At 45.0% G+C, this 115,343-nt stretch carries 111 protein-coding genes, 1 tRNA gene and 3 pseudogenes (2 of these 115 running past the window's edge); 62 read left to right on the forward strand and 53 right to left on the reverse strand.

What is annotated here, in order from left to right; translation table 11 throughout:
- The 6 genes from V144x_RS04695 to V144x_RS28275 form a co-directional block, all read left to right on the forward strand.
- Nucleotides 1–120: the 3' portion of a hypothetical protein gene (locus V144x_RS04695; RefSeq protein ID WP_144982116.1), read on the forward strand. The gene continues 132 nt to the left of window position 1, outside the view; 120 of the gene's 252 nt are visible here — the last part of the coding sequence; its start codon lies beyond the left edge, outside the window; its stop codon occupies nt 118–120.
- 36 nt (nt 121–156) lie between these two features.
- Nucleotides 157–342: a carbon storage regulator gene (locus V144x_RS04700; protein WP_144982119.1), complete on the forward strand. Its 186-nt coding sequence runs from the start codon at nt 157–159 to the stop codon at nt 340–342.
- A gap of 20 nt (nt 343–362) precedes the next feature.
- Entirely contained in the window at nt 363–1,487 is a 1,125-nt protein-coding gene (locus V144x_RS04705) for a hypothetical protein (protein ID WP_144982122.1), read from the forward strand.
- 105 nt (nt 1,488–1,592) lie between these two features.
- Nucleotides 1,593–2,183 carry a hypothetical protein gene (locus tag V144x_RS04710; protein WP_144982125.1) on the forward strand — a complete coding sequence of 197 codons (591 nt, stop codon included), beginning with the start codon at nt 1,593–1,595 and terminating at the stop codon, nt 2,181–2,183.
- 76 nt (nt 2,184–2,259) lie between these two features.
- Nucleotides 2,260–2,634, forward strand: a complete 375-nt coding sequence (locus tag V144x_RS04715) for a hypothetical protein (RefSeq protein WP_144982128.1) — start codon at nt 2,260–2,262, stop codon at nt 2,632–2,634.
- Between the two features lie 61 nt (nt 2,635–2,695).
- Complete coding sequence (locus tag V144x_RS28275; RefSeq protein ID WP_197998758.1) at nt 2,696–2,860, forward strand: hypothetical protein; 165 nt, start codon at nt 2,696–2,698, stop codon at nt 2,858–2,860.
- A gap of 414 nt (nt 2,861–3,274) precedes the next feature.
- Here V144x_RS28275 and V144x_RS04720 read toward each other — a convergent pair whose 3' ends face one another.
- From V144x_RS04720 to V144x_RS04735, 5 genes and pseudogenes are all read right to left on the reverse strand, one after another.
- On the reverse strand, nt 3,275–5,353 hold the full coding sequence (locus tag V144x_RS04720) for a COR domain-containing protein (protein ID WP_144982131.1): 2,079 nt from the start codon (nt 5,351–5,353) through the stop codon (nt 3,275–3,277).
- An 81-nt stretch (nt 5,354–5,434) separates the two neighbouring features.
- A pseudogene (locus V144x_RS28965) lies at nt 5,435–6,079 on the reverse strand (leucine-rich repeat domain-containing protein); the annotation flags it as partial.
- Between the two features lie 65 nt (nt 6,080–6,144).
- Nucleotides 6,145–7,125 (reverse strand): annotated as a pseudogene (locus V144x_RS28970) (leucine-rich repeat domain-containing protein); the annotation flags it as partial.
- A gap of 183 nt (nt 7,126–7,308) precedes the next feature.
- Entirely contained in the window at nt 7,309–9,804 is a 2,496-nt protein-coding gene (locus tag V144x_RS04730) for a tetratricopeptide repeat protein (protein ID WP_144982137.1), read from the reverse strand.
- 323 nt (nt 9,805–10,127) lie between these two features.
- Complete coding sequence (locus tag V144x_RS04735; protein WP_144982140.1) at nt 10,128–10,328, reverse strand: hypothetical protein; 201 nt, start codon at nt 10,326–10,328, stop codon at nt 10,128–10,130.
- A 61-nt stretch (nt 10,329–10,389) separates the two neighbouring features.
- Between V144x_RS04735 and V144x_RS04740 the strand changes: the two genes are divergently transcribed.
- The 32 genes from V144x_RS04740 to V144x_RS04895 all read left to right on the forward strand — a co-directional run bounded on the left by V144x_RS04740 (nt 10,390) and on the right by V144x_RS04895 (nt 39,503).
- Nucleotides 10,390–10,755 carry a hypothetical protein gene (locus V144x_RS04740; RefSeq protein ID WP_144982143.1) on the forward strand — a complete coding sequence of 122 codons (366 nt, stop codon included), beginning with the start codon at nt 10,390–10,392 and terminating at the stop codon, nt 10,753–10,755.
- 118 nt (nt 10,756–10,873) lie between these two features.
- The gene (locus tag V144x_RS04745) at nt 10,874–11,149 is read left to right on the forward strand and encodes a hypothetical protein (protein WP_144982146.1); all 276 of its coding nucleotides are present in this window, start codon (nt 10,874–10,876) and stop codon (nt 11,147–11,149) included.
- A complete protein-coding gene (locus V144x_RS04750; RefSeq protein WP_144982149.1) occupies nt 11,146–11,679 on the forward strand; it encodes a hypothetical protein in 534 nt (177 codons plus the stop codon). Before V144x_RS04745 ends, V144x_RS04750 begins: the two co-directional genes overlap by 4 nt.
- The gene (locus tag V144x_RS04755) at nt 11,654–12,316 is read left to right on the forward strand and encodes a host-nuclease inhibitor Gam family protein (protein ID WP_144982152.1); all 663 of its coding nucleotides are present in this window, start codon (nt 11,654–11,656) and stop codon (nt 12,314–12,316) included. Before V144x_RS04750 ends, V144x_RS04755 begins: the two co-directional genes overlap by 26 nt.
- A 123-nt stretch (nt 12,317–12,439) precedes the next feature.
- Nucleotides 12,440–13,024 carry a helix-turn-helix domain-containing protein gene (locus V144x_RS28280; RefSeq protein ID WP_197998759.1) on the forward strand — a complete coding sequence of 195 codons (585 nt, stop codon included), beginning with the start codon at nt 12,440–12,442 and terminating at the stop codon, nt 13,022–13,024.
- Nucleotides 13,021–14,991 carry a terminase gpA endonuclease subunit gene (locus V144x_RS04765; protein WP_144982155.1) on the forward strand — a complete coding sequence of 657 codons (1,971 nt, stop codon included), beginning with the start codon at nt 13,021–13,023 and terminating at the stop codon, nt 14,989–14,991. The genes V144x_RS28280 and V144x_RS04765 overlap by 4 nt, the downstream gene beginning before the upstream one ends.
- A complete protein-coding gene (locus V144x_RS04770) occupies nt 14,976–15,437 on the forward strand; it encodes a hypothetical protein (protein ID WP_144982158.1) in 462 nt (153 codons plus the stop codon). Before V144x_RS04765 ends, V144x_RS04770 begins: the two co-directional genes overlap by 16 nt.
- 68 nt (nt 15,438–15,505) lie before the next feature.
- Nucleotides 15,506–15,757 (forward strand): hypothetical protein, encoded by a 252-nt coding sequence (locus tag V144x_RS04775; RefSeq protein ID WP_144982161.1) that lies wholly within the window; start codon nt 15,506–15,508, stop codon nt 15,755–15,757.
- A 4-nt stretch (nt 15,758–15,761) separates the two neighbouring features.
- Nucleotides 15,762–17,273, forward strand: a complete 1,512-nt coding sequence (locus V144x_RS04780) for a phage portal protein (protein WP_144982164.1) — start codon at nt 15,762–15,764, stop codon at nt 17,271–17,273.
- Nucleotides 17,274–18,167, forward strand: a complete 894-nt coding sequence (locus V144x_RS04785; protein WP_144982167.1) for a S49 family peptidase — start codon at nt 17,274–17,276, stop codon at nt 18,165–18,167. It abuts the gene before it with no gap.
- Nucleotides 18,127–18,690 carry a hypothetical protein gene (locus V144x_RS04790; protein WP_144982170.1) on the forward strand — a complete coding sequence of 188 codons (564 nt, stop codon included), beginning with the start codon at nt 18,127–18,129 and terminating at the stop codon, nt 18,688–18,690. Before V144x_RS04785 ends, V144x_RS04790 begins: the two co-directional genes overlap by 41 nt.
- 82 nt (nt 18,691–18,772) lie before the next feature.
- A complete protein-coding gene (locus V144x_RS04795; RefSeq protein WP_144982173.1) occupies nt 18,773–19,564 on the forward strand; it encodes a hypothetical protein in 792 nt (263 codons plus the stop codon).
- A gap of 83 nt (nt 19,565–19,647) precedes the next feature.
- Nucleotides 19,648–20,616: a Mu-like prophage major head subunit gpT family protein gene (locus V144x_RS04800; protein WP_144982176.1), complete on the forward strand. Its 969-nt coding sequence runs from the start codon at nt 19,648–19,650 to the stop codon at nt 20,614–20,616.
- A 117-nt stretch (nt 20,617–20,733) separates the two neighbouring features.
- The gene (locus V144x_RS04805; protein WP_144982179.1) at nt 20,734–21,513 is read left to right on the forward strand and encodes a thioredoxin domain-containing protein; all 780 of its coding nucleotides are present in this window, start codon (nt 20,734–20,736) and stop codon (nt 21,511–21,513) included.
- 8 nt (nt 21,514–21,521) lie between these two features.
- Nucleotides 21,522–22,031 carry a hypothetical protein gene (locus V144x_RS04810; protein WP_144982182.1) on the forward strand — a complete coding sequence of 170 codons (510 nt, stop codon included), beginning with the start codon at nt 21,522–21,524 and terminating at the stop codon, nt 22,029–22,031.
- 5 nt (nt 22,032–22,036) lie between these two features.
- The gene (locus V144x_RS04815; protein WP_144982185.1) at nt 22,037–22,591 is read left to right on the forward strand and encodes a hypothetical protein; all 555 of its coding nucleotides are present in this window, start codon (nt 22,037–22,039) and stop codon (nt 22,589–22,591) included.
- Entirely contained in the window at nt 22,588–23,484 is an 897-nt protein-coding gene (locus tag V144x_RS04820; RefSeq protein ID WP_144982188.1) for a hypothetical protein, read from the forward strand. The genes V144x_RS04815 and V144x_RS04820 overlap by 4 nt, the downstream gene beginning before the upstream one ends.
- Nucleotides 23,485–23,499: 15 nt before the next feature.
- Nucleotides 23,500–23,883: a hypothetical protein gene (locus V144x_RS04825; RefSeq protein WP_144982191.1), complete on the forward strand. Its 384-nt coding sequence runs from the start codon at nt 23,500–23,502 to the stop codon at nt 23,881–23,883.
- Nucleotides 23,883–24,578 (forward strand): hypothetical protein, encoded by a 696-nt coding sequence (locus tag V144x_RS04830; RefSeq protein ID WP_144982193.1) that lies wholly within the window; start codon nt 23,883–23,885, stop codon nt 24,576–24,578. The genes V144x_RS04825 and V144x_RS04830 overlap by 1 nt, the downstream gene beginning before the upstream one ends.
- Nucleotides 24,579–24,673: 95 nt before the next feature.
- The gene (locus V144x_RS04835) at nt 24,674–26,458 is read left to right on the forward strand and encodes a hypothetical protein (RefSeq protein ID WP_144982196.1); all 1,785 of its coding nucleotides are present in this window, start codon (nt 24,674–24,676) and stop codon (nt 26,456–26,458) included.
- Nucleotides 26,455–26,838, forward strand: a complete 384-nt coding sequence (locus tag V144x_RS04840; RefSeq protein ID WP_144982199.1) for a hypothetical protein — start codon at nt 26,455–26,457, stop codon at nt 26,836–26,838. The genes V144x_RS04835 and V144x_RS04840 overlap by 4 nt, the downstream gene beginning before the upstream one ends.
- The gene (locus V144x_RS04845; RefSeq protein WP_144982202.1) at nt 26,835–27,473 is read left to right on the forward strand and encodes a hypothetical protein; all 639 of its coding nucleotides are present in this window, start codon (nt 26,835–26,837) and stop codon (nt 27,471–27,473) included. The genes V144x_RS04840 and V144x_RS04845 overlap by 4 nt, the downstream gene beginning before the upstream one ends.
- Nucleotides 27,474–27,827: 354 nt before the next feature.
- On the forward strand, nt 27,828–28,124 hold the full coding sequence (locus tag V144x_RS04850; protein WP_144982205.1) for a hypothetical protein: 297 nt from the start codon (nt 27,828–27,830) through the stop codon (nt 28,122–28,124).
- 45 nt (nt 28,125–28,169) lie between these two features.
- The gene (locus tag V144x_RS04855) at nt 28,170–30,071 is read left to right on the forward strand and encodes a hypothetical protein (protein WP_144982207.1); all 1,902 of its coding nucleotides are present in this window, start codon (nt 28,170–28,172) and stop codon (nt 30,069–30,071) included.
- 14 nt (nt 30,072–30,085) lie between these two features.
- Complete coding sequence (locus V144x_RS04860) at nt 30,086–31,732, forward strand: glycosyltransferase family 2 protein (protein ID WP_144982210.1); 1,647 nt, start codon at nt 30,086–30,088, stop codon at nt 31,730–31,732.
- Complete coding sequence (locus V144x_RS04865; RefSeq protein ID WP_144982212.1) at nt 31,729–32,418, forward strand: hypothetical protein; 690 nt, start codon at nt 31,729–31,731, stop codon at nt 32,416–32,418. Before V144x_RS04860 ends, V144x_RS04865 begins: the two co-directional genes overlap by 4 nt.
- Nucleotides 32,419–32,426: 8 nt before the next feature.
- Entirely contained in the window at nt 32,427–33,137 is a 711-nt protein-coding gene (locus V144x_RS04870; protein WP_144982215.1) for a hypothetical protein, read from the forward strand.
- The gene (locus V144x_RS04875) at nt 33,137–35,101 is read left to right on the forward strand and encodes a hypothetical protein (protein WP_144982218.1); all 1,965 of its coding nucleotides are present in this window, start codon (nt 33,137–33,139) and stop codon (nt 35,099–35,101) included. Before V144x_RS04870 ends, V144x_RS04875 begins: the two co-directional genes overlap by 1 nt.
- Nucleotides 35,098–35,442 carry a hypothetical protein gene (locus V144x_RS04880; protein ID WP_144982221.1) on the forward strand — a complete coding sequence of 115 codons (345 nt, stop codon included), beginning with the start codon at nt 35,098–35,100 and terminating at the stop codon, nt 35,440–35,442. Before V144x_RS04875 ends, V144x_RS04880 begins: the two co-directional genes overlap by 4 nt.
- Nucleotides 35,439–36,929 (forward strand): NHL repeat-containing protein, encoded by a 1,491-nt coding sequence (locus V144x_RS04885; RefSeq protein WP_144982224.1) that lies wholly within the window; start codon nt 35,439–35,441, stop codon nt 36,927–36,929. Before V144x_RS04880 ends, V144x_RS04885 begins: the two co-directional genes overlap by 4 nt.
- Before the next feature lie 11 nt (nt 36,930–36,940).
- On the forward strand, nt 36,941–37,810 hold the full coding sequence (locus V144x_RS04890; RefSeq protein WP_144982227.1) for a tyrosine-type recombinase/integrase: 870 nt from the start codon (nt 36,941–36,943) through the stop codon (nt 37,808–37,810).
- Between the two features lie 115 nt (nt 37,811–37,925).
- Nucleotides 37,926–39,503 carry a hypothetical protein gene (locus V144x_RS04895; protein ID WP_144982230.1) on the forward strand — a complete coding sequence of 526 codons (1,578 nt, stop codon included), beginning with the start codon at nt 37,926–37,928 and terminating at the stop codon, nt 39,501–39,503.
- A 365-nt stretch (nt 39,504–39,868) separates the two neighbouring features.
- On the opposite strand, the gene V144x_RS04900 is transcribed toward V144x_RS04895, so the two are convergent.
- Nucleotides 39,869–40,465 (reverse strand): toxin-antitoxin system YwqK family antitoxin, encoded by a 597-nt coding sequence (locus V144x_RS04900; RefSeq protein ID WP_144982233.1) that lies wholly within the window; start codon nt 40,463–40,465, stop codon nt 39,869–39,871.
- Nucleotides 40,466–40,852: 387 nt separating this feature from the next.
- Between V144x_RS04900 and V144x_RS04905 the strand changes: the two genes are divergently transcribed.
- Both V144x_RS04905 and V144x_RS04910 read left to right on the forward strand, forming a co-directional pair.
- Nucleotides 40,853–41,554 (forward strand): hypothetical protein, encoded by a 702-nt coding sequence (locus V144x_RS04905; protein ID WP_144982236.1) that lies wholly within the window; start codon nt 40,853–40,855, stop codon nt 41,552–41,554.
- A gap of 271 nt (nt 41,555–41,825) precedes the next feature.
- Nucleotides 41,826–42,077: a GlsB/YeaQ/YmgE family stress response membrane protein gene (locus V144x_RS04910; RefSeq protein ID WP_144982239.1), complete on the forward strand. Its 252-nt coding sequence runs from the start codon at nt 41,826–41,828 to the stop codon at nt 42,075–42,077.
- A gap of 41 nt (nt 42,078–42,118) precedes the next feature.
- On the opposite strand, the gene V144x_RS04915 is transcribed toward V144x_RS04910, so the two are convergent.
- The 4 genes from V144x_RS04915 to V144x_RS28285 all read right to left on the reverse strand — a co-directional run bounded on the left by V144x_RS04915 (nt 42,119) and on the right by V144x_RS28285 (nt 44,004).
- The gene (locus V144x_RS04915) at nt 42,119–42,706 is read right to left on the reverse strand and encodes a class I SAM-dependent methyltransferase (protein WP_144982242.1); all 588 of its coding nucleotides are present in this window, start codon (nt 42,704–42,706) and stop codon (nt 42,119–42,121) included.
- A gap of 315 nt (nt 42,707–43,021) precedes the next feature.
- Nucleotides 43,022–43,330 carry a hypothetical protein gene (locus tag V144x_RS04920; RefSeq protein WP_144982245.1) on the reverse strand — a complete coding sequence of 103 codons (309 nt, stop codon included), beginning with the start codon at nt 43,328–43,330 and terminating at the stop codon, nt 43,022–43,024.
- A 182-nt stretch (nt 43,331–43,512) separates the two neighbouring features.
- Nucleotides 43,513–43,728 (reverse strand): hypothetical protein, encoded by a 216-nt coding sequence (locus V144x_RS04925; protein ID WP_144982248.1) that lies wholly within the window; start codon nt 43,726–43,728, stop codon nt 43,513–43,515.
- Nucleotides 43,729–43,842: 114 nt separating this feature from the next.
- Nucleotides 43,843–44,004 (reverse strand): hypothetical protein, encoded by a 162-nt coding sequence (locus V144x_RS28285; RefSeq protein ID WP_197993281.1) that lies wholly within the window; start codon nt 44,002–44,004, stop codon nt 43,843–43,845.
- A 168-nt stretch (nt 44,005–44,172) separates the two neighbouring features.
- Here V144x_RS28285 and V144x_RS04930 point away from each other — a divergent pair, with 168 nt between their 5' ends.
- Both V144x_RS04930 and V144x_RS04935 read left to right on the forward strand, forming a co-directional pair.
- On the forward strand, nt 44,173–45,417 hold the full coding sequence (locus tag V144x_RS04930) for a hypothetical protein (RefSeq protein WP_144982251.1): 1,245 nt from the start codon (nt 44,173–44,175) through the stop codon (nt 45,415–45,417).
- Between the two features lie 60 nt (nt 45,418–45,477).
- Entirely contained in the window at nt 45,478–46,167 is a 690-nt protein-coding gene (locus V144x_RS04935) for a hypothetical protein (RefSeq protein WP_144982254.1), read from the forward strand.
- A gap of 47 nt (nt 46,168–46,214) precedes the next feature.
- Here V144x_RS04935 and V144x_RS04940 read toward each other — a convergent pair whose 3' ends face one another.
- On the reverse strand, nt 46,215–47,051 hold the full coding sequence (locus tag V144x_RS04940; protein WP_197998760.1) for a class I SAM-dependent methyltransferase: 837 nt from the start codon (nt 47,049–47,051) through the stop codon (nt 46,215–46,217).
- 185 nt (nt 47,052–47,236) lie between these two features.
- Here V144x_RS04940 and V144x_RS04945 point away from each other — a divergent pair, with 185 nt between their 5' ends.
- From V144x_RS04945 to V144x_RS04955, 3 genes are all read left to right on the forward strand, one after another.
- A complete protein-coding gene (locus V144x_RS04945; protein WP_144982260.1) occupies nt 47,237–47,668 on the forward strand; it encodes a GNAT family N-acetyltransferase in 432 nt (143 codons plus the stop codon).
- Nucleotides 47,669–47,770: 102 nt separating this feature from the next.
- A complete protein-coding gene (locus V144x_RS04950) occupies nt 47,771–48,142 on the forward strand; it encodes a VOC family protein (protein ID WP_144982263.1) in 372 nt (123 codons plus the stop codon).
- A gap of 64 nt (nt 48,143–48,206) precedes the next feature.
- Nucleotides 48,207–48,545, forward strand: coding sequence for a nuclear transport factor 2 family protein (locus tag V144x_RS04955; protein ID WP_144982266.1), 339 nt, complete (start codon nt 48,207–48,209; stop codon nt 48,543–48,545).
- 50 nt (nt 48,546–48,595) lie between these two features.
- Here the strand turns inward: V144x_RS04955 and V144x_RS04960 are convergent, their stop codons facing one another.
- Both V144x_RS04960 and V144x_RS04965 read right to left on the reverse strand, forming a co-directional pair.
- Nucleotides 48,596–49,063, reverse strand: a complete 468-nt coding sequence (locus V144x_RS04960) for a DUF1569 domain-containing protein (protein ID WP_144982269.1) — start codon at nt 49,061–49,063, stop codon at nt 48,596–48,598.
- A gap of 51 nt (nt 49,064–49,114) precedes the next feature.
- Nucleotides 49,115–49,462 carry an ArsR/SmtB family transcription factor gene (locus tag V144x_RS04965; RefSeq protein ID WP_144982272.1) on the reverse strand — a complete coding sequence of 116 codons (348 nt, stop codon included), beginning with the start codon at nt 49,460–49,462 and terminating at the stop codon, nt 49,115–49,117.
- Between the two features lie 107 nt (nt 49,463–49,569).
- Between V144x_RS04965 and V144x_RS04970 the strand changes: the two genes are divergently transcribed.
- The 3 genes from V144x_RS04970 (at nt 49,570) to V144x_RS04980 (ending at nt 50,943) form a co-directional block, all read left to right on the forward strand.
- Complete coding sequence (locus V144x_RS04970) at nt 49,570–50,025, forward strand: SRPBCC family protein (protein WP_144982275.1); 456 nt, start codon at nt 49,570–49,572, stop codon at nt 50,023–50,025.
- Nucleotides 50,026–50,060: 35 nt separating this feature from the next.
- Nucleotides 50,061–50,483, forward strand: coding sequence for a hypothetical protein (locus V144x_RS04975; protein ID WP_144982279.1), 423 nt, complete (start codon nt 50,061–50,063; stop codon nt 50,481–50,483).
- A gap of 85 nt (nt 50,484–50,568) precedes the next feature.
- Nucleotides 50,569–50,943, forward strand: coding sequence for a VOC family protein (locus V144x_RS04980; RefSeq protein ID WP_144982282.1), 375 nt, complete (start codon nt 50,569–50,571; stop codon nt 50,941–50,943).
- Between the two features lie 111 nt (nt 50,944–51,054).
- Here the strand turns inward: V144x_RS04980 and V144x_RS04985 are convergent, their stop codons facing one another.
- A complete protein-coding gene (locus tag V144x_RS04985; RefSeq protein WP_144982285.1) occupies nt 51,055–51,927 on the reverse strand; it encodes an alpha/beta hydrolase in 873 nt (290 codons plus the stop codon).
- A 101-nt stretch (nt 51,928–52,028) separates the two neighbouring features.
- Nucleotides 52,029–53,573, reverse strand: a complete 1,545-nt coding sequence (locus V144x_RS04990; protein WP_144982288.1) for a sulfatase family protein — start codon at nt 53,571–53,573, stop codon at nt 52,029–52,031.
- Nucleotides 53,574–53,872: 299 nt separating this feature from the next.
- Here V144x_RS04990 and V144x_RS04995 point away from each other — a divergent pair, with 299 nt between their 5' ends.
- Both V144x_RS04995 and V144x_RS05000 read left to right on the forward strand, forming a co-directional pair.
- Nucleotides 53,873–55,567: an arylsulfatase gene (locus V144x_RS04995; RefSeq protein ID WP_197998761.1), complete on the forward strand. Its 1,695-nt coding sequence runs from the start codon at nt 53,873–53,875 to the stop codon at nt 55,565–55,567.
- Nucleotides 55,568–55,891: 324 nt separating this feature from the next.
- Entirely contained in the window at nt 55,892–57,199 is a 1,308-nt protein-coding gene (locus tag V144x_RS05000) for a Gfo/Idh/MocA family oxidoreductase (RefSeq protein WP_144982294.1), read from the forward strand.
- 53 nt (nt 57,200–57,252) lie between these two features.
- Here the strand turns inward: V144x_RS05000 and V144x_RS05005 are convergent, their stop codons facing one another.
- From V144x_RS05005 to V144x_RS05020, 4 genes are all read right to left on the reverse strand, one after another.
- Nucleotides 57,253–58,368: a leucine-rich repeat domain-containing protein gene (locus V144x_RS05005; protein ID WP_144982296.1), complete on the reverse strand. Its 1,116-nt coding sequence runs from the start codon at nt 58,366–58,368 to the stop codon at nt 57,253–57,255.
- Between the two features lie 191 nt (nt 58,369–58,559).
- Nucleotides 58,560–60,017, reverse strand: coding sequence for a glycoside hydrolase family protein (locus V144x_RS05010; RefSeq protein WP_144982299.1), 1,458 nt, complete (start codon nt 60,015–60,017; stop codon nt 58,560–58,562).
- 103 nt (nt 60,018–60,120) lie between these two features.
- Entirely contained in the window at nt 60,121–60,993 is an 873-nt protein-coding gene (locus V144x_RS05015; RefSeq protein ID WP_144982302.1) for a DUF1559 domain-containing protein, read from the reverse strand.
- Nucleotides 60,994–61,073: 80 nt separating this feature from the next.
- Nucleotides 61,074–61,808 carry a FadR/GntR family transcriptional regulator gene (locus V144x_RS05020; RefSeq protein ID WP_144982305.1) on the reverse strand — a complete coding sequence of 245 codons (735 nt, stop codon included), beginning with the start codon at nt 61,806–61,808 and terminating at the stop codon, nt 61,074–61,076.
- Nucleotides 61,809–62,396: 588 nt separating this feature from the next.
- Between V144x_RS05020 and V144x_RS05025 the strand changes: the two genes are divergently transcribed.
- Nucleotides 62,397–64,388, forward strand: coding sequence for a response regulator (locus V144x_RS05025; protein WP_144982308.1), 1,992 nt, complete (start codon nt 62,397–62,399; stop codon nt 64,386–64,388).
- A gap of 26 nt (nt 64,389–64,414) precedes the next feature.
- Nucleotides 64,415–65,593, forward strand: coding sequence for an HD domain-containing phosphohydrolase (locus V144x_RS05030; RefSeq protein WP_144982311.1), 1,179 nt, complete (start codon nt 64,415–64,417; stop codon nt 65,591–65,593).
- An 82-nt stretch (nt 65,594–65,675) separates the two neighbouring features.
- Here the strand turns inward: V144x_RS05030 and V144x_RS05035 are convergent, their stop codons facing one another.
- The 10 genes from V144x_RS05035 to V144x_RS05080 all read right to left on the reverse strand — a co-directional run bounded on the left by V144x_RS05035 (nt 65,676) and on the right by V144x_RS05080 (nt 72,932).
- Nucleotides 65,676–66,089 (reverse strand): PilZ domain-containing protein, encoded by a 414-nt coding sequence (locus tag V144x_RS05035; RefSeq protein ID WP_197998762.1) that lies wholly within the window; start codon nt 66,087–66,089, stop codon nt 65,676–65,678.
- 263 nt (nt 66,090–66,352) lie between these two features.
- Entirely contained in the window at nt 66,353–67,702 is a 1,350-nt protein-coding gene (locus tag V144x_RS05040) for a glutamine synthetase family protein (RefSeq protein ID WP_144982317.1), read from the reverse strand.
- Nucleotides 67,703–67,752: 50 nt separating this feature from the next.
- The gene (locus tag V144x_RS05045) at nt 67,753–68,211 is read right to left on the reverse strand and encodes a hypothetical protein (RefSeq protein WP_232102715.1); all 459 of its coding nucleotides are present in this window, start codon (nt 68,209–68,211) and stop codon (nt 67,753–67,755) included.
- Nucleotides 68,212–68,312: 101 nt separating this feature from the next.
- Entirely contained in the window at nt 68,313–68,681 is a 369-nt protein-coding gene (locus tag V144x_RS05050) for a cupin domain-containing protein (protein ID WP_144982320.1), read from the reverse strand.
- A 172-nt stretch (nt 68,682–68,853) separates the two neighbouring features.
- The gene (locus tag V144x_RS05055; protein ID WP_144982323.1) at nt 68,854–69,861 is read right to left on the reverse strand and encodes a Gfo/Idh/MocA family protein; all 1,008 of its coding nucleotides are present in this window, start codon (nt 69,859–69,861) and stop codon (nt 68,854–68,856) included.
- A gap of 35 nt (nt 69,862–69,896) precedes the next feature.
- Complete coding sequence (locus tag V144x_RS05060) at nt 69,897–70,310, reverse strand: HIT domain-containing protein (RefSeq protein WP_144982326.1); 414 nt, start codon at nt 70,308–70,310, stop codon at nt 69,897–69,899.
- Between the two features lie 37 nt (nt 70,311–70,347).
- Nucleotides 70,348–70,734, reverse strand: a complete 387-nt coding sequence (locus V144x_RS05065; RefSeq protein WP_144982328.1) for a globin domain-containing protein — start codon at nt 70,732–70,734, stop codon at nt 70,348–70,350.
- A gap of 86 nt (nt 70,735–70,820) precedes the next feature.
- The gene (locus tag V144x_RS05070; RefSeq protein ID WP_197998763.1) at nt 70,821–71,312 is read right to left on the reverse strand and encodes a DinB family protein; all 492 of its coding nucleotides are present in this window, start codon (nt 71,310–71,312) and stop codon (nt 70,821–70,823) included.
- A 79-nt stretch (nt 71,313–71,391) separates the two neighbouring features.
- The gene (locus V144x_RS05075; RefSeq protein ID WP_144982333.1) at nt 71,392–72,090 is read right to left on the reverse strand and encodes a PIG-L deacetylase family protein; all 699 of its coding nucleotides are present in this window, start codon (nt 72,088–72,090) and stop codon (nt 71,392–71,394) included.
- Between the two features lie 242 nt (nt 72,091–72,332).
- On the reverse strand, nt 72,333–72,932 hold the full coding sequence (locus tag V144x_RS05080; RefSeq protein WP_144982336.1) for a response regulator: 600 nt from the start codon (nt 72,930–72,932) through the stop codon (nt 72,333–72,335).
- Nucleotides 72,933–73,557: 625 nt separating this feature from the next.
- Here V144x_RS05080 and V144x_RS05085 point away from each other — a divergent pair.
- On the forward strand, nt 73,558–74,856 hold the full coding sequence (locus V144x_RS05085; RefSeq protein ID WP_144982339.1) for a Gfo/Idh/MocA family protein: 1,299 nt from the start codon (nt 73,558–73,560) through the stop codon (nt 74,854–74,856).
- Between the two features lie 582 nt (nt 74,857–75,438).
- Here the strand turns inward: V144x_RS05085 and ppk1 are convergent.
- The 3 genes from ppk1 to V144x_RS05100 form a co-directional block, all read right to left on the reverse strand.
- Complete coding sequence (gene ppk1 / locus V144x_RS05090; protein WP_144982342.1) at nt 75,439–77,556, reverse strand: polyphosphate kinase 1; 2,118 nt, start codon at nt 77,554–77,556, stop codon at nt 75,439–75,441.
- Between the two features lie 70 nt (nt 77,557–77,626).
- Nucleotides 77,627–79,246 (reverse strand): Ppx/GppA phosphatase family protein, encoded by a 1,620-nt coding sequence (locus V144x_RS05095; RefSeq protein ID WP_144982345.1) that lies wholly within the window; start codon nt 79,244–79,246, stop codon nt 77,627–77,629.
- Nucleotides 79,243–80,265, reverse strand: a complete 1,023-nt coding sequence (locus V144x_RS05100) for an ROK family protein (RefSeq protein WP_144982348.1) — start codon at nt 80,263–80,265, stop codon at nt 79,243–79,245. The genes V144x_RS05095 and V144x_RS05100 overlap by 4 nt, the downstream gene beginning before the upstream one ends.
- A gap of 394 nt (nt 80,266–80,659) precedes the next feature.
- On the opposite strand from V144x_RS05100, the gene V144x_RS05105 reads away from it, so the two are divergent.
- Nucleotides 80,660–82,159, forward strand: a complete 1,500-nt coding sequence (locus tag V144x_RS05105) for a MotA/TolQ/ExbB proton channel family protein (protein WP_197998764.1) — start codon at nt 80,660–80,662, stop codon at nt 82,157–82,159.
- A gap of 1 nt (nt 82,160) precedes the next feature.
- Nucleotides 82,161–82,955, forward strand: coding sequence for a hypothetical protein (locus V144x_RS05110; RefSeq protein WP_144982354.1), 795 nt, complete (start codon nt 82,161–82,163; stop codon nt 82,953–82,955).
- A 77-nt stretch (nt 82,956–83,032) separates the two neighbouring features.
- On the opposite strand, the gene V144x_RS05115 is transcribed toward V144x_RS05110, so the two are convergent.
- The 7 genes and pseudogenes from V144x_RS05115 to aroB all read right to left on the reverse strand — a co-directional run bounded on the left by V144x_RS05115 (nt 83,033) and on the right by aroB (nt 88,815).
- Entirely contained in the window at nt 83,033–84,337 is a 1,305-nt protein-coding gene (locus V144x_RS05115; RefSeq protein ID WP_232102716.1) for a PQQ-binding-like beta-propeller repeat protein, read from the reverse strand.
- Nucleotides 84,338–84,625: 288 nt separating this feature from the next.
- Nucleotides 84,626–84,793 (reverse strand): annotated as a pseudogene (locus tag V144x_RS28975) (hypothetical protein); the annotation flags it as partial.
- Between the two features lie 13 nt (nt 84,794–84,806).
- Nucleotides 84,807–85,508 carry a YggS family pyridoxal phosphate-dependent enzyme gene (locus V144x_RS05125; protein WP_144982360.1) on the reverse strand — a complete coding sequence of 234 codons (702 nt, stop codon included), beginning with the start codon at nt 85,506–85,508 and terminating at the stop codon, nt 84,807–84,809.
- Nucleotides 85,509–85,638: 130 nt separating this feature from the next.
- Complete coding sequence (locus V144x_RS05130) at nt 85,639–86,094, reverse strand: hypothetical protein (RefSeq protein WP_144982363.1); 456 nt, start codon at nt 86,092–86,094, stop codon at nt 85,639–85,641.
- A gap of 193 nt (nt 86,095–86,287) precedes the next feature.
- A complete protein-coding gene (locus V144x_RS05135; protein ID WP_144982366.1) occupies nt 86,288–86,869 on the reverse strand; it encodes a response regulator in 582 nt (193 codons plus the stop codon).
- A gap of 17 nt (nt 86,870–86,886) precedes the next feature.
- Complete coding sequence (locus V144x_RS05140) at nt 86,887–87,300, reverse strand: Hpt domain-containing protein (protein WP_144982369.1); 414 nt, start codon at nt 87,298–87,300, stop codon at nt 86,887–86,889.
- A 336-nt stretch (nt 87,301–87,636) separates the two neighbouring features.
- A complete protein-coding gene (gene aroB, locus V144x_RS05145) occupies nt 87,637–88,815 on the reverse strand; it encodes a 3-dehydroquinate synthase (protein WP_144982372.1) in 1,179 nt (392 codons plus the stop codon).
- Nucleotides 88,816–89,023: 208 nt separating this feature from the next.
- On the opposite strand from aroB, the gene mfd reads away from it, so the two are divergent.
- From mfd to V144x_RS05165, 4 genes are all read left to right on the forward strand, one after another.
- Nucleotides 89,024–92,368: a transcription-repair coupling factor gene (mfd, locus tag V144x_RS05150; protein ID WP_144982375.1), complete on the forward strand. Its 3,345-nt coding sequence runs from the start codon at nt 89,024–89,026 to the stop codon at nt 92,366–92,368.
- A gap of 179 nt (nt 92,369–92,547) precedes the next feature.
- Complete coding sequence (locus V144x_RS05155; protein ID WP_197998765.1) at nt 92,548–93,813, forward strand: peptidylprolyl isomerase; 1,266 nt, start codon at nt 92,548–92,550, stop codon at nt 93,811–93,813.
- Nucleotides 93,814–94,148: 335 nt separating this feature from the next.
- Nucleotides 94,149–99,197 (forward strand): hypothetical protein, encoded by a 5,049-nt coding sequence (locus tag V144x_RS05160; protein ID WP_197998766.1) that lies wholly within the window; start codon nt 94,149–94,151, stop codon nt 99,195–99,197.
- A gap of 300 nt (nt 99,198–99,497) precedes the next feature.
- Nucleotides 99,498–100,109, forward strand: a complete 612-nt coding sequence (locus tag V144x_RS05165) for a peptidylprolyl isomerase (protein WP_232102717.1) — start codon at nt 99,498–99,500, stop codon at nt 100,107–100,109.
- Between the two features lie 13 nt (nt 100,110–100,122).
- Here the strand turns inward: V144x_RS05165 and V144x_RS05170 are convergent, their stop codons facing one another.
- A complete protein-coding gene (locus V144x_RS05170; RefSeq protein ID WP_144982384.1) occupies nt 100,123–100,542 on the reverse strand; it encodes a GNAT family N-acetyltransferase in 420 nt (139 codons plus the stop codon).
- 281 nt (nt 100,543–100,823) lie between these two features.
- Here V144x_RS05170 and V144x_RS05175 point away from each other — a divergent pair, with 281 nt between their 5' ends.
- The gene (locus V144x_RS05175) at nt 100,824–101,336 is read left to right on the forward strand and encodes an FKBP-type peptidyl-prolyl cis-trans isomerase (protein ID WP_144982387.1); all 513 of its coding nucleotides are present in this window, start codon (nt 100,824–100,826) and stop codon (nt 101,334–101,336) included.
- A 64-nt stretch (nt 101,337–101,400) separates the two neighbouring features.
- The gene (locus V144x_RS05180; RefSeq protein WP_144982390.1) at nt 101,401–101,943 is read left to right on the forward strand and encodes an inorganic diphosphatase; all 543 of its coding nucleotides are present in this window, start codon (nt 101,401–101,403) and stop codon (nt 101,941–101,943) included.
- A 96-nt stretch (nt 101,944–102,039) separates the two neighbouring features.
- On the opposite strand, the gene V144x_RS05185 is transcribed toward V144x_RS05180, so the two are convergent.
- The 6 genes from V144x_RS05185 to V144x_RS05210 form a co-directional block, all read right to left on the reverse strand.
- Nucleotides 102,040–103,233: a PDZ domain-containing protein gene (locus tag V144x_RS05185; protein ID WP_144982393.1), complete on the reverse strand. Its 1,194-nt coding sequence runs from the start codon at nt 103,231–103,233 to the stop codon at nt 102,040–102,042.
- A 152-nt stretch (nt 103,234–103,385) separates the two neighbouring features.
- The gene (locus tag V144x_RS05190; RefSeq protein WP_144982396.1) at nt 103,386–104,036 is read right to left on the reverse strand and encodes a hypothetical protein; all 651 of its coding nucleotides are present in this window, start codon (nt 104,034–104,036) and stop codon (nt 103,386–103,388) included.
- A complete protein-coding gene (locus tag V144x_RS05195; RefSeq protein ID WP_144982399.1) occupies nt 104,023–104,553 on the reverse strand; it encodes an RNA polymerase sigma factor in 531 nt (176 codons plus the stop codon). The genes V144x_RS05190 and V144x_RS05195 overlap by 14 nt, the downstream gene beginning before the upstream one ends.
- Before the next feature lie 397 nt (nt 104,554–104,950).
- A complete protein-coding gene (locus tag V144x_RS05200; RefSeq protein WP_197998767.1) occupies nt 104,951–105,748 on the reverse strand; it encodes an NIPSNAP family protein in 798 nt (265 codons plus the stop codon).
- A gap of 63 nt (nt 105,749–105,811) precedes the next feature.
- Nucleotides 105,812–107,479: a CocE/NonD family hydrolase gene (locus V144x_RS05205; protein WP_144982407.1), complete on the reverse strand. Its 1,668-nt coding sequence runs from the start codon at nt 107,477–107,479 to the stop codon at nt 105,812–105,814.
- Complete coding sequence (locus V144x_RS05210) at nt 107,472–107,675, reverse strand: hypothetical protein (protein ID WP_144982410.1); 204 nt, start codon at nt 107,673–107,675, stop codon at nt 107,472–107,474. Before V144x_RS05210 ends, V144x_RS05205 begins: the two co-directional genes overlap by 8 nt.
- A 181-nt stretch (nt 107,676–107,856) precedes the next feature.
- On the opposite strand from V144x_RS05210, the gene V144x_RS05215 reads away from it, so the two are divergent.
- Nucleotides 107,857–107,929: transfer RNA gene (locus V144x_RS05215), tRNA-Thr, on the forward strand.
- A 735-nt stretch (nt 107,930–108,664) separates the two neighbouring features.
- Here V144x_RS05215 and pth2 read toward each other — a convergent pair.
- The 7 genes from pth2 to V144x_RS05255 all read right to left on the reverse strand — a co-directional run.
- Nucleotides 108,665–109,702 (reverse strand): aminoacyl-tRNA hydrolase, encoded by a 1,038-nt coding sequence (gene pth2, locus V144x_RS28290; RefSeq protein ID WP_197998768.1) that lies wholly within the window; start codon nt 109,700–109,702, stop codon nt 108,665–108,667.
- 236 nt (nt 109,703–109,938) lie between these two features.
- Nucleotides 109,939–110,715, reverse strand: a complete 777-nt coding sequence (locus V144x_RS05230) for an alpha/beta hydrolase (RefSeq protein WP_315852420.1) — start codon at nt 110,713–110,715, stop codon at nt 109,939–109,941.
- A gap of 102 nt (nt 110,716–110,817) precedes the next feature.
- The gene (locus tag V144x_RS05235; RefSeq protein ID WP_144982416.1) at nt 110,818–111,087 is read right to left on the reverse strand and encodes a hypothetical protein; all 270 of its coding nucleotides are present in this window, start codon (nt 111,085–111,087) and stop codon (nt 110,818–110,820) included.
- Nucleotides 111,088–111,321: 234 nt separating this feature from the next.
- A complete protein-coding gene (locus V144x_RS05240; RefSeq protein WP_232102718.1) occupies nt 111,322–112,290 on the reverse strand; it encodes a DUF1559 domain-containing protein in 969 nt (322 codons plus the stop codon).
- A gap of 989 nt (nt 112,291–113,279) precedes the next feature.
- Nucleotides 113,280–114,278 carry a hypothetical protein gene (locus V144x_RS05245; RefSeq protein ID WP_144982419.1) on the reverse strand — a complete coding sequence of 333 codons (999 nt, stop codon included), beginning with the start codon at nt 114,276–114,278 and terminating at the stop codon, nt 113,280–113,282.
- A gap of 42 nt (nt 114,279–114,320) precedes the next feature.
- Nucleotides 114,321–114,698 (reverse strand): hypothetical protein, encoded by a 378-nt coding sequence (locus tag V144x_RS05250; RefSeq protein WP_144982421.1) that lies wholly within the window; start codon nt 114,696–114,698, stop codon nt 114,321–114,323.
- Nucleotides 114,699–114,999: 301 nt separating this feature from the next.
- Nucleotides 115,000–115,343, reverse strand: partial view of a hypothetical protein gene (locus V144x_RS05255; RefSeq protein ID WP_144982424.1) — the 3' portion only. 97 nt of this gene lie beyond the right edge of the window; only the last 344 of its 441 coding nucleotides appear in the window; the start codon falls outside the window, past its right edge; it ends in the stop codon at nt 115,000–115,002.

The following is a 115,343-nucleotide window of genomic DNA, read 5'->3' on the forward strand; positions in this document are numbered from 1 at the left end:
GCGGATCCGGACGGGATGAGCAAGACGACATGGAAGGCGATCGCGTTTCTCGAAACAGCGGCCGTTTTCGTTGAAGGTGAACTAAGAGCGATTCCGCTCTCAAGAATCGAAGTTGTTTGAAAATGATTTTTATCAACCATTTGAAAGGAGTCTGAAATGTTAGTTTTAAGTCGAAAAGTTTTAGAACGAATCAAGATAGGCGACAAAATCTATATCCAAATTTTGCAAATCAGACCTGGTGTTGTTCGAGTAGGAATAGAAGCACCGGAAGATGTCATCATCATCCGAGATGAACTAAATCATGAACCGACTGAAGAGGAACCGGAACCACAAGTCGCGTAATGTGAACAGGACGTTCAAAAATGACGGATCAAAAACAACTTGAATTTAATTTCAAACGTGGTGCTAAACTGGCCATCATTAATAAGATCATGCGGCGTAACATCTTTAATTCCCGTATGCTCCTGGTACTCAGATCAATCGATGATTGCGCCCGCGATCAAGCCGTGGTCACGATGACTTATAACGAGATCGCTGCTTTCCTCCATATGTCCAGGGCAACTGCCAAACGTGGCGTTGCTAACCTCATCGAGTATGATCTGCTTCATAAAACACCTGTGATCAACTCACAGGGCAAGCAGGCGAATGAATACCAGTTGATCTGGTCGAATCTTCAATCTATCGCTGATGGCGAACCGCTTGTAAAATCGGCTCCTGTCCGATCCCCCAATCAAGCGGACGAGAATTCAGAAACTCCAGCTCCTGATCTGGAATATGAATCGTCGCAAGTCGTTAATTCAGCGTCGGGTCAAATTGAAGCTGACCCGGGTCACCCTGAACCGTCCGACGGGTCACACAGACCCCCTGACCCGGGTCACGGTGACCCGTCCCTCCTTATACCGCTTTCACGTATTAATCCACCACCCTCCAATACAGCGCTCGTAACGATTTCGCCGGAGCGGGTGGCGGTGGAAAAAGAATTGCGTTTGATGGGGGTGGGTCTCGCGAGTGAAGCCATCGAAACGGCCCTGGCCCGTGGTTGTTCGCTCGATGATGTTTTACAGCTGATTCAATACGCTCGATCGAAACCTGACGCGTACGGTCCAGGTGCACTGAAAAAACGCGTGTGTGAGGCTTTGCCTGGTGAAGATCCCTCGAAAGGCTGGCCTCCGGAATCTGACGAATTTCTCAAACAGCAACGGCAGGCTGAAGCACAAAAGCAAGGCTGCCAGGCTTCACAGAAAACGGCAGAACGTGAGGCAAAACGAAAAGCGAATCAACGCGCCCAGCAAGAGCTGGAACGTAAGTACGGTCCCCAGCTGGACCGATTGAAACGAGACGAGCTCCTAGACTTCGTGAAAACTCATTGTGAACCGATCATTGTCCGGGCACTGGCCCAAAATCCGGACATGCATCGTTCACCTGGTTTCTATCGGGTCACTTTGTTGGAGGCACTTCGAGACCAGGCAAACGGATTGCCTGGTTAATTTTTTATCTGCGGTCGCTGATGGAATGGCGATCGCGGATCAATGTCTTGTAAAAGACTGTTTACCAGACAACATTTTTATCATTTTTAGAAAAGGAAAGTAGCTATGGAAGTTACAACCATTGAAGAAAAACACCTTATCGCTCGACAGAAATACGCCGAATACATGAAGGCTGTGAAAGAACGGCACTGCATTGAATATGAGGCTCTCAAAAACGCGTATCGTGAACTCTCAAAAGGTAACCAGGTAATCGACATCGTAGCGACGATGCAAAATGCGGGAGTCGATCACCTTGAACGTCCTAAACTGGCAATCGTCAGGGCCGACGCCAAGCTTTGTTGGTTTCGCTGGACAACAACCAAAAGAGAAGCTGGTTTTAAAAAGCCGATATTTTCATCAAACTCTGACTGGCATCCAGCGAAAAGCAGATGCGTCGTACTTCCTAGAAATACCTTTCCTACTGATAACGATCAACAATGGCGCAGAGAAGTTTTACGTGCGGTTGTTCCAAGTATTCCCCCCTCATTGAGACCGGGTGCTAAGCTGTCGAACTATCACATTCTTTGGGAGGCGGAGTGGGAGACAATCCCGGTCGATCCCATGCTGCTGAAGCACCTTGGTAAAAATCTTTATGTCGTTCTGGCCGCCTGGGATTTGACTCCCTTAGAGCAAGCGGTTTTGCGCGACTCTCAATAATTTACGGCAGAAAGTGTCTGGGAAAATGTTATTTACCAGACAGCATTTTAAATCAAATTTAGAAATCGAGGGACGAATGAGTGACAAGTATTATGAACCGGACCATCCTTTTTTGGTTCTCGAAGAGGGCGGGGAATTTCAGAGCGACTATCCCGACATTGAAGCCGCGAAAGAAGGTTTGATTTCAAAAGCAGCCGAGAATGACAGCGCGTCTGAATCATCACACGCGGGAGAAATGTCGCAAGTTGTAATGGTGACGCACACGGCGGAGCATGATTACACAGTTGAAGGGTTTTATAGGTTGCACCCATCGGTTGAGTGGCGGGAAATCGAACGCATGAAAAAAGAACACGCGATTATGAAAGAGCGACTAATTGAATTAGAAGAATTGGTCAACGATGAAACAGAATGCCGGTGGTCAGGTAATGGCGAAAGCATTTTATCAGACTAAAGTGTCCGGGAAAAGGTTGTTTCCCACCCATCATTTTTAATTTTAGAAAGGAATGACATCAATGGCGCGCTGTCCTTCACATGATTGGGATGATCATTGCCGACGTGAAGAGGATGCTATGAGCGAATATCCTTGGATTCGTGCAGAATCTAAAACGGAATTCAAAGATGGGGAAAGGCTGATAGTAGCCTGTATTGATTTAGATTCGAACGAAAATCTAATTTGAAAAATCGAGTTGGTAACGACGATGACAGATCCCGATGAAGCTGAACCGTTATTCTGGATTGGTGAGGTCGGAATCGTAGATTATTGGTCTGGTGATTGGTCGGAAGTGAGGTGATACATGCCTGTAGATGAATTGGCTAACACCCTCCCATAACTCAAAGTGTCCGGTAAAAGGTAATTACCCACCCATCATTTTTAGTTTTAGAAAGCAAGTCAGATGTGTACCGTTTTCATCGCCATTGACGGGAAGCAAGTGTTTTGATTTCGCTTACGGCAAGAACGGAAGCAGTTCGGGCGTCTTGTAGTATGTGTCGAGTGTTTCTACAGCCATTCACGAAAAGTAACGTTTTTCCGAACGCGTTCATATTGGCGTACGTCGAGAATTCGTTGCACCATTTGTTCGGATAAAGTCCGATTAATCAAACAGCAACCCGCCAAGCTTCTCGGCAATCACTACCGCCGTAGCGCCCACGGTGCCAACAGCCTTAGCCGCGTCTTGGATTCCCTTGACGCTCAGGTCCCACCAGTCTTTACGCGGGGATAGGCGAGTGGCTTCCTTCGTCAGCGTCTCCAGGGCATCTGCCGTTGCATCAGCATCCTCCGGCGCCTGCTCAGCTGCGATGTTCGCAACTTCTCCGGCAAGTTCCCGGAGCAGTGTCTTAACCTCGTCTGAGGCGTCTGACTGTGCCGCCTGATTGAAGCTGCCTTCGATCTTGTCGGCAGTAACGCGATTTATGCCTTTTCCCTGGGTGATGGAAACGTCTTTGTTTCCATCTCCAATACTAGTGTTGTATGTTTCTGACATGTCGTCTCCCCCGTAGAACTTGTTGGTGATGTGGATGTCGCTGCGTGCTCTGATACTCAGACGGACTCCGTTGAGCAACTCGGAGACCGTGAACTTCCGCTTAGCGCCGCGCGGTCTGTATTCATGATTGGGGCCATCTTGCTCATCCCCTTCGAGAATCAGCAAGTGATCGTAGCTCTCGTCTAGCTGTGGCTGTTCCGGAAGTGGAACGCACGCCTCCGCACCTAGTTCGCCGAAACGTCGATGCACTATTTCGAGATATTCAGCAGTGACGTTGAGTGCGTCACGGCGTCGATTGGCCCGGCCCTGAACCTGAATGTCCACTATGTCATCGTCGATCTTCGCCTCGACCAGCACTCGACACTCTCGGACCTCAAGCACGACTCCAGTTCGCCATCGCGTTGCCGTAACATGCTCGTGTGCCTGCACGATGAATTGAGACAACAGGCCTGGTGGCAGGAACTCATACCGATACCGAAACAGCAGCCCGTCTCCGGGCCAGTCGTTGAGCTCAGGACGGTTTTTTGGCAGTGCGGCCGGCAAAAGATAGCAGCCCTTCTTCCCTGGCAGTTCGTAGATCAACTGGATATCGTCGTGCTGCATCATATCTAGGATGTACTCGTAGCTGTCTCGCTCCGGTGAATATCGCTCTTGGTCGAGAATGCGACGGAGATCCTGCCGAGTAAATTCGGCAGGACGTTCAACCATCTCCGCGCGATCGCTGCAATCAGTCATCACCGAATAGATTGCTGTCGTGAGCCAGTTGGGGTCAAGCAGTTCCACGTTACGAATGCCGAGCGGCGTGTCCTCATTGTCCAGCCCGTGAGCTACGACCGTCCCTAGGTGGTGGAGTGTCCTGAGCAGTCCGCGTTGTTCTGCGACGTTGGTGATTTCCTGCTCTTCGCATAGCGCCTCAAACCTGTTGAATTGCAGCACCGGCTGCTCGCTGGCCATCATGGTCAGCCGTTCTTTGACGGCCAGCCACTCTGGTGCCACAGGTTCGCGCACGTGCTTCAGACGCTCGTCTTTTTCGAGAGTATGTACAATAAGTTCGCGGAGCGTTTGGATCATCGCTGGCGCGTCCACCTCAGTTTCCTCACACGAAGTACGGACGATATCCACAATACCGGGGAACTCTCGGCACAAGCCGGATTTGTCAAGTTGCAAGGTGTTACGGTGTGCACCGTCCGACTTGTTGATCACAATGATCGTCGGCGCGTCACCTGCCCGGCTCTGAATCGTGCGCAGCCAGTCTACGTACGAGCGGTCGTCTTCTCGTCGCGCTTCCAGCACTATCAGGTACAGGCTGCGGGCTGATAGAAAAAACCGATGAGTACGATGATAGATGTCCTGCCCGCCAAAATCCCAAACATTCAATTTTACGTCGCATTCAAGCGGTGCTGGCGAAGAGTCCGCCCAGGCCTGAACTTCAATCTTTTCCCGTAGCCGTGCCCCTGGCGTTTTCTCTTCAGCCGGATTTCTAAATTCGTTATCGACGAGGTAACTAACCAGTGATGTCTTCCCAACGGCCTCGTTGCCCAGCACGAGCAACCTCGCTTCGCGCAAGGGCTGGAGTCGATGTGCCTCACTTCCGTGAAACCGCCGATAGGCAGCTAGTATTGCTTCTGCGTCCGAACCCGAAATCGCCTCGTCCGGCAGCACGGAACTGAGGTCGCCGTTTTCTGCCAAAGAGAGAGTTTCAAGGCGATCGGAATGCGGTCCGTTGGACCAAGTGTCGAGCAGTGCGCGGACTCCCTCACCTCCGATCTGGTTCCCGTCAAGATCGAGGGATGTGAGATTCTGAAGCTGGGCAATCGCCTGTGCCCCCTCAGCTCCGATCTGGTTCCCGTTAAGATTGAGGGAGGTGAGATTCTGGAGCTGGGCAATCGCCTGTGCCCCCTCAGCTCCGATCTGGTTCCAGTTAAGATTGAGGGAGGTGAGATTCTGGAGCTGGGCAATCGCCTGTGCCCCCTCATCTCCGATCTGGTTCCCGTTAAGTCTGAGGGATGTGAGATTCTGGAGCTGGGCAATCGCCTGTGCCCCCTCATCTCCGATCTGGTTCTCGTCAAGATCGAGGGAGGTGAGATTCTGAAGCTGGGCAATCGCCTGTGCCCCCTCAGCTCCGATCTGGTTCCCGTTAAGATTGAGGGATGTGAGATTCTGAAGCTGGGCAATCGCCTGTGCCCCCTCATCTCCGATCTGGTTCCCGTTAAGTCTGAGGGATGTGAGATTCTGGAGCTGGGCAATCGCCTGTGCCCCCTCATCTCCGATCTGGTTATTGAAAAGATCGAGGGAGGTGAGATTCTGGAGTTGGGTAATCGCCTGTGCCCCCTCATCTCCGATCTGGTTATTGTAAAGATAGAGGGAGGTGAGATTCTGGAGCTGGGCAATCGCCTGTGCCCCCTCAGCTCCGATCTGGTTATTGTAAAGATCGAGGGAGGNTGAAGCTGGGCAATCGCCTGTGCCCCCTCAGCTCCGATCTGGTTATTGTAAAGATTGAGGGATGTGAGATTCTGAAGCTGGGCAATCGCCTGTGCCCCCTCATCTCCGATCTGGTTATTGTAAAGATCGAGGGAGGTGAGATTCTGAAGCTGGGCAATCGCCTGTGCCCCCTCATCTCCGATTTGGTTATTGTTAAGATCGAGGGAGGTGAGATTCTGAAGCTGGGCAATCGCCTGTGCCCCCTCATCTCCGATCTGGTTCCAGTCAAGATCGAGGGATGTGAGATTCTGAAGCTGGGCAATCCTCTGTGCCCCCTCAGCTCCGATCTGGTTATTGTAAAGATCGAGGGATGTGAGATTCTGAAGCTGGGCAATCGCCTGTGCCCCCTCAGCTCCGATCTGGTTATTGTAAAGATTGAGGGATGTGAGATTCTGAAGCTGGGCAATCGCCTGTGCCCCCTCATCTCCGATCTGGTTATTGTAAAGATTGAGGGAGGTGAGATTCTGAAGCTGGGCAATCGCCTGTGCCCCCTCAGCTCCGATCTGGTTCCAGTTAAGATTGAGGGAGGTGAGATTCTGGAGCTGGGCAATCGCCTGTGCCCCCTCATCTCCGATCTGGTTCCGGTTAAGATCGAGGGATGTGAGATTCTGGAGCTGGGCAATCGCCTGTGCCCCCTCATCTCCGATCTGGTTCCGGTTAAGATTGAGGGATGTGAGATTCTGGAGCTGGGCAATCGCCTGTGCCCCCTCAGCTCCGATGTGAAAATAAATAATGTTTAATGTTTTCAGATCTTTGAGTTCAGTAATATTATCAAAAGAAAGGCCTGTGCTAATGCGGAAGCATCGTTGATCAGTTTTCAAATACTTGATAATTTCTTGATCGGATAAGGAGCTGATATCGGCATGATTTTGGTTTATGAGAGTAAGTTCGATCCATTCTTCAACCTGTGCTTTTTTCAGAACCCTTTGTAAATCGAAGTTTGATTTTAATATCGGAATGGGTGGTTTTGTGGAATTCATCGATAGTCCTGATCTGGAAAGTGACTGGAATATTAATGCGATTCAGGTGTGGATAAAATAGTTGCCTCTGCCATAGTAGCTTCGTTTAATGACCGGGTAACTTCTATTACCCGGTCATTATTTATCGAGTACACAAACAAAAATGTTCGGGTAACATAAGTTACCAGGTCATTTTTGTGCCTCTTAATTATTTCCTTCTTTAGCTTCTATACAAATTTGGTAATTTTCCCTAACAGTTTTCGTGTTCGGATTGTCCAGTCCAACTGTCGATTTCAAGATTTCGATAGCCTGTCGATAGAGTGTTTCGGCCTCTTCGTAACGCCCTTGGTTTACGTACAAACCAGCCAGATTGTTGAGGCTGGTCGCGAATTCCGGATGGTTTTCCCCCAGGACCGTACGACGAATTTCCATCGCTTGTCGATAGAGTGTTTCGGCCTCTTCGTAACGCCCCTGGCTTTGATATAAATGAGCCAGATTGTTGAGGCTGGTCGCGAATTCCGGATGGTTTTCCCCCAGGACCGTACGACTAATTTCCATATCTTGTTGATGGAGCGGTTCGGCCTCTTCGTAACGCCCCTGGCTTTGATATAAATGAGCCAGATTGTTGAGGCTGGTCGCGAAGAAGGGATGGTTTTCCCCCAGGACCGTACGACGAATTTCCATCGCTTGTCGATAGAGTGTTTCGGCCTCTTCGTAACGCCCCTGGTTTGCATATAAAACAGCCAGGTTGTTGAGGCTGCTCGCGAAGGAGGGATGGTTTTCCCCCAGGACCGTACGACGAATTTCCATCGCCTGTTGATGGAGTGTTTCGGCCTCTTCGTAACGCCCCTGGCTTCTATACAAATCAGCCAGATTGTTGAGGCTGGTCGCGAATTCCGGATGGTTTTCCCCTAGGACCGTACGACTAATTTCAATTGCCTGCAAATAGAGTGGTTCTGCCTCTTTATATTCACCGACATGAGAGAATAAATTGGCTTGTTTACATGACAATGATCCACTGTTTTCTGATTCAATCCTTGACTGTTTGATGTAATCGTTGGCAACCATTCCTTGTGGTGCAAGACTTCGGCAAACTTGCCAATTACCATGCTCAGGCCAGGGATAGATTTCATTGACACAGTTCACTACGCGTTCCTGCCAGATCGATTGCTCATCTTGTGAGTCGATCCTTGACTTCATCACTTCCTGAACTAAACGGTGAATACTAAATTCATTCTTCCCAGGCACCATCTGAATCAGGGAATAGTTAAACAATGGCTGAAGTAGATCCGACACGTCATTGCCAGTCTCTTCAAAAAAATGCTGAATGGATTCGCTCAGATAGTGTGCCCCTTGTGTGATTAATTCTACGGGTATGGAATCAGGGGCAAGGAAAGCACAAAAACGAAGTACATCAGCGGAAGCCTGTAATTCTTCCTTTTCTTCTATTTCCTGAAAATTGATCAACCAGGTGGTTTCCACGGATTCTGAATACTTGCCGAAAATTGGTCCTTGTTTTTCTAAAAGCGTCAATTTTGACTCGCTATAGCGACGCAGATAGTTTTCGAAAGTAGAGGCTTTCTTATTATGAAGGTAGGCACCGGCTTGCTCTAAGGCCAATGGCAATCGATCGAGCTCTTTCGCCAATTTTCGTGCGAATGTCTGTTCCGAATCATTCAACTCACGTGCCACTCGTTTGATTAAGAAAGCGGTCGCTTGATCCAAAGGTAGTTTGTCGACTTCGATTGGTTCTAGGATTTGCAATTTGTCGAACACACTTGCGCGTGAGGTCAATAGAATATGCCCCTGACTTTGGAGTGGTAAGAATCTTTCTAAGGAGTTCGGTTGATCTGCGTTATCAAAAATCAGCAACCAGTTATGATGCTGTTCCAGCCAATTCTTAAAAGCTGGTATCGCCGTCTCAGCTTCGGTTTCATCGAAGGGGATACTTAATTTTTCACAATAACCGACATAGCTATTTAACAGCAGAAGTAAGGGATCAGTCTGTTCCCTTTTTTCCTCATCGGTCAACTGGACCCAGAATACAAATTCATATTCTGTTTGATATTTATAAGCATATCGGGCGGCAATTTGTGTTTTGCCAATGCCCCCCAAACCTCGGATTGCCTGAGTTAGAGCGGTTCGACCACCTGATGTAAGGCGCTTGCGAAGTTCGTTCAGTTCTTTCTTACGGCCGGTAAAGACAGGGTTTTCTTTGAAGGGAACATCAAAGATCTTAGTTTTTACTGTCGTTATTGTTTGAGCAGCTTCACGAATTCCTCTGGCGACATCTTTAAATGCTTTGTCGGTGCTGTGCCAGCCAGAACCTGTAATTGCCTTACCATCTTTGGGTAGTGCCTGAAGCTTTCCATAGGGAGCAGAATGCCAATCGCAGTCTCTCAGGATGACGGGGATGACAACAGCTTGTCTTGAGTTGTGCAACTCCAACGCACGTTTCATTTCTTTTTTGTAGCAGTAATTGGAAGCATTAAAGCTGGAACTGATCAGTAGCAGTATGATCTCTGCATTCTCCAAATTCTGATCAATTTCATCAGCCCATTCCCCTCCAGCGATAATCCTCCGGTCATGCCATTCGCTAATTATTTTTTCATTCCTCAAGAGGCTCAAGTGTTCTTCCAATTCTTCGCGCAGATCTTCGTCCTTATGAGAGTACGAGTAAAAAAGCTGCTTTGGTGACATGTTTGTAGACCCTCAGTCGTGATAAAATCATTCTAAATTCATAGCAAATGGACGAATGGGCTGTTTCGTATACTAGAACATGTATCGGTCTATATGTACACATTCTAAGATGTTAAATTTTTTGCGATACGGAGAATTTACGCAAAATCACCGAAGAGTGAAAATGACCGGGTAAAAAGTAGTTACCCGGTCATTAGTCATTAATGGATGGCCGCAGGACGTGATATTATTTCATTTAAGTCCAAAAAATGGGCGCGTCTGCGGGAGACCACGACACGAGGCCTCTCAGGGGCTCGGACGATCGCAAGATCAGAGCTCACGAATCATTTAACAGTGTCGTCGATCGACGGAGCAGGCTTGTTTGGCTCCCGCGGGAACTTCTTTTTCAGTTCATTGATTAACGGCATCAATTGCTGTTTTGCGAGACGACGAATCGAAGTCTTCTCTTTTGCCGCGTAACGACTTAGCGGCCACCATTCATCAATGTCGAGTTCAATTTGAACCGGCTTTGTTTTTCTCTTCATAATCTGCCCTTGACTTTTTGAAACGATACAACGCGAAATTGTTCATGCAAGGAAAAAGCCGGTGCCTACTGATGGAACGGGAATCGCCGGTAATTTTCAAGAGCGGACGAGCATGGAAGCAACTCCGCTTTATAACATTTCTTTACTAGGTAAGGAAGCCAGATCGATGTTCGACAAACTCCCCCTCAAAGCGCTTGACGGTAAGAAGACATACCTCACTGCATTTCTTACAGTTGTATTTTCCCTAAGCGGAATGTTACTTGGAGAAATTGAGACTGCTGAAGCAATCAAGCTATTACTAGCTGCTTTTGGCCTCGTCGGGATTGGTCACAAATTGGAAAAGAGTTTGCCGATTCAAATGGAAATTGGAGAACTCGAACCATCTATCGAGAGGTATCACGATCCACGTCAGTATTCAGACGAGTGATCAATGGGTGGTATTTTAAGAGCAGTCGCAGTCTTTTTGGAACTGCTGTTTTTTTTGACAAAGAAAAAACACAGTGATGAAAACGAGCGGCTAGAAGAAGTTGAAAGGATTCAACGCAATGCGACCAAACGAGACGAACAAGCGGTTCAATCACAGTTTCACCGTATGCGTACTCGTGGTCGCATTACTAACGATCGAAAGCGGCTGTAATTTAGTTGATCGCTTCAAGCGTAAACCGGAGCCCAAGGTCATCGCGGTACCAGACAAAATGGTACCGGAAATGATCAATAAAGGTGAGCCAGCTCAGTATGACGGCTGGCTGTTTTCAGAGCCACTTTTTAACGAGTACGCTCCGCACTGGCAAAAGGGGCCTCACTGGAGCGAAAACGAATGATGGCCATTTATCCGGATCCAAATACACCAGATCCAAATTCCACTCGATCGATTTTATATCTCGTATTTTGGATTATTGTATTCATCGTTATGTTGTTGACTCTGCCAGGCTGCCAAACGGACGATCAAAAACAACAGTATCGTCCCTACTATGATCCCCCTTCAAAACGAACCAGTCCCATGGAAAAGATCCGAAAACCGATCCAGGGAGCTGCTGACCGTGTCGATGAAGTGTTGGAGAAAACTCCAGTGCCGGCCGTTGCTGGGATTCTGGCCGAAGATGCACTCAACGCGATTGAAAAGGTTGAAACGATAACGGTACAGGAACCGGATCCGGAAGTCATTGAAATAATCGATCCGGAACCTGATCCGTTGTATGAACCTCAAGAGCAATCAGAATCTGACATTGAATCTGATTCATCAACAGGAATAGGTCTTGTAATCTTCATTGCATTTGTGGCCCTGATTTATCTTGCATTCAAATTGTTGAAAGGAATGAATTCAGATGTCGAAGACACTGAGCGCAGCTGATCGACCATCATCAGCTGATTCTATAAAAGGTTCGATCGAATCAGAAGAGGACCTCGACAAAGCATTGCACGAGCTCTCATTTTTAAATGCTTATGACAAGTCAGTCGATGCGCGATGTTCGGAGCAAATCGAATCAATCAAGCGGCAGTATGAACGTAAGAAAGTACTGCCATGCGGTAAAACTACGCTGCAGTATACTAAGGATCGTTATTCACAACTGAGCCAAATGGTGATCGACTACTGCAATAATAATCGTTCAACACTGATCAGTAGGAATTCCAAGACACGGAAGTTTCCACACGGTTCGATCAGTTTTAAAGTTCAGCCATCAAAGGTTGAATATCGTTCAGGTTTGAATGAAGAGGGCAGTATGAAACTGCTCGATAAACTTTTGCAGTCAACTTTGATCGAAATGATCATGGCTTGGTTGAAATCAATTTGTATCTTTGGAAAGAACAAAGAAGCTCGCTTGTTATCAGAAGTCATCGAGCTCAAACCTAGGCTCAGTGTTTCTAAGATCAAAAAAGCATTCGAAGAAGGACGTTTGACTACAGATCATTTGAAACAACTCGGCTTGAAATACTCCCAAGGCAAAGAGCAGTTGACGATCAAGCCGGCTGAATACGAGCCAGGCTAAAAAATCTCGGGTCCTCCCTGGGGGGGCCTGGGGCCGCGCGCGGTTCCATAATCGCAATTTTTTTGTTTCAAAACGAAATTTTTAGTCACTTCTTCTTCTTCCTATTAAAATTCGTTCGATTTTATGGGCAAAAAATCAGCCAAACGATCGACATCGCCCAGGAAAAAAGCCACTTCAAAACGTTTCCCATCAAAATCCAAAAAACCAGCTACTAAAAAAACTCCGGAACCAATCAAAGTCCTCTATGGCCAAAAAGCGGCTGCAGAATATTGGGGAAGATCTGACAAAACAATTCAGACCTGGATTGCCAACGGTCTTCCAGCAACAAAGTCCGGACGGAAATACAAATTCGTAATCGAAGAATGTCAACCCTGGGTCGACATCCATTTCAACGAGACGGAATCATCCGAATCAAAAAGACTGAATGAGGATCTAAAAAAAGAGAAGCTCCTGCAAGAACGTTTAAAAACCAAGGATCTGGAACGCAATGACCAAATCAAGGACGGTGAATTATTACCACTAGAAGAGTATGAATTGTTTGCGGCCGAATGTGTGATTGAGGCACGCGATCAGCTATTGACGTTGCCTAAAGAAATGCGTCGTCACCTTTGCAAAAAATGCCAGAGGAAAGTGGAAGAATTACAAAAGATGATCGAACAAACGCTAGAACGTTTATCGGCTGTTGAAGAGGGACCAGGCAAAGCGTGACGGCAACGACTTGTAAACCGACTTTCAAGAATCGGATCAAATCACTTTGGAAACCTCCCAAGCGCGTCAAAGCAGAGGAGTGGATTCCGAAGAATGTTAAAACTCCTAAAGGATCTGAGTATGAGGGATATTGTAACTATGACCTAGCCCCTCATACACGTGAAGTCTTTCGAGCATTCGATGATCCTTCCATCCGTGAAATCTATCTGATTTGGGCGACCCGTTCTGCTAAGACGACAACAGTGACAGGCTGCATGATGCACGCCGCGGTGAATTGTCCCAAACCGATGGCCTTCGGTTCCTGCGATGAACCCTCTACCAGTCGTACCGTCGATGAAATGATCTATCCAATGCTGGAGAATTGCGCGGCGACGGTTGGTCTCATTCCAGTGAAAGGAAAACGGCCGGCGGACATGATTCTGTTTGATCGGTGTCGTGTCAGGCTGGCCTATGGTGGATCGCCGGCAACTGTCGCCGGCTATCCTGCTTGTTACCTGTTCGGGAATGAATGGGACAAGTGGCCGCATCGCAAAAATACAGAGGCCCAGGCCGCAAATAGTTTCAAACAGAGAGCGAAAGGTTATCCCTACGATTCAAAAGCAATCTATGAATCTACACCAGGTCACATTGAATCGTCTCGCATCTGGAAACTCAGGAATGCAAAGCGGACACAACGCCGGGAATTTTATGTTCCCTGCCCTCATTGCTTGCATTATCAAACATTAAAGTTTGAGCAGCTCGAATGGGAAGGTAAAGGAGATCCGGAAGCGGATCCGATTCTAGCTGCAGAATCGGCCGTCTATTTATGTGAGGACTGTGGTCTGCCCATTCAGAATGATGATCGTGCGGAAATGATGCGGGCCGGAAAATGGGTTGCAGAAGGTCAGACGATCGACCGAGAAGGCCGGATCCACGATAAACCAGATGTGGAATCAGCCTATGTTTGCTTCGGACCTCTGTCCACGCTGTATTCCTTACTGATTAGCGGTTGGGATCAAATCGTCGCCGATTACCTCGCATGTGGAGATGATCCTGACAAACTCCGCGATTTCACCAATTCTACGTTGGCCCTACCCTGGGATCCCGCTCCGGAGGAAGCGGATCCGGAGGAGCTGGTCAGAATCCTGAGAAGTGATGAAGATCATATCGGTATTTGTCCGCTTTGGTCTCGATTCATTACGCGAGCCGTCGACGTGCAAAGTAAGTCCGCAGGTTACGAATTTCCCTGGCAAGTTTGTGCCTGGGGTGAAGGTGGCCGCGGGGCTACAGTTGATAAAGGGACTGCATTTGGTTTTCAAGAGCTCAATGGAATTCTCAACCGTCGCGACTATCCCCACGCTGATAGTGGACCGCATCTTTACATTCCTTTCGATCTGGTCGATTCCGGTGATGGAAATTCCACTGATGATATTTATGATCTCTGTCGCAATCGTCCCTACTGTTTTCCATTAAAGGGATCGTCGACTTCTTTAACTAAACATTACTCGCTATCAGAAATCTCAAATGATCTCGGTAATCAAAAACAAACTGAAACAAAGGAAAGACGGTTATTGAATCGTGAAGTACTTCTTGTGATCGTCAACTCTATGCGATCGCAATTCTGGTTACAACGGATTCTTGATGGCCGTTTGAAACCGGATGCCGTCAATCGATTTACCATTCCGGTTGAGCTGACCGACGATTCAGACTTCCTGGAAGAGCTCCTCAATGAATATCCTGAAATCGAATACGGTCCGGACGGTTTCTATACCAAAGGCTGGAAACGCCGCACACGTAATCCCAACGATCAGCGAGACCTGATTCGCTACAACTGGGCTGCAGCTCAGATCATCACAAATAACGGCCAGGAATGGTACCTGTTACCAGAGCGGCCCACTATCACGGAAGAGGTACGGACGCCTCGTCGTAATAAAAAGAAGAAAAATTCACTCTTGCAAGGAGGTGGTAGACAATGGCCAGACAGGTAAAAAAACAACCATCAAAACAACAGAAGAAATCAACAAAAGAAACAGCAGCTCCAACTGCAGCCGAATTCCTTCAGCAAAAAACGGAATCCGATTCAAAACAATCTGAAAGATCAAGAGAGACCAACTCTCCGGATGTGGATCCAAAACCAGCGACTCCTCCTGTCATACCACCCGCATCGGAAGTGGATCCGAAACTAGAGACTCCTCCGATCAAACCTCATCAGACTGAACAGAAACCGGAACAAAGTGTCCGGGAAACAATACCGGCTCCCATCATAAACAATAAAGTTCACAGTGGGGATCCCTGTGGATCGGATAAAAAGTGTCCGGGAAAATATAGAGTCCTTTCCACAATTCGTGAGGGGAACCGTCGAACTCGATACTTTGCTTGTTCAATTTGCAATTTCAAACCTAAAAACAATAAAGAGGTTACATACATTCCATAAAAATAGATCGCCAGATCTGGCAAAACGCTATTGCAGAAACCGAGCGACCCCACCCAAAGTACGACGCCATGACTACTTGGCAATATGCAGATTATATGAGTGAACCAGATGTCAGTTCTCGACTGTCACGCTTGCGACTCCATATTCAGGAGGTCGCACAGCGGACGGTTGCTATTGAAGGGCGATCAAAGAACGTTTCTGCTGTGGATGCTCAGTATCTCAATTCTTTGCGATCGGAAGAAAAACAACTCACTGAAGTTGTCGATGCGGCTCAATATAGCACATTCCGTCGAAACCATGTGACATTCAGGAGAGATTGATCGCATGGTTAAGAAAAGCAAACGGAATCAAAAGCCGAGAATCGACAAATTTGTGGACTATATGTTTCCCGGTTGGGGATTGAAGCGAGCTCAGGCACGCGCATTCCTCGCCAGTTATGATGCCGCTCAGAAGAAACGTGGCGACAAAGATCATACTGGAAAGGATAAAGGTGGGGGATCCGGAGACGATCACATAGATCATTATGATTTATGGACGCTCCGGGAAACGGCCCGTGATCTCGATCGGAACAACGGTCTGGCGATGGCGATCGTCGATCGCGTAATGGAAAACGTGATCAGCTCAACAGGTTTTGAATTGCGTCCTAAAACTCCGGACGAAGATCTCAACAAACAAATCAAAGAAGATTTCTCCTATTGGATTACTCACAACCTCGACGCCTGTCGTGAATTTAGTGGTTGGTCATTTCTGCGAAATGTATTTCGCTCCTATAAACGGGACGGTGACTATTTTCTGCAGTTTCGGCCGGAAGGTAATTGTTCGGTTATGGGCTTTGAAGGCGATCGCGTTTTGAATCCAAATGGTCAATCCGTTGGTACGATCGGAGGCCTGGAGACGATCAACGGGATCGCGAAAAAAGATGGTGTCAAAAAATTTCTGTGGGTCGCAAACAGGGCTCCCAAATCCCCTTATGTCTCTGTCAATGACGGTAAAGCTATCAGGGCAGATCGTGTGGTACAGATCTATTCTCCGCGTCGTACCACTCAGGGTCGCGGCATTCCCATCTGTGCACCGCTCATTCGTGAAATCGATGATATTGATGATCTATTAGCCTGGGAAAGACAGGCTGCAAAAATCGCTGCCTCTTTAAATATGGTCGTTAAAACCGAGAATCCGGTCGGGGCTGCTGAGTGGATGCGGACCATGTACAACAAGCGTGATGAAGATATCGACCATCTTGAAGAGCTGGATCCACTCGCTTTGAATTACATTCGATCGGGTGAAGAAATCCAGTCTGTCCAAAGCAATCGACCGAATAACACATTCGAATCGTTTATCATGTTACTGAATCGCTATGTGGGAATTCCGATCGGGTTACCATTGGAATTGGTCTTACTCGATTTCAGTCATGTCAATTTTGCCAGCTCACGACAGCTGCTCAACCAGGCACAACGACGGTTTGAAATAGAGCAAGATGATTTTGCCTGGTTCTTGTTCAAAATTTATCAGTTCTGGCTCGACGTTCGAATTGAGCGTGGGTTTTATGATCGAGACAAATTGGGAGCGAATCCATATAAGCATGTATGGGGTTTTCCGGGGTGGCCTTCACCGAATCCGCTACAGGATGCACAGGCCTGTGCCCTGGCGATTCAATATGCGTTCGGTTCTCGAACAGAATTTAATCGTCGTCGCGGTATCAGCCAGGAAGAAATCGAGCAGGAACTTGAAAGAGAAAATGTCCAACTGGTCGAACGAGCGATTCCAGTCAAAGATTCGATCGAGCCTCCAAGTCGTCGCAATCAAGAAACAAAGACGAATACACAGGAGGCAGTGTAAATGGATGTTTCGTTTCTCTCTGGTGACTTAATGATTCTTCCGGACGCACTCGAAGAAACAGCGATGTACTATCGTCAAATGATGTCGGAAAAAGCGTTCTTTGATGATGACGAGGACGAGCAGGAATTCGACGAGGTCAATCTGGAAGATTGCAAAATCATTGAGAATGTCGCGATTGTTCCTCTGCACGGTGTGATCGTGCGTTATCCCAATTGGATGACTCGTTGGTATGGAGCAACCTCCAGTGATGAGTTTGCCACAAAAATCGAAGTCCTCTCTCAAAGATCAGGAATCGATGAAATTATCATGGACGTCGATACTCCAGGTGGTGTCAATGCAGGCCTTGATGAAGCGGCCAAACGGATCAACGCTGTACGCAAAAATATTTCGATTCGTTCAGTCTGCAATGAAATGATGGCCTCGGCTGGAGTCTATCTCGGATCCTGTGCAGACGAAATTGTTATTACTCGCAATGGACTAATCGGCTCAATCGGTGTGATCCAGGAGCGGTTCGATTGGTCTAAATATGAAGCAGAAACCGGACGCGTTACAAAGATCATTGCATCGGGAAAATTCAAAAAGACGTTTCATCCATCAGTACCTTTCAATGGAGATTATCAAGAGCACTTACAGAATCGATCGGATCGACTGTATTCAATTTTTGTAGAAGTAGTCGCGGATAACCGCAAAACTTCAGTCGATGACGTTTTGACTAATATGGCCGATGCAAAGATTTTTACCGGACAGGAAGCCGTCGACATGGGCCTGGCCGATCGCGTGGGAACTCTAAAGCAACTGGTCGCCGAATTAACGGGACCGAATAACCATTCTTTTAATCATGGAGATGATGACGATGGCCAAGAATACGCCAGATACATCGAAAGCAGAAGCTGAGAACACTAGTAAGAATGAAACTCTCGTGGAGAAAACTCCATTGGGTTTGTCTGAACAACAAATGAAGAAATCCAATCCGGAAGCGGTCCAGAAAATACAGTCGGAAGCGGCTGAAAAAGCGAAGTCGGAAGCCAAAGCAGAATCCGACAAAGCATTGTCCGAGATGGAATCCGCTTTCCCCGACGATCTAGAATTTGCAATCCAGGCACATAAAGAGGGACTCTCGGTCGAACAAGCCAAAGCTAAACGCTACGACGATGTAGTCAAAGAAAATCAAACTTTGAAAGAAGAGAACGCGACGCTCAAAAAAGATGATGAAGAGTTGAAAGTTAACTTTGCTCCAGCAAATGAACCAAATGATTCTAAAACTAACGAGTCTAAGTCAGAGTCGGAGATCGACAATGACGCTGCCAGTGTCTGGAACAATATGTCCGTTGATGAAAAAGCGGAATTCGGAAATATCAAAACTTCGTTTTTCACCTATTACAAAAAACATCCGGAAGAATTTAGTCAGAAAAAGTAATTCTCTGAATTCAACCGTTTACTGAATATTGAAATGGAATTCGCGAACTGAAATTTCAGTTCCCCAACTAAGGATAGTTAATATGGCTGCTTTAACACAGGACACTACTTGGATTGAGTCCAGGGGTGAAGAAGCGGATTTCCCTGTAGCCGCTACCACAAATATTTATCAGGGATCAGTTGTCGGTTTGAATGCCAGTGGGTATGCACGGCCGTTTGTAATTGGCGATAAGTTCGCTGGCATCACTTTAGAAGGTCGCAACAATAATAGTAGTGTGGATGGCGATCTGAATGTTTGCTGTAAACGCGGTAAATTCTATCTGGAAGTCGCTTTGGCTGGTGTCGCTTTATCGGATGCGGTCATCGAGGCCTCGGTGTATGCCCAAGACTCCGGCACTCTTTCTCTTCGCTCTGGATTCAAAGTTGGTAAGGTTGTCGCCTATTTGCGATCGGGAGTAGCTCTGGTTCTGTTCGAGACAAATCCACAATTCCATGTTCTGTCCGAAACCGTTGCGTTCGGTGATTTCACTGACGTAGATGCATCTGGTTACATCGATCTATCCACGCCGATTCCGGAAGGTTCCGTTGTTCTTGGCTGGCAAGCCGATGTCAAAACAGGATTCACTGGAAATACGACTGCGGTGGTTCAAGTTGGTGAGTCCGGCAATGTGGATCGGTTCTCCGCAAAACTCGACAGTAGCTGTGTTGCAGCTGATGTTGTTGGATCGGCTCCACCATCTGTTGCCGCCAATCAAGGCTATCTGGCCGCGGCGGTCACTCCGCGCGTCACAGTCACAGGAGGAACTGATTTTACAGCGATTTCAGCAGGTGAAATGGATATCAAGATTATCTATTTACCCGCGTTGCGTGTCTGATTCATTTCAGTCTGATTGTTGTCATTAACCTGTCCGTTTTTTAAAGCAGACAGTTTTAACAAAAGTATGAGGAGAATTAAAAAATGAGCCATACACCAACACGAGGAGGTGTCGCCAAACTAGGAGAACGCGGAATTCGTGCTTTCTTCTATGAAGGTGTGGAAGGTATCAGAAAAATCGGCTGGGTGGATCGCGTATCCACATTATTCGATTCGGATCAGGAAATCGAAGATTATCATGGGATCGGTCATGTGCCTATGATGCGTGAGTCCGCGAACGGACGTAATGCCGAACAGCTGACAAATTTCAGTTATGAAATTAGGAACATAGAATTCGATGCTACGGTTCGTGTCAAAAAACGTGAAATGAAACGAGATAAGGTTGGTTTGATACGTAAGCGTATGAACGAGTTGGCTCAAACCAGTGAAAAGCATTGGGCCAGGCTTTTAACAAACCTGATTGAGAACGGTGAAAACGCGCAAAGCTACGATAAAAAAATGTTCTTTGCGACCGATCATCAAGAGGGCAAAAGTCCAGTTCAGAAAAATATTATCACGGCTGCAGATTATGGGGTCTTGAATGTTGCAGATCCGACTGATCCGACGGCCGCTGAGTTAATGAAAATCTTCATGAAAGGGATTCAACATCTTTATAGTTTCAAAGATGATCAGAATGAGCCTCGTAATGAAGACGAAACTAAGTTCATCGCATTTGTACCAGTCAGTATGTGGGGTGAATCCGCTACCACAATCTCTTCGAAAAATTTGGCTGTTGCCGGTGGTGGTAACCAGGACAATCCACTTAAGGACAGTCCTGATTTTTCTCTCGATGTTGTTCCGAATCCCCGTTTGTCATTCACAACCGATTTTGTGATGTCGATCGACGACGGACGTTCTTTCATCCGTCAAGAAGAGGAAGAATTGGATCTGGCAATCTTGGGAGAAGATTCGGACCATTATTTCAACCACAAGGAAATTATGGTGGCTGCTGAATCAACACGGAACGCCGGATATGGTCTCTGGAGTAGCTCAGTCAAACTTAAACTCAGTTAGCTTATCTGACTGACTTAAGTCATTTCAACATCAAATCTATTTAACCTGGTGACATGGATGTGACCTGGTTGAATCTCACACTTCAAATCAAACTTTAATAACCACGGAGGGAACCCAATGAAAACCTATCTCGTTTTAATTTCACTGATCATCGTAATCGCGGTGACTTTCCTTTGCAGTACTTCAGACGCCCAGCAAAACAAGTCGGATCAGTTCGAAATGCCGATCGTGCGCTCTTCACCAGCTGGTAAAGCTTCCCAGGCGAAGAAACTGCCGACTCTCTACATTTTGACGTCAAGTGGTTGTGCTCCCTGTGAGCGATTTAAAAATGAGATCCTTGGTCGGAGCGAGCGTGCCAGGTGGTTGCTCAATAATCACAAAATCCTCTATGTGAATGTTTCCGGGTTTCCGTCTGTCATGTCCACGAATGGCAGTCAGTTTACCTGGCCGGCCGGATGTTGGAATCGAGACGCATCCCCACTCAAAGCACTCACCGACAAACTCGGTTTTAAGGAGAAGAAAACAGTGGGAATCAAAGATCTCGAAAAAATGAACGCCGATTTGATTCTCTCGGATTTTTCCGGGATCTCACAGGAGGTGCAGTGCATCCCGCCTAACGGTCATTTGATTACGGAACCCATCCACGTCCAGGGAGACTTCCTGGAAGATGAAAACGCAGCTTTGCAGGTCGATCGGAATTCAGAAAAAATTGAACGGACGGCTGTAGTCGATTTGCCTCGAATCATTGAAGGATCACCAGAGTTCGATCGAGAGTGGTCGTTTGTGATTGATAACGAGACCTGGTTGTTTAACGGCGTCGGTGGAAAGGAGGCCAACGTGCAAACGGTTCTTCTGAAGATTCCGGAGCACGAACAATTCACAGGAGCTAATTTCTAGGAGAAACAATGCCGACTGTCACACCAACAGGCCCACTTTCGTTACCGTTCGCTGGAGCTGCAGATCTATTGGCAGCTACCCCGACTTTTCAGGCTGTTTGCGGTGTGGCGTCGGCTTCTTTGGCAAGACAAAGAATTCATATCCCGAATTATGACCTGGATAAAAACAACAATGAATGGCCGGTACCGGGAATCATCATTGCCGATGACGATTCCAATTATCAAAGCATTAATTTCAACAGAGATCAGTCTGGATCTTTAACAGTCACGTTTTGTTTTCCTGAAAACGAGCTCTATGTCGATGATCTCCAAGATCAGATAATTGATTTCAGAAATAAATTAGGAGCGATACAAACCGAGTCGCTAAAAAAAGCCAATTCTCCGAATCCAGAATCTACGCAAGGACATGGTTTTTTACATATTACGAATTGGGAGAAGAGATTCACACCAGCTCTATTAGGTCCTCCGGATGTCAAAGTGAAGTTTCTTCACGCAGTCTTTTCGATTGAATGGGTTTAGAATGAATGCCGATTCCAAACGTTTCCTCAACAGTTACCTTTCCGAGAGATCCCCGTTTGTATCTCAGGGATCACGGTCGGTTTCTACGCGAGGCAAATCGGCACGCGGCCGTCTATCATCACCGACAACACATTCCCCGTCACTTCGAATCGTTTGCTGCAGTAAAATACGGATACCCGGAACGACGTTCATATGTGGGCCGTCGTCGGTACCAGGAAATCAAAAACCAGCTCGGATTGCCCCCTCTTGTCTCTCCTCGTCTGACGGGAGGACGAACCCGCGATCATGTAACAACTCAACGCCGTGTAACGGCTACACAAAAACGAGCTCGCTTGACCATGACACTCCCCTTCCGAGGTGGAACGGGACGTTTCCGATTGCAACCAGGACAAAGAGAATTATCAGTCAATCAGAAAGTGGTGTTGCAAATCATCTCAGAGATCGAGGCGATCGCTCCAGACGAACAACGAACACTCAATTCAGAAATACATAATGATTATGCACGTCGGGCCAATCAGCCAGGCGTTCGAACAATAAAACGATTTGGAGGCAGATCATGACGATCGGTGAAATGCAGAACTATGAAGTTTATCCTGCAGTCTTTGATTTACTGACTGTGAATCATATCAACAGTATCGACCTCAGCAGCAACGTTCAAAAGCTCGTCGCAAAGGCTGGTGGTAGTGTTGATGTGGGAAGGATTGCTGAAGTCATTCGTGAGAACGAAGTTCAAATCACATCGGGTGATATCGGTACGATCCTCAGTAACGTTTCAGTCACAACAGGTCTAAAAGTCGAAACGAACGCTCGGATCCAGTATCAACAACGTGAAGACGGTGGTGTTTACAAAACGACTGCAGAGCATGTAACGATAAATGGCACCAAAGGAATTCTGATTCCACGTACTATCTCGAGTAGCCAGGACTCACAACAAGGGGCGACAATCGTTTTGTCTTTTATTCCGTTGCGAGTTGGTTCAAATGCTCCTTTGATTGTGAACGTGAATCAGAGTCTCTCGAGTGTTCCAGCGATAAACACACTTTATAAACAAGGCCCAATTTTATTTGAGGGTACCTTGCTAAAGGATATTCAAGATTCTCAAACCGATTTCGGAATTACATTTGATCAATGGCGTGGATCTGGTGACGTTGCGGCTGAAAGAGGATCCATTTCTGACCGACAACGAAAACTGGAATTCACGGGTCGGAATCTGGAATTGTCTAGTTTGATTACTTTGGGAGCGATTCCTATTTCTTCAGGTATTACTCAGTACTATCGCCAGATTGGATTTGGTGACAACGAAGCACAGCATATAGCCATCACCTTTACCGCGGGCACATATGAAGTCACCTCGATTACAGGACAGACCGGAAGCAACGCCGATTTGAAAGTAATGGCCAGCGGAGCCTTATCGATTTCGGTCAGTACCGCCTCAACCATACCTACAAGTTAAACAGGATTATTAAAAATGCCAACGCAAAATATTAATCTCGATTGGTCTGCTGGCGTCGATTCGGTTTCTAAACGAATTACGATCACAGCCGATGGAGAAGCCAATGTTGAGGTAGAGATTCCAGATGCATCGACTGATTTAGAAGTCGTGATCTCAATCGATTTCTCTGCTTTGAAATTACTGTTTATGGTCGCTGATCAGGATCTCACAATTGAGACCAACAATGGAACGACTCCGGATGACACGATTTCCTTAACAGCGGACAAACCACTCGTTTGGTTTGAACAAAGTGGTTACTCAAATCCGTTGACAATGGACGTGACAAATATGTTTGTCACAAATAACAGTGGTTCAGCTGCCAAATTGATTATTAAAACTCTTCAGGATGCAACTCCCTAATGATTAATTTTTTCATTCCTAACAAATCCGGGGCCAATCCAAAACACTTGATCGAAGTTGGCCTCGAAACGTTACTCAGTCCGAATGACAATCAACCTCTGTTTCACGATCTGGCAGGTCCTGGTCCTGATAATCTTTCTGGTCAGATCGTCAGCTGGCAGGATGAAGGCCTGGCCTATCGTCCCGATCAGCAGGAATGGTTCGAAATACCGGCCGATCGTCGAAGAAAACTGCCGAAAGGACGTTACTGGATAGGATCTCTAAAGGGAGCAAAACCGACTGCGGTAGATTTCGCTCGAAATTCCATGTTACCTGGACAGGCTGAAATGCTCCTGGGTGATGGCCAATATTGGAAGATTCCCAATTGTAGTTTGTTCCCGATGCAATTTAGTCTCGGTACTGATGGTGAAACTACCAAAGTTCCACGGCCTGAATTCAAACGAATTTTTGAGCGGACTGTCTGGGCGATGGATCTACTCGAAACTTCGATCAAGAATGATCAACCGATAGATGAGGAGCCAGCATTAGATTATTGCATCGAAATGTTGAACCTGAACTATCGAGTGAATCGTGAGATTGTGCTCTGGCTCAATTTGTTGAGTCCAGAAAGACTTCCACAGTTGATGGCCCACAGTACAGATACAGAGCGTATTACTAAGATTTTTGAGGAGGTAAAAAAAAAGGGTACTCCCTAGATGAATATTATTTTCGAGCTGTAGCACTGTCACACAAACAGCTCTTCGATTCCCCCCGCATTTCTGATTTTCTGATTCTGCATTGCGTTAAATAAATGGCTCAAAAAATTTCTGTTGATTTGGATGTCCAAGAAGCCAAGGCCGTCTCTGCCTGGTTGCGCTACCGTCGTAGCGTCGAGGCCGTCAATCAGGAGATGAGCCAGACCGGACGGATCCAGGACAGGAACAAACGCAAAGCTCAGGGACATTTAGCGACTGTCAGAAAGATGTCAGCCGAAGCGCTGACGACTTTTACTGGTATCGGATCTGTGATCTCTGGAATCGCCTTAGCCGCGGCTGCAATAAATCAACAGCATCAAATTCTGATTCAACGCCAAAAAAATAAAAACGTCACTGGAAAAGAATTCGGAGAAGTAGTCCGCGATGTGCGAGTTGCATTTGAGCCGGATAAAAGTCTGGAAGACAAAGATCTCGAAACAAAAATTCTAGAAGTAGCCAAGCGAACCCGTACAAATGAGAATATTATCGGAGCCAGTCTGGTTGATACTTTCAGTGCCAAAGGGGCAAAATCAAACCAGAAAGCATTAGAAGCGGTCGAAGCGGCGTTTCTTTTAAAACCGAACGATCTGGAAGCAGGACGAACACTGGCTGCTCGAGCTCTCGATTTATCAAATGCGTTCGGTATAGACGACATGAAAGCCAATGTCGGTTTTCTGCAGAACATTCAACAGGTAGCACGTCTGACTTCTCTGGAAAAGGTCGGAGCGAATTTACTACCAGGTATCATCTCTGTAACACAACAGGGCGATACTCCGGAACAAGCGGCGGAGCTGGGGGTCACACTCACAAAATTAATGACAGATGCTGAAGGTCGATTGACACGGACTGCATTGATCAATATGTCTTCACGCCTGGCTGATTTTGTTCCCTCGACCAAAGGGAAAGATAAACGCGGCAAATTTGATATTCCTGAAGCTCAGGTTACAGCATTCGATCAGGCAAAAACCACAACGGAACGCGTTGCTGTCATGCAACAGTCTCCTGAATTACAACGACAGTTTTTCAGCGAGGTCACTTTCGACGCGGCTTCCTCCGCTTCAATCCGTAGCCTGTTAACGGGATCGGAAGTAGCTCAGAAGCAATTGCAATCTGCACGCGACCAGATCAAACCACTCGACATTAATCAGGTGAAAACGTTTGAAGAAAAAGTATCTCGTATAGAAGGTGGATCATTTCAAAATTTGGTTCGAGCAGACGAGCAATCTCAAACGAATCAGTCTGCCTTTCGTCTCAGTGATCGAGCCGGACAAATTGAAGGAGCTGCTCAGAAGATATTCGAAAAAACCATGTCAGAAGTGAGTGCAAGCGGTCTTGAATCTGCACTTAATACTTTTGGATCAGCAACAATTGATAATCTGCTAGGTATCAATAACATCGAATCACAGATCCGAACTTTAGAAAATATAAAATTTGGAAAGACAGGCCTCGATAGGGAGTTTATTGAAAAACAACTCATTTTATTAAACGATTTGAACCAGCAATTTAAAAGTTTAACTGAAGAATCTGATAGCGAACCATCAAAGCCGAGCTTTCTCGATCGTCTGGTGAATAGTAAAGTCGTTCGTACATTCACAGGAGAACGTCCCGCTCCTACATTTGAAAAATTCAATCAACGCGCAGAGAAAAAAATAGATCAACTGGATAAAACCCTCTTTGGTCATACCCAGGCCTTAAAAGAAAATACGGCGGCACTCGAAAAACAAAATCAGTCAGAAGCAAGTCCGAAACCTGTCAAAGTCGAAGTAAAACTGGCCTCCGATACATCAACTATTCCCAACGGTCCCAGGGCCTCATCTGCATTAGCGAGGCCTGCAAAATGAGTGCACCAATAGTTCATGCCGGCTTTCAGTTTCCTGGAATTCATCAGGAGCTGATATTTGGTTCTCCTGAAGCCAATTTTCAGATCAATGAAGTATTTGGATTGGACGGTATCACTCTGCTCGATGGTGGAGTCGGAGCACGTCAAATCAATGTTCAAATGTGGCTGTATGATTCTTATTCAACTACTGGTCAGCTCAATACAAAATTAAGAGCGATTAAGGATCACATTCTCAATAAAGGAGATTTGATCGATAGTCAGGGCACGTTCTTTGATGATGTTGTCTTTTTAAACTTCGATCACATTCAAGGTCCGCTTTACGATTCTGATATAGGTTGGTGGAAACGGATCCGATTAAACTTTTTGGAGCTGACACCATGAGCGTATTATTAGACGGTGTTCGTATCACCAAACTCGGCTGGGCCGGCCAGCGTGCCCTGGCTGTTGAATTTCAAACGATTTATCCGGATCGACTGCATCAGCTCTACGCGGGACGCTGCCTGGTCGGTCATACCAGCCAACTCTCCGAACGTCGAATCATCTTCCAATTCAATCAGACCGTAGGCACTCCAGTGACGTTAAACCTGGCCGCGGTACCGGATGGAGAGGGATCCGTCGAGTACGGTCATTTGTTCGGTCGGCTGCCGGCAAATCGTTTCAAGCTCGAATGGTCTGCCGTTGGTTATCCGGCGGACGCGGATCATTTTGAAATTGCTGCTTCGACAGAACCCGGAGGCGAAGTGGATCCGGAAATTGTTTTGCAACGATTGCCTTATGTCGGTGACGGCGATTACGAGTGGCTGACTCCCTACCTGGACGGAAGTGGTCAACACAAATTTCGAATCACTCCTCGCGATGACAGTGAACCGGCCGGTAACGCGGGTCCAGCAACGGAGATCACGGTCAACAGTCTGCTGCCTCCGGATGATGTCGCATTTAATCCGGACGGGAGTCGGTTTGGATTATCAGAGGAAGCTGGTGTAGTTACGGTTGATTTTTCATACGGGGGTGTGTGATGGATGAACTGAATAGAAGGTTGGAAAAAATAGAAAAGACCGTCGGGAAGTGTGCAGATTCAATGGGTGAATGCTCTCAAAATATGGCACTCATGCAAAAGGATTTTGCATATCAGAATCAGACTAACGTGAAACGTTTAGATGATCTGCAGGAATTGGTTGAAACTCAGACACTTATTTTAAACGGGAATCCAAGGCAGGACACAACAGACCGCGGTTTGATCGGTGTGGTCGAGCAGCTCAAAAGCACTGACGCGCGAAAAAAGAAACTTGCTTGGGTCACCATTCCTGTTGTGATTGGTGTTCTACTCACCAGTTTATGGAATTCATTTTTAGGAATAGGAAAAACGGATCATGGAAGATCAACAGAAACCAAAGCCAACAAAACAAGTCCGGATTCGGGCCGGTTACCACGCCACGATCGAAATCGTTGAGCACGATCATGTGATTCATACCGAGCATAAAATCGGGCCGATCAACAGTTTTGATCGTCTTGGATTCGAGGAAGCGTTTGACTTCCTTGAGATAGAACGCCAGGCACAACAAGCGGAGCTCGACGAAGATTTCGAACAGGAACAAAAACTAAAACAGGAATCAGAAAAAACGATGTTACAGACAGCATTCAGCTATCTGACATCGTTTCGTAATTAATACAAAATCAGTCCATCAAATCCACTAAAGCAAGGATGCGGGAAAATGGTCAAAGTCTGTTTTGATTTAGAGAGTTCAGTTGAGCAAATGGACCAATTCAACCTGGTTGCCGGCGGGGAGCTGACGATCAGCGGTGGCGCGGTCACGATTACGAAGTCTTTACACACGATTGATACCGAAGCCGACGCGGTGACCGACGATTTGGTCACCATCAACGGCGGTTCTGCCGGCGACGTGCTTCTTCTCAATCGTGCGAACGAACAGAGAGCTGTCATCTTGAAGCATGCAACCGGAAACATTAGGACTCCCAGCGGAACGGATCACGAGTTGACGGCCCTGGGTTTTGTGATATTAAAACACGATGGTTCCAACTGGCAGCTGCTTGCGGGTACCGGATCCGGGTACGTTGTCAATAAATTGAGCTGTTTGGCCGCGGCAACGACAAACGTTTCTTTAAACGGCGAGCAGATCATCGACGGTGTTTTCTGCGGGGCCGAAAAACGTGTCTTTCTCCCCAATCAAACGGATCCCAAAGAAAATGGTCCCTGGATTGTGAAGGCCGTTAACTATTACGATCCCGGTGCCTGGGTTCGTCCTCCCGATTTCCAGGACGGTTTCACCGTTTCCGGACATGCTTTCCATATTGAGCAAGGGAACGAAAACACGGATACCGTCTGGATGATCGTCAATCATTATGGTCAGGATCTGGTCGGAACCGATGATCTGAATCCGATCAATCTCACACGCGGTGATTTTGATATTAATTCCCTGCCAGCAGAATCCAGCAATGACAATGCGGATCTGATCGCCATCTATGACAGTTCCGCCGGTGCGATGCGGAAACAGACCAGAGCGGAGTTTCTGGCCGGTGTTGCCGGCGGATCTGGAGTTCCGGACACGCGATCGATTACAGCTGGTGTGGGTCTCTCCGGAGGCGGGGACCTCTCCGCGGATCGGACCATTGATCTCGATATCAATGAACTGACTACAGAAGCTATTGCCAGTGATACGGATTTGATTGCGATCTATGATTCCTCAGCAGGAGCGATTCGCAAGCAGACACGGGCCAACTTTCTGGCAGGCATTGGTGGCGGTGTCTCGGAATCGCAGACGATCACGGCCGGCATCGGTCTTTCCGGAGGGGGAGATCTTTCTGCCGATCGCACGATTAATTTGGACATTAACAGTCTGACAGCGGAATCGACGATAGACAATTCGGATTTGATCGCCATTTATGATGCGTCTGCAGGTGCGATTCGGAAACAGACACGCTCCGAATTTCTCGCGGGTATCACCACGGGGTTTGTACCGACGTCAACGGCCGTCAATTCTGGACCGGGATTGACTGGAGGCGGGGCGCTCAGTACCGATCGCACACTCAGTCTGGACATCAATGGTCTCACTGCCGAAGCGACTCCTAATGACGCGGATCTGATTGCCATTTATGACGTTTCAGCAGCTGCCGTCCGTAAACAGACGCGCGCCCAGTTTTTTGACAATGTGTTCCTGGTTGATGGCACCAAGGGTTATACCGGCTCTCAATTTACGTTTACCGATTTACCGGTGGGATCCATTCTCGCTGCGAGCATAGCGGCTCCTCAAATCACGCGAGAATTTCATACGGATAGCGGATTCTTTTTTGGTGACTCCGGCGCGAGCGGGATCAGTATTAGTGGAGTTCAGGTATTTGGATGGACTGCTCTTTCAAACGTCAGTCAAAATCCGCTCCATTGTGAAGACGAACTCCAGGTCGACGGTATTTCAAAACTGAATGCGATTCGTTTCCTGGCTCAATCGGCGGATCCGACTCCCGCGCCTGCCGATGGACAGGGTTATCTCTGGATCAGTGATGGCACGGGTAGCGGTGACGCCGGGGACCTGATGTTCACAGTTCGCACAGGTGGAGTCACAAAAACTGTGACTCTTGTTGATTATTCTACTTCGTAAATAAAGAAACCATCATGATCATCATCAAAAAGAAAACCAAAGTCGGTATTTACTCAGACGGCGATCCAGCACGGACGGAATCAGCGATCCGCTCTGCTTTGGCTCAGGATTTTACGGAGCCCGTAATTTTTCTCCAGCCTGATGAGAAGATGCTGAATTCTTCTTTTCGAGGATTTCAGTCGCATGTTGTCGGTTCACGCGAACAAGCGCGGGAGATTTTGAAATCCAAGTCGAAATCTCATATCCCGTTTTTAGACGAAGTCGTCTCGAAGCATTCCACCGTTTCAAAATCATCAGAGGTTCGTATATCGGTCAAGTCGAGCGATCGAGGACCACTGCTTGTGGCCATTCCAGCTCGAGATTGTGAGGAGCTCACTTTTCGATGTTTAGAACACCTGGCACAACATGCAGGCCTTTCCTTCTTTGTGCTTTACATTGACGATGGTAGTCAGGATGGAGTCGCTGAACGTGTTGAGCAAAAAGCGACTTCGTTACGAATTCCGATCGACGTGCTGCGGTTTGAGGAACCGATCGGATTTGCCAAAGCCTGCAACATTGCATTCAGTGTGCCTTATTATCAGCACGTGTTACTTCTGAATAACGATTGTTTTGTCGGTCCGGATTGTCTAACTCGTATGCGTGACTGGCTGGAATCGGATTCTGAAGTCGCGGCCGTCGGTCCTATGACGGGCGATGATGGTTGTCTGTCATTAATTAGGGCAGATCGACAAGAACAATCTGGAATCTCTACAAAAATGACCGATCGTTATGATCCGCTGGAAGGGGCTCGACTCTGCCAGGCTAATAAAGCCACCTCGGAACCAATGCTACCTTTTTTCTGTACAATGTTTCGTTCCGATGCGATTCAGGAGATTGGTTTTCAGAGCACGGATCCCGATTATGCCTTCGGTCTCGGAGCGGACGACGATTGGTGTCAACGTGCGACCAATCAAGGTTGGAAGCTGCTCGCGTGTGGTAATGCGTTCGCGGCCCATCTCCATAAACAAAGTTTTCAGCATCATCAGATTAATCGGGATGAACTCACACAGACCGCGATGCAGCGGTTTCAGTCACGTCGGGAAACCAGGCCGACACTTTCGATCGTGACTCGGTGTCACGTCGATCGACCGCAGGGATTTGAAAACCTACGACAATCGATCGAGGAACAAACTAGTATCGGTATTCAACACGTGTTACTTCACAGTCCTGGACAAATCGGAATTTCCGGAGCGAATCGTTTATTGGCGACTGACGAAGCGGTCAGTCGGATCAAAGGCGATTATGTCCAGGTAATCGACGATGACGACGTGTTAAGTTCTCCGGATTATCTCGATCAGCTGCAGACGTTTATCGTTTCCCAGGGGTTTCCGGATTGGATTCTAGTCCGCGGGAAAATCAACGAACGCGAATATCCCACTCCCTGGGGACCAAAATGGAAGCCGGTCCTCGGTACGGTCGCCTGTTTCTGTATCATCACCTCGCGCCGTCTCTGGCAAGAACATCATCAAGCCTGGGGTGTCGACAAATGCGGTGACTGGAATTATGCAAAAGCACTCTGGGATGCCGGCAACCGTCCCGTCTGGTTTGACTTCGACGGCTGTGAAACGCAACACGGCCATTCGAACGGAGGTGGGGAATGCGATGAAAGGCGGGCAGCATGAGTGTTGAATCTCTCGTCCGTTTGGATGACTCCGGCAAAACAATTTATTTTGCAATCTTCAATTCTGCCGGCCAGATCTTTGACTTCAATGCTGGCGTTTTGGCCTTTGTTGATTTGAGTACTCCACCATTGACTCCCGGACTCGCAGCGACTGAACGAGCGGATGCCGGCGGAGCGGGAAAGAGTCAATACATTGCTTCGCTCGACCTGGCAACGATCAACAACACGGCCGCGATTGTAGATTGTACCGTTCTGGCGTTCGAACAAGCGGGAATGTCACCAGCTCCAGGTACAGATTCCGTCGTCTCCCAACCGAACGGTTTTCAAGTTCAGTTTGGATCTGAGGAAATCAAAAACATCAGTGTGAAAGCAGGAATCTCCAGTGACACTACCAACGGAGACTTTCTGGAAGTGCAAGCCTGGCTTGAAGCGGATGGGAAAGTGATCGCACTCACTACCGGAGTCTCCGGAGCAACGTGTACTTGTCACATTCGACAGATTGACGCGGGAGCGGATGGAATAGAGATCACAGCTGAGCAGTTTGGCGATGCGAATAGTCAAAATATTTTTGTGCATGCTGTTTCTAATCCTGCCATTGAGAACGATCGCCAGTACCGAGCTAGATTCACGATCACTGAAAATGGCGTCTCCTGGACCATTACAAAAACTTTTCATGTAGTCCCCTGACTTGATTTATGAGAATCTACGATCCCGAAATGTCGTATCTGTTTCATCATCGGCCGTTTGCCGGAGGCCTCGGAGCTGCGCTCTATGTCGGGATTGGAGCTCCGGACGCGATTCGCTATCGTCGCGGGATGATTCTCGACGGCTGTGATTTTCAAGTCTTTAGAAATTCCGACTTTCTGTTTGGAGCCGCGGCTGTTCAAAAAACGCTCTATGTTGAAACGATTAAAAGTCCGACGGCCCAATTCAGCTACACCATTCCCTCAGTATATTTTGGCCAGGACATTTATATCCAAGTCCGGACACATGAAGCGGACATCGAAAACGAATCGATCTATCGCACGCAAAAGCTTCAGGTCGACGGCTCTGGGAATGCGGTGAATCAAATCCTCGGATCCGGTCGCATTCTGCGCGTGGAGATAAGAGACGGCGGAACGATCCGGATCCGTTTTGTGTATGACTCCGTGCGTGACGGCCTGCAGCCGACGCAATTTGTGATCACGAAAACGGCCGGACCGGGATCCGTGGATCCTGTGGCCGTCACGCACACAGGCAAACGGTTTTATGAAGCCGACATTCCTGGACTGCTCGATGCCACCACATACACGTTTCAACTTGTGGCTGAAAACGGTCCGACAACCGCTCTACTGGACAGTGTTTCGGCGACGGCCGATGCCTCCGGGCCTCCGCCCATTAGTAATTTGACAGCGGAGGGCTGTTGATGGTCAGCACTCCCCCCAATGATACCGATCTGATTAAACGTGACGCGACCGAATACGTGGTTCTGCTTGGTCCCAACGATGGCAGCAAACCAGGTCTTTCTGATCAGGTCGATACCCTCCTGCTCGAATCGATCAAACGTTCCAGAGGTAGCGAGCGCGTTGATGCGATCGTCTGCACTTACGATCTTTCCAAAGCCGGCCGACTGATCGATACCACAACGCCAACCGGGCATAACCGGATTCTGGAAGTCCGGACCTACGATCATGAGGGGGAGCTGACGATTCTGAAGGCCTGGGGTGTGGTCACTCAGCAATCGCAGACGATCAATGACAGCAATGAGTTTGTGACTCTGATCGCACGTCAGGAAGACTGGCTATTCGGTGAACCGATCTATCATTATCAGCAATGGAATACAGCGGATCCCATTCACGATGATCTCATATTCAATCCGATCATTGATGATATCACCGAAGAAAATCGAGCTGGTCCACTTAATAACGAGCACCAAGGCGATACTCCGATTTTTAAATTTATCGATCCGGAATCTGTCAGGACAGCTGATGCGGAGAATTTTCAACAAGCGATCGCGGAACCCTGGACTTTAGCGGAAGCCGTTTATTACTTGTTTCAGCATATTGGAACGAATCAATATTATGAGTTTCCCACGATCGCCTATTTGCGATCGACGTTAGATGAAAGTCGAACGCTATCCGATGTCCGGATCCCGATGGGAACTCCCCTGCCCCAGGCTCTGGATCTATTGATCGAGCCGTTCGGCTATTTCTGGTATATCCGTTCTGAGATCAATCTGTTCGATGAAGCCAAGCATTTTATCGAGTTTGCTAAAAAAGGATCTGGATCCACAGTTTCGGTTTACATGCAACGACCGGGCGAAAAAATCAATAATCTCCTCACCAATCAGAGTGACCATCGAGCGAATTTTAATATCGGAGACCTGGCAAATCGGATTGTGGCCGTCACATCGCCCATCGAGCTCGAAGCGACATTCGAACTTTATAAGGGCTGGTCGGAGGATGATGACAATCTGGATCTGCATAAACTCGAAAAGGGAGGCGATGGTTCACAATACTTAACGAAACGAGATGTCGGTCGAAAATGGGTCTTGAACGAAGCAAGAGACTATGATTCGCTCCGAGCCGATATTGATGAAAAAGGCGCGGAAGAACTGGCAATCCAACTCGGGCTCGAAGAAGTCGACTTTGATAACTTCAAACGTCGAAAATTTCAAGAATGTTTTTCCAGAAATCCGGACGGCGAAGCCAACGCCGTTTTAGTGGAATGGTTTAACGAGGATCTGGCAGATGATGAAAACCCCAATGGGAAGTGGGAGAAAGTCGAGTGGCCGTTTTCTGTCCTGGAGAAAGAATGCGGAATCTATTTTGAAGGATCGAAGCCTCCAGAGGCACTTTGGTTATTAATCAATGAGGATCCCACAAAGGCGCGTGTGCGTGTGACGGCCGTCGTGGAAGGAGATGAACGTCGCGTCGTCAAAGTTGATCGCACAAATACCTCACCGAATGCGGCCGATCTTACATTGTTTATGGATCTCTCGGCGCAGTTTCACTGGCGTGTGATTTCACTATTGGGAACAATCCCGGATACCAACCAGATTCAAGTCTCTACATTTAAAGACAAACCGAATCATTTGAATAACGACGTTGACGATGAACCGCTCCTGCAGGCCTTCGCGGAGGGTGTCGTCGACGTTGAGGATGTCACGTTACTCAGTTTGTCTCTAAGTCTCGATGGTGTCGACCATCCGGAATACGAGCTCGGTAAACTGATTGATCGTGTCAACGGTCGGAATTTAAGTTTGAATGCCAAAAATCCCGATCAGTCCGGAAAGCGGCTACCACAGATTGTGGGCATCAATGAATATTACAACGGCGAACAACGGACGGAACTCCTCCTGGAATCGTTCAAAGAGGAACAACCGAGATGAGCGATCGCGTCCGCGACAAAAAAACGCACCATGAAACTGACGTTCCCAGCACGATTGCATTTTTCAAAATCAGCAACGATGTCATCGATTCGCTGGGAGAATTAGAAGGCGATCTGATTTATGTAGTCCCGGCGACGTTACTCAGTAACGTCAAATTTACCGTGCAGGACGTGGAGACGTTACCGCAGACGATCACTTACAAAGAGACCGATCGCGAAGAAATGATCGCGGTGGGAACCAAGATCGAGGGCGTCGTTGAATCAAAGTCGATCGTGATCGCCGAAAAGCTATGGGGAGCCTGGTTCCTGACACGTGTATTGCGTGTGGGAGGCAATGTATGACCGTGCGGCCGAAAAAACAGATTTATGATCCTACTCCCCCCACGGAGCGGGCCACATTCATCACAGCCAAAGATGACAAAGGCAATTATCCGCTTGAAGGTCATGGCTGTAATGTGATGTATTGCCGTTATTTGAGTGTGAACAAACATGTAAAACATCCGTTTTTACTCGATTTCAGATACATTCAGACACAAACGGCCAAATCAGACAGCCGATTCGCCCTGGTCTATGTCGGTATGTGGGTTCCTAAAGGGACGATTATTGAAGCAACAAAAGCCTGGGGACGATGGTGGGCACGCATCGATTGCCGCACGATACAGAGCATTCGTAAATTCGATGATGATCGCAACAAACATTGGGATTATTCGTTACCTGGTATTTTAAGGCATGCTAGTGATTTCAATCCGGGTGAACTTCCTGATGATTTTGATGCGGGTGATTTACAGGGTTTTGTGAGTGTCAAAGTCGGATCCAATGGCGATGTTTATGCGCTACATAACTGGTCTATGGGATTCGAAGCGATCACGCCGCGTCTGGTAAAGTTTGATCCGTTTGGAAATGAGCTTGCGAGTGTGCCTGTCGACCAGGTTCGCGAAGTCCGGCAATTGGACCTGGACGCGGATGATAATGTCTATGTCGGGGGAACCTGGATTTTTACGAGTCCGATGGGACAAAGTCGCTTCAATCTGCAAAAGTTTGATTCCGATTTAAAACTGATCAAAGTGGTCACCGATGCTGATGCACCGTTTCCCATCAATCATTTAGTTGTAAAAAACGGTCGGGTTTATTGTGCGACGGAATCTCAGGGAATCATCAATGGTTATCCGTATTCGCTGTATGAAAATCCGTTTGTCTGGGTGTATGACCTGGAACTCGAACTACAATCAACGATGAAGCCTCCGAGTCTGACATTTTCCCACGCCCGCGGTGTCGACGTCGATGATGACGGGAATATTTATGTGAATGGGACTTTGGCAACGGAATTGACAAGCAACGGGGAGCAAACCGGTTTTCATTTTGGAACCGTTCAGAAATTTACACCCGGTGGTCAATTTGCCTGGTCGCTCTTTCAGGGAGAAAACAGTACCAATAATTTTTATCCGATTCATTACCGACAGGGGCATTTTTATTTTTATGGTCCGAAGAAACTTTATAAGTATACGACTGATGCCGAATTCGTGTGGGAGGTGCCTTACAAAACCTGGGATGAAGACAATGATGATGGTCAGCAGGCTTTTTTCGATTCATCAGCTTTTGCGTTTCATATGACGGCCATCGACAGTGATGCAGATGGAAATCTATTTGTGACGGGGTTTCATCAGCATTATCGCAATCAGCTTCAATTTCGCAAAAATACACAAAAGATCTCTCCCCAGGGAGAAGTTCTCTGGAAGTTTGAATCGCGTCGAACCCAGCATGATATCGCCGTAGATCGTGCGACCGATCACTTTTATACGGTCGGTCTGGTTGTTGAAGACGACTGCTAGAAAGGTCAAGGATGGCCAAACCAAAAACAGTGAGTGAGTTTGCCTGCGCGTATTTGAAACATATCAAAGCCAATAAGAGTGCCGGCACACTCAAAACGTATACCAAGTATCTGAAACCGTTTCTCGATCGGTTTCAGGATCGGAAGTTTTCCAAGTTGGAACCGTCTGAGATTGAGGAGTACTTCGATGATATCAAATTCAAATCGGACGGATCCGAGAAAGCTCCGGACACTGTCCGGCTTTTAATCGTTTCATTTGAACGGTTGCAACAATGGAGCCTGGATAACAAATTATTGAAGGCACGGATTGTAGCTCCCATTCCGAAACCAAAAGGCCGGAAGCGGGAACGTCTGCCGAATAAAGAGGAGCGGGATCTGATCACACAAGCAGCCAGTCCTGCTTTTCGTCTAGTCTATCGGGCATTACGTCAATCCGGCTGCCGGCCGAACGAATTGGCACGTGCCACAATCTCGGATTTGAAGCTGGTCGACGGGGAAAGGATGATCGTGTTAACCGATCACAAAACGGCCCGGAAAACCGGCGAAGCACGCAAGATTCCGGTCGGAACCAAACTTGGTCAGTTGATTGATCAATCGATCGGCGATCGCACAGAGGGGCCTCTGTTTTTGACTCCACAAAAAAGGGTCTGGTCGGCTTCATCGTTATCGAAAGCATTCTATCGAATCCGGAAGAAATTGAAACTTCCGGACGATATGGTGTTGTACCTAACAAGGCACGAGCACGCGACGCAAATCTACTCCAAAACGAAGGACATTCATGCGACGGCCAGGGCCTTGGGTCATTCGTCCATTCAGACGACGCAACGCTACGTCAAAGACAACCTTAAGGAGTTGAAAACAAATCAGGATTTTGTTGAGTGAAATTCGAGAAATTCTATTGAATTCGCCAAGACCTTTGTATACTGAACATGGAGTGTTCAAATTCATCCGTAAGGATACATCATCGGTTCAGAGTAAAAAAATCAGGAGCAATCGAATGAGTGCTGAAATCCAACAAAAAGATGATTCATCAACAGTTAAAACTACAGATGATCTTTATGTAAATGAAGCAACGCTTGAGTTAATTCGCCGTCGGATTGAATCTGAAGTTCGAACTAACCTTTGGAGAACAATCGGTGTTCCAGTTGGTGGTGGCGGTACGATTGCAATAATTCTAGCCCTTTTTGTCTGGATTCCAGCAAAAGTAGGTGATGTGATTGAAACCAGTGATAAAGTGAAAAATGAAATTCAAACATCGGTCACGAATTACCTTCAGGATGAAAAGAAAGGAAAGAAATTAATCACTGATCAAGTACCGCAACATGTGATAAATCATTTAACGTCGAAAGAAGGTATCACTCTCATTTCAGAGAGGGTTAATAAACATTTATTAGCAGATGATACAACCAAAATATTCGAGAATGAAATTTCTAAGATAGCCCCGAAATCAATTGCTGTGTATTTTCAAAATCCAGAAGGAAAAGAACTGATCACCAGCCAAGTGCCAGGACATGTGATAAAACATTTAACTTCAAAGGAAGGCATATCACTCATTTCAGAGCGGGTTAACGAACATCTACTAGCAGATGATACAACCGAAATATTCAAGAACGAAATCTCAAGAATTGCTCCGAAAAATATTGCAGATTATTTTCAAGGCCTCGACGGAACTAAATTAATCACTGATCAGATACCTAAGAATGTAATTAAACATTTAGCTTCAAAAGAAGGTGTGACGCTTATTTCAAATCGTGTCAATGAACATCTTTTAACACAGGAGTCGAATGAGCTCATCAAAACTGAACTTTCAAAAGTTGCTCCGAAAGAAGTAAAGTTATATTTTACAAAAGAAGCTGGTAAAGATTTAATTCAAAATATTGTGACTAAACAAATATCCGACGAAAAAATTGAAAATATCATCATAAAAACTGTTAATGGAGTCTTGCGTGACACAACAGAAGCAAAAACAAGCGAGATACGTAACAACCGAAATAAGCTTGTTACAAAATATATTACTATAAAACTATTTAAAGGCACTCGGTTCGAGCTTGACCAATTTTTTGGTAGTAATGAAGCAAAGTTAAGGTTAATTAGAAGTCGAGGATTACCTGTTGCAATTACATTTACTGTTGGTAAGTCATACGATGGCCAGATAATTGCCGAATACATCAAACAAAGTGAGCGTAGAATTAATCGTTTCGGTACTTACATACTTCTGCAAAATAGTAACTCAAAATTTTTAGCTCTGTGCGGTCCAACAGGTCTGAAGAATGCAGGAAGACCAGACGATCTCGATGGTTTCGCAAGATTTCTGCGGCGAGCAGACTCTGAATCAATAACTAGTTTTCGCACTCAGCTCAATAGATATTTTCCTATAGTTAAAACCTCAAGTTTGAATGAATCTAGTACTCTCGAACAAGCGCTACGTAATGATGTGTGGGAAGATCCAAATAATATGTTGCAGCACGTCGCTGTTGTAAATAGCAATAACCAGTTCATTGGAACAACAACACGTCATCAAGTCATTATGGCTTTATTAGGTCGTAAGAAAATCGATACCTATAATGTCAAATAATTTATCTATTTGAATTTTAGGGAGCCTTCTTGGCTTTAATCGATTGTCTGACAGAGATTACTTTGTCCCGGCTGAGATCGAATACGACCAGGAACTCCTGACTGCAGGCAGTGACTCTAAAATGTTCTCCATCTTCGTATTCACCTATTCCGTCGATGTGGAATCGTTCATCGCAAATTATGTTTTCATATCGAAGCAGACCTGTGATCCGTTTGCTTATGATTTCATGCTGAAGAGAAGTGATGTTATATTACGATTCGATATTGATTTCTTCATTGAGATATTCAGATACTGCACCAAGGTATTTCTCACATACGGAAAGTAAGGTACAGATCATAAGTCCTTTTGCAAAGTATTCCATAATTTTATTCTTCTGATGACCACTTATAGTTTGGATTATTTTTAATATCAGCTATTAAATTTCCGTCGATATCCCACTCTTTTTGTGCAAGTACTTCATTATAGTGCCAATGGCGTTTTAGCTTTAGTTGACCATTTGGAAACCACTCTCGTTGTATTCCGTGTTGCTTTCCAAGACTGTATTGGTTTTCTGATCGGCTACCATCAAGCATCCATGAAGCTCCAGTGCCATGACTTAACCAGCGATCTTCTGGTCTGATTTGTACTCTGAGAATCCGAAAATAGACTTTTTCATCGTCTAAAGGAGTCAATTCAAGTAACCGTTTTTTTGGCTCTCCTTCTGAGTACAGAATTGCTTTCATCGAAAGTCGTAAGATATCTCCAGGATCATCTAAACGTTGATCGAAGGGGCCTACATATCGCCATTTTTTATAGGCGAAATCAATTGTTTTATTTTCCTGTTTATTGGCCGAATTTGAAACTGAAGGTTCAGAATTCGCGACCTTAAACATGATGAGGATAGTGATTACAAGAAAAATCAAGCTTAATACTATCGCACCATTAATAATTTTTTTGCCATCTGAAACTCCTGCATAATTCATCAAATTCGATTAGTTATGCCTGCTTTTCCAGTTGACCACATCACTATACAAAATTCAAGCGTTCAAGACTTTTTTATCGTCCCGGTCTACTATGAATCTCAGACTGTCGATCCGGGGGTTGCGGGTTCAAGTCCCGTCGGCCTCGCTTGATGAAACGCTCGTTGTCAACAATGACAGCGAGCGTTTTTTTACGTACCTGGCTATGCTAGTGATCCCACAGTCTCCGGCCTCCAATTGAATATCGTGCCGCTCCTTTTAAAGCAAGTCTTATCAGGACAAAGAATGCAACGTTTTTATCTTTGTCAATCGCACTCTAATTTGACACAATATGGCAGCTCCATAATGTATCTCTACGACTTTTTCATTCTTAAATGAGATTGAACGCGGATGCCATATGAATTACTCATTCCGATTGTACTCTTTTTTGGTATCATTGGATTTTTCTTTATTTTGATCGTCACAGTCTGCTTGTGGGAAAAGCGTCCCATCCAGCCATACTATATACCAATTGACGGAGAAGAATATACGCCCTCTGATCTGGCTGCAGAAGCTAATAATGATGCATTTAAAGCTGGCTACATTAACGGTGGTTTGTTTCACTGTGGAAAAGCGAAAATGTACCGGATTCGCTGTGACTTCTGGATTTCCCCAGATTATTTAACGCTTGTCGTTGTCAGTAGTGGAACTGTCGCCAAAATTCCAGCAAACGGAATCTCATTCTATTCATGGGCAGAAGAGGGGAAAATCTTGTGTACCACCAACGAAATCGGTGAGCAGGACATTTCTGGCGTTGAAGAACAAATTACCTGGCCTAATTTAAAATTTCGAGAGCTAGCACAAAAGCATAACAAACGATTAGAGGAGACTCTAGTAAATCCCTTCTCCGCTGATTCGCCTTTGACTAATTTCTTTGAAATCAGAAGAATCAAAGCCAATGCATATGTATCACGAAAGTTTGGCTACTTCATCGATGATGAGGAAATGGTATGGCGATTTTCGTTTAAAGGTGCCCTTGCGTTTTACTTCATCACAGTTTGGGTACGCCCCCTTCGTCGTTTCTTCCGATCGTTGGGGCTCGTCCGGAATTAAAGTTTAAAAAGTAAAACATCAATTCTCAGGATCGCCGAAGATCCTCAAGGAAACTCAACTGGATCAATTCAAGAAAGATGTACTGATAGTAGTATTATCCTACAACCTACATTAATTCGTCTAAATAGAAATAGACGATGGCAATAGAGGCGAGTATGATCGAAGGATTGCCTGGCTTTTTTCTTACACTTCGGTCGTCAGCCAAAACTCTATTCGGACGCAGTAGATCTGAGAACGACTTAATCACTATTCACGTTGCAGAGGTCGCACGATGGATTTAACAGGCTTGATCACATTTTTGATTATTGGTGCCATCGCAGGTTGGTTAGCGGGGATTATCATGAAAGGCGGAGGCTTTGGACTACTCTTTAACATGGTGATTGGTGTTCTCGGTGCCGTTGTGGGAGGGTTGCTCTTTGGTTTACTTGGCATCGCAGCGGTAGGCTTTATCGGTTCGATCGTCACAGCAACTGTTGGGGCGATATTACTGCTGTTCATAATTGGGAATATGAAAAAACGTTGATTAGCGAGAGTCGTGGCTTGCAGTGTAATGATTGGCAGATTTTATTGACGAGTTCCAATTGCCTGGACGACAGCCCCGATCCCGAAATGATTTGTACCCTCTATGACCTCACGCTCTAGTTCAAGCAAGTGTCGGAACTTCAGCCCTGCTAGCTCTTTTTCCAAGAGTGCTTTGGACATCATCATCTCTTCTGTGGGCGGGCCGCCTGTTTTATGTTTGAGTTGATCGGGAGTGTAAGCTTCGAGCAGTAAAACGCCATTGCTTTTTAAGCCTTTCACTACTTTTTGATGTAGTTTCTTTCTGATGGGATCAGGAATATGACAGAAAATGGAGACGATTCCATCCCATTGATTCTCACCAGGGTCATAGTTTTCCAGGTCGGCGTGAATGAACTCAATGCAGACGTTGTTTTCATCTGCGAGTCTCTTGGCCTTTTCCAAACCAACAATAGAAGCGTCAACCGCAGTCACATGGTAACCCTGTTGAGCAAGAAATACCGCATTCCGCCCTTCTCCCTCTGCCAGACAGAGGACTTTCCCAATTGGAATGATGCCGAATTGCACTTTCAGAAAGTCGTTAGGCTCTGTTCCATAGACGTAGTGTTTTGTATCAAATTTTTCATCCCACATGGGGAGCTCCAATTTAAGTAGAGGCGACACATAGAGAACTCGCTATTGTATGGTTCGAGATGAATTCGCATCTGAGATCTCGTTGGATTCATCTACAACAAGGCTCAAAAAATCCTAACGACCCGAACCAGTTTGTCAACAAAGTGCTCTAAACGGTCGTTGTGCCTATGAATGGTTGGTTGATCTTCACGTTGAGGAGAATCTCCAGAGATAGATTGTTACCCGGACTTGAAAAATAAATCCATTCAAGAAATGAAGCGAATTTATACCAGAGCATGATGACAAGCTCAGACGAGAAAGTGAATATGACTGATTTCAGCGACACTCTATTTCCAGGCCATCTAAATGAGTCGTCAAGTGATCGAATAGTCTATGTTCGGCTGGCCAGCGCCATGGAAAATAAGAGTATGGTGGATATGGAAGTATGGCGAATGTTTGCTGCTTATCTTTAGGATCAGGATATGTTTGCATTACAATATTACAGTGGCGTTTTTTACATTTTAAAATGCGATAACCATGCATTTCGCATGGCTCGAAATCAGTGACAAACCCGTCACTCTGAATGTTTTCGACCAGCTCGGAAACCTCAGAAGTCGAGATGAGTGAAACGTGAACTTGTCCCACAATGAATTCCTACATCCTAAGTACGTGAAGAGAGTTTTCGTGATTTTACGAAGGACTTCAGCGGTTGTCAAAAATTTACATCAATATCGATATTTGGTCTGGAGCAGCCGATTCATGTTTTCCGAGACGATGATCATTGTAGAAGCGTCCGAGTAACGGACAATACAAAATGCGGAGACCAGTCAAATTTCTGATCGTTCCTGCTGAGGCAAGTGCCGCAGTGCAGGCCATTCCGCAAAAGCAAGGAAAAATAGGAGCACAATGTTCAAGACCGGGGTCAAGACTGCAAGACTGATCCAACCGGGGAAGCCGGCTTTGGAACAGATCATCCAAAATGGAATCACGGTGAAAAATATAGAAATAAACCCGATTATGATCAATTCAAACAAGCCAGGCATTGATACCTCTCCTCTATGTGATGTTAACTCATGAACGAATTACTGTTTTTCGCAGATCAATGGAATTTCTTGGGCAATATTCTTTAAAATTCTTAATGATAGCTAGTGCTCAAATTATTGAGCTCCCGCTGAAATGCCAACAATTTTTTTGCAAAACGGGCAACAAAATACTCTGTTAACAGAAAACCAACCTCGATTGACTTCGACTAATTTGTCTAATTCTTTTTCACAATGGGGGCAAATAGGCTTAATGTCTTCTTTTTCAATTTTTACCATAATTACATTCCATGTTTTAAAAATAATTTTTGTGAACTTAAAATGTTATTGATATGATAACATCTCAGCTATTCTTCAAAAGTGGAAATAGAAATTTGCGTCATCAAACGGGTATCAAATATTTCGCTAGAACTACAAACAGTTTGAATTATTGAAAAGGAGAGTGATATGATTCTATTGTCGACACGGTCCGCACCTTCCACTCTCTTTATAATCTTATTGATAACTGCGGTTGTTCTACCTCTGTCTACCATTGGTGCTCAAAATAAGACAAAAACAGAGGAAATATCCAAAACTTCAGCCCAGAAAAAAAGCAATGTCGGGACGTCCTCCGCTGCAAGCATGGCAGTAGTCGCTGAGACTACTCAAAATGCTACATTATCTAAGAAAGAAGCTAGTCATACTTTTGTAGACGCCCCGGCTTCAGATGTACTTAAAGAACTTATTCGCGAAGTCCAGAAAAATGAGCAGTTGTATTCTAATCTGAAACTCACCATGACCAGCGTCTATGAAAAGCTACCCAAGCATGTCGACGTCAATAAACAAAATCAAAGTGAGTCAGAAATATCTATCGACTTGCAGGGGCAGAAGTTTTGTAAACATGAAAAAGTAAAGAGCCATTTTTGGGGAGCTGCCTTTTTTGGTATATCTCCAAAACCGACAGAATCTTCTACTAGCGGAACAACGAAAACGATTAATGTGTTTGATGGAAAAACACGTCGTAGCTTTTGGAAGAGTGATACTTCCCCCGCCACGGTAGGCGAGCCACGACGCGTAAGAAGCGGGGGCCTGATATCAGATGAACCGCCGAGCCTGACAAATTTAGCGCGTCCGCATATGTTCCTGCTTGATAGTGGGTGTCCGGAAGTCCCCCTTTCAATCTATCTTAAAGGAATCAAGGCCATATCGGCATATCCAAATCCATCTTACTTTAGCCGTGATTCGGTTATCTCTGTGCACATTCTCGGTGATGCGGAATTTAAAGGGTTACAATGTATTAAGATTTTGATCGACACGACTTTAGCAAACGGTATCCGACATAATGGGTGGGAACTTTGGCTGGCCAAGGACCGAAATCTGATTCCCGTGCGTAATTTCAGCTACACGTACCGTTGGTCGAAAGAGATGCCAATTGCGGAGTCGACTGTTGATGAATGGAAGGAGATTCGTCCTGGTGTTTGGTTTCCAATAAAAGCTCACACTGACCGCTATCATTCACAAACAGTAAAACGTGAGGGAAAACAGAAACTTTCATGGCGGATGCAGTACCACGTCAAATGTGTCTTGCTTGATCCACCTCGAATAACACAGGATGTATTTACTAAACTGGAGTTCCCTGAGGGAACCCCCATTACTGTTCGTAATCATGGAAAAGTAAGTACTATCAAAAATGAGGATAAAAATTCAAAATGACCTTTTGCTGATCTCCTCAGAGAATTAAACCCTTTTACTTTTCGAATGAGTATTGCGAAAATGGAACCCCTGCCAGCGCAACCGAGCTTGATTCTTCAAGTCGGTTTTATTGTATTGTCTATCCTACTCGTTGCGATGTTTGCCATAGCGCTTCGATCACGGTGGGTATTCGGAATCGGTATAGTCTGGTTAGTGTTCACAGGTATTATTGGTTCGTCTGGTCTACTGAGCGTTTTTGATTCAACTCCGCCGCGAATTCTCTTGCTGCTTTTTCCGACCTTCGCGGCGACGATTGTATTGGGACTTTCGAAATGGGGGAAACACTTATCGCTCCTGCCGTTATCTTTACTGGTTGGATATCAGGCGTTTCGTATTCCCGTTGAGATTCTGATTCATCTTGCTGCAGAAGAAGGAGTGGCTCCCCCTCAAATGTCTTGGGATGGAATCAATCTGGACGTTTTATCGGGAGCATCCGCACTGCTCTTGTTTCCCTTTGTGAAGCAGATTCCTAAATGGGGTATTCTTCTCTGGAATACACTCGCACTTTGTCTGTTGATCTGGATCGTCGGCGTTGCGGTATTGAGTTTTCCCAGTGCATTCCAACGTCTTAAACCAAATAATATCTGGGTGACATATTTTCCTTTCGTCTGGTTGCCGACAATTGCGGTTCCCGCGGCTCTCATTGGACACATAGCCGTTTATCGGAAACTATTGAGCAGGAAAGATCAACAGACTGAGAATAAGCATTGATACAAACATTGTTTAATTTTTAAAACAGTTCTAGTCCCCTCTCTGTATTATTGCGCTACGTTTTCCTCAGAGTTGCGCTGGAATGCAAGGTAGATCATGCCGCGTTTTTCAAAGCGGTTTATTAGTTGAAGTCCCTGATCTTTCGCTGCCTGTTCCACGTCATTTGGTGAGAGTCGGAGTTTGGAATAGGAACTCACAGACATTTCCCAACCGTCTGAGGCCTTTGTATGCAGGATGTCATGCACGCAAACGAAATCTGGTTGATATTCAAGAAAACAGGTATGAATGCGTTTCTCATCTGATCGCACAGGAATGAATCTTGCATCCCCCTTGAGTTCGTTGGTTGTGTAGTCGCGAAATGACAAACAGAGGATGCCGTTGGGAGCCAGAGCTTCTACCGCTTTTTTAATCAGTTGGAAAACTTGATCTTGCGATTCCAAATGTGTCAGTGTATCACCCATACAAACGATTGTTTCTATCGGCTCATGTATATAATTGGTAAATGTAAGTAGATCATCATGGACAGTTTGAATTTGTAAACCTTCCGCTTTAGTTTCAAGTTCGTCGAGCAGGTGCTGGCAGGTATCGAGGGCAACAACTCGCAACCCTAGCTCAGCAAGTGGAATCGTCTGGACTCCATGCCCACAACCAAGGTCAATAGCACAACCTGACGAGTTTGTGGTAATTCCGATATGGTCAAAGTAGTCAGACATACTGGCTGACGCAGTATGAAAGTCGCCCACCATCCACGAATAGATTGGTCCCAGGTGATTTGCGTAGTGATCTGAAACTGTCGATGTCATGTAGCCTGACCAGAGAATTAAGTGATGAATAGATTCCAAGTATGCTGCCGCAGTGGCAGCAGACATTGTTATCGTATTCATCCGAAGTAATCTGTCAACGCAGGCTGTTCTATCAGCGTTTGTTAATGCATTGTTTGTAATCATTCATACGGAATAGAAGACGCCGGAAAAATGTATGACTCAAATGTGCCTTACGCTATGAAAGAAATTTCCAATCGTGTTACAATTTTGACAAGCAGAACGTAATTTTTCAGAAGGAGATTCTATTGCCGTTAACCTGGAACTACGATCAAGAACATATTGACTGGGAAGTGCTGGCTCATTTATACAAAATTGCTCCTCTTGGAGAGAAGAAAGCGGCTGATCTTCAAAAATCTTTTAGCAATAGTATGTATAAGTGTTTTGTGTTTGATGCCACACAACTGATTGGTGTTGGTCGGGCGCTCGCGGATGGAGTTGACTGTTCCTATATTTGTGACGTTGCCATTCATCCCGACTATCAGGGCAAAGGAATTGGCAAAAAGATCATTCAAAAATTAATCAATCTCTCTGAAGGACACAGAAAAATCATTCTATATGCAAATCCGGGCAAAGAAGGTTTCTATAAAAAACTGGGTTTCAAGCGGATGAGTACAGCAATGGCGATTTTTCAAAACCAGACTCATGCGTTAGAGGTTGGTCTGGTCAATGAATCATAATCAATTACAACTTCACATGTTATTGAGCAGCATTTTAAGATTATTGTCATACAATCAACTCAACATCGAATCAGATCGTGTCAATTTTTAAAAGGAAAAATCATGCAACTCGGCGCATTTTCAATCAGCCTGACAGTCAAAGACATTGAAGCTTCTCGAGTGTTCTATGAAAAATTCGGCTTTGAGATCTTCGGTGGAGATGCCTCGCAGAACTGGCTGATCCTCAAGAATGGCGATCATATTATCGGTCTTTTTCAAGGTATGTTTGAAAAGAACACATTAACGTTCAATCCGGGTTGGGACAGTAATGCGACACAACTCAATTCGTTTACGGATATCAGAGATCTACAACGTGAGTTGAAGTCACAGGGTGTGCCGCTCGTCAGCGAAGCGGACGAAACCACAACAGGACCAGCCAGTTTTGTCGCAATTGACCCCGACGGAAACCCGATTCTCGTTGATCAGCACGTTTAACAAAAGGGTATGTCACTAAGTTAGAAGCTATTTCTGACAGTGTAACCCGTAGAGAAACTCAGATATGACGAATCGTGATTTAACTCTCCGTTTTATTGAACGATTTTGTGCAGGTGACGTGGAAGGCCTGGTTTCGATTCTGGCGGAAAATTTACAATTTCGAGGGCCATTCCACCAATTCGAGTCCCGAGAGGGCTATCTTACGTGTTTGCGAAATGATCCACCTGTTCCAAGTCAGTTTCAGGTTGTGAGCATCACTGAAAGTGAAGATCAGGTGGCAGTCTTCTTTGAGTATCAGAAATCAAACGAATCTTTATTGATCGCTCAACTTTTCAAGTGTTTCGATAACCAGATTACTGAAATTTTGTTGGTCTTTGATGGGCGAGGATTTGTGCCAGACTAGTTCCGACACTGATTCAAGCTTATGATTGAGTACTCTTTGTGGGCTTACGCTTAATTGTTCGGCACGATAAAACTCATATGCATTTCGGCGTGGCGAAGGTTGAAGTCTTCCCATTCTTTCTTGGTCAGTTTACCAAAACCGGGATGTGGTACGCGTTTCGATTCTTGTTTCTGTCGTGCGACTGCTTCCCGCAAAGCAGTGAGCCCATCTTCGGTAGATGTCTTATCAGGAATGAACTTTGCAGTACTCTTGAATCCAGGCGGGATTGATTTTGTCAGAAATTTGCGTTTCATGAATAAGGACATCAGGAAACGCATAGGTGCAGGCAATTTAAAATCACTTCCATCGATGGATGAGTCCAAGGCCATCGCGATGTGTTTGAAGTTCTGCCCTAAAGACCAATTGCCTAATGTGCGAATATTACTGGTTGCCAACTGCTCTGCTTCTGCCAGTAATTCATCGAGAGTTTCGTAGCGCACGGTACGACGGCCTTGAACTTTTTTAGTAACAACCGACATTTGATTTCTCCTTGGTTCTAACAAAACTTTATGGGCTTACTATAATTATCGTTACTTCTTTTTCTCTGGAGACAGCTCATCAAGCAAGTCCCCTAGTGCATCCAGTGATCCTTCCCAGAACTCACGTTGGTGAGTGATCCAGTCTTGAGCCTCTTGTAGTGGTTTTACCAGTAACCGAAACCTATGCACCCGGCCATCAACCCGGCGTGAGATCAGGCCGGCAGATTCCAGAACTCGCAGATGTTTCGAGACCGACGGCTGAGCAATTTCAAATGGCTGTCCAAGATCACTGGCCGTGGATTCCCCCCGTTTCGAGAGCATGGAAAGCATCTGCCGGCGCGTACTGTCCCCCAGAGCATGAAACGTGCGGTCGAGTTGGTTTTGATATTTAATCGCCATAGGAATTTTTCGGATCGAACTTTGTATTGTGTTGACAATAGATAGCCATATGGCTATATTAAATCGGTACTACCATTTTTGTCAAGTTCAAAGAGGTTTTTGAAGCCATGGTTTCCGAATCAACAAATGAAGTCCTGGTCTTACGACGCACATTTGCAGCGTCACCAAAAGATGTTTTTCAAGTCTGGACAACACCCGAATATATGCAACGCTGGTTTCGACCGAGTAAGGATTTTGTTCATCCCTTTATTGAGGTTGATTTGCGTGTGGGTGGGCAATACCGCGTTGGGTTTGAATCACCAGAGGGGACAGTCGATGTCGTCAAAGGCGAGTTTCTTGAAGTGAATGATCCACAAAAGCTAGTCTATTCATGGTCGTGGGAACAACCGAACGAGTTTGCGGAAATTGAAACACAAGTCACAGTTGATTTTCTTGAAAAAGATGGTGGCACTGAATTGGTTCTGACACACGAGCGATTCTCAAAACCGGGTATGCAGGAACGGCACATGGCAGGTTGGACAGGAGCACTGGAGCTTCTGAAGGAATCTGTGATACAGGATTGAAAGACTTTGTTTCCTTGCTCATGAATGGGAAAGACATGTTCGAATTCAAAAAAATCATACTCGGAACGGTTTGTTATGCGGCTGTCACATTTCCGCTTGCTTTTTTGTGGCACCTTGTGTTCTTCAAGGGCACTTATGAGCAACTGGGATATTTCAGTCGTGAAGAACCGATTATTGCCTTCGGCTTTGCATCGATTCTGATGCAGGGTTTTATTTTGGCTTTGATTTACCCGTTCCTTTGCCATGGCAAGTCTTTTATTGGGGGAGCGATCACAATTGCTTTGGTCATGGGTATTTATCATTGGACGATGCATGTGCTCTCGGAAGCAGCAAAACACTCAATTGAACCCTTATCACTTTGGTTTAGTTTAGAAACGACCTATCTGGGAATTCAGTTTGGTTTGGCAGGTCTGCTATTGGCTTTTGTGTATCGCAAGTCAAACTCACAAGTGGCATAAAATTATAATCACAGTTCTCGGTAGAAATACCTCTCATTTCAGAATTGCAACATCAATATTTATTATCAAAAAAGGAGACACTCACATGTCGGTTAACCCGGTAAATTGGTTCGAAATCCCTGTTAACGATCTTTCAAAAGCGAAATTGTTTTACGAGTCAATCCTGGGAGTAGAACTAGTCGAACATGAAATGGGACCCAATAAAATGGCGTGGTTTCCCATGGAACAAAATGGCGCAGGTGCAACAGGCACATTGATTCATGGTGATGGCCACACCCCTTCGCTAGCAGGGACGATTGTCTATTTGAGCGTGGATAATATTGAGGCAACACTCGGCAAAATCAATAATGCTGGAGGCAAGACACTCGTTCCAAAAACTGATATTGGAGAACACGGTTTTTTCGCCCACTTTGAAGACTGTGAAGGAAATCGGGTGGCACTTCACGAGTATCCCAAGTAAGTGAGAGAAATTCAGTGGGTGGTGCATGTTGGCACAGACGTGCAAGACATCACCGCCCATTGAGTCGACGCGGCAAAATAATTCACTGAATCCAGAGTTTACTGGGATGGATTAGTTCTTTTGAAGTGGTGATGCAATTGGCTTTTTAGCAACGATGCGTTTGATTTCTTCTATTAGAAGCTGATGCCCCGGCTTTCGCATGGTGTTGTGTGTGAAGCCGTCCAATTCAAAGAGTTGTGTTTGTTTGTGTCCGACTACTTTGAGTAAGCGATTCAAATAAGCGTTTTCTTCGTAGCGGGTTGGAAATTCCAGGTTCCGATCACCGGTTATGAGTAAGATTGGTGGTGCTTCTTTACGTGCGTGGAATAGAGGGGCCATGTCATCAATGATCGGTTGATTTCGTGGGATTCCCATTTCTTCACGGACTGTCATATGAGTGATACAGTGTCCGCTGTACGGAATCAGCCCGGCAATGTCATTCGCATCAATTTTGTGTGTGGCGAGCCAACGTTTATCTAGACCAAGCATGCTGGTAAGGTAGCCTCCCGCAGAATGCCCTGCCACAAAAATCAATTTAGGATCACCACCGAAGTTTGCGATATTTTGAAATGTCCAGGCGACTGCCGCAGCAGCATCTTCCAGATAAGCTGGTTTTTTTGCTTTGGGGTACAATCGATAATTGACGGCGACAATGGCGATACCCTGCTCCTTCAGTTCATCAGGAACGCTTTTCTTTCCCCCTTTTAAGCCACCCCCATGAAACCAGACTACGGTGGGGTAGTTTTTGATAGAGGTCGGATAGTACAAATCCAGCTTGCAGCGTTCACGCATATAATCTGTCTGCGGAGTTTGAATTCCACTGCGGTAAGAGATCTCGGGTATGGTTTTATAGTCAGCCTTCTGTTCCTGAGCAGGAACGGGCTGCAAATTGATCAGCAACAGTGCGATCAAAAAAAGTGTGGGTCGAATCAGTCGTCGTCCCATAGTTGTTCCTCTTGTTGTATGACTAAAGCTCTTTAGTGGTAGGTGACTAACCTAAGTCAGTGATTCTCTTGATTGGGTATCTTTTCCAAAACAATATAGTTTCATGATTCACCTAAGCGTGCTTTTAATTCTGGATAGGCTTCATCAGTGTCCCCCACTTGTTTTTTAAGTTGATTTAACTGTTGCTTCAGTTTTTTCACGATCGGTGCATAAGCGGGATCGGCAATCACATTCTTTGTTTCATGAGGATCTTTTTTCAAATCATATAATTCCCAGTGTGGAGGCGTCGGTTTTTTTACTGCACCGGGCGCATCCAAAGGCAGGCCGTAAAAGAAAATCAATTTAAAATCGTTGGTCCTGATTCCATAGTGGGCAGGGTTATCATGGTGTGCCATATGCATCCAGTAACGGTAGTACGTTGCTTTTGGCCAATCGGCGGGAGCCTTTTCACCTTTTAGGATTGGTAAGAAAGATCTACCTTGCATGAAATCAGGTTTCTTTGCTCCTGCCATCTCTAACAACGTCGGTGCAAAATCAACATTGTTAATGATGTTTTCATTTGTAGACTTTGCTTTGATCCATTTCGGATAGCGAACGATGAATGGCATTCGCAATGATTCTTCATACATCCAGCGTTTGTCGATGTAATCGTGTTCGCCTAACATAAAGCCCTGGTCGGCAGTATAAATGATGATTGTATTCTCCAGTTCTCCCGTTTTTTCGAGATGCTCTAAAAGACGTTTGATATTATCATCGACACCACGTACACAGCGCAGAAACTTTTTGAGGTAACGCTGGTAAGCTTCACGAGTGTATTCATCAGAAGAGAGGCTCTCGTCAACAAACATATGGTGCCCCATGTTTCGCCTCTCGTTGCGTCGACTGACTGATGTTCCATAACGCGCTAAGTCAAGGGGGCCGTGTTGTCCTCGATTCCACAGTGTTTCTGGTTCAGGAATTTTTACATCCTGATAGAGCCAGTCGTATCGTTCTGCATTTTCAAAATTGTCATGTGGTGCCTTGAAATGATGCATTAAAAAGAAAGGTTTTTGTTTCTGTTTTCGATTCTTCAACCACTTCAATGAGAGATCGGTAATCACATCCGATGAATGTTTCGAGTCATATCCACCTGCACGAAATTCATTTTTTGGCCACGGCTTCGGCCCTCTCACGCGAAACACGGGATTGAAGTAACTTCCCTGCCCTGGCAGAACCGTATAATAGTCAAATGCGGCTGGCTCTTTTTTGAGATGCCATTTACCAATCATTGCAGTTTCATAACCCGCATTTTTGATGAGCCGAGCCAGATGTTGGTTCTCCTTGCCAATCGCCCCATTCAAGGTGGTCACACCATTCACATGCGAATATTGCCCCGTCATTAATGTGGCGCGACTCGGTGTGCAAATTGAGTTTGTACAAAAAACGTTCTTCAGCAAAATACCTTCTTTGGCTAGACGATCCAATGTTGGTGTTGGATTCAGAGACGCCAATCGTCCTCCATACGCACCAATCGAATGGGCGGCGTGATCATCAGACATGATGTATAAGATATTGGGTTGTTTCTCTTCCGCTTTAACAACAGAATCGAGTGTATACAACAGAGTAAAGCAGCTTACGATTAAACAAACACAGTACTTGGTTGGCATTGTGATTCTCATATTTTAAGTTTGAAGGAGATTGATGACCTGTCGACAGATGATTCTTTTCAGGAATCTGTTTGCACTGTTAAGGTCGAATGAATAGACTGAAATTATAACAGCTAGCATAGACGACAAAACATCCCTCGGTATTTCAAGTCTGACAAATTGTCGTAATTAGTTTCTTAATGTCCTTACTTTTAGGTGTCATAATAATGTCAGTGATTAAGTATTTGTTGGTTCTGAGTTCCTATTTCATTTCCCAGTTCTTTTGTTGTTCAATTACTGATGCGAAGGAAGCAAAACACGTGAATGTCATCCTGATCATGACGGATGATCAGGGAGGTTGGGACTACGGATTTATGGGGAACAAACACCTCAACACTCCTAATCTTGATGCTATGTCTGCAAGGGGCGCACGATTGAATCGATTTTATGTCAGCCCTGTCTGCACACCCACACGGGCCAATCTGATGACAGGTCGTTATAACTATCGTACACGTGCCATTGATACTTACATTGGTCGTGCGATGATGGAACCAGAAGAAGTAACCATCGCCGAAGTATTAGCTCCTGCCGGCTATCAAACCGGAATCTTTGGAAAGTGGCATTTGGGCGATTCTTACCCCATGCGACCTCAGGACCAGGGATTTCAGGAAGTTCTCGTTCACCGCGGAGGGGGCATCGGGCAACCCAGCGATCCACCTGAGGGGGCCGGTCAATACACGGACCCGGTTCTGTTTCACAATGGCGAGCAGAAACAGATGAAAGGGTATTGTACGGATATTTATTTTGACAATGCTTTGAATTTTATTGAACAAAATGAATCACAGAACAAACCAACGTTTATGTATATCGCCACTAATGCACCACATGGCCCATTTCACGATGTGCCTGAAGATTTGCGGAAAAAATATCTAGCGATGGATCTTACCGATGCCTATGGCTTTGATATGAATTCCAGGCGAAAAAATAAAAAGCAGTTTGATCGAACGTCGCGCGTTTTTTCAATGATTGAAAACATCGATCAGAATATTGGCAAACTGTTTCAGCGTCTCAAAAAGATCGGGGCTTACGAAAATACACTCGTATTGTTTTTGAATGACAATGGCCCTAACGGTCCTCGTTTTGTCGGTGCGCATCGTGGCATGAAAGGGGGCGTGAATGAAGGTGGCATTCGGTCTGTGTTGGTCGCACATTGGCCTGATCAATTGAAAGCAGGCGCAGTGAATGAACAGATTGCCGCTCATTACGACCTGTTCCCAACGATTCTTACAGCCACAGGGGTTGAAAAACCAAAAACGTTAGATCTGGATGGCGTCAATATTCTGCCACTGTTGAAAAATGAAGCCGCAAACTGGCCAGATCGTTCTTTGTTCCTGCAATGGCATCGTGGTGATCAGCCCACACCACATACCAATGCCGCCGTTGTCACACAAAATTTTAAGATGACATTTTCGAAACAGAATGAACCAGGAAAATTATTTGATTTACGGAATGATCCTGCAGAGAAGCGAGATCTTAGCAGTGAGAAACCGGCACTCGCCAAAGATCTCACACGCCAATATGACACCTGGTTCGCCGATGTCAGTTCTACGCGTCCTGATAATTATGCACCACCACGGATTCATGTGGGCAATGCAAAGGAACCAACCACGGTTTTAACTCGTCAGGATTGGCGGTATGCAGGTCCCAAAGGAAAAGGTTGGACTCGCGATGCACGAGGCCATTGGTTGATTCATATCGAACAAGGTGGTTCATACGACATCAAAGTACAATTCAAAAAACAACAGGACCAGAAAGAAGCAGAATTGACAGTAAGCGTCGGTAAGGATCAGTTCCATGCCAAAGTCCCCGCAGACAGTTCTGAATATGTCTTCCACAATGTGACTTTACATCCGGGCAAACAAACCGTTGATGTTAAAGTGACCGAAGGGGAAACTGAACGTGGTCCGATGCTGGTTTATCTCACCAAAAAATCCACCGGGAATTCAGCGCCATAAATCGGCCAGAAAACTATTTGGGTATCGAGAACAGATGATTTCATCAGCCTACTTTCTTGAAAATTCTACGAAAGTAGGCTGATCTGGAATGGCGATAGGCTGTGATTCGAATTACCATAAATAAGGAATGTTAAATTAGCAGTGATCATAATGGATTACCGTTAATTCCTGCCGTTTCTTCTTCACAAATATCCAGCAGAATGTATGAGGAAACGTAAAAGTTAAAGGGAAGTCAATTGTAGTAACAATTTCGGTATCAATGAAAACAATCACACCAATTTGCCGATGCGTCCATCGGCCTGCCTTTTTTCCTGGAAATGATTAATGCAAAACCATTCAAATTTCAGTCGCCGTGATTTTCTTAAGTCGACCACTGCAGGAGCAGCCGCAATTTCTACAGGTATTTGGACGGGGCTTGCACCCGCTGCTTCCAAATCTGCCAATGAAAAACTGAATATTGCCTGCATCGGAACTGCGAATCGGGCTGCAGCTGATGTGGATGGCGTCAAAGGAGAAAATATTGTTGCTCTGGTAGATGTTGATAAAAACTATCTTGACCGGGCCTCTTCCAGTTTTCCTAATGCCCGAGTCTACGCTGATTATCGTGAGATGCTCGAAAGTGAAGATGGAAAGATTGACGCCGTTGTGATTGGTACGACTGATCATCATCATGCCCCTGCTTCGATTCGCGCGATTCGAAAAGGCTTGCATGTCTACTGTGAAAAACCACTCACTCATACGGTTCAGGAAGCACGCATCATTGCTGAAGAAGCAAAAAAGCAGGGTGTCGCGACACAACTGGGAACGCAAATCCATGCTGGAGACAATTATCGCCGTGTTGTGGAAATTGTTCAGTCGGGAGTCCTGGGTGATGTCGGTGAAGTACACGTCTGGGTTGGAAAAGGCTGGGGTGGCGGTGATCTTCCTACCGATACCCAAGAGCCCCCTCAGAATTTAAATTGGGATTTATGGCTTGGGCCAGCTCCTGTGCGTCCTTTCGCTGCAGGTCGCTATCATCCTGCCCAATGGCGTCGCTGGTGGCAGTTCGGTCAGGGAACCTTAGGCGATATGGCCTGCCATTATATGGATCTCCCTTTCTGGGCGCTTAGCCTGCGTCATCCTACGCACTGCGAAGCGGAAGGACCAGAAGTTCATCCGGAAGCGTGTCCACATGGATTGAAGGTGCGCTATCAATTCCCGAGCCGTGATAAACTGGTTCCCGTCAATTTGACCTGGTACGATGGGAATATGATTCCGAAAAAAGTAGCAGGCCAACGTGTCCCCGGTAGTGGTGTCATGTTCGTTGGAACGGAAGGCACCATGTTTGCAAACTATGGAAGTTACAAATTATTCCCCAAAGAAAAATTTGCCAACTTCACACCACCCAAACAAACCATTCCCAAATCGATTGGCCACCATGCCGAGTGGATCAAGGCTTGTAAAGATGGCTCACCAACGACTTGCAACTTTGATTATTCTGGTGCTTTAACAGAAGCAGTGTTGTTAGGAAATGTTTCCTATCGTGCAAAACAGGCATTGGAATGGGATGCCGCCAATCTCAAAGCGACCAATTGTCCTGATGCCGACAAGTACATCAGCAAAGAGTACCGTGAAGGCTGGGAAGTCGCTTAGTTATGAATTAGTCCAGATATATGTCCGGCTCCTCATTTGCTGAGTGAGTCGGGCTACTGGCCTTCAATGTATTTTAATTGAATTTCGGTATTCGGCAGTTTCTGCTTTAAGTCAGCCACTCCTTTTTCTGTGACTGCAGTACGTGTCAGCTTCAGGTCTTTGAGGCTCGTCAATCCTTCCAGATCAGCTAATCCAGCATCAGAGACCGCTGTAGAACCAAGGTGCAGAAACTCCAGCTGTTTCATATCTTTCAAATACTTCAACCCTGCATTACTCAAGCGTGTATTATCCAGATTGAGCCAGCGTAAGTTAGTCAATCCTTGTAAGGGTTCCACACCGGCATCAGTCAGCCCCACACGCCAGAGGTTGAGCTTTTGTAGATTACTCAATCCAGACAGGTGTTTCATACCTGTGTCTGAGAGCAGGCTATTCTCGCTCAGGTCAAGCTCTTCGAGTTGAGGGAGCTTCGCCATGATTGCAAGCCCCTCATCTGAAATCTGGTTTTGAGATAAACGCGTTTTTTTCAGCTTGGGAAATTGTGTCAGTGTGGTCAAGCCTTCATCGTCAACCAGTGTCTTTGCCAGATACAACTCTTCCAGGTGATTCAGATCTTTCAACTCTGAAAGGCCATCTCCGCTGACCCAGAGAAAGTCGAGCATTAACGCTTTTAAGTTCGTTAGTTGATTGATATCTGCCATCGCGTCGTCGTCGATATCAGAATTCCCAGACAGCCGCAGTGCTTTGAGTTTTGAGAGTCCTGTTAAATGGGAAATGGCCTTATTATTTAAATTGCAGTTCCGTAAATCCAGATTCTGTAACGTGGCAATTTTACCAACAGGCTCTAATCCGGCATCAGTGATTTTGGTTTCATTTAGCAACAGAGAGCGCAGACGTGATAAACCCGCAATGTCCTTGAGAGCGTTATCATCGATTTGCGTGCCCCGAAGATCGACTTCGATGACATAACCATCTTTGTCGTTTTTTAACTTGGCTCCTACCGCTTTCAATGAATCGGCCAGTTTCACTTCTTCAGGAGGAACCTCTGCTTTTATCTTTATTGCCTCTGAAGTCTTTTCGGATGCAGTTTGTTTCTTCTCTGGTTTTGGTGCGCACCCTGCAATCACTGATAATGCAAAAAAGAGAACCACTGTTCCCTGAAACGGTTTCATATCTCATTCCTTCAATCGTAGGTCTAGATCGTTTACGTTAGCAGTAAAGCATACCGACTCTGTAAATGACCCAAAACCGACGGCAGGGAATCAATTTTCTTTTTTAAAGAATTGTTCGTGATGAACTAAGGAAAAAGAGGAATATGAGATTTAATGAGAATTGAAAGTTTGCCATTTGCATGCTGTCGAGACTAATCACGGGACTTACCCGCTTCAACTACTTGATTCGACCCTGCTCGTGTATTGAACTTCAGCGAATAGAGGTCTGCGTCCTCCATTACAAAGTGAATTATGATCGGTTTTCCTTTCAGGCTTGAGATATCTACCCCGTTCTTCCATTTCACGGTTCGTGCGATATGATCTCCATAAATGGGCTCACAATCATCAAGTGTAAAGCCAGAAATAGGTTTACCACTAGCATCTTGGAGTTCTACTAAGATTTGACCGGCTGCACTGGTGGAATAATTGATCTCAAGTTCATTGCCAACAAACTTCAGCGGTTTCGTAGTAAGCGTCCCTCCTTCCAATGGTGCATTCACAGAAGCAATTCCATCAAGCCTCATCGCGTAGCGTCGGCCACCAGTCAGAAAAAATGACATTTCAGCTGGTCCTGTTTGATGAATGCCAATCGCTGCATAATTGGCGCGATTCGCCCAGCCACTTTTCCCAATACCGGGACGAATGAAGGACTGGGTAAATTCGCGATCGAATTGTGCACTTCCGCGTGTGCTCATAAAGAGAATGTCAGTCGCAGCACCCCGTTTGGCCATAAATCTTGTTGGCAAAGCAAAATAGATATGTGGTGCACGGAAATAGGGTTGCGTGCAGGCTGTATAAAGGTGCTCATTGGGTAAATTCGCGTTCATTTCGACAAATGGAGTCCAGCTGATGAAATCCTTTGAAGTGGTGCGTGCGATGCCACGATAACCTTTGATAAAGCGACGAAAGTAACAGACATAAGCCTGCTCACTCTCAGACCAGAACGCATAATTCTGAGAGTCAAAATACTTCCCCCATGCTTCAGGAATGACCGGTTTTTCTTGGAGCTTCTTCCAGTGAATCCCATCAGGCGAAACAAATGCTTTTAGGCCGCCCGGACCGCGTCGTTTTCGCACTTCCAGGTGTTGGTTGGGTTGGTATGCCAAGCCTCCCAGCGCCTTGTATTTTTCTTCTGCTGGTACGCCAGGTCGTGTATCAATAAATGGTGTGAAATTATGTGTGACCAGAAATTCATTCATAAGCACAACATTCCCGGACGGGAATGTGGGGTGATCTTCATAAACGCCGAGTTTAGGTAGAGTCCAGTGAATTGCATCTTTGCTTTCAGCATAGAGCGTCACTTCGCCATCGTGATATTGCTCCCACCCTTTTTTCCAATGATTACCCGGTTTGGTATCACCTCGATAATAAAATTGGAATTTGTCGCCTGCATTCAAGACTGTAGCGTAATGGCCGTGTGGTCGTGCTGGTGTGACCGGTGGCATCAGTTGGGGAGCATGAAGTTTGAGCGTTGCGTCGTTCAATTTTCCCACGATCATTCGATCTACGAATAATTCCCGTTGAGATCCAATATCGACCACATCATCTTCGGCAAAGGAAGTGCTCATTGGAATCAACAGTAGTGCGCATAAGGTGAGGGTTAGTTTCATTAGATTACCTTCAAATCGTTTCCGATGTGTTTATTAAAGTCTCATTGTATTCAAGCGGTCGTATGTTCGTGTGGACAAGCCTGTGAAGTATTTCAATCTTACATTAATATTCTCCAAGAACATTCCCATCATTAATGGATCCAAGCCACGAGTAAGTTGCAGCATCCATGTTTTCACTCAAAAAACGAACGTGACCATCACTAAATAAAAAATGGGCTCCCCCTTCATGTAGACTGCCAAAAGAGGAGTTTCCGGGGCCATTAATCAGGCTATTCGGATGATTCCACATAAACCATCCAATATGGTAGTAGCCATTGCTGATAGCAGGTCCTGTCCAGATGCCTGCTCGATAAGGGAGTCCAATACCCTTCGCATACCTTTCACCGACAATCGCAGTATTACTGGTACCATCTGTGATATCTCGTATCCTGATACGTGAGTTGATATAGATCGTACCATTATTAATGGCATTACCACCATTGACTCCCGCGTAATTCGAAGTGCCATAATTACTGATATCTTTGTTGATACCTCCCATAGTATCAGAGGGGCAAACATAAACATTAAGTATTGTTCTCGCGAAAGGAGGGGAGCCCGTAGACTTCATCGCGGGAATGGTCGTCCAGTTCACATCGAAAGCACCTGAGTTACTAATTTTGTTATAAAGCGGTGTTTGATCTACATAGGGCAAAAGGAATGTTCCCCAGCCTATTAAGTTACGATCACCTGGATTGGTGATACCATCAGGATCAATGTATCCAGGTGGAAAAATACGATGTGTTTCATAGTAGTTATGCATAGCCAGTGCAATTTGTTTCATATTATTTTGACACGATAATCGGCGAGCGGCTTCTCGTGCTTGTTGAACTGCAGGCAGAAGTAAGGCAATCAAAATCGCAATGATGGCGATAACGACCAACAATTCAATGAGAGTGAAAGCATGTCTTTTTAATCTATAGTGTTTTTGACTCATCATTTTCATCTTTCAAGGTTCGATTAAAAAAAATGATGTTCTCAACTGACTTTCTAAATCATTGATCACTGTTAACCGACGGACTATTTGTCCTTAGACTTAATCAATTTCAGGATCGGGCTTAAATGAACGTTCATTGCTTGTAAGGCGGATGCACTGTCACGATCTGTGATCGATTTCACGATCTCAACGTGTTCCTGAACCATTTTGATTGTTGGAGAAGGAAAGTACGCTTCACCCTGATAGAAGTATTTCGCAAGTACATGGTGGAATTGCGCGATCAGGTCCTGATTGGCTGCTTCGAGAAGCGTTTCATGAAATAAGAGGTCTTTCTGAATGAACTCTTCAAATACGCGCGAGGGATCTTTTTGCTGATCTTCCAGCAATTGTTTTTGCTCGGCAACAAGCAGATTCAACCGATCGATTTGCTCTGTAGTCGTATTTTCGATGATTAAAGGAATGGAACCGATTTCAATCACGACACGAAATTTAGCAAGTTCAAGCCAACCTTTTTTATTGGTTGTGCGAGGGATGAGCGCTTTTCGTAGTACAGATTGAACGTCTCCTTCGGCAACTGACAAACCGAGTTTCGGGCGTCCTGTGATGATTCCCAATCCGCGTAAACTGCCGATGGCTTCTCTAATAACAGTTCTTGAAACACCAAATTGATCGGTTAATTTGTCGACAGTTCCCAGATAGGTTCCAGGTACTAATTTCTCATCTTGTATCCTTTCACAGATGCGCTCTGCAATTTGTGCGCTGAGTGACATTGCCGGTTCCAACATATTCTTATTTCCCGATTCGAAAGTGTTCGACATCAAAAACCTCGTTTTTGTTAGCACTGTTTTCAATGCAATGTCTATTGACCTCACGTTTATTTAAACATTTTAGTAATATGATAATACTATATCAATTGTGTTTTAAGAATTTAGGAAGAAATACAGAAAGTGATTCTGATTTAAGTCTTTATTTAAATTGAATTTAAGTGCTGTTTTGATTCATTTTAAAAATTAAAAGTGGATAAACGGGTGTTATATTTTGTCGAATTGAGCTGATTTCGAATTTTTTAACTATGTTTTGCAGGTAGTTTGAGAAGTCTGTTTCCCATATTAAGAGGAATTCCTCCTTTGCTCTCAGAGCGACTTTGAAGTCTTAAAAGTCCTTATTGTGATTACACTTAATTAATAAACGCCATTTCAAGAATCGTGTAATCAGAGTTTCCAGGAGGTTTTTTTTTAAATGCTTTCATCTGGAATGAGGATTAATACTATTTTTTAAGTGCGAAATGTAACAGTACGAAAGTGAAAACCTTTCTCTGTTAAACCAAGCAGAAAACAGCTTTGACTTCTGACTGATCAATCAAAGCAATTCATAGGAAAACTGCCTCTTAAAACCAGAGCGATCACGTGACTTATAATCCTTACATTCTGACCACCAATTCGACATTAGCTGATCTTGAGTTACGCGATGATTCTCTCACTCCGGAGGCTCTTGGCTCAGAAGTGGAGCGGTTTTTTAAATCCCGGCCGGATACCAATGGTGTGTTGATACGGGATGATCATCAGTTTTATGGCTTACTCTCAAGAACTTCCTGCTTTGAAAATATGACCCAATCATTTTGTGGAACTACTTTTTCACGAAGACCCGTTAAGATGCTGGTTGAGCATCTAAAAACGACGTCACTGCAACTGAATGACACTGTACCAATCAGTGAAGCCGTCCGTGAGATCTTAGGTCGTCCTTCAGCGGGGGCTTATGAACCCATCATTGTGAAATGTGAAAACGACGAATACCGTTTTCTCGATATCACAACTCTCATGAGTGCACAGTGTGACCTTCAACTCAGACAGAAAAAGATTGCTGAGGATGCCAATCATGAGAAGAGTAACTTTCTGGCCAATATGAGCCATGAAATACGCACACCGTTGAATGGAATTTTGGGTTTTACCGATGTCCTGAGACGTGGGGTTGAATCGAAAGAGAAACAGCAAGAATATTTAGATGTGATCTACAAGAATGGAGAGCATCTCCTCGGTCTGATCAATGATATTCTGGATCTTTCCAAGATCGAAGCAGGCTGTATGGAGTTCGAAAAACTGGATTGCTCACCGCATAAAATCATCTCCGATGTACTCTCAACGATGCGTGTTCAAGCGAAACCTAAAGGTCTCTACCTGGAGTGTCAGTGGGAAAGTGGCGTTCCCGAAATGATTAACACGGACCCCACTCGCTTACGACAAATATTGATGAATCTGGTCGGAAACGCAGTGAAATTTACAACAGAGGGTGGTGTGAAACTGATTGCAAAATTGGACATTTCGCATAATCCGCCACAATTTATTGTCGAAGTGCATGATACAGGGATCGGGATCAAACCCGAAAACATGAGCAATATATTTTCAGCTTTTACACAAGCTGATTCTTCTATCACACGTAGTTTTGGAGGAACCGGGCTAGGACTTACGATCTGTCGCCAGATTGCGGAAGGGTTAGGTGGTGACCTTGCTGTAGAAAGTGAAATCGGTCAAGGGAGTGTGTTCCGGCTTCGAGTAGATGCGGGAACAATGGAAGATGTGAAGATATTTGATGTACCACCAACAGAGGCGCTTACAGCAGAATCGTATACGAAACGCAATTATGAAGCATCTAATCAGCTTCAATCGCTTCGGGTTTTACTTGTTGATGACGGTAAAACGAATCGGGATTTGGTTTCGTTGGTGCTAACAAATGCAAATGCAGTCGTAACTTGTGCAGAAAATGGTGAAGAGGCACTCTCTGAATATGAAGGCGGTTCATTTGATCTCATTTTAATGGATATGCAAATGCCGGAGATGGATGGTTATACAGCGACCCAAATTTTGCGATCGCGTGGCTGCTCACTGCCCATCATTGCACTCACTGCCAATGCGATGCGTGGAGATCGGAGTAAGTGTCTTGAAGCGGGTTGTTCTGACTTTCTCACGAAACCGATTAATATCGATAGTTTACTACAAACGGTAGGCGTGTATTCACCCCTGAGTGATGCGATCACAAAGTCTCAGCTAGAAGAAAAACCTTATTGTCTGACTACGAGTGACACCATACCTGTTGTGTCAGATCTACCCACAGAAATACCGCAAATATTTCAAATCGTCGAAGAATTTATTCAACGCTTCAAATTAAAAATTGAAGAGATGCAGATGGCATTAGATAAGGAGAATTGGAAGCTGTTAGAAGAGCTGGCACATTGGTTAAAGGGCACCGGAGGCACCGCCGGATTTGGTTGTCTGACAGAACTTGCATATCAATTAGAATCAGCTGCTCAACAAAAAGAAAAAGAATCTGCGAATTTGTTAATTTCCGAACTCAGAACGATGGGGAGTCGCTTAACAACGAAAAACGCAGTTTCTAGCGTCTAAGGGTTACGAAAGAGAAAGACAGTAATATGATCGATTCGACATTGAAAAAAACTATGGTTGAGAACCCAGAAACACTCATTAACTGCAATGAGTTTGATGGGTGTAGTATTGCGATCATAGATGATGAGAAAATTAATCTCGATATGATTCAGTATTATCTGGAAATGGAAGGATTTACGAATCTGATATCGACAGAAGATTCCGCATCAGCATTTTCTATGATTGAGTCGGAGCGGCCTGATCTGATTTTATCAGATATTAATATGCCAGAGGTATCAGGCTTGGATATTTTAGCGCAAATCCGTGGCCATAGGGAATTGACAGATACCCCTGTCATCATTCTCACAGCTAGTTCTGATAACGAAACGAAAATATCCGCATTGAGACAAGGGGCAACTGACTTGCTTGCCAAGCCGATTCATCATGGAGAACTGATTGCACGAATTCGAAATGTTTTAAAAGTGAAAGTATCTCAGGATCAGCTTAAAGCACATTCAGAAAGCCTTGAACAAGCTGTGCAATTGAGAACGAAAGAACTTGAAGCATCGCGTTTGAGTGTGATCCAATGTCTGGCGCGTGCTGCCGAATTCCGAGACGATGATACTGGTCAGCATGTGATTCGAGTTGGAAAATATGCACGTATTATTGGAGAGGAGTTAGGCTTCTCAGAACGAGAACTATGGTTGTTGGAACCAGCTGCCCAATTACATGATGTTGGTAAGATTGGGATCGAAGATTCAATTCTGCTAAAACCTGGCAAATTGACACCCGAAGAGTATGATTCGATGAAAAAACATTGTGGTTTCGGAAAGAGAATTGTTGATTGTCTGCCCGAGCATGAAGCGCAATTGATTCGGATGCATACTGAAATGGGAGCGAAAATTATGGATATTCCCGACTCTCCCATCCTCTCTCTGGCAAAAGTCATTGCCATGACGCACCACGAGCGCTGGGATGGCACGGGGTACCCTTTGGGCTTAGAGGGCAAAGACATTCCGATTCAGGGACGAATTACTGCGGTCGCTGATGTTTTTGATGCTCTCACGAGCAAACGCTCTTATAAGCCCGCTTTTTCGCTGACAAAGTCTTTCAGAATTCTTGAAGAAGGTCGGGCGACTCAATTCGATCCAGAAGTGCTAGATGCTTTCTTTTCGCGTCGGCAGGATATTATCCAGGTTCAAATTGATTACGCAGAGACCGAATGAGCTGTAAATCATTTTTACACTCATGCTCATCTTCAGCGGCTTGAATTGCTGTTGAATGTTGTTTCGCGAAAAGAGGTACTGACTAGACGTCGAGACGAGCCTGAAATTGAATACCATATTCCCAGAACGCATCCAGGATTCTTCGCTTGCGAACAATTTTGGAACTGAACCAGGTATCTATGGATTGACTGAGAGGAAGTTTCAGGAAGAGTTCTTCTTGTGCAATATGGTCAGGGCAAATCAGCGAAATCCCAGATTGAGAGACTGAGCGTCCCAGTACTGTGATCATTTCACCGGAATAAATTTCAATCGGTTCAGTAAAGTCGATAGAAAACGAGATGACAATCAGGCCGCGAAAATCAATTCGTGGATGGGCACGCTGCTTCCCGTAAATGTGCTTGGCTCGCTCCTCAATCTGAGAGAGTAAGTTGACGACTTTAGGAAGGAGTTGTTGCTGCTCTTGAGAATACTCGTAAAAATCAGTAAAGGTCTTCAATACAATGGGTCCTCTCAATGGTTGTTGTGATTTAACTTGATCCGTCTATGAAAGGAACTGAGTACTAAAACTTAGAATAAGATCTCCATAAATCAAAATTTTTTTTACTGTGATTACCTCCATATTTACTCAAAATATGAGTCAAAAATGATTTGGTACGGATGCTGTTTCAATAGCAATTCTATCAGTCCTGCCAATTATACAGTTTATGATCCCACTTGATTTTGTGGTTTCGCTGGTTGACTAAGGAAGCAGGAAGCGGATTAAAAGCGGAACTGATAAGCCTGCTTTTCTGCGTCAGTGCCAAGAGCCTCAAGCATTTCAATTTCTGCCCGTTTCATTGTGATATAGTCTGTGATCAGGCTTTTGCCAATTCCTGCCTGTAAAACGTCATCCTGAGCCAATGCATCTAATGCTGATGCCAGATCTGCAGGGTAGCCTGTTATACCGCGGGATTGTTGTTCTTGTTTTGAAAGCAAAGCGGGATCGGTTAATACTGGTTCGCCTGGATCGGCTGCTTTCTCAATGCCATCCAGGCCTGCACAGATCAGGCCAGATAACGCTAGATATGGGTTACAGGTGGGGTCTGAGGGTTTATATTCTAGATTGACCGTAGCTGCTTCGTGTCCTTTAAAACCAGAGGCAGCACGCACCGTCGCCTCACGATTGTCGGGACCCCAGCAAATATAACTCGAACTCCAGCAACGTTCTACAAAACGCTTATAAGAGTTTGTCGTCGGTGCCGTAAATGCCATCAATGCAGGGAGATGGTCAAGGATACCTGCCATGAAATGGCGGGCTGTTTGAGAGAGACAATAATCTCCGTCAGCATCGTAAAATAAGTTTCGCTGACATTGAGGATCCCAGAGACTGAAATGAATATGACAACCATTTCCTGCTGAGTCTGGCGATGCTTTTGGCATGAACGACACACGGCAGTCGTTTGCTGACGCTGTCCCACGTACTGTTTCTTTAAACACAACTTGTTGATCAGCGGCCTGTAAACCAATCTGGTGACGTACTGGAATTTCATGCTGTCCGTGGCCTGCTTCCGGATAGTATTTTTCAACCATGACGCCCTGTTTTTCGAGCGCAGAGATCATTGGTAGAATGTAGGAACTGGCCAGATCCATGGCAGCCGAACTGAAACAATTTAACTGGTCCAGCGGTTCCCATAACTGGTCCACTTTTTTGAGTATGGTAAATTCATTTTCAAATGCAGCGCGAATGATCATGCCTTTCTCAGCTAGTTTCGCAAGAAATGACTTTAATAGACTACGCGGACAAAGTTCCCAAGGCTGGCCGTCAATGGTTTCGATATCCGAAAGCATACGGGCATGTCCGGAGAGATATGGTAACACTTGAAATGTAGAGAGATCAGGCCGAATACGAACTTCTCCCACCGGCTGAAATTTACTTGTTTGTGGTAAATGATCAAAGACATTTACCGAAGCTTGTGCCTGAGTCAGCCCTAGACCTGACTCTAAAATTTCATCAAGATTGCCGGGGCGAAATGCTTTCCCACGTGAGATCCCATCCGGGCCAACATAAATGGCACGTATCAGTTCGATGTTCTCTGCTTTTAACTGTTTCTCTATCGTTTCGCGGTGCATCGGGTTCTCTTCTGATAATAATATCGGTATATAATTTTCTGTGAAAAGAGTTATCTCATAACGACAACACTCTTCTTGATTTGATTATGGCAGGCGATGCAGGTCATCGTAAGATGAAGATAACTGAGAGAAGCACCATCAATATTTTTGTTCTGAGCATTCTTTAATAACTGTTTTGCTGCATTACGGAATTCTGCACTTTGCTGTGCAAAGATCGGCCCTTCTACGACTTGCCAATCAGTTGCATTGCTCATGGCGATCATTTTTTTAGTTCCTTTCTTGATAAGACTGAAATCCTCTGTAACTAGTCCTTCCAGGACGTCTTTAGAACTATCTAACTTCGCTTGCATGAATTTAGAAACGTTTTCTTGTGTTGGATTCTTCTTAGCTTTAGGCTTCTGGGATGGCTCCGATTTTTCTACGGCAAATATTGGAGTAGAATGGTCTATTCGGCTCCCTGTCAGCACTATTAAAACTCCACAGAACACAATCAGCGTCAAGTTTTTCATCATTGGCTCCTCAAACTATATCTTAAAAATTGGACGATCGTTTTTAATTCTTAATTTCAGTGACTCTCGATTTGTTCCTTATCAGGCTAGGGGATCACTGGTCAAGACTCCTCAGACGTTTCATCAATTACCGGATCTTTTGGGGGTGTACGAACAATTGTGAGTAACAGTGCAGCTGACTCCAGGCTTTCGACAGCATGGGGCTCGGCATGGGGCAGATATAAAAACTGTCCGGGGGTGAGTTTATGGGTTTCCCCCAGACATTGAAAAAGGACGCGTCCCTCAAGACATTGAACAATTAAGATTCCAGGTGCGATGTGGTTTGGTAGTGATTTGCCAGACTTCAAAATCAAACGAATGATTTCCAGGTGATCTGTTTTCACCAGCGTCGTGGTCTTCGTTGATTCCAACTCAGAACCGAGCGGCTCTACACTTACCACTTCACCTGCCCTTGCATGTGACAGAGCCATAATGTCAATCCTTCTGTGAAAATAACGCGTGCATCAGTGTCTTTATTTTAAGACTCTGCAGTAAGACATGAAAGGCTTGGTTGAGTCTTGTTTTATTTGAATGACGTACTTATTACACATCTGACAGTCATAGGCGAATGCTGACTTTCATATTATAACCAGTAATTCATTCTTAACTTTCTTTTATTTGCTGTATTCCAGTTTCTAAAATGCGTTGCGCTTCGAGCCCAAATCTGGGGTTACAGAGTAACCAGGGTTCTTCGCCTGTTCGGATGCAATTTGCGAAATGTTCGGTGGCCGTTTGCAGATAAAGCAATGGACATTGGACTTTGATTTCTTCTCCCGCTGGTTGTTCATCGGTTGCTAACATTAAAGGCCCTTTTTTTTGCGGCTCAACCATCAACGTTCCTTTAGTGCCATAAATGGCTGTTGTGTAAGCAGTCAGTGTTCCTATTTGTGACCATGAGCCTTCTGCCGTCGCGATAGCTTTTGGATATTGCATGACGATCATGGCATTATCTTCGACACCTAGAGGTTCTGGTCGATATTGCCCGGCAATACCAGTGATCGATTCCGGCACGCCTAGTAAAACACTAGCGAGAACACAGCCATAGCAACAGTAATCCATCATGGCGCCCGCTCCATTTAATTCCGGATTAAACAGCCAGTCACAGAAGTAATCGCTACAGCCCAGCTCTTTAGGGCCGGCATGCGCAGCACGATACTTGACCTGCCAGATGTCTCCAATGTCTCCTGCCTTAGCCATTGTGATCGCGTGTTGCATTTGTGGCCACCAGGCAAAGGGCCAATTCACCATCAGGCAGACATTCTCTTCGTTGGCAGCTGTCAACAAGGCTTCTGCCTGTGAGAGATTCGCCGCCATGGGCTTTTCAATCATCACAGCCAGTCCATGCTCGATGGCCAAAAGTGCAAGCTGTGCTCCTTCATGATTACTGCTGAAAATATAAACGCCATCCAATTCGTGGTTTGCAAATAGCTCCTCAGGGGAAGCATAAGTCGGGCAGTCATATTCGGCATGGATCCGATCACGTAGTTCTTGATTCCTGTCAAAAGCAGCAATCAGTGTGGCATTTTCGGAATGTTGTAATTGCGGCAAATGGTCCCAGGCATGATCGTGAATCAGACCCAGGATACCGATACGTAATGGTTGATTTTTCATGGTTTTGCTCTATCGATTAGAGAAGCCTCATTGATTTATGTCTCGCTACGTTCAGCCGCATAAAATGATTTAAAGTTTTTTTTGATAGTGTTTACTTCTTCATCCGAATAAGTTTGAGTTTGGGAATGTCCCCATACAGGAGCGGGCCAATAGGGATCATTGTGTTTCCTGCCGATGATATGCACATGTAATTGACTGACGACATTGCCCAGAGCTGCAATATTCATTTTGTCAGGGAGAAATGACTGTTGAATAAATCGAGATACCAGATTGATTTCTTTCAGAATTGCGGTTTGCTGATCAAAGGGTAAATTCGTTAGCTCAATTTCATCACAATGAGGTACTAAGATAAACCAGCTTACCAGCGAATTATTCATCAACAGAAGCGTTGATTCTTCAATCTCATATAGAAGGTGACAGTCTGCCTGTAAGCGATCATCGAGTTTCATGTTTGAGTCCGATTAACGAATAAAAGAAAATGAGTTCTCATCCCGCTCGATTGATCAAAAAAGTTGCCATCTGATCGAAGAACGATTTCAGTATTTCAGCTGCCTCTGTTGGTAAGTCGACTTCAAGCATAGCTTGATTCATTAATTCGATCCACCGATCCCGGGCACTTTGGTCTATGGCAAAGGGAGCGTGTCGCATTCGCAATGCAGGGTGCCCGCGCTCTTCGAGATAGCGTTGTGGACCTCCCAATCGATAAACCAGAAATTCCTTCAATCGATATTCTGCTCCTGAGAAGTCATCGGCAGGATACATGGGTCTCAGGATGTCATCCGATTTTACTCTGGAATAAAACGCAGCGATCAGTCGTTGCAGTTGATCTTCACCTAAGTGCTCATAAAGTTCTTCTACACTCATTTGACTCATTTTTATTGTACTTTACTCAGGCTAGCTCATTGTATTCGCAGACGAATGTGACATGGTATTTGAATTCTAATAAACAGTCATTCGTATCAGTATAATGGAGGTTTTCCTAAATTACGCCGAATGACTGCCCATTGTCCGGCATGCATCATCCAATGAGTGGCCTCTCCAGCAAAGACGCAACCAATGGTTGGTCCCAGATAGCGAACTGTTTCAGGTGATGGATTTTGCAATTCTTCATCACTGAGGCCAGAAAGGACATTCAACGTTCCCTGACGTTGCTCCTGTATCAGTTGAATGTATTCTGCTTTTGAATGAAAATCAGCGGGATTGTCACTGGCTGCCGTTTCTGTGGTGTACCGTTCTTTAAATCCAGAAGGGAGTTCCGGCATAGTACCTGGATAAACCGCGGTTACATGAAAATGCTCGCTATGAATCAAGTGTCCCAGTTGCCAGGCGAGATGATTCATCTTCTCAGCAGGGCGGACAAAGAGATCGTCATTCGTTAGATCTTCGAGATAACCATTAACGATAAATGTGGGAAGCTCCAAAGATGCTTTGATATGCAACGCCAGACTCATCAGAATCCCTTCAGGAATTAAATTTTCGGGATAACATTTTTTACGGGACAGGTTACTTTCGTTGCCTATACCGCAATGCTCAATTAAAAATTTCCACGGGTTGCTTACGGGGAGCCCAGAGTGCCTCTGCATATTTGACACGGCATGTTTGACCACGATATCGGGCTAATGTTTCTTTGCCCTGTAAGGCTCCATGGGCCTGTGTGGGATCATAGTCAACGTTCCTCTGCAAAGCCATATAACGGCCGAGCCATTCCATTGATTTATTCCAGTAATCTGTCACATCGACAAACGTGTCTGGTTCAAAACCAACCGTATGCCCCGGGCCATTATCATAATGATAAATCGTGCGTGGGTTTTTGAACCGATCTTGATTGAGCACTCGCCCTCCATGATTGAGAGCAATTTTACTAAGCTGAGATGCTACAGTATGATCGTGATGGTGATCGTATTCCCACATTTGCAGGGCAATGTCCGGTTTGATCTCGTGAACAGCGGCAGCCACTTTTTGCTTGGTTTTTTCGTTTGTATCATATTGATGGGATGCGAAATCAAGAAATCGGGTTTCAACACCAAAATTATGAGCAATACTGATCACAGATTTTCTAAATGCCTCTTCGCGCCCTTTAGTGGGAGGCCAGTTGCTGTAGTTGCCAATCAGAATGAGTTGGACCACTCGATAGTTTTTCGCAACTGCTTTTAACATGACCCCAGGCACACCATACACGCAATCATCAAAATGAGCACCAATTGCCAGTAATGTCTTTTGATCAGCCATAGTAGAATTTCTCTTAAGAAGTAGGAACGATATCACAAATTTTTTACAGGAAAAATATTTAGATTCTCCCTTTACTGATGATAATCAGCTTATATGCAGACTGCTATCAATAATGCATGATTTGCAATAAAGAGAGGCTCAAAAAAGAAGGTAAGGAGGTGGGGAAGGTAAATAAAAAACCAACCAAACCTGTACGTATTGGTTTGGTTGGCGTTATATGGTCTGAGCAGTATTATTGAGAATTATGCCAACTCGGCTCTCTTCTGTGAACTGGTAATGAAAAATTCCAGGTATTCAGATTGAGCGATGATAAGATTATAAAATTCTTCTGCAGCTTCGAGGTTCTTTGCTTCAATGATGTCTTTGACGACTTCACATAGTGTTTCGGCTGGCGTACAAATATCGATCGGAGCGGCCTCTGAAAGTTCTCCTAACGTTGTTCGTAAAGTTTCCGAGAATACTGTTTTGAGTTCTTCTCGATCGCGAGATTTATAAATTACGCCCGTAATTCCCAGCTTTTTGGCAAGTTCCAGCCTTTCGACGAGTCGAGTTTGTGATTTATCGGCAGGTTGTAGAGTGGTCATGACAAAAAACATAGGTGCTTCCAATTGACCATCATCTGTGTAGTGTTCTTGTTTTTGAACCTTAAGGAATAAGTCGAGTCCATCAAGTTCTCTCATCACTAACTCAGAGAAAACAATTCTGATTTCGCTGTCTTGTTCCAAAATGGTCAATGCTTCAAACCCAGATGAGGCACACACAACTTCATAACCAAGCTCTTCTAGGAGCCGGGTATGTACATAGCATGTGTATCCAACTTCATCAACAACAAGGACTCTCATATGCCTCCTTTTCGAAAGTAGGTAACTTCAATAATTATCATTCACTTTAGAACGGAATGGTTTCTAATGGTCACTGACAAACTGTTACAAATATAAAAAAAGCCCGTTCCTCAAAATGAGAAGCGAGCGTTAAATTATCGAATGTAGATTCTGCTACAGTGAAAATTTCAGCAGTTCGAAAAATGATTCCTAATGTGTGTGAATTTTTATTCATGATGTGTCTCTGAAAAAAGTATAACACACTTTTATTCAGAGTTTGAAATATTTCAACAAAGCAGATTTATTTGTTGTCACGTATCAACATGAGATATGTGCTATTTCCCAAAATGTTTGTAGATCTAAAGCAACAACTTGAGATGAAATAGTAGGTAAATGTGAAAAATTTGCTTCTAATCAACAACTTAACGCCCTTGTACAAAATGATGCAAAAAAGAAACGACTCTGTATTTTTCGAGTATGATTTCGTAAAAGAAATTTCCGTTGAAGTTATTCAGGCGGAAGATGTTACATTGTCTGGACTTTGCATGTAATGCTGATTACGATTGTATCGGGGTTCCGTTTGTCTCAAATCAAAAGCTTTTTTGTAAGTAAAATCAATTAAGTAAGTATCAGTAAAGGATGAGTTATGAGTGAGGTCACGAGACGTAGTTTTCTTCAAACCAGTGCTGGTGCTGTTGCGGCCACTTCATTACTGAATAATACAGCCCGGGCTGACATCAATGGGAAAATTCGTGTAGCTGTATTAGGAGTGAACGGCCGCGGTAGAACGCATATCAAGGCTGTCGGCAATATTGAAGGTGCTGACGTTGTGTTGCTCTGTGATCCGGATAAACAAGTTCTCGAAAAACGTGCTGCCGAATTTGAGAAGAAGTATGGTCGCAAGGTCGAAACTGAGACCGATATGCGTAAAGTATTTGACCGGGATGACATTGATGTTGTTACAGTAGCTACTCCAAATCACTGGCATTCATTGGCGACGATTTGGGCATGCCAGGCTGGAAAAGATGTTTATGTTGAAAAACCAGGTTCACACAATTTATTCGAAGGTCGCAAAATGATGGAAGCGGCTGATAAGTATAAACGCATTGTGCAACACGGCGTACAACTTCGCAGCCAACCTGCAATTCAGGAAGCAGTCGAGCATCTTCGCAAAGGGACCATTGGTAAAGTTTATATGGCTCGTGGTCTCGTCTTCCGCTGGCGTCCTTCAATCGGAAAAAAGCCTGTTGAAAAAGTACCCTCCTATCTCGATTGGAACCTTTGGCAGGGACCTGCTCAGGAAACTGACTTTTCACGGCGTCTGGTGCACTATAATTGGCACTGGACCTGGGATTACGGCAATGGTGACGTAGGCAACCAGGGGGTTCACGAGACTGATATGTGCCTCTGGGGCTTGGATGTCAAACTACCTTCGCAAATTAACGCCATGGGAGGTAAGTTCCTGTGGGATGACGATAAAGAGACACCGGAACTTCTTACAACGAACTATTTTTATCCTGAAGAAAACAGAATGATTCAGTTTGAAGTACGTCCCTGGAATACGAATACCGAAGACGGAGCGACTGTGGGTAACATATTCTACGGATCGGAGGGTTATATGGTTGTTAAGGGATATAAATCTTATGAGACCTATCTGGGACGAAAACGGGAACCCGGGCCGAAGAAGAGCGGAGCTGATCCCGTCGAAGCACACTTCACCAATTTCCTGGATGCTGTCCGATCACGGAAGGCTGAGACTTTGAATGGCCCTGTCGAAACAGCTCATACCAGTTCCGGCCTTGCTCATTTGGGTAACATTGCCTTTCGTCTGGGACGCCAACTGAACTTCGATCCCAAAACAGAACAGTTTGTAGACGATCCAGAAGCAGACAAATATTTAACTCGCCAGTATCGTAAGCCATTCGTGGTTCCCAACGAAGTCTAAGCGATTGTGGTACGATCTATCGAATGAGATCAAAAAGACAAAAAGAGCATCGGAATGAATTTCCGGTGCTCTTTTTCTTGATACTTCAAAAAAAGGCTGACCCACAGTGATGCAGGTCAGCCCCGTTCAAATTTCGTTAGGATCGAGGTGATCCTCACGAGTGGTGGTTGTCTATGACAACCCGCCAGAAGTCGCTAAGTACAACCACCTTTCTGGCTACAACAATAACTGTCCACTCAATCACCTCCTTTTCTTAGATAAACTCCCTGTTTCATCATCGGTTTGTAGCTCCAATCTTGAATACAGGCTCTAGTCCTATCGCACTGCGTGGGTGCGATACATGATCTATCCCTATTTTTGCAAATCCCAAATTTGAGGCAATACCTTTTTAGTTCGAATCAGCTGAAATCCAGAGGGCCAGCAATAATCAAAAATCGTAACTTATTATAGAGATGTAGGATAAGACTTTAGTGAGTCCCTCAATTTTTATAGGCAATCGTAGTGTTTTCTATCAGGTTTCAGATTTGACCTGATTTCTTGTGTACTGAAATTGTCATAAATAAAACATCGTGTATTCAGTGACTACTGATCCTCGGGAGCCATATGCGGTTCGAAAATGGTACGCCCGGCTTTTTCTGCCTGCTTCACGGCTGAAACCGCTTCTTCGTATAAAGCCTGCTGACAGCGAACACGTTTTTTATCTTTGCCTGGACTGATGCGCTCGTAAACTCCATCCCCATTTAATACCCGACCTTTGGCATTGTCGGCAAAATAGCTGTTCAAAATTTTCACCAACTTTCGCTGACTTTTTTCTTCCTCAATCGGCACCAGCAATTCGACCCGCCGATCTAAATTCCGGGGCATCCAATCGGCACTGGAGATCAAAACTCGTTCATCACCACCATGATAAAAATACAGAATCCGGGCATGCTCCAGGAACCGATCGATAATACTGACGACTTCAATATTTTTGCTTAACTTGGAGACACCAGGGCGCAGACAGCAGATCCCACGAATATTTAGTTTGATTTTAACTCCGGCTTCTGAAGCTTGATACAATGCATCAATAATTTCTGGATCCACTAGTGAATTGACTTTTGCTATAATTCTTGCCTTCTGCCCTTGTTTCTTGCGTTCTGTTTCATGGTGGATCAGGTCAAGAATTTTGTCTCTCAAACCGATGGGGGCTGCTTCCAGTTTTTGATATTTCTGTGGCAGAGAATATCCTGTGATCGAATTAAAGAAGTTAATTGCATCAGATGCTAAAACTTCGTCACAGGTGAAGTAACTGATATCGCTATAAATTTTCGCAGTCGCATCGTTATAGTTGCCTGTGCCAAAATGGATATAACGCTGAATTCCTTGCGGTTCACGGCGGATAATGCAGCAGATCTTCGCATGTGTTTTAAGTCCTTTTACACCATAAATGACTTGTACTCCGGCATGCTCCAGATTCTTGGCCCATTCAATATTTCGTGCTTCATCAAAACGGGCTTTTAGTTCAACAATAGCGGTCACATGTTTGCCTTGCTCAGCCGCACGTATCAATGCCGCTACGATCGGGCTGTGTTTACTGGTTCGATAGAGAATCTGTTTGATGGCCAACACATCTGGATCAACGGCAGCTTCTTCAATCAGTCTGACGATTGGCTCAAAGCTTTCGTAAGGATGGCATAGCAAGATATCCTGCCGTGAAATATTCTTGAACATGCTGAGACGAGGGTTCACATCTGGAGAAGGTTGAGGTGGCCAGGCTTGATCTTTCTGTGCCTCAAATCCGGAGATGTCCGTCAGTCTCATAAAAGCGGTCAGATCCAGGGGCCCGGGGATGCGGTAGACATTCTCATCAAGTACATTCAAACCCCGTTCCAAAAATTCCAGAGTCTCTACAGAAACGTTTTCAGCGACTTCCAGACGGATACAATCTCCCTGCTTTCGCTGATCCAGCATATCTTCCATCTGGTGTAACAGATCAGAGGCAAATTCATCTTGCAGGCTGACATCTGCGTTTTTTGTGACACGAAAGGGAATACTCTCCAGAACGTGCTCACCCTGAAAATACTGTTCAATAAATAGACTGACTGCGTCTTCCATAGGTAAATATTGATATCCACCCTCGGAAGGGAGCGTAATAAATCGAAACTCTGTTCTACCAAAAGGAATGATGGCAAATCGATTTTGCTTGTTCTCACTATTTTCAGCCGGTGCCAGGCGAACAATAATATTCAGCGTATGATTTACCAGATAAGGAAACTCCATTTCTGGCGTCACTGCCATAGGGGTGAGCACGGGATAAATTTCATCTCGAAAGACATGTTCGACAATTCGCCGTTGTGAGTCAGTTAATTCCAGAGGATTAGCTCTTTGAAATCCGGCTTCCGAGAGAGGTGGCTCAATTTCATTCAATAAACATTGATACTGCTCAACCATCATGTGATGAGCGCGTAAACTGATCGCTTTCAGAGTTTCACTGGGAGTCATTCCTGATGGATCAGGAGTTGTGTTACCACTTGCCTGCAATAAATGGAGACCACCCACGCGGACCATAAAAAATTCGTCGAGGTTCGAACTGGTAATCGCCAGAAATTTTAACCGTTCCAGTAAAGGGATTGAGGGATCATGGGCTTCATCCAGCACTCGTTGATTAAATTCAAGCCAGCTTAATTCCCGGTTAAGATATTTTGATGCTTTAGAAGCCATGTGCAACCTGTTGAAAAATCGAGTTGTAGATTTGCATTTTACGACTAAGCAGCCGCGAGAAACATTTCGTCTATTTCTTCTTCCTCAAGTGGACTTTGAGTCCAAAAACTTCTTCAAATAATGGGCCTTTTTCCACTAATGCAATTTGTTCCAGAGAAACATCTTCAACGTGCGGTATAGAAATAATCAACTGTCCTTCTACGATTTCACATTCAATTTCCTGGACGCGTTGACTATAAGAGTAATCCAGTGCGTCGGCTACCCGCAAGATTGCAGCCATTTTTGCGATCGCTATCCGGCTGACTCGATCTAAGGTCGAATATCCTGGATGAGTCGCTTTAGGGGAAGCACGCCGATGATAGCGGGCGATTAATGAGACGAGTAACAAATCTGACTTTCCCAAACCAAACAAATTACCGTTACTGATTAAATACATCGAGTGTTTATGGTAGCCACGTTGGTCTACATACATTCCAATCTCATGCAGTAGAGCGGCTGTATAAAGTAAAAGCCGATTTCTCAAATCAAGCTTATGCTCATTCTGTAGTGATTGGAAAAGAGTATCAGCCAAAAAAGCAACGTGTCGGGCATGTGTTTCATCAAAGTCAAAGCGTTTGCCAAAGTCTACCGTCGAACGAATCACTTGTCTGTTAAATTCGTCCGACCAGTTATTTTGATCTGCCATTTCTTTCAAAAGGCCATCACGAAAATTGGCTTTTGTTACATAAATATGTTTCAGTTGATAAGCTTCTGCCAGTTTTGTATATGCTAATAACGCAGGTCCCAGTGTTTCTGCATCTGTAAATGAAAGATGGTAATTTTGAACCAACTGGTCTTCATCTTTTTGTAAAATTTTGTTTGTGAACTTACTTAGTTCAGAAACTTTGAGCCGATCTAGTTCATCGGCTGAATCATTGGGGTCAGGAATTTCGTCTTCCGGCCGTAATTGCGATAGTGCAAATCGAACATCACCGCCAAGCACCACGAGTTTGATCGATTTATCACCAGGGACTTCATGAACAATTTGTTCGATCACACGCTCAATCTGATTCTCCATAATCGTACGTTCTTTGGACAAGGGTACTCGATACCCTTTCAACATCTCGCGCAGTCGTAGTGCTCCGAGTCGATAATTTTTGGAGAACAGTACGTCTCCATGTTGGACCAGTAAAAGTTCGGTTGTTCCTCCCCCGATTTCGGTAACGATGGTTCGCGCTTCGTCCAAATTAGGTTTTGCGGTCAGGTAAGGTCGAATTCCCTGGTAGGTAATCCGGTTCACTTCAGCTTCATCCAGAGGTGCGACTTCAAAACCGGTCGCGATAAAAATTCGGTCGGTAAATGCAAGTCGATTGTCGGCTTCCCGAACGGCACTCGTAGCGACAACACGAATTTGATCATCGCGAGTAATCTGATATTCGTCCAATCTGCGTCGATAGCTCTTGAGAATTCGTACACACTCTTCCATTGTCGATTTTTGAATATTACGAGTCTGAAAGGTGTCTTCACCCAGTGTTACTGCTTGAGAAAGCCTCTCCAGTGTGTTGACGTTGCCGTCTTCTTTAATTTCTGCGATTGCCATGCGAATGGCACCCGTACCGATATCGATCACAGCAATCAATCGATTGGGAGCCGAATCTGGACGATTAGAACCGGCAGTCGTTTCGGCGAGTGGTGAATCTTTTGTGTTCATACTTTCGTTTCAATTCTCAACGATGGAGATTCTTGAATCACTTTTTGTGCCCAGGCCGCGGCTCCCAAGACAGTGGAGTCATCCCCTAATTGGGCGGCTACGACTTTAAACGAATCTTTAAATGTTGGCATCACGTTCTCACGAGTGGCTTCAGCGACTGCTGGTACTATCAGATCCGGCATGGCTTCGATCAATCCCCCTCCCAGAACAATTACTTCAGGCGAGAATGTATGCACCATATTCCCGGCAGCGATTCCGATATATTTTGCTGCACGTAAAATAATTTTTTTAACGCTTTCATCTCCTCCCTGAACTGCAGCAGCCAGGATTCCACTCCTGATATCAGAGAGATCGGTTCCTGCCAGCTCACGTAACTTAGGTGCATCACCGCGATAAGCAGCCTGTGCCGCACCTGCTGATATTGCCAGACGACTGGCAAACACTTCCAGACATCCATGCTGACCGCAGCCACATTCGGGGCCACTGGGTAAAACTTTAGTATGGCCAATTTCCATGCAGGAGCTTTTACTCCCCTGGACCAGTTGACCACGATAAACGGCCCCTCCTCCGATCCCCGTTCCGGGGAAGATACCCATTGAAGAAGTAGAATCTTTGGCCGCTCCAAAACGGTATTCACCGAAAACACCAGCATCGACATCGTTGCAAATGACAACGGGACAACCAAACTCTTTTTCCAGTACTTCTTTGACGGGAGCATCATACCAACCCAAATTAGGGGCTTCGAAGATAACCCCTTTTTTTAAATCCAGTGGACCCGGGCAGCCCACGCCAATACCCGCCAACATGTCAGGCGTTAGATTGGCTTCTTCCAGAGCCTGATGGATTGTTTGCGCTATACGCTCCAAGCCAGATTCCACGCCTGAATGACCTTTGGTCTTTCTCCGTTTTCTGCCCAAAGTTTGGTATTCAGAATCGAAGATTTTTGCGAGCATTTTGGTCCCGCCCAAATCAAAACCAGCCCAATGTTGTTTTACGGTGTCAATTGAATCAGTAGACATGTATTACTTTTTCTATGTTAAGGATTTTGTCTTCACTCGAATCAAATTAACGACATGGCTTTGTTCGTGTGTATGATGTGTCTTCGAGCTACCTCTAGTATACAGTAAAGCTCATATGTCGTGTATTCTGATGAATTTAGAACTTAATAAACAAATCCGGACTACAGTTTTTTATATTAGTCCCAATAATGAAGATTTGTATTGGAAATTGTCATGTAGAAAATCGTATTCTCTAATAATTCAGCTCTTTCGGTAGTTTAAGCGAATGCAGCACGCTGTTGACTTTTTAGACAGCCGCCGCTTGGATAAACTGTCTTTTTGCGAGCTTTCGCAATCGAGAATTAAAAAACATCCCATACTATACATCAACTTACTACACCCCGGGATTCCTTCCATGTATTTCCAGTTTCCCTGTGAAAAATGTTCCAAAAAACTCAAAGTTCGTGACGAAAATATAGGCAAAAAGGTCCGATGTCCGTACTGCCATCACGCAATGTTAGTGAAACGACCGGAAACTCCGATAATCGACACTTCCGTTGATATCTCCACTTCAAGTTCTCCCTCCTCTTCTTCAAGGACTTCAAGCAGTCGAGGAACTAAGAAAGCCGCGTCCAGCGGTTGGGCTGACGGAACTGAGGTCAGCCTTTCGAAGAGTGCCACAATTGCGCTTGTGACTTCAATCCTTTTTTACGTATTAGTTTTTCCGATTCGGGGTTATTATCTGGGTGAACTCTTTCTAGACCGCGGATGGGTTCCGTTTGTACTTGTTTTTCTGATGAGCTGGTCCGGTGCGATTTTGTTTCTAAAGTCTCGCAAGTTAGCCAAGCAAAAGGACTCAATGCTCTTTGATACACTGCCGACTGATATTTCAGAAGAGATTTCTGAAAAGACGGTCTCGAAATTTATTGAACATGTGAATGCTCTTCCCGTCGATCCTCGTGAAAGCTTTTTGATCAATCGGGTCTTGAGAGGTTTAGAGCATTTTAGTGTATTGGGGAGTAGCTCCGAAGTCTCCAGCCGATTACAGTCACAATCAGAAATTGATGCAACAGCCATTGATTCCAGTTATACCATGCTCAAAGTCTTTATTTGGGCCATTCCTATCCTGGGATTCATTGGTACTGTGATGGGGATCAGTGAGTCTGTGGGAAGCTTCTCCGGATCTATGGATGCGGCTCAAGATATTTCTGTCTTAAAGGATTCTCTGAACGGCGTGACCGGTGGTTTATCAACTGCCTTCGATACCACGTTGGTTGCGCTGGTGATGAGTATGCTCGTCATGTTTCCCAGTAGTTCGATGCAAAAGTCGGAAGAAGATTTATTAAATTGGGTTGATGAGTACTGCAACGAAAATTTGTTAAAGCGGCTTAAAGAAAGTGATCAAGCCACAAGTGGCTCTGAGAAAGATCATCGACGCTTGATTCAGCGGACGATAGATAAAGCAATGGCCGACCATCATGCAGAACTGCAAACGTGGACACAGAAACTTGAGGGTATTGGCAGTACCCTGTCTCAGCAAGTTATGAAGTCCTGGGGCAAAATAGATGATAAAATTCGTACCCAGCAGGAAGAACAACTCAATAAAACCCAACAGGTCATTGATAAGTTAACTGCAGAGCACAATTCTGTTATGGAACAAATGGAGGCAGTGCAATTAAAAATGACAGAACTTCAGTCCGAACAAGTCACGCAAATGGAAAAAATGAATGGCGAGACAAGTGAGGTGGTGGAAGCTGCAGAAGTTCTTTCTCAGTCCTTCAATGGTGTGCAACAGGGATTAAACGGGCTCAACACGGTTTTATCTGACCTGGGAGAAAAGCAGGTGCTCATTCAGCAAGTAGAAGCACCTCGCAAAAAATGGGGACTCTTCGGCAGTTCAAGGAAAGTACGATAACGTGGCTAAGAAGAAGAAAAACAATGAAGACGCGGTTTCATTGTTTCCGTTTCTGAGTATTCTGGCATGCGTGATCGGTGTATTGACACTCATGATCACAGCGCTCGCCTTAAGTCAGATGGATAATCAGGACGATACCTGGAAACGTGCCGAAGAATTTGAACAACAACAGAAAAAAATTGAAGCGAAACAAGAAGAAATCGATCAGGTTAAAGACCAGATCGAAGACCTTTCAAAGTTGAATCGTGATTTGATTTTAGCCTTGGAAGAGTTAAAGAAACTCAAACAGGAAAAAAACAAAATTCCGAATGACATTAGCCCGGAGGAAAAAATTAGACTACTGGCAGAGGCCAATCGTCTTCAAAAACGCATTGAAGAGATCAAAGACGATCCTATGGAGCTGCAACAGGAGATCGATAAACTTAAAAAAGAATTAAACAAACGGGAAAATCCTGTGGCAGCTGAGGTGAGAATTCAACCAGGTGGTACAGGAGTGGACCTGAAGCCAACGTTTATTGAATGTACAAAAAATGGAATCGTTGTCCTGGACGGTCCGGCAAAGACCTTACGAGTCCGCAGAGATGACCTTCGGAAAAGTCTGCCGTTTGTTGAGCTGCTCGATAAAATCGGTGCGCAAAAGAAAGGAACTGTGATTTTTCTGGTTCGCCAGGATGCAGTTTACACTTATAATATTGCTTCAAGTGTAGCCCGTTCCCGTTATTGCCCTAATGGTAAATTGCCAGTAGAAGGGAATGGAAAAATTGATTTGAGCAGGTTTAAAAATACGGCTGGTTAAAGTATCAGTTCAACAAAAAATCCCTGTCGATCAAGTTCGACAGGGATTTTCTATTTCACTCGACTTCAAATTTGTGTCTATTTTTTCAGATCATAGCACATTAACACACCCTGCTCTCGCAGATAAAGTTTCCCACCACAAATGACAGGTTGTGCCCAGGCTTTGCCCAGGACTTGGTCTGCCTTGAAGCTGCCCTTCAAGATATATTCTTTCGGAGTCGCTTCAATTAATGCTAAGTCTCCACTTTCATAGCGGAAGATCAAATTTCCGTCTGCAAAAGAAATTGCAGCGGAACCTGAACCTTCACCACGTATCCTTCCGCCCCAGACCACTTTGCCCGATTTTAAATTGATGCAGATCGGAAACCCTTTTCCGTGTCCATGTCCGCAATAAATATGACCATCGTGCAGAATCATGCCTCCATGATGGTTTTGCAACGTTTTGGCGTTCAGAAAATAAACTTCTTCTGCCTTGATGCCGTCTCCGTCTTTGGACAGTTTTACCAGAGCACTGCCGGTTCCATATCCAGTTGAACAAAAAACATAATCTCCAGAGACGATCGGAGTTGGAATATTGGCAACTTTATTTGCAACAGGATTATAATTCCAAAGCAGTTTACCATCACTGGCACGCACGCCAATCAAACCTCTACCGGTGAGTTGGACATATTGTTTTACTCCGCCAGCATTGGAAATCACGATTGAGGAATAGCCGGCTCCATCTTTCCCTTTTTCTCCCAGGTCTGATACTGAAGTTTTCCAAACTTCTTTTCCTGTTGTTTTATCCAGGGCAACAATCATGGCATCTTCCCCGCCGGGAGTACACAAAACCAGATCGCCGTCTACCAGGGGAGATTCTGAAAACCCCCAGCCAGACATCATTTTTCCATCCCACTCTTCTTCAAAGGTTTTCGTCCAGATGATTTCTCCATCGGCAACACTGAGGCAGGAGATCGCACCATTAGTGGAAATCGCATACAACCGATCTCCATCAATAGAAGGAGTGCAACGCGCACCGGGATAGCCGTGTTTGGGATTTGAATCAATCAGATTTGTTTTCCATAAAATTTTGCCATCATCCGTGTTGACTGCGATCACGGCCTGACCTTCTGGAAGATTCCCGGTTGTAAATAAACGGTTATCCTTAATCGAAACGCTGGCATAACCTTTACCCAAACCAGTGGCTGTCCAGACTAGCTTGGGGGGATTTTCATTCCAATCCTGAATGAGTCCTGTATCAGTGGAATGATTCTGACGGTCTGGTCCTCTCCATTGTTTCCAGGACTTTGAGAGTTGAGTACGCTCAGCAGATTGGGATGACAGTGTGAGTCCACTAACCAGCAAGGCTGCCAAAAGCAGGCGAACGGGCATCGAGTCAGTCATGGCGAATTAATCCTTTTGTGAAATCTTGAAGATCGGGTGGGTTGTAAAATCTGAAACCAATGCTGCTCGTTTCAGCATGTGGAAGCTGAGCTATGGTCTCTTGAGGAATGACACAGTTTCAATTCATTGTCGATAATTATATGCGTCCACACAAGTGGCTGCAATCAATGACTTAAAATTCCTGTACAAGAAGCCAATGATCGAAGATCAGTCTGGGAAACTCAAATAGAGCGAAGCAGTGCGTAAAATCAGTTTTTGGGGTCTTTTGTGAACCAGCAAAGCTATTAGCTATTCCGAATGATTCAGAGTCTCTGCTATCTTGCTCTGTAATTCCTCCTGTGAAATTTCCATGATACGAAAGACTTTAAGAGAAGTCGTTTTCCCTTTATATAGCTCGATTTGCGATCGTTTCAGATTGAGTCCTTCTTGAATGACTTTAAGCAAGGCTTTTTTTGCTTTGCCCTTCTTATTAGTTCAAGCCCTCATAGAGTGCACTACCTATGCGTACGAGAGTCGCGCCCTCTTCTATCGCGACTTCAAAATCTCCACTCATTCCCATCGAGAGCTCCTTCAATTGTATCTCTGCAGGTGAGATTGCCTGAAGTTGACTTCGCAATTCTGATAGTTCATGGAAAACAGGTCGTGCTAATTCTGGATCTTGATGATGAGGCGCCATTGTCATCAGGCCGTCTATACAGACATGTGATGCGGTATAAATCGATGCCCAATTAGCAAGGAGATCTGCTTTGCTAAAGCCTTTTTTATTCTCTTCACCGGCAAGATTCACTTCGATTAGAACATGTGGCTGTAATCCACATTCGGCGGCAATGCGATCGATGGTTGACAGCAACTTCAAAGAATCAACAGAGTGAATAAGGCTACTCTTCAGAATTGTGCGTCTGACCTTATTGCGTTGCAGGGGGCCAATAAAATGCCAATGCAGATCATCTGGCAGCATGGCGGCACGCTCATTAAGTTGCTGAGTTCGGCTTTCACCTAAATGGATGCATCCCAATTCAAGCAATATTTTCACCCATTCCATTTGGGCATATTTTGTAACGGCCACTAATGTTACCGATTCTGAATTGCGCTGGCAGCGTAAGCAGGCCGCTTTGATTCGACTTTGGATTTTTGAGTAGTTATTTTGAATGATGCCGTTCAGGCCTTCCATTCCCGGGCTTTCCACTACTTAGGTTAAGACGTAACGTCTCATGAAGAGGTAGAAGTATTACTTAAAAAACTGACAACCAGGTAAGACAATTCTGGTCGATTTCAACTAAGAACACGAGCAATGAAGCGGATTAAATAACCACTTTTCCAAGAAACTTGACTCCATACTCCCAGAACTTTTCTTCTTCAATTTCCTTCCGTCTCACAATTTCTGAACGAAACCAGGTCACTTGATCATCGGTTACAGGAACTCCCACAAGAATTTCGGTCTGATGTATTGGAAAGGGATAGACGAATGAAAGACCGGATTGAGAAATTGACCGAGACCAGACATTGACGGTATTGACACTACACTCATCAAAAGGGGCATTGTTGGAACTTAAAATAGGGTCGTCGTTTGGAATTGAAATCATCACAATCCCACGAAAGTCCTTGCGTTCATGGACCCGTTTTTCTGAATAGTGGACGCTCATTCGCTTTTCCAAATGGTCCAGTGAGTCCAGAACGCGCGATAATGCACGATTCTGTTTTTCAGAATACTGATCCAGATTGAGAAGGCACATTAGCCGCGTGTTTAAAGGGCACATTGGCCAGCATCCACCTAAAAAATGAGAAATTGAAAACGATTAAATTTGAGTTGATTTAAACGAAGGTATGATTTGTATATCTCTGCATACAAAAAATATAGTTCGTATCAGAGTACAGTCAAATCCCTCCTTATACGAATTATTAAACAATCATCATTTATTGCATTAAGTAATTTATTTTAAATGCTGAATTTTAAACAGTTTCCAGCGTACTCAAAAACTTTTTCAGGCTGTCGACTTCTTCAGTTAAACATTCAACAAATTGTTCAGCAGCCCCCGCATTTCCAGAATCAATAATCTCTTTTACAGCGTCTTTCAAACTTTGTGTGGGAGTATATAAATCTAATGATTTTCCAGCAGCAGTGGGGGCTCCCATTGCCATATCTTTTAATGTTTGTTCGAGTTCATCCTGGTCTAATGGCTTGAACATAATCTTGCCGACACCTAGTTCTTTCGCCAGCTTAAGTCGTTGAACATCTTTATCTTGAGAATTTTTTTGCATTCTCAAAGCAGTCATCAGAACAAACTGGGGAGGATCTAGTTCTCCTTCATCGGTAAATCGTTCCAGATTCTGTGCTTCTTGAAACAAGTCCACGCCATCCATACCACGCATCATCAAATCAGTCACGACAATGCTGATATCATTATCTGTTTTCAGGTAATTCAATGCTTCATATCCGGAAGTCGCCGAACAAGCGGAATAACCAAATTTTTCTATAAGTCGTGTATGGAAATGACAAGTATATCCAACATCATCAACTACTAAAATTTTCATAAGAGTTGCCTTTGGGTTTATTCTACATGCTGATGAGAAGCTGGAACGTTGTAACACTCTTGAGCCATCAATGCTTTTATTTCTAAAATCAATTGAGTGATTTCTTTTTCCAGTAAACAATATTTGCCTTGGGATTCTTCAATGTGATTGGATTTCCCATCATTTTCCAGTGATTGTAAAAGTAAATAGGGCTCCAGTTTTGTATAATTCCCCACCGTTCCTTTACACGCGTGAGCTGCCTCAGCTATAGCTTCAGCATCATTTTCTTCAATGGCCTGCTTAATTTCCTGCATTTGCTTAGAGACACAGCCCAAAAAAAGTTCGATCAATTCCGAGAGAAATTCAGTATCCCCCATTGCCATATCGAGTACTTGCTCCCGATTAATCAATCGCCAGCGCGCTCCTGTGAGTGATGGAGTTAAACTTGACATGTTTTAAAAGTCCTTTTGTAAATAAGCGTATCACTAAACCAAGGCCCAAAGCCGTCGAACGGACAGCGCTCCTAGTGAGCAGAGAAATAGAATGCAGGCCTGTTATTAAGATTAGTTTCTAATTTTGATGAAGGATTAAGATCATCGATAACTAATCCAGAAGGAGGGATGTACTGGTATCGATTGTGTGGACATTACAGATTGATGCAAATATGAGGAGGTCTGAAGCGAAGAAATCTTGTATGGTAACTAGAATTAATACAGCTATGATAGCACACAATTAGAGTTGAATATCCGATTAGATCATACATGAATATACAGTGACAACGCCGTGACTTAAATCTGAAAATCATCGGAGGAAACCGAGCGTTTCAGTTCATCAAGGACTTCTCGAACTTGTGCTTCCGGGATCTCTTTGAACACTTCGACGCGACCCAGACAAGTTGGAAGTACAAATCTTAGTTGCCCCCCTACTGTTTTCTTATCCAACTTCATACGATCGATAATATCGTCATTATTGAGCTGAGTTCCTTCGGGCAATAGCGTTGGCAAACCCAATGCCTGCAAAAGATGAACTTGACGTTCTGTTTCCTGATGGGAAATCAAGTTCAGTTTTTCTGCCAGACAGCTGGCATAGATCATGCCAATGGAGACCGCTTCGCCATGCATTAGTTCTCCATAACCACAGAGGGCTTCAAAAGCGTGTGCAAAAGTATGACCATAATTAAGTATGGCCCGTAGTCCTGTTCGCTCATGCTCATCCTGCTCTACAACTTCTGCTTTGAGTTCACAACTACGGGCAATTACCTTACGAAGCACCTCCGCAGAGCGTTGATTCAGTCCATCGATATTCTGTTCAAGATACTGAAAAAACCGTGAATCAAGAATCACACCATATTTTACAACTTCTGCCAAACCGCTACGATAATCACGATCTGGAAGTGTTTCGAGTGTTGAGGTATCGATGAAGACTCCCAACGGCTGGTAGAAGGCGCCGATCAGGTTTTTTGCCTGAGGATGATTGACCCCCACTTTCCCACCTACAGAACTATCGACATGCGCTAACAGTGAAGTTGGGACTTGGACAAAAGGTAGCCCACGGACATAGGTTGCTGCTACAAATCCGGCTGCATCACCTATCACTCCACCACCAACGGCAATCACGATTGTTTGCCGATCAGCCTTTATGGCTACCAGTCGATCATACAGGTCAGATATGACAGCCAGTGATTTGGATTTCTCTCCTGGTTCAATAACCGCAGTTTCCCATTTCCAGCCACGCGTTTCCAGACTCTTTTCAACTTTAGAAGCATGCAATGTTGCAAGATTTTCGTCTGTTATGATCAGTGCCGACTTGTTTCCTTCTGCAACTGTATTTCGAAAAGCAGGATTATGATTCAACCAACTTTCCAGGGTTTCAGCGAACTGATCAAACCTGTCACTGACTACCGAAATATGGTAACTCCGTGGTCCCAAAGCAACATTAACATCAAAACAATCAGAATTATCAGGCACTATGTATCCTTCAGCGTTACAAAATCGGGGAAGTCAGTAGGATAAAGACGCAATCACTGTTTTTTCATTCCAGTGAATCGTCAATTCTCTATCGTATCTTTGCAATGCTCTGAAGTCACGTCGGAAGATCCTGAAAACGACCTCCCAACCAGGTTTTTCATGGTGAGCGCGTGACAATTTTAATTCGATTGCTAAAATTATTCTGAACATGACCAAACCAATCGACAGTCAGATTGAGTCGATGCAGGATCTGGTTCCCGTTTTAAGCCAAAGCGAAGGATTCGCAGCAGTTGTTGCAGCCCTCCAATCAGGTCAGAGTGGGACGATTGACGGAGCCTGGGGAGGATCGTGCGCGCTGACTGCTGCGGCAATCGCCAAATCTTTAAAATCACCCTTACTAATCGTACTTCCCCGATTGGGAGAAATTGATGAATTTGCGGGTGACTTTGCCAGTTTTCTGGGAAGAATCCCTGAATTATTTCCGGCCTGGGAGACCTTACCGGGCGAGTATGACGTAGCCGATTCGGTCTTTGGAGGTCGCCTGCGCGTACTCAATCAGTTGGGACAGGCAGATACCCATACGGTCCAAAACCCGCTTGTGATGGTGTCTTCCTTCCCTGCTCTGTTACAACCGGTTCCTAGCCAAAGTGAACGGCGCGAAGCCACCCGTACTATCAAGGTCGGAGACGAAATTGATACCGATGCTTTTATGAGCTGGCTCATTGAACGCGGTTTCGAACGAACCACTGCAATCGAACTCCCTGGGGAATTCAGTATGCATGGGGGGATTCTCGATATTTTTTCTCCTGATGCCACACTTCCCATTCGTATCGAATTTTTTGGTGATGAAGTTGAATCGATCAGACGGTTTGATGTAGAAACGCAGCGAACAGTTGAAACCTGCCAACAAGTCGATCTCATTCTGGTTTCACCCGTTTCATCTGATCAGAAACGTTCACAGCATCGGACAGTGGTGGCTCAGAGTGAAGAAGAACCGGTAACAGAAAGCCTGTTGGATAACTTGCCTGCCGATACTTGCATTGTGTTAATTGAACTTCCCGAACTGATCGAAGAAGGCAAACGTTATCTGGAACGTCTTGAAAATCCGCGTGGACTATTCAGTGTACCAGCGACTTTGTCACGCTGTACTGATTTTCCTTCTGTGACAATTGCTCCGATTTCGGCTGAATCGACTGAGGTATCTTGCCATTTGCAGATTGAATCGATCGAACGGTTTACACGCGCCAAGTCCGAAATGATCGAAGAGTTGGATTCGATAACCGGAGTTCAGGACCGAATTCTCATTTGTTGTCATAATCAGGGCGAAGAAGATCGTCTGCAGGAGATACTTGGTGAGTCCGATTTTGATATCACTGATCGCATTACGACTTGTATTGGAAATCTGGCTTTAGGTTTTCGGATCGTACCCGAGCATCTAGTTGTTCTCAGTGACCATGAGCTTTTCGGACGAGCTGACATCAGACATAAGCCCAGAAAGCGAAAAGTCGAAAGTCGGGCGATCGACAGCTTCCTGGATTTAAACGTGGGAGACTTTGTTGTTCATTTGTCACATGGTATTGCGCGTTTCAAAGGACTTGAACTGCTTGAAAAAGAGGGACATCGCGAAGAACATCTTTCTTTAGAATTTCGTGACAAAGTGCAGATGTATGTTCCCGTGTCTCTGGTTCATTTGGTGCAAAAATATATTGGTGGTGGAAAACATATACCACAGCTTTCGAAACTAGGAACCAAAGGCTGGGCTAATAAAAAAGAAAAAGCAGCGCAAGCCGTTCGAGATATGGCCAGCGACATGTTGCGATTGCAGGCAATGCGGTCTGCACAACCAGGGCTGGCGTATCCCCTCGATAGTCATTGGCAAAAAGAGTTTGAGGCTTCGTTTCCCTACACGGAAACAGAAGACCAATTGCATGCGATCAATGATGTTCGACTCGATATGGAACGGCCTCAGCCCATGGATCGTCTCATCTGTGGTGATGTCGGTTATGGCAAAACAGAAGTTGCTATTCGGGCCGCCTTTAAAGCCATCGATGCAGGTAAGCAAGTCGCTGTTCTGGTTCCTACGACGGTTTTAGCCGAACAGCATACCCGCACTTTCAGTGAGCGCATGGCCGATTATCCGATCACAATTGAAGGCCTGTCTCGTTTCAAAACCAAAAAAGAACAGAGAATCATTCTTGAAGGGATGGCCTCCGGTAGTGTTGACCTGGTTATTGGAACTCATCGCTTAATTCAGAAGGATATTAAGTTTAAAGATTTGGGATTGTTGATCATTGATGAAGAACAACGCTTTGGTGTAGAGGCGAAGGAAATGCTGAAACACCTTAGATTGCAAATTGAAGTGCTGACTCTTAGTGCGACACCGGTACCTCGTACACTACATATGTCTTTATTAGGGATACGTGATATTTCTAATCTGACGACAGCCCCCCGTGATCGCGTTCCCATCGAAACCAGAATCACACGCTTCGATCCCGAACTGATTCGGCATGCGATGGTCCGTGAATTGAATCGAAATGGGCAGGTTTACTTTGTGCACAACCGTGTTCATGATCTTAAGACTTACGCAGATCGAATCCAGCAGATTGTTCCCGAAGCAAACATTGGCATTGGTCATGGGCAAATGAAAGAATCAGAGCTTGAAACGGCAATGCTTGACTTTGTTTCCGGAAAAAACGATATATTCGTTTGCACGACCATCGTAGAGAGTGGGCTTGATATTCCAAATGCGAATACGATTTTCATTCACGATGCCGGGAATTATGGACTATCTGATCTACATCAGTTAAGAGGACGCGTTGGTCGATCACATCATCGGGCTTATTGTTATCTCTTGCTCCGCGATGGTCAGATACTGACTCCGGTTGCCGCTAAGCGGCTCAAAGCGATTGAGGAATACAGCGAACTTGGTGCCGGATTCAAAATTGCCATGCGTGATCTGGAGATTCGAGGAGCCGGTAACATTTTGGGGACGGAGCAGAGTGGGCACATCGCCGCTGTTGGCTATGAACTTTATTGTCAACTTTTAGAGAATGCTTGCAAAAAACTGAAAAATGAGCCCATTCGGGAACATCACCATGTCTCCATAGATTTACCTTGTACTGCTTTCCTCCCCTCAGATTTCATTCCTCCTGGCCGCATAAAAATTGAAATTTACCGAAAATTGTCTGCGGTTCGCTCACTTGAAGAACTTTCCGAGCTGGAAGAGGAAATCCAGGACCGATTTGGGAATATTCCCAATCCTGCCTGTAACTTAATTCTTTTAAAGGAATTACAGATCCTGGCGCAACTCTGGCAAGTTGACAGTATTCGGCTGGAAGATAATTTTGCGGTTTTGGGTTATCGGGATAAAAATCATATACTCGCTTTGGTAAAAAGTAATCAAAATCGAATACCTATTCGCATCGTCGATCATAAGTCGGCATATATTCCACTACCAAGTTCTGCCGTAAATGTTGAAGTGGTCATGCAAGAGCTCAAATCGGTATTGCAACAAAGTTTTGATCTGGCCTATAATCCCGCACCATCGCCCTGATAGGTCGAAAAAACGAGTTTTTAAGTCGTTTACTTCCTGGATGGATGATATCGATTTAGTAATGATTTGTTTCCCTCCCTTACAATTCCTTTGTAATTTGACTCATTACTGAATCTTATTTTTAAAGTCTCTCAAATTCCCGGAAAATTAATTCGTTCATCGACTGCAGGATGCTATTAATGCGCTACGCGCAATTATATTTTTTGTTTGTTGTTTCATTGAGCATAGTAGGTTGTGAGACTACCCCCAAGGTAGACAACCCTGTGCTGGGTCCGCCCCCTCCACGTCTGGAATCTGCTCTCAAGCAACAAAAGCTAAAGCAGTCCGAGTATGCTAATAGAACTCCCGATAGAAAAAATCTCCTGACAGGAGACTTTGAAGACTCAGAAAATCCCTTTGAAACTCGTATCATTACAGCCTCAACGACCTCATCTCGTATCTCCTCCGAGAGTTCGCCTGAAGATTCTGAAGAGCCTCTGACTGACAGCACAGTGGTTGCCATGGTCAATGGAGCCCCCCTTTTTGTGTCAGATGTCATTGGAGTTTATGACTTTCAACTCCAGCAGGCTGAACAGAGAATGCCTCCTGAAGAATATCAAAAATTACGACGTGCCCTGATTAAACGAGACCTGAAAGGGCATATTGAGCGTCAATTATTGATCCATGAAATGAAAAGTACTCTTAAAAAAGAACAGTTGGATATGCTTCAGGAACACTTGGAAACCGCATTTGAAGAAGAGCGAATTCCTGAACTACAAAAACAATTAAAAGTAAATTCTCCTCAGGAGTTGGAAGAAATATTGAACAATCAAGGTCGTTCAATTTATTCTGAAAAAGAACTTTTTATGAAGCAACAGTCGGCTATCCAGTATATGGCGGTCACTGCAAAAGCAACTAACGATTTCAGTCGTGAAGAAGTTCTCGCTCGCTATAGGGCAAATATTGAAGATTATGCAGTACCATCCAAAGTCCGTTGGCAACGTATTCGAATTTCATTCAAAAAGCACGGCGGTAAGGAAAAAGCGGTTGCTGTACTGCATGAGGTGATCCATAAGCATCAGGCAGGTGAAGATTTTGGTGAATTGGCCAAAAAGTATTCAGATGGAACACGCGCTGAAAAGAACGGTCAATGGGGATGGACTCGTAGTGGGAGCCTGGCCGAACCGGACATTGAAAAGGCGCTATTCGAACTACCTGCCGGACAAGTCAGCCAGGTATTTGAAACACCGGATTCATTTCAAATTGTAAAAGTAAACGGTCGTAAAGAGGCTGGCTATACCCCTTTTGCTGATGTGCAGGGGAAACTAGAACAAACGATGATTACAGAAGCGCGTACGAAAGCGACAAAGGAAATTTTGGATGCTTTATATGCGAAAGCCGTGATCGAAACGAAATTTAAAATCGAAGATGAAAATGTAAAACCTACAAATAGTGAAGCTCATTGAAACAGAAACGTGAGCACAAGTTTAAGATTTACTTTATGAATGACAGCCTGAAAAAATAATTTGAAAACTATGCAAATTTTTTTGAAATATTTGTCATAACCATATTGACCTGATTAGCACAAATCAATTATTACCCGCACACACTTCTCTCAATTCTAAAATACAATTCAACTACTCATATCTCTCACTACCATTTGTTAGTTCTGTCAACTGACAAATATTAATAAGACATTTCGTATTTCTAAAATCCTAATAGGCTGTACAAAATTCGTATGGTGCTAAATTGGGATTTCGGATTAAAATTCCTACCCACACTAGATAGCGAATTGGAAGTCATGATGACTCCTCAAAAAAAACATAATCAAAGTTGGTGTTCTGGCTTGAAGGAGGGACCTACATTGGGCAAGGCATTTGGAGTACTAGCCTGTACGACGCTGGTCGCAGCGTCAATGTGGCTGGCCAATCTCGGCAACACGACCAGGAAGGTCGCTGCTGACGTTGAGAAGAATGGTCAACCGGTTTCTGGGCGTCAACAACGCTCAGCTCGTTACTATTTGAGTCTAGGGACTCAATATTACGAGAGAGGACAATTCGCTGAAGCAGTAGAAGTGCTGGAAAAAGCTTCTGTTTCTCCAGGACGATTGTCATCTGCAGAATTTCGCAAGATGAACGATTACCTTGGTCGTGCTCGTCAGCGAGCTGCAGCTCCTCATAAGAAACAGATTGTACGAGCACAGTCGCCTACGTCTGATACACGATTTTCTACCAACATTTCTAATCGAGATGGTAAGTCTCCTGAAGAGATGAAGCAGCTTGCCCGGCAATTGCTGCAGTCTGCTCGGGAAGACATAAAGCTGAATGAATTTGCCAAGGCTCGCCAAAAAGCAGGTCAGGTTGTATCCATGCGTTTGGAGTATGGTCCTTTTGATGAACGCCCTGAACAAGTTCTGGCCGATATTGCACGTGCAGAACAACGTAATCAAAAAGACTCACCCATTCAACAGGCTGGTGGATTTTCAGGACAGACTTCACGAATTGTTCAAGTCGCAAATAACGAATCTACAAACAGCAATCCTTTTGGAAATCCCTTTGATGGAAGTCAAACTCAAAATTTGACAGAAAAGCAACAGGCAACAGTGCTCTTGAAGCAGGCCAGACAGGCATTAAACGCAGGTCACTATGATGATGCCCGCACACTTGCGATCCAGGCTCAGGACTATGATGTTGCTTATAAACTGTTCGATGAACGGCCTCAACACATTCTGGCTGAAATAGAACGAAAAACCGGTGCCAAAATTTTTGCAGGCCAGTCTAAACGGTCAATGCCGGTCGCTCAAACTTCACCGAACGGTTCTGACAAAGAACAGGCAGCTCAATTACTAAAGCAGTCACGTGCTGAGCTGCAAGCAGGTCGCTATGGCTCTGCTCGTGAATTAGCACTTCAAGCAAGTCAACTTGAAGTCGCCTATCGATTATTTGATGATCGACCAGAGTTAGTACTCGATGAGATCAAGCGTGCCCAGGCAGGTAGTGGTTCGTTGGCAGCAGCCAATACTGGCCGCTCTACAGTTACTGTTCCTCAAGGCTCACCTAAAGCACAGGCAACAGAACTACTGCGGCTTGCGCGACTGGATATTAAAAAACGTAACTTTGATAGTGCACGTCAGAAAGTGAGTCAGGTACAGCAAATGCAAGTCTCTTACGACTTGTTTGATGACCGGCCAGAATTGGTACTTGCCGCTATCGATCGAATTTCTGATGAAGCAGCCACTAGTTCCGGCATCAAAGGTTTGCAACAAAATCAAGACGCGGTACGTCCTCGTATCAATCGTTTGATGGAACGGGCACAGGTTGCCTTACAACAAGGAAATAAAGATGAAGCGCTAATGTTAGCCTCATCGGCTCAAAAACTCGCTCAGACGCTCAAGGTAAAATTTTCACCTGACCGTGAATCTCCAGCTGAATTCATCCAACGTGTTGGTATCAGCTCTGAGACTAGATTGAATCCGGGAACCACTCAATCTGCCAAAGGTAATTCCAACCCCGAGTATGCACGACAATTGATTGCAGCAGCTCGCGAGGATCTTGCCAAAAACAGAGTGGAAGAAGCACGACAAAAAGCGGAAGCTGCACAAAAGATTGATACTGCTTATACGCTGTTTGAAGATCGTCCGGAACAGGTTCTGGCAGACATTCGCAAGATGGCAGGTCAACCGGGTGGGCTTTCTCGTGATCAGCTTTATGCTGCGGAGAAAGAACGCAAGAAACAGTTTTCACAAAAACTGATCGCTCAGGCTAGAACTGATATTAAAGCAGGACGTTATGAATCTGCTCGTGTTAATGCTCAGGAAGCATTGAATGTCGGGGCGGAATTCAAACCCGGCGAAGACAGTCCTCAAGCTATCCTGAGAGATCTGGAGCGTAACACCAGTACACAATCTGCTCAGGTCGCTCAAATGAAAAATAATGATTCGAGTGAAATCGCCGTGATTCACCCAGGTGCTTCAGCTTTAGAGCTTTATAACCTGGGAATGCAGCGGTTGGCTGAAGGGAATCGTAGCAGTGCTTATCAGGCATTTCTAGCTGCTTATCAGTCTGGTGAAAAGCTCGATACTCACCGTGCACAGCAGCTTCAAGACGCTGTTCGTGAGTTGGCTCCCTCTCGTGCTGAGAATATTCGACTGGTTAAGAGTCAGACGTCAGCGGTTGACCCAACTGGCACGAAAGAACCAAGTACAATTGATCTGGTGCAACAGAAACAGGCTATTCAATTCAGTCGTCTGCGATCTGAAGTTCTCAATGCGATTTTCAAAGCAGAAAGAATGCGTGAATCTGCTCCTACGGAAGCTTTGGGAGTGATTGACGAGACGATGTCCAAAGTGGAAAGTTCCAACCTCGATAAAAAATCGATGACGACACTCATTGGTTCTTTACAACGGACTCGTGAATCGATTGATTCTTTCCGCAAGCAAGTTGCTCCTCTGGAAGAGTTGAAAAAACGTAACCAGGAAGTGAAAGATCATTACAATAAAGAAATCAAAACCAGAATTCGTGTCGAACAAGAAGTTGCTGACTTGGTTCAGAAGTTTAATGAATTGATCGACCAGCGACGTTATGCAGAAGCTGAAGTCGTTGCCAAACAGGCCAAAGATCTTGATCCACAAAATCCTGTTACAGTAACAATGGAGTGGAAAGCACGATTCATTCGACGTGAAGAATCAAATAACGCGATGCGTGAACGCAAAGAGCAGAACGTTTGGAATCAGCTCAATGATGTAGAAGAGGCATTAGCCGACGCCTATACACCTGACATCAAATTTGGTCATGATGCCAAGGAATGGGCAGAACTAACCAAACGTCGCGATAAATATCATGCGAAAAATCATACCCAGAAAACCGAAAAAGAACTCCAGATTGAAGAAAGCCTGGATCGCCCTGTGAATCTTCAATTTGAAAGTGAATCTCTGGCAGAGGTGATGAACAAGATTCAGACGTTAACCGGAATCAATATCTTCCTCGACTCTCAGGGATTAGAAGAAGAGGGTGTCACAACTGATGCTCCCGTTACCATTAACGTAAATGGGATCAAGTTGAGAAGTGCACTCAATCTGCTTCTGGAACCATTGAACCTCTCATACACAATTGACAATGAAGTTCTGAAAATTACCAGCCGAATTCGGCAGCAGGGAACACTGAAGACAGAAACTTATCCAGTAGCAGACCTTGTGGTTCCGATTCCCAATTTTGCTTCAAATGGAAGTATGGCAAGTAACCCATACAGCCAGATGGGGGCAGTAAGTTATGGATCAGGCTTCGGAGGAAATCAAGCGGCACCTGGGAACTTCCAGGTAGCCGACCCCGTCATGGGTGGAATCCCCGGTGGCCCTAATCCTTGGAATAACAACGGATCTACCGCTCAGGTAGCCGGTGGTGGTTCAAATATTGACTTTGATTCTCTTACGGAATTGATTGTCTCCACTGTAGAACCCGATTCCTGGGAAGAAATTGGTGGTGCCGGTAGTGTGCGACCTTTTGAAACAACTTTAAGTTTGGTGATTCGTCAAACGCAAAAAGTTCATGACGAAATTGCCAACCTGCTTGAACAGTTAAGAAGATTACAAGATCTGCAAGTCACGATTGAAGTTCGATTCGTTACCGTCTCCGATCGATTCTTCGAGCGTATTGGTGTCGATTTTGACTTTAATGTCCAGGATACTGTCGGAGGTCCTACCATTGATGACAACGGAAACGCTGTCCCCGCCTTCGGTCAAGTAGATCTTTTAGGAAATGCAAACCAGGGCGGACAGAATCAACAAGGTGGCCAACAAGCACAACAAGGTCAAACGACGACGGGCCAGACGGGCGGACCGGGAGTTGCTCCCTTTAGTAATCCGCCCACACGAACGCTGCTCAACTTTGATACCTGGCCTAAAAAAGGTACAATTGCCGGGTTGAGTTCACCAGAATCATTTACACCAGACCTGGACGTTCAATTCCGACAGGGATCATTTGAAATCGGTGTGCCGGAATTTGGTAGCTTCAATGCGAACGCAGGTGTGAATGTTGGTTTGGCAATTCTGAGTGACATCGAAGCCTTCTTCTTCATCAATGCCGCTCAGGCAGATGAACGGTCAAACCTGTTGTTTGCTCCCAAAGTGACACTGTTTAATGGTCAGGTTGCCTTTGTGACTAGTAACGTATCACGTCCGTTTGTGATCAGTCTGGTTCCAACCGTAGGTGACTTTGCTGTCGGATTCACACCTATAATTGCAAACATTCCTGAAGGGGTTTCTCTGACAGTCTCAGCTGTGATCTCAGCAGATAGGCGATATGTACGACTTTCTGTTAATCCGAACTTTACCAATGTTACAGACGTCTTCACCTTCTCCTTCCAGGGAGGCACAGGCGGCATTGGTCAGCAAGGTCAACAAGGTCAGCAAGGACAACAAGGTGGCCAGCTTGGTCAACAAGGTGGCGGTAACTTTGGTAATGGTGTCGGTGCAGGTCTTGGTGGTATTGGTGGTGTCGGAGGCCAAGGTGGCCAGCAAGGCCAGCAAGGCCAGCAAGGTCAGCAGGGACAACAAGGTCAGCAAGGCCAAGGTGGTGGCTTAGGTACAACCACAATTCAGCAGCCCGTTGTTGAACAGGTTACTGTAACTACAACTGTTAGTGTGCCCGATGGTGGTACTGTGCTTCTCGGTGGTGTGAAACGACTCCGTGAAGGTCGCAGCATGGCGGGTGTACCAATTCTGAACAAGCTTCCTTACATCAGTCGTCTGTTTAAGAACACAGGTGTCGGACGTGAAACGGAAAGTTTGATGATGATGGTCACCCCCAGAATCATCATTCAGGAAGAAGAGGAGGAAGCACTCCTCGGATACTAAATAATAAGAATCATCTCAATTTTGAGATGATTCTATAAAATTGCAGATCGCGGGATCTGCAGAGGGGCTGATCGTCAGCAGCCCCGGGCTCTGGCCGTCGCGAATTCTCCCCCCCTTGATTCGCGGCGGCTTTTTTATGCTTTGAAGCCAATACCTCAATTCATCTTGCTTCCTGTTTCGGGAAATCCAAATCTCTATTGTTACGACTACCTGAAATCAACTAGACTTCAGTCAGTGTCGATTACATTCCAGTTCGATGTTTAACAATAGGAATTAATGGTGTTTTCAAAAACGGCTTTTATGATTACGGCTAGTGCTTTAGTTTCTACCATGCTCATGAGCTTTCAAACAGAAGTATATGCGAAGGCTCCTGAAACATACCGTGTAAAAATGGAAACGACCAAAGGTACTTTCTACATTGATGTCACGCGTAGTTGGTGTCCTATTGGAGCTGATCAATTTTATAATCTGGTGAATTCCGGATTCTATAATGATTGTGCATTTTTTAGAGTGATCGAGGGCTTCATGGCGCAAGTGGGTATCAATGGTAATCCGGAAGTTCAAAAAAAATGGCGTGATCAGACAATTCAAGATGATCCCGTTTCAAAGTCCAACCTTCGAGGTTATGTTTCCTTTGCTAAAACAGGAGCGCCCCATTCAAGAACAACTCAAATTTTCATCAACTTCGGGGACAACCGCCGACTGGATAAATATGGTTTTGCTCCCTTCGGTTATATCTCAGCTCAAGGAATGAAAGTTGTCGATGCTTTATACTCGGGTTATGGTGAAGGAGCACCTGCCGGGCGCGGCCCCTCACAGGGACGGATCCATGAAGAAGGTAATCCATATCTAAAACGGGATTTTCCCCGTCTTGATTACATTACCAAAGCGACGATTGTGAAAAATAAATAGCAACATTGAGTTGCTATTTCTCTATATGAGGCTGAATAAAGAGTGCCTTCTTTTCACCTGGCAGTGTGAAGTCAAATCCGCAGCTTTGAAAAAATAGATCGGAAGAAGTGACCACCATGACTTCCAAAATACTTCTTTGACGCGCTCGCTCAACACAAGCAGCAACCAGCTTTTTGCCGATACCACTTCCCTGTCGATGTTCAGCAACAACGAGGCTCCGAATTTCAGCCATTTTTCGAGAGTAGATTTCCAGCGAGGCAAATCCGATGATTTCCTCATCTTCTACAGCTACGAAGCCCGTTTGCACCAATTCCTCTAATTCATCTGAGGTACGGGGTAGAATTTTCTCCTGTTCCACAAAAGGGATAATAAATTCGGCAAGGTTCTTAATATCTTCCTGTTTCGTAGTACGTATGTGAATATGATCTGTCATTTCGGAAGTTCTTTATCTAAGACGTAAATACTTGAACTGCATGACCATTTTTCAAATCTGCCAAATTAAACCTTAAATCATGGATTCCAGAGAACTTCTGAATGATATCGCTCTATAAAGATATTATCGGCCTGAGTCATTCACTCTTTTTCTGAAGTCATAAAAAGGAGGACATCTTGATGATGCAAGCTGAAGATCGATTAGTTATGGTATCCGTCAGGCCCATTCCTGTGAATAGGACCGCAGTATAGTTAATTGCCCATGCATAAGGTAATATTCTAATGAAAAAATCTCAGTTTTTAATTCTATGCGGTGTGGTTTGCCTCACTTTTTCTGGTTGTGGTGGCTATTTAAAGCCAGACGCGCAAACAGATACGATTGTAGCGGATCCCCAAACCACTTCCTCTGAATCCAGTCAAAAAGAAATGGATAGTAATATGAATGACGAAAGTGAACCTGGATACTCAACAACTCCCTCTGGATTGAAATATCGTATTGTTAGAGAGGGCAACGATAAAAAACCCGGACCTCAGGATACTGTGACTGTTCATTATCGTGGCACTCGCGAAGATGGATTCGAATTTGACAGCTCTTATAAACGAGGAGAAACGATTTCGTTTCCTTTAGGAGGTGTTATTAAAGGTTGGACGGAAGGGCTGCAACTTATTGGTGAAGGTGGTGAAATCGAATTAATCATCCCACCAGATCTGGGATATGGGGCTGCTGGTGCTGGTCCTGATATTCCAGGAGGCGCGACGCTGCACTTTAAAGTAGAACTGTTTAAAGTCAATTAGCTGACATCGCTCAAATTCAGTCAGTTATTCTATTTAATTTAGCTAAAAAAATCAGGAGAGTATAGTGACTCACTGCTGGCACGATGTGACTCCCGGGCAAAACCTGCCTCGCGATTTCACTGCCGTGATTGAAATCCCTACTTTTTCCAAAGTGAAGTATGAATTAGACAAAACGACTGGTCTTCTAAGACTGGATCGTATGCTTTATTCGGCAGTTCACTATCCCGCCAACTATGGATTTATTCCACAGACTCTGGCTGAAGACGATGACCCGCTGGATGTGTTGGTTCTTTGTCAGGAGCCCGTCGATCCTTTGACTATCCTTGATGCACGTGCCATTGGTGTGATGACTATGATCGATAGCGGCAAACCTGACCATAAAATTCTGGCTGTTGCCGTGAATGATCCAGAATATAATCCGTTTACGGAAGCATCAGAATTACCACCCCATCGATTGGCGATGCTGAGACGCTTCTTTCAGGATTATAAAATGCTGGAAGGGAAAAGCGTAGAAGTCGAAGAGTTTCAAGCTGCTGCCGCTGCGTTTCCCATCATCGAAGATTCGCTGCAAAGATATAGCAGTCAACGCCGTCGTGGTTTTTTATAAGACTTCGAGTTGATTAATAGAGATAACAAAAAAGCAGCGATTTCAAAAATTTGATATCGCTGCTTTTTTATCAATATTTGGTTCTGCGACTCAAGTCTAAATCGGGTTGTCAACTCGTACGTGAGCTGTAGGAATTCGAATTCTTTGAAGGGTGGCTCGAATCTTTTCCTGGATGGCGGGTGAGAGTTGTTTTAATTCGTGTGTGAAAACTTGATTACCCAGGATTTGATTTACGTTTAATGAGGGACGATTCCCAATATGGTGATCCAATTCCACCATCCGCACAGACTTTTCTTTCGTGGAACGACTCAAAAAGACGCGAATGAAACGATTGTTACCCTGCATATGTGGCTTAATTTGCAAGCGGAAGCTGGCTTTTCCTCGCAACGCCATTTTTAACTCTTTCAACCGTTCATTGATCATCATCTGCACGTGATCTGGCATGTCAATCATCTGCTCACTGATCTCGTTCAGGTTTCCTTTGAAATGGTGCGTTTGCAGTGTGTCACTCTCATCCTGATAACTGACTTCAACAGAATATCCATCCTTAACACTACCCACGAATAAAAGACTAAGATTGTGAGTCTTAGAGACCGGAATATGACTGAGCCCTAAAGGCATCTTACGTCCTCCCAAAGGATCTGACTCAGTCGAACGGGAAGCAATTGGGCCATCCTGAGGTGGGTGTGTATTTTTTGTTTTTGGTGGTTCCTGATTTTGACCAACGGGCCTGACTGAGAACTGATAATGTCGATAGAGTTTTTCTATTAATGTCACTTCGATGGTCTGATGCTTTGAGGCGCGAATCACACCCAATTTGACTTTGCTGTCTTTGTCGGCTTCCATGACAAATTTACGCAGCACATCAGAAGAAGTGATGGCCTTGCCATTAAAGGTAGTCAAGACATCGAACATTTTGATGCCGGATTGCTGAGCTGGAGAATCAGGGAGAACAAGCTTTACACCTACGCCCTGGCCAGCCTGCACCATTTCATTTAATTGTGCGGCTAAGGCTGCAGGTACAGGTTCGGTCACAATTCCCACGAAATTTCGCATTTCGGTTTCGCCAGTCGGGCGACTCGTCACGCGAAACGTCGTCTGCTTTTTAGTCGTTCCGGAATTCGTGTTTTTTGCAGGAGCTCTCTTTGGTTGAGTTGAATTCTTCGACTTTGATTTCGTTTGGCCGGGCTTCTTTGCCTGTAAAGGATGTTCATCGGCAAAAGTAAGTTGAACCGTCAACAGAGAAAAAATGACTCCGCTTAAAAAGAACCATCGTTGCTGTTTCTTCATTGTACTGCCTTGGAAATGATTCAAAAAAGGCGTTACTTCCTCCCGCGATCACAATTCGATCAGGAATTGGAAACTCCCTTTTTGTGGCCCGTATTATAAATTCCTACTTATCCGCTAATCACAAACTTATCTTGTCTCAAAGTGAATCGACTCTACTGTTCGTTTCCACCTTCATCATTAATTAAAGAGATTCTGGCTTTACTCACAGGAACAAAATCAATGGTCAATTCTGGCATCGACATCTCTACGTTCGTTCCTGTTTCAGGATTCTGAAAAGTGATATTTGTCCAGAGAAGTTCTGTTTTCTGTTCAATCGGACCGAATTCTGTATTGTAGAGTGTAATATCAATTGATTCGTGTACGCTTTTGTTAATATCCGGCGTCATTTCTTTTGGAACATTTCCGTGGTCAACAACCACTGTTTCTGAATTGACCGTCTTGGAGTGATCAGAGACGTTATCGGTCTTCGATAAATGAGTTGGGGCATTAATGGGACGATTCACCACAGGAATGTTCTCTACCGGTCTTATACGGGTGAAAACCACAACGGCCACAATCAAACAGGCACAAACACCGGTCATTAGCATACTTAATTTGAATTGCCGACGAGGTTTCTTCCCGAAACTATTGGGAAGCTCGTTTCCCAGCTTGCTGACCTGCTTGGCTTGTTTTTCATACTCTTCATCAGAAATGTCGGATAGTTCTTGCAACTCGAGAGGCATCTCTTGCTGAAAATATTCGCGCAAAACACTCTCCAGCTCATCGTCATTCTCGAGCATTCCTGAAGTGTCAAACGGTTTCATGATCAATCCCCACTTTCTCCAACTCTTCACAAAGACGCTTTCTCGCACGAGAAAGCCTCATATCAATAGCTGATGTAGATGTGTTGAGCGCTATTGACATTCGCTTTGATGACCATCCTAGTGCATAACGAAGGACGAGAACCTCTCGATCCTCGGCTCGAAGTTGTCGAAGTGACTGCCGAATCTGGCAGTGTTTCTCTTTATTCTCCAGATCATCTGTTGGGTCTGAAGGTTTGCCTACAATATTATCTAAAAAATCTGCGGGCCTAGCTGCGTGGTTCTGCCGACGGGCATAATCTCGCAACCAATTTTGAGCAACAGTCAAAACCCAGGCCCGGATATTTCGAATTGACTGAACTTCTTGAGTTTGTAAACGTACGAATGCCTCCTGGAGCGCGTCATAAGCACGATCAGAATCAGAGCATTGAGCATAAAGCAATGCCCAAATTTCTCGACCTTCTCGTAAATATACCGCCTCAATTTCTGCCGACCACCGCTTGGCCTGCTTATCAGGCATGCAAATTCCAATACATTAGAAGAGGGATAATCTAAGTCTATTGGAGAGTGTTAACGGCCTTTCATTATTTGCCAGCTTAACAACACTCGTCTAACTCACATGCACTAGAATAGACGGAAAGTCGATCAGAATCTAACGTCGATTCAACATTATTTCCGTTTCCTCTTAGATTCGATCCCCCCTCATCACTAGACTTTAACAGCCCCCATTCCCAATTGGAACAGTTACGAGATTGTATCATATTGCGAAATAAAGACTTATGGTAAATTGCCCACGTTGCCTATAGTGTTGGCTGAACATGAGTAATTTTCCACTCCGCGCTAAAAAACAAATTCGAATACATGGTATGCCAGTTGGTTTATGAGATCAGTCTGAATCGGCAGGGTTAACTTTGAGACTATTGAATCGTAGAAAACGGTAAAGGCTCCAGATATTTGTTCCTGATCTTGGAAACCGTTCCCTTGTATTTATCCATTTTTTTCATGCGATTCCAGTCGGGATGAGCACGAAATCCGTCCCAGTGTTTTTCGTGGGCGGCACCGTCTGGCGCAGAAAGCATATAAGTTAAATTGGGCACATCATCTCCGATTAACATCTCACCGAAAAAAACGGGACCGAGTTTGACATCTCGCATAATGTCAATTTCTCCATTATTGAACATATCCACTTTCAAGCGTGCCAACTTCTCATTGGAACTTTCATAGGTCCGCAACTCAAACAGATGAGGGGCTTTGCCCTTGGGAATTTCTAAGACGGGCATCCCTTGAAATGCTTTCATGAAGCGACTTTCAATCCGAGAATAGGCGGGCGACTTTTTCGGTTGATTAAAGTATTCTTTAGCCGCACTTTGGTAAGCTGCATCCACTTCCAGTATATCATTCAAACGTGAGAACTGTTCCAGCGAAGAAAAGGGGATGAGTACATACAACGAGTAGTCCCCTTTCGCTTCTTTCTCTTTGAAGACACCCACACGGTTGATGCCCATCCGTTTCAATGCTGGCAGCAGTGCTTTCTCCAGATAGTGGCTGACAATCTTTTGTTTGGCTGCATCATCAATTCGATAGGTTCGCAGTTCGTAATACTCCTGTGCTTTTTTCTCATCTGCCGAGTGTGCAACTTGGCCAATACCAAACGCCACTGCAGCACCCACAGTGCTTGTTAAAAACTGTCTTCGGTCTGTTCTATTATGATTCATGATATTCCTCATTCTGAATTTGTATTTCCAATGTGATGATTAACGGATAGCTGCAAAACCACTTTATGGATTGACTGGCGCCAAGATCCGTGATGCATGCTTTCCACTATGATGAATTTTATTGTTCGCCACAACGACTTTTTCAGGGAACTCAATCGTAATTGGCTCACCTGTATTCGGATTTGGTTCATAAAAAGGGGCTCCCGTTGAAGCCACGGTCACGCGAATTCGATGTCCTTTGTTAAACACCTGACTCAACCAGCCTACGTTAAAGGCGACTTTGTAAACCTTGCCGGGCTCCATAAACTTCTGTTGCTCAAATCCATCGCGATAGCGGCCTCGTCGAATCATATCGATGATTAAAATCGAGCGCCCATCAGGATACACGTCTGTCACACGTACAATGAAGTCGGTATCTTTCGCTGAAGAAGAAACCAGTAGTTCCGCTTTCACATTTCCCGTCCATTCTACTGGTTCGGTCAGTGGGTCCGTCGTGAATGTCAACACGTTTTCCTGTTCTTCAACGACGCGCGCGTCGCGCGCTCCGGGAAAAGCGCGTCCCAGAATTTTTGCAGGATTCAGTGGATCAGCAACGATTTTGCTAAAACTCCCCTGCTCTGTTGGTTTTGACAGAGATAATTTCGCCTCCGGTTGTAAATAGTAAGAAGTCTCCACAGTTTTCAAAGGCCAGTCATCCTGTGCTCGCCATTCATTTCCGGGGGCATCGGTTTCGCCCACGGCTCCCATTGCATAGTAGCGCACGTTAGGATCGTCATCGATGCCATTATCAACGCCTTTCAAGTAATGGTCGAACCAGCGAATCATCTCGGCCATCATGTCGAAATTGGCATTGTTGGGGTATACCATTTCCCCAACTTTGTTGACCTTATTAAAGCGACCATGTAACCAGGGACCCACATACAATTTCTGCTGACCTCGTGAGTTCGGACCTCCTTTATACTGACGTCCGATGAAACTCTGCACCGAACCGACGCACATGTAGTCGTACCAGCTACCAACGGTAAAACAAGGCACGTTCATTTTATCAAAATGCAATGTGCAATCTTCCGCTTTCCAGTAGTCGTCATAATCAGGATGGGAAAACCATTCTTTCATTAACGCCCGGTTGTGCGCGGGCACGCGGCAGACTGCATCCATGCCCTTAAAGCGATCTGGTTTCGCAGCACCGCCAATAAAATAGCCTTCATGGTACAAACTCAAGCCGGTATCGATCATAAACTGACAGACCAGGTGTGGTGGTTGTGTGATCGCCAGATAGTTTTGTGCATATCCTGCCTGGGAACTCCCAAAGGTTCCGATCTTTCCGGTCGACCAGGGCTGCTTGGCCAGCCACTCGACGACATCGTATCCATCCTGTTTCTCATCCCATTGCAGAGCGCGATAGCCCACCCAGGTTCCCTCCGACTTTTGCGAACCGCGAAAGTTGACGGCACAGACAACATAACCATGTGATGCCATTTCCGCAAAAGAGAGCCGGGAGCCTTTTCCACGCAGGCTGGCATAACGTTGCTCCATCAACACCGGCCAGGGACCATTCCCCTTGGGAAAATAAAGGTAGGCTGACAACTTGATACCGTCCCGCATGGGAATCATCACACGTTTTTCCGTCACACCCTTTTCGAAATCGAGAGGCTTATCTTGAGCAAAAAGAGAAATGGGAAACACAAGTAGCAAAACAAAGATCAGGCAGGCGTGGGCCAGTTTATACATAGGTTGTCTCCGGCTGGAATATCAGGGCGGGAATCGGTTTCCTTCGATTGTGGCGAACCTCGTCCCATTCAGCAAGCATAAACAACGGCTGTTCAAAAGACTGTCCGCCAATGACACAACAGGGACAGCCACTATGATTCAGTAATGGGTGCTGTTTTTTGATCGACTCTCTCCCTGAATGAGGCTCTGAATTCACTTGTAAAATCATGTTTTCAGACGTGAAAAAGGGACCGTATCCTTTCGAAAGTAACTAAAAACGAGTATGCTACCGCAAGGTTTAATCTCTGAATTTTCATCTCAATAACTTCACAACCGGTTCCAGCGATGCGAACCGAAGTCTCAGTTATTGAGTCATCATTCCAATAAGTGGAATCAAAGCCGCCGTAGCTCAGTTGGCAGAGCGACGCATTCGTAATGCGTAGGTCAGGAGTTCGACTCTCCTCGGCGGCTCTCTTAATCTTTGTTTCATTTCACTCTCCAGTATTCTTCGCTTTGTTCATCAGTCATTGTTTTGGGAATAGAGGATTTCTCTTGACAAGTTCGAGTCTTTTCCAGATCCGTAGAATCCTATTATTGCTGCTCATATCTGCAGCTTGACACAGCCGCGCCGTTCCCGAAACTCCGGGATCTGTCTCGCGCGCGAGGCAACGTTTTTCTGTGAGTAAATTTATTATCACCTGCCGAAGAGAGCACTACAAAACCCACTAGTAATAGACGACTTTTACAGACCGACGGCAAAACCACTTCGCTATGTGCAGTCTTGTTGACCCCTTTTCGGATCATTTTCAAAACAAAACGGAGCATTTTTGATTGTCGTTTTGCCATATCTGAGACAAAACCGCGCAAATAACTTCGCTTGACCGGTGTACGCCCCTGGCGATGATGGTGCGAAGTCACAAGGTACTTCTTTGAGATGTTAAGGCAATACACATACCAGAATATCATAAATAACAGTCTCCAGTGACATGCAAGCAATTCAGGACCACCAGGCAGAAAGAAAGAGCCGATTGCATGCGAGTATTCTCTCGCCCGTAATCTCACATTCTACCTGATCTCAAAGATCAATTCAGAGATGAAAATCCTGCAGTAGAATGACCGGGGCGACATGATAGTAAAGACAGAAAAGGAGGTAGACTTGGCATCTTTTTCTTCCCGCTAGCAAACCGCAAGCAAGCTGCCTAATTATCACAGTAATTGTAATTCACCAGTGATGGCATCGATTTTCTCGGCATCATCAGGACCGATTGCCAGACAGGTTTGCGTCGGCTCTCCATGGAATTCGGTCTTGCCACTGTCTGTGATGAGATGAACTTCCAGGTTAGCTTCGACGGCGCTGTCGTGAATGGCTATCAATTCTTCCTTGCTGTTCACCCGGCAGCAAACTTTTGCGAAGGATCCATTCAGCCAGCTTTGTTCAACCTCTGAGAAATCATCCATCGAGAATGAGTCGCGCTGCTGTAGTCGATGACAAATAAACGACATCGAAGCGTGCGAACCTTGGGCAATCTGTTTGCCTCGACGCATCTTCAAGTCGTGCCGCATGACGAGGACCTGTTTGATTCGTCCAGATCGTTTCGCCGTCTGATGGTGACTAGGATACGTCTTGTGCCCCGACAGTAGTGCAAGCTCTCGCCACTTCCAATTGCAATCCACGTCTTCAAAGCCAATCTCTTTCAGCCATCGTAATTGTGTTTCTACATCCAATAGTTTATTCGACGGGTCTTCGTCCTCGGGTGTCATACCCATCTCTTGGATGAATCGGTCGTGAACTCGCTGGGTCGGGGAAGAGACGTGTTCGAGGTTGCAAAATACGCCTCCTCCTTCTAGCAAAGAAAAGGCCTCGGTATATAGCTCCCGTTTCCGTTGATGCGAGCAGTGGTGGATGGCGAAACTCGAAACAATGCAGTCGAATTCTTCGAGATCAAGTAGCTGGTTGTCCATGTTGTGCTCGACAAGCATGACTCGATCACTATTCCCGAAGCGTTGTCGAGCCTGCTCCAACATCGCCGTTGAAAAGTCAAGGCCAACGCCGATTGCGTTCGGACAACGAGAGAGGATTAACGACATCAAATGACCGTCTCCACAGCCGAGGTCTAGTACTCGCTTCGTCTCCTTGGGGATTTCTGAGAGCAATGTTGCCTCTCCTTCGGTTCGATGGGGTATGCACTTCATATGGGCCAGATATGCTTCAACGTATTCTGGCTTTGTCCATTCGTTGGTCATATGTGCTCATCCCTTCAATTTCTGCTAAAAGATCCCACCCGGTTGTACTGGCGAAAATACTTCATGAGGTGTTTGCCGGATCCATATGGACAGGCACTTCCTCTCAATACTAGATTACCGATCCAACGAGTTGACACTGGGACGATCATAAGGTTCATTTACTTACTTTTGCTACGTCTTGAATAAACAGAGCCGCCCTAATTAGGGTGGCTTATCTAGTAGATACCCAAGACTGATCAACTTTCTTTGACATCAATCATCCAGTTTGCACAGATCTCCGCGATCTTCTTCCATTTGGGTTCTAGAGTCAGATAATGGCCAAAATCCTCGGCCTCATAGAAGGTTGCCCGCGAACCATGTCGTTCGGCAATGAGGCGAGCGGTTGAGGGAGGAATTGCCAAGTCATCAGAGCCGGACACCATCAAGACAGGACAAGTAACTCCGTCGTAATCAATCTTTGTGGTCTGATTCTCATCGAACATCCAAAAGAATAGCTCGAACATTACGCGGCCTGATTCCGGTATCAAGCGATCGAAAACCCGTCGTTGCTCGGTCGAATCCAGCTTGTTGAGACCAAATTTGGCCATGGTATCGAAATCGGGCAGCAAAGTGTCTTCCCAGAATGAGCCCGCCGATATAAACGTCTTGCCAAGTTCGCGCTCCTGCCTGGTCGTTGGAAGAACACCCCAATTAACGCTGCCATTCAGCAGCACTATGGCGCGGGCAAGGCCGATGGCCGCCAACTTTTGTGCGATCAATCCTCCTAGTGAATGCCCGACTAGGATCGGTGTCGTGTTCAAAGTCTTCACGAATCCAATAATGTCTTCAACATAATCCGCTATGCTCGTTCCGGCGAGAATCGCTGAGGAATCGTCCGAATGTGGTCTATCGTGATGGCGGTAAGCCGGGCTATGGCAACGAAATCCTCTTTGCTCGAAATATTCAGAGAAAGTCGACATTGTCCAAGGCCCTGCGTTGGTGCCGTGAATCAGAACAATATGCTTTTCGATGATAGATCTCCTAACTCAAATGAAATTCGTGAAGTGTGGTAGCAAAGCCACTAACACTGGCGTTCTTATTTACCCCAACTCAATCGCACGCTTTCCCAGTCGAATCTACCTCCCATAGTTCTGCACTGCATCTGTAAAGAGTGCTTCGATTACAGCTTTGCATTTTGATTGTATGCCTGCAAAGGGTTTATTATCTTCTGGTCCTACCAAATACCAAAGCCCATTCGAATTTTGGAGTTTATATTTTTCTGCGAAATCGGAGCCATCGCCTGCATACGATTTATTCAGCACAGCTTCAATAAATCCTGGCCTATGAGACAGGTACTCACTTCGTTCTTCTTTTGACAATCGGTTGAAAGTTCCAGAATCTACCATGAGTCCCTCTGTGATCTCGCTTAACCCTATTAGCCTATTCCATAACGTAATTCAATCGCCCGCTTCCCCAGCACTGTGGCTACTAGCTTAGCCTGTTCTGTGGTTGGGTCCTTGGCAGTGGCTAGAAACTTGTGGACTGGTGAGTCTGATGAACTTGAACGAGCATTCTGTTTCGTTACAGAAAATTTGGATCAAGATATCTTTTCGTTGCTGATAAAGGGATCCCAGACCCGCTCAAAAGCCGCTTGTGACTTCATTATCATTTCGAACGCAAAGGTAGCCAAGAATTTCTTCATCTATAGATGTAGATAGAGCGTGGACACTGCCGTCTGCAAAGCCGAATTGACAGACACCGGGGTGCCAGCTTCCGAAGCTGTAAAGTCTGGTGTCGACATAATCCTTATTGGGAGCTAGTGGAACGTGGACACCTCCAATGCGTGTGCTGAAACTGAAATGCCATCCGCTATAAATTGTGCCATCATCAGGCGCTTGGTTAATTTTTTGAGCGTTGACGTGCATTTCGCCTGCGAGAATCGTATTACTAGACCCATCCGTGATGTCCCGATTGCGAATTTTATCAATCCAGTCTCGTGGTTGACCGGCCACACAGAAGGAACGGCTGCTGATGATTACGCCGTTTCCGTTTCCACCCCAATAAAAATCCGAAGTGAACCCAATGGCACCCGGAGAAAGGTCACCATGGTTGCCGCCGTAGTCTCCGGTTGCACCACTGAAAAATGTTTGCGGCCCCGAACAACCGCAAGAAGCTGTGAATTCGACCGTGACAGTGGGAATCTTTGCGGTGGAAGCAGATCTGCGGGAGGGGCAAAGATACGTGGAAATCGCCCTGGTGCGAACTTCTTCGGGGTGATCTTGAAAATTTTCTCGCATATCCCAATCGTCTGCGAAGTTTCCCTGCTCAAGATAGGGGAGAATGCGCACAAGCCAACTGGGGGTATCTCGACCACAAGATAATTCCTGTGGATCACCTGGTCTGGGAATGATTCGTCCCGGAGGAAAGCTCCCAATGTTATCATGAAACTGAATCGTCGCGAGTGCGATTTGTTTGAGGTTGTTCTTGCATTGGGTGCGTCTGGCAGCCTCACGAGCTTGTTGTACGGCCGGGAGAATCAACGCCATCAAAACGCTGATAATTGCGATTGTGACGAGCAGTTCGATAGTCGTAAAACCTCGGCGAGGCATGAGTGATTTCCTAAATAAGTGAATATGTTTGCCCTCTTTAAGGTACGATTCAGACATAGAAGTGGCAAGCAGAAATTTTTGAGAATTCAAACAAGCGATAGGATTCCATGACCAAACATTGATATTTTTTGCAGTAGGCACAGAGGCCGGTCAATCAGAATTGAAATTATTCAAATGTATAGTATTAAGGTCATTCTTATAAAAAAACTACTTCATCCGAGAATTCCCATATGGATCAGCCTGGAACCGCTCCACTCATGGATTGTAACCACTACGATCCCCCATGAGGAACAGCGTTTTCTAGTATTTGATCCACTGCAGCTTCATGACCCAGTACCACTGACGTTTTTTATTGTGACCTGCCCCTTAATATGGAAGGCAGAATAATAGAAAGTAGGGACATAAAGCAGCGTAATGACACCCACTGCTAATCCGTAGATCGCGAACCGATTTTTATGCTTGTAATAATCGTATAGTGAGAGAAGAGCGCACGACACCGAGACCAAAAAAGTTGAAACACAGTGGAGTCGAGCCAGAAAAATGTAGGTTGGTGCGTCAACTATGGACGGCAACACGAGACAGAAGATGCATAATATTGCAAGAACCAGCCAGCACTTTGTTACTCTTCTATAACCGGACAAAACAGAGCCTTTCTACCCCAACTCAAAGTGCAAATCAATCGTCCGCTTACCCAGCACTGTAGCTACTAGCTTAGCCTGTTTTGTTCGAATAAAGGTCACGTATTTTTTTTCGGCGACGAGAACTATCAGCCCGGTTGAGAATTAACGTCGTGGAGAACAGCAGCACGCATACAATTAGCAACAACCCCTTTAAACTAAGTGCATAATGAGACTGAAGTGCATCCCACAATAAATACAACATACAACCAAGCGATAAGGTAGTTAACACCATCACTACACGAAGTCGCCTGAGTTGCTTGTGCAAAATTTGTATTTTAGCATCTGGATCTAGATTATCTGACATAACATTCACGGTCCTGTTCTGCGGACTTGATTGTTAATAATGCGTTCCGCTGCTTTAAGATGTTTTTCAAACTTATCCTGGTCACGGTTCTTTTCCGTACGAGCATCCTTTAGCATCGGATAAAGATAGTCTCTACTTGCCCATAGTAAATGTTGCAAATGAGGGTAGTCAGAGCTTGAAAATGCTTCCAGATTTCTGATGTCAGAGTCTATTTCAGTGTGGACTTTTTTCTCGAAGCGAGCCCATTCCGTGTCACCCGCTTTCTTTTCTTGTAGAACAAGAAACTGTTTATGTATTGCCTTCATCTTTTTTAGTTCCTTGTGACCTAGCATAACCTTTAATCGAATATACTTAACCCCCGGTCCTAATCGCTTAAGATTATCCCGCAAGTCATGATCTTCCCCAAGCACAATTACAACAACCCCGCTACCCTTCAAAAGGTTCCTTACAATTGCATCTTCACGCCTCTCGTCGGCTTCTTTGTCAAAGACAATTTTTCCATCATCCCGTACTGGATTAGCCGCTTCCATTGCTTCTAAATCCTCAGCGGGCAGCAATGTTTCAAGCTCTCCATTCACAACCAACTGACCAGCTGCACCAAGTTCAAGTAAATCGAGTCTGTTCTGTGCTGCTACCAATTTGTCGAAGCTACTTTCAGGCGGTGTCTTGTACTTTTCATAATTCTTAAGTGTTTCTATAAAACGCATTGTGCCTTTATAGTTCTTCTCAGTCAGCCCCTCGATATAGACTGATTTCAACTTGCGTCTTTTGATTAAGCGTCTGAGCAGCTTTACCTGCTCTTTCTGAAGCGATCCCCCTCTTTTCAGGAATTCAAAGTACTGCTTGTCAATTTGCTCCTGGGTAATCGTGCTGTCCTGGTCTTTTAAGTCAGCTGCGAAGACTTCAGGTGTGACGTAATGATAATTCAGAATGTGGATTATCGTTGTGGGTTCTGCGTATAGAGGAGCAGGAAGTAGTGCGAATAGAATTAGTAATCGACTCATTTTGTATTCCTTCTGCGGTATACATCCCAGTTGGTCGACGAACTAAAATTCGCCGTGAAATTGAAAATGTTGTATTTCTTGATGTGAACTGATGTAGTCAATTAACCCATCGACTACACTCAGAAATGGATCACTCATTTTATTCGCTGGATTTTTAACCAACTTGCGTCTGCACTGCTTGAGTTTCTTGAACTCCTCCCATGTGAGGATTAAGGCATCCCCGATAATATCTACATTTTGTTGCGGATGCTTGACATCAATCAGCTCGAATGAATCATCATCCGGTGAAACTGAACTGACCAGATAATACTTTCCAATACCAAAAGAGGCATGGATTTCCTGGAGTACTGATGGTGCGTAGTTACACATCACATGTTCGAAACAACCATCTTGTGTGTAGCAGTAAATAGCTCTACTCATCGCCGAACTCCCGCTCGCCAATAAAAACTACAGGCAATAGACTTGCCAGTTGGGTTCAGTCATCCGAAAATTAGCCAATAAACAAAAACAAAGATAGCCACTAATGTAAATGAGACAACAAATCTTACCCAGAGTTTTTCGGTCTTCAGAAGTGTAAGATATGTACGTGCTACCGTATTTAGCGAAGCTTTGCCTGCACGTTCAATTATTAAACCTAATGCTATACACATCAAAAAAGCAAGAAACCCAAACACCCAGAAGTTAATCACGACACCACTCCACCAAACTTCGTAAAAACCATCTATTCGTCTTTTGGCTTTCTCCAAGTGATACACGACTTGTACTTTTCTGGGAGTGCACAACGGGTAAGCCATAAATAAATTGCCGCAAATAATGAGACAGAGAGACATGACCCAATTTGATATGTCACCCTTTGCCAAGTATGTAAATCAATATCTGATCTTAACGGAGCGATTTCAGCAAATATATAGTCACTCTCTGTTCCACCTGTTCTCCAGATACTGAAATTTGTTACTCCAATATATTGATTAATGAAGAATGTCGCTATTAATATACAAACCACAAGATCCCCAATTGAAATATTTAATTGCCGTTCCTCGTCTTGCCCTTTTTTAAAAGTCGCCT

This window comes from Gimesia aquarii, assembly GCF_007748195.1.
Classification (GTDB): domain Bacteria; phylum Planctomycetota; class Planctomycetia; order Planctomycetales; family Planctomycetaceae; genus Gimesia; species Gimesia aquarii.

Excerpts from the sequence above, each read along its gene's own strand:
- V144x_RS04985 (WP_144982285.1), bottom strand. The coding sequence starts at position 51,927 with ATGGGACGACGACTGATTCGACCCACACTTTTTTTGATCGCACTGTTG.
- V144x_RS04825 (WP_144982191.1), top strand. The coding sequence starts at position 23,500 with ATGCCAACGCAAAATATTAATCTCGATTGGTCTGCTGGCGTCGATTCG.
- V144x_RS05095 (WP_144982345.1), bottom strand. The coding sequence starts at position 79,246 with ATGAACACAAAAGATTCACCACTCGCCGAAACGACTGCCGGTTCTAAT.
- V144x_RS04880 (WP_144982221.1), top strand. The coding sequence starts at position 35,098 with ATGAGCGATCGCGTCCGCGACAAAAAAACGCACCATGAAACTGACGTT.
- V144x_RS04865 (WP_144982212.1), top strand. The coding sequence starts at position 31,729 with ATGAGTGTTGAATCTCTCGTCCGTTTGGATGACTCCGGCAAAACAATT.
- V144x_RS04745 (WP_144982146.1), top strand. The coding sequence starts at position 10,874 with ATGCGACCAAACGAGACGAACAAGCGGTTCAATCACAGTTTCACCGTA.
- V144x_RS04975 (WP_144982279.1), top strand. The coding sequence starts at position 50,061 with ATGTTCGAATTCAAAAAAATCATACTCGGAACGGTTTGTTATGCGGCT.
- V144x_RS04785 (WP_144982167.1), top strand. The coding sequence starts at position 17,274 with ATGGATGTTTCGTTTCTCTCTGGTGACTTAATGATTCTTCCGGACGCA.
- V144x_RS05015 (WP_144982302.1), bottom strand. The coding sequence starts at position 60,993 with ATGATGAGTCAAAAACACTATAGATTAAAAAGACATGCTTTCACTCTC.
- V144x_RS04885 (WP_144982224.1), top strand. The coding sequence starts at position 35,439 with ATGACCGTGCGGCCGAAAAAACAGATTTATGATCCTACTCCCCCCACG.
- V144x_RS04875 (WP_144982218.1), top strand. The coding sequence starts at position 33,137 with ATGGTCAGCACTCCCCCCAATGATACCGATCTGATTAAACGTGACGCG.
- V144x_RS05075 (WP_144982333.1), bottom strand. The coding sequence starts at position 72,090 with ATGGCTGATCAAAAGACATTACTGGCAATTGGTGCTCATTTTGATGAT.
- V144x_RS04910 (WP_144982239.1), top strand. The coding sequence starts at position 41,826 with ATGGATTTAACAGGCTTGATCACATTTTTGATTATTGGTGCCATCGCA.
- V144x_RS04845 (WP_144982202.1), top strand. The coding sequence starts at position 26,835 with ATGAGCGTATTATTAGACGGTGTTCGTATCACCAAACTCGGCTGGGCC.
- V144x_RS05165 (WP_232102717.1), top strand. The coding sequence starts at position 99,498 with ATGATTACGGCTAGTGCTTTAGTTTCTACCATGCTCATGAGCTTTCAA.
- V144x_RS04970 (WP_144982275.1), top strand. The coding sequence starts at position 49,570 with ATGGTTTCCGAATCAACAAATGAAGTCCTGGTCTTACGACGCACATTT.
- V144x_RS04795 (WP_144982173.1), top strand. The coding sequence starts at position 18,773 with ATGGCTGCTTTAACACAGGACACTACTTGGATTGAGTCCAGGGGTGAA.
- V144x_RS05030 (WP_144982311.1), top strand. The coding sequence starts at position 64,415 with ATGATCGATTCGACATTGAAAAAAACTATGGTTGAGAACCCAGAAACA.
- V144x_RS05235 (WP_144982416.1), bottom strand. The coding sequence starts at position 111,087 with ATGGTAGATTCTGGAACTTTCAACCGATTGTCAAAAGAAGAACGAAGT.
- V144x_RS05105 (WP_197998764.1), top strand. The coding sequence starts at position 80,660 with ATGTATTTCCAGTTTCCCTGTGAAAAATGTTCCAAAAAACTCAAAGTT.
- V144x_RS04855 (WP_144982207.1), top strand. The coding sequence starts at position 28,170 with ATGGTCAAAGTCTGTTTTGATTTAGAGAGTTCAGTTGAGCAAATGGAC.
- V144x_RS05020 (WP_144982305.1), bottom strand. The coding sequence starts at position 61,808 with ATGTCGAACACTTTCGAATCGGGAAATAAGAATATGTTGGAACCGGCA.
- V144x_RS04800 (WP_144982176.1), top strand. The coding sequence starts at position 19,648 with ATGAGCCATACACCAACACGAGGAGGTGTCGCCAAACTAGGAGAACGC.
- V144x_RS04965 (WP_144982272.1), bottom strand. The coding sequence starts at position 49,462 with ATGGCGATTAAATATCAAAACCAACTCGACCGCACGTTTCATGCTCTG.
- ppk1 (WP_144982342.1), bottom strand. The coding sequence starts at position 77,556 with ATGGCTTCTAAAGCATCAAAATATCTTAACCGGGAATTAAGCTGGCTT.
- V144x_RS04820 (WP_144982188.1), top strand. The coding sequence starts at position 22,588 with ATGACGATCGGTGAAATGCAGAACTATGAAGTTTATCCTGCAGTCTTT.
- V144x_RS04925 (WP_144982248.1), bottom strand. The coding sequence starts at position 43,728 with ATGCCTGGCTTGTTTGAATTGATCATAATCGGGTTTATTTCTATATTT.
- V144x_RS04840 (WP_144982199.1), top strand. The coding sequence starts at position 26,455 with ATGAGTGCACCAATAGTTCATGCCGGCTTTCAGTTTCCTGGAATTCAT.
- V144x_RS04990 (WP_144982288.1), bottom strand. The coding sequence starts at position 53,573 with ATGCCAACCAAGTACTGTGTTTGTTTAATCGTAAGCTGCTTTACTCTG.
- V144x_RS04755 (WP_144982152.1), top strand. The coding sequence starts at position 11,654 with ATGTCGAAGACACTGAGCGCAGCTGATCGACCATCATCAGCTGATTCT.
- V144x_RS05160 (WP_197998766.1), top strand. The coding sequence starts at position 94,149 with ATGATGACTCCTCAAAAAAAACATAATCAAAGTTGGTGTTCTGGCTTG.
- V144x_RS04890 (WP_144982227.1), top strand. The coding sequence starts at position 36,941 with ATGGCCAAACCAAAAACAGTGAGTGAGTTTGCCTGCGCGTATTTGAAA.
- V144x_RS05045 (WP_232102715.1), bottom strand. The coding sequence starts at position 68,211 with ATGAAAAACTTGACGCTGATTGTGTTCTGTGGAGTTTTAATAGTGCTG.
- V144x_RS04775 (WP_144982161.1), top strand. The coding sequence starts at position 15,506 with ATGACTACTTGGCAATATGCAGATTATATGAGTGAACCAGATGTCAGT.
- V144x_RS05100 (WP_144982348.1), bottom strand. The coding sequence starts at position 80,265 with ATGTCTACTGATTCAATTGACACCGTAAAACAACATTGGGCTGGTTTT.
- V144x_RS05170 (WP_144982384.1), bottom strand. The coding sequence starts at position 100,542 with ATGACAGATCATATTCACATACGTACTACGAAACAGGAAGATATTAAG.
- V144x_RS05130 (WP_144982363.1), bottom strand. The coding sequence starts at position 86,094 with ATGTGCCCTTTAAACACGCGGCTAATGTGCCTTCTCAATCTGGATCAG.
- V144x_RS04830 (WP_144982193.1), top strand. The coding sequence starts at position 23,883 with ATGATTAATTTTTTCATTCCTAACAAATCCGGGGCCAATCCAAAACAC.
- V144x_RS05085 (WP_144982339.1), top strand. The coding sequence starts at position 73,558 with ATGAGTGAGGTCACGAGACGTAGTTTTCTTCAAACCAGTGCTGGTGCT.
- V144x_RS04960 (WP_144982269.1), bottom strand. The coding sequence starts at position 49,063 with ATGTCGGTTGTTACTAAAAAAGTTCAAGGCCGTCGTACCGTGCGCTAC.
- V144x_RS05055 (WP_144982323.1), bottom strand. The coding sequence starts at position 69,861 with ATGAAAAATCAACCATTACGTATCGGTATCCTGGGTCTGATTCACGAT.
- V144x_RS05070 (WP_197998763.1), bottom strand. The coding sequence starts at position 71,312 with ATGAGTCTGGCGTTGCATATCAAAGCATCTTTGGAGCTTCCCACATTT.
- V144x_RS04700 (WP_144982119.1), top strand. The coding sequence starts at position 157 with ATGTTAGTTTTAAGTCGAAAAGTTTTAGAACGAATCAAGATAGGCGAC.
- V144x_RS04895 (WP_144982230.1), top strand. The coding sequence starts at position 37,926 with ATGAGTGCTGAAATCCAACAAAAAGATGATTCATCAACAGTTAAAACT.
- V144x_RS04935 (WP_144982254.1), top strand. The coding sequence starts at position 45,478 with ATGGAACCCCTGCCAGCGCAACCGAGCTTGATTCTTCAAGTCGGTTTT.
- V144x_RS04940 (WP_197998760.1), bottom strand. The coding sequence starts at position 47,051 with ATGAATACGATAACAATGTCTGCTGCCACTGCGGCAGCATACTTGGAA.
- mfd (WP_144982375.1), top strand. The coding sequence starts at position 89,024 with ATGACCAAACCAATCGACAGTCAGATTGAGTCGATGCAGGATCTGGTT.
- V144x_RS28285 (WP_197993281.1), bottom strand. The coding sequence starts at position 44,004 with ATGGTAAAAATTGAAAAAGAAGACATTAAGCCTATTTGCCCCCATTGT.
- V144x_RS05245 (WP_144982419.1), bottom strand. The coding sequence starts at position 114,278 with ATGAGTCGATTACTAATTCTATTCGCACTACTTCCTGCTCCTCTATAC.
- V144x_RS04705 (WP_144982122.1), top strand. The coding sequence starts at position 363 with ATGACGGATCAAAAACAACTTGAATTTAATTTCAAACGTGGTGCTAAA.
- V144x_RS05050 (WP_144982320.1), bottom strand. The coding sequence starts at position 68,681 with ATGGCTCTGTCACATGCAAGGGCAGGTGAAGTGGTAAGTGTAGAGCCG.
- V144x_RS04835 (WP_144982196.1), top strand. The coding sequence starts at position 24,674 with ATGGCTCAAAAAATTTCTGTTGATTTGGATGTCCAAGAAGCCAAGGCC.
- V144x_RS05065 (WP_144982328.1), bottom strand. The coding sequence starts at position 70,734 with ATGAGTCAAATGAGTGTAGAAGAACTTTATGAGCACTTAGGTGAAGAT.
- V144x_RS28275 (WP_197998758.1), top strand. The coding sequence starts at position 2,696 with ATGGCGCGCTGTCCTTCACATGATTGGGATGATCATTGCCGACGTGAA.
- V144x_RS04770 (WP_144982158.1), top strand. The coding sequence starts at position 14,976 with ATGGCCAGACAGGTAAAAAAACAACCATCAAAACAACAGAAGAAATCA.
- V144x_RS04955 (WP_144982266.1), top strand. The coding sequence starts at position 48,207 with ATGACGAATCGTGATTTAACTCTCCGTTTTATTGAACGATTTTGTGCA.
- V144x_RS05125 (WP_144982360.1), bottom strand. The coding sequence starts at position 85,508 with ATGGAAGGCCTGAACGGCATCATTCAAAATAACTACTCAAAAATCCAA.
- V144x_RS04780 (WP_144982164.1), top strand. The coding sequence starts at position 15,762 with ATGGTTAAGAAAAGCAAACGGAATCAAAAGCCGAGAATCGACAAATTT.
- V144x_RS04850 (WP_144982205.1), top strand. The coding sequence starts at position 27,828 with ATGGAAGATCAACAGAAACCAAAGCCAACAAAACAAGTCCGGATTCGG.
- V144x_RS04730 (WP_144982137.1), bottom strand. The coding sequence starts at position 9,804 with ATGTCACCAAAGCAGCTTTTTTACTCGTACTCTCATAAGGACGAAGAT.
- V144x_RS04915 (WP_144982242.1), bottom strand. The coding sequence starts at position 42,706 with ATGTGGGATGAAAAATTTGATACAAAACACTACGTCTATGGAACAGAG.
- V144x_RS04805 (WP_144982179.1), top strand. The coding sequence starts at position 20,734 with ATGAAAACCTATCTCGTTTTAATTTCACTGATCATCGTAATCGCGGTG.
- V144x_RS04715 (WP_144982128.1), top strand. The coding sequence starts at position 2,260 with ATGAGTGACAAGTATTATGAACCGGACCATCCTTTTTTGGTTCTCGAA.
- V144x_RS04980 (WP_144982282.1), top strand. The coding sequence starts at position 50,569 with ATGTCGGTTAACCCGGTAAATTGGTTCGAAATCCCTGTTAACGATCTT.
- V144x_RS05175 (WP_144982387.1), top strand. The coding sequence starts at position 100,824 with ATGAAAAAATCTCAGTTTTTAATTCTATGCGGTGTGGTTTGCCTCACT.
- V144x_RS04860 (WP_144982210.1), top strand. The coding sequence starts at position 30,086 with ATGATCATCATCAAAAAGAAAACCAAAGTCGGTATTTACTCAGACGGC.
- V144x_RS05195 (WP_144982399.1), bottom strand. The coding sequence starts at position 104,553 with ATGCCTGATAAGCAGGCCAAGCGGTGGTCGGCAGAAATTGAGGCGGTA.
- V144x_RS05080 (WP_144982336.1), bottom strand. The coding sequence starts at position 72,932 with ATGAGAGTCCTTGTTGTTGATGAAGTTGGATACACATGCTATGTACAT.
- V144x_RS28280 (WP_197998759.1), top strand. The coding sequence starts at position 12,440 with ATGGGCAAAAAATCAGCCAAACGATCGACATCGCCCAGGAAAAAAGCC.
- V144x_RS04735 (WP_144982140.1), bottom strand. The coding sequence starts at position 10,328 with ATGAAGAGAAAAACAAAGCCGGTTCAAATTGAACTCGACATTGATGAA.
- V144x_RS05190 (WP_144982396.1), bottom strand. The coding sequence starts at position 104,036 with ATGAAACCGTTTGACACTTCAGGAATGCTCGAGAATGACGATGAGCTG.
- V144x_RS04750 (WP_144982149.1), top strand. The coding sequence starts at position 11,146 with ATGATGGCCATTTATCCGGATCCAAATACACCAGATCCAAATTCCACT.
- V144x_RS05140 (WP_144982369.1), bottom strand. The coding sequence starts at position 87,300 with ATGTCAAGTTTAACTCCATCACTCACAGGAGCGCGCTGGCGATTGATT.
- V144x_RS05115 (WP_232102716.1), bottom strand. The coding sequence starts at position 84,337 with ATGACTGACTCGATGCCCGTTCGCCTGCTTTTGGCAGCCTTGCTGGTT.
- pth2 (WP_197998768.1), bottom strand. The coding sequence starts at position 109,702 with ATGACCAACGAATGGACAAAGCCAGAATACGTTGAAGCATATCTGGCC.
- V144x_RS05200 (WP_197998767.1), bottom strand. The coding sequence starts at position 105,748 with ATGAATCATAATAGAACAGACCGAAGACAGTTTTTAACAAGCACTGTG.
- V144x_RS05040 (WP_144982317.1), bottom strand. The coding sequence starts at position 67,702 with ATGCACCGCGAAACGATAGAGAAACAGTTAAAAGCAGAGAACATCGAA.
- V144x_RS05135 (WP_144982366.1), bottom strand. The coding sequence starts at position 86,869 with ATGAAAATTTTAGTAGTTGATGATGTTGGATATACTTGTCATTTCCAT.
- V144x_RS04815 (WP_144982185.1), top strand. The coding sequence starts at position 22,037 with ATGCCGATTCCAAACGTTTCCTCAACAGTTACCTTTCCGAGAGATCCC.
- V144x_RS04930 (WP_144982251.1), top strand. The coding sequence starts at position 44,173 with ATGATTCTATTGTCGACACGGTCCGCACCTTCCACTCTCTTTATAATC.
- V144x_RS04870 (WP_144982215.1), top strand. The coding sequence starts at position 32,427 with ATGAGAATCTACGATCCCGAAATGTCGTATCTGTTTCATCATCGGCCG.
- V144x_RS05005 (WP_144982296.1), bottom strand. The coding sequence starts at position 58,368 with ATGAAACCGTTTCAGGGAACAGTGGTTCTCTTTTTTGCATTATCAGTG.
- V144x_RS05010 (WP_144982299.1), bottom strand. The coding sequence starts at position 60,017 with ATGAAACTAACCCTCACCTTATGCGCACTACTGTTGATTCCAATGAGC.
- V144x_RS04905 (WP_144982236.1), top strand. The coding sequence starts at position 40,853 with ATGCCATATGAATTACTCATTCCGATTGTACTCTTTTTTGGTATCATT.
- V144x_RS05155 (WP_197998765.1), top strand. The coding sequence starts at position 92,548 with ATGCGCTACGCGCAATTATATTTTTTGTTTGTTGTTTCATTGAGCATA.
- V144x_RS04710 (WP_144982125.1), top strand. The coding sequence starts at position 1,593 with ATGGAAGTTACAACCATTGAAGAAAAACACCTTATCGCTCGACAGAAA.
- V144x_RS05185 (WP_144982393.1), bottom strand. The coding sequence starts at position 103,233 with ATGAAGAAACAGCAACGATGGTTCTTTTTAAGCGGAGTCATTTTTTCT.
- V144x_RS05205 (WP_144982407.1), bottom strand. The coding sequence starts at position 107,479 with ATGTATAAACTGGCCCACGCCTGCCTGATCTTTGTTTTGCTACTTGTG.
- V144x_RS04810 (WP_144982182.1), top strand. The coding sequence starts at position 21,522 with ATGCCGACTGTCACACCAACAGGCCCACTTTCGTTACCGTTCGCTGGA.
- V144x_RS05060 (WP_144982326.1), bottom strand. The coding sequence starts at position 70,310 with ATGAAACTCGATGATCGCTTACAGGCAGACTGTCACCTTCTATATGAG.
- V144x_RS04790 (WP_144982170.1), top strand. The coding sequence starts at position 18,127 with ATGGCCAAGAATACGCCAGATACATCGAAAGCAGAAGCTGAGAACACT.
- V144x_RS05240 (WP_232102718.1), bottom strand. The coding sequence starts at position 112,290 with ATGCCTCGCCGAGGTTTTACGACTATCGAACTGCTCGTCACAATCGCA.
- V144x_RS05000 (WP_144982294.1), top strand. The coding sequence starts at position 55,892 with ATGCAAAACCATTCAAATTTCAGTCGCCGTGATTTTCTTAAGTCGACC.
- V144x_RS04950 (WP_144982263.1), top strand. The coding sequence starts at position 47,771 with ATGCAACTCGGCGCATTTTCAATCAGCCTGACAGTCAAAGACATTGAA.
- V144x_RS04900 (WP_144982233.1), bottom strand. The coding sequence starts at position 40,465 with ATGAATTATGCAGGAGTTTCAGATGGCAAAAAAATTATTAATGGTGCG.
- V144x_RS05250 (WP_144982421.1), bottom strand. The coding sequence starts at position 114,698 with ATGAGTAGAGCTATTTACTGCTACACACAAGATGGTTGTTTCGAACAT.